Below are 115,343 nucleotides of genomic sequence, written 5' to 3' on the forward strand. Positions count from 1 at the left end.
ACTCAACGTGACAACGAATTCCTTCGGCCTGGGCATGCCACGGCCTCCTCCCGATCAAGTATCAATCGAGAACAGCCAACCAGCCATACCCACTACATTAGACGCGACACGCTACTAGGTGTATGCGACGAGACCCGGCGCTGTGCACCTAGTGTCGTCGCGTACACCTAGTGTCGCTTGATTGGATGGCGGGCCGGCGCCGTCACAGGCTGCGCTGGTACCCCCGCAGCGCCCGCACCGACCACACGAAGGCCAGCACCGCGAGGACGACCAGGCCACCGACGTGCAGCAGCGCCGAGGCATCCGTCGTGCCCGCCAGGGTGTTGCGGGCGAGGTCGACCGACCAGGTCATCGGGTTGAACTTCGACACGTTCTGCACCCACTCCGGCATCAGCGACGCCGGCATCATCGTGGTGGAGAGGAACGTGACCGGCAGCACCACGATCTGCGAGATGCCGATCAGCGCGACCTGGTTGCGCGTGGTGAGCGCGGCCGCCGTGGACAGCGAGCAGAAGATCGTGCCGAGCAGCAGCGCAGTCAGCAGGGCGAGCGCCATCCCGCCGACTCCGCCGGGGTAGCTCGCGCCGCCGAGCCAGCCGATGAAGAACACGACGATCGACTGTCCGAGGCAGATGATCAGCTGCTGCACGAGCTGGCCGGTGACGATCGCGGTGCGGGAGACCGGTGCGGTGAGCAGCTGGTCCATCACGCCGGACTTCATGTCGTCGATGTAGCCCGACCCGGCCCACGCACCGCTGTACAGCACGGTCATCATGAGCACGCCGGGCACGAGGAACGTCGCGTACCCGGTGTGGCCGAATCCGGGCAGCTTGCCGAGCGAGGAGAACACCTGCCCGAACAGCAGGATCCACACGATCGGCTGCACGAGCGAGAACGCCGCACCCCACACCTGCCTGCGGGTGTTGGTGATCCAGCGGCCGGTGATCTGCGCTGTCTGGGTGAGCCATCCGGCTCGTACCGGGTGGGCCGGCGCGACGCCGGCGACAGTAGTGGTCATGCTGCTTCTCCGTTCAGGGTTGTGGATGCCTCCGGCTTCGCCGCCGCGGATGCTTGCGGCTCTGCCGCGGCGTCGACGGTGTCGAACGAGCGGCCCGCGTAGTGCAGGTACACGTCGTCGAGGCTCGGGCGGGACGCAGAGACCGCCCCGAACACGACGCCCGCCGCTTCGAGCGCCGCGATCGCGGGTGCCACGGCCGACGACGCGTCGTCGGTGCGGGCCACGAGCTGACCGTTCGTCCCCTGCGTCTCCACGACGACGTCGCGCAGGCCGCGAACCGTCGAGGCCGCCCTGCGCACCGTCTCGACGTCCGGCTCGACGAGCGAGACGCGGAGCGTGTCGCCGTTAAGGGATGCCTTCAGCTCGTCGGGACTTCCGCCAACGACCTTCGTGCCGTGATCGATGATCATCACGTCGTCAGCGAGCCGGTCGGCCTCCTCGAGATAGTGCGTCGTGAGGATGACCGTGATGGCGCTCTCGGCGGAGAGGCGGCGGATCTCCGCCCACATCGCCGCCCGCGCCTCGGGGTCGAGCCCGGTGGTGGGCTCGTCGAGGAACAGCACGCGCGGTGCGTGCACGAGCGCGGCCGCGACATCCAGCCGGCGTCGCATGCCGCCGGAGAACTTGCCGACGGGGCGATCGGAGGCGTCGCCCAGCCCGAACTCCTTGAGCAGAGCGGATGCCCGGGTGCGAGCATCCGCCCCGCTCATGCCGCGCAGGCGGCCGGCCAGCACCAGGTTCTCGGTGCCGGTGAGGAGCGGGTCGGTGCTCGCTCCCTGCGAGACGTAGCCGATGTGCTGACGCACCTCGGCCGGGTGGCGCACCACGTCGATGCTGTCGATGCGCGCGGATCCGCCGCTCGGGCGGCTCAGCGTGGTGAGGATCTTCGTGGTGGTCGACTTGCCTGCGCCGTTCGGGCCGAGCATCGAGAAGACGATGCCGGCGGGCACCTGGAACGTCAGGCCGCGCAACGCGTGCACGGGCGTGCGGTGCGCGCCGCGGTACGTCTTCGTGAGCCCGGCCGCGTCCACCGCCAGGGTGCCGGCGGTGCTGTGTGCGGACATCCGCTCATTCATGGTGTGCTCCATTCGATTCGTTGCGGCCGGCGGGGAAGAGCATCCGCGCCAGCACGAGGAAGAAGACGACGAACCCGGCCACCAACGCCAGCCACGACCAGACGAAGCCGACCGTGAGGCTGAGGATGACGAACACGGCGACCGAGACCACCATGATCACCACCGTGTAGATGCCGAACCGGGCGGCCGCCGCGGGGTCTTTGCTGAAGCGGTCGCCACCGTCGAGCTCGTTCGTGTAGACGCTGCGCAGCCTGGCCATCCAGGGCTTCTTGCGGTTCGTCTGCGTCGCGCCGAGGTAGCTGAACCAGGCGATCGAGACGACCACGAGGGGCGCCGCGATCACGATCAGCCACAACTGCGCCAGGTGAGTGGCGTAAAGCGCGCCGAGCGCGAGGCCGGCGAGCCCGAGGAACGCGGATGCTCCGTACCCGATCGCGCGGCGGCCGGGCACCGGGTAGTTCGTCGTGGTCTCCTGATGCGTGCCGTCGCTCACGATCACGCCGATCGGGGCGGCCAGCAGCACGATCGCGGCCACTGCCGACGCGCCGATCGGCCAGCCGAGGATGCCGAGCGCCGCCAGCACGGTGAGCGCGAGCCCCGCGGCGGCCACCACGGAGAGCAGTACCGTGCGCACGACGAACGCCGGACGAGGACGCACGCGATGCCGCTGCACCAGCTCGAACGTGCTGTGGCCCGTCGCGGCATCCGCTCCCCCGGCTTTCGTGTCGGCGTCCGCCATACGTGCGGCTGTGTCTCCGGCGAACGCGGTACCTCCCACCGGCTCACCGCCGGCGGGGCCTGCAGGCTCGCCGGCGACCTCGGCGGCCAGCTGCTCGATGTCACCGAGCTCGGCGAATGCCGTCGACACGGCCGCCATCGGTCCGGCACCGGATGCCTCCAACTCCGCGACGCGGGCGGCCAGGCTCGCGCGCAGCTCGTCTTTCAGGTCGCGCAGGTCGTCTGTGTCGGGAAGGCGCCGGAACGCCTCGTTGAGGCGGGCATCCAGTTCCCCACCGGCAGACGTGTTGTCGCTGCCGCTCATGAGCGGCCCCCTTTCAGGTTCAGAAGTGTGTTGATGATCGCCTGCGTCTTCAGCCAGTCCTCGACGTTTCGTCGGTACACGGCACGGCCGGCGTCGGTGATGCGGTAGTACTTGCGGCGGCCGCCCTGCGTCTCGTCACCCCAGTACGGCTCGATGAGTCCGTCTTTGGTGAGGCGACGGAAGCTCGCATAGAGCGTCGCTTCCTTGATCTCGTACTCGCCGCCGGTGGCGTCGCGGATCGCCTTGTGGATCTCGTAGCCGTACCCGTCGCCGCCACGCAGCACGCCGAGCACGATCGTGTCGGTGTGGCCGCGCAGCAGGTCGGCGGTGAACGCCGCGGATGCCTGCGAGTCTTCTTGCATGGCCAGTACTATAACAGATCAAGTACCCTCGCTGCAATCACGCTGTGTGCATGGGATTCGGTGGTCGCAAATTGCGGGTGTTCCCCGGGCGGACCCGCAATTTGCGACAGCGGAATGGGGCACGAACACCATCCGGTGGAGCGCGGGGGGTAGTGGGGAGTCAGCGAGCGTCGATGGCCGTCCGGACGCGGCGCACCAATTCCTGGGGGTGATCGAACAGGAGCCGCTTCGTCACGCGGATGACCCGCCACCCGTGTGCGGTCAGGGCGTCGTACCGGTCGACGTCCTTGGCCCATTGCTGCGCATCGCTGCGATGGTGATCGCCCTCGTATTCGATGGCGATCCTGAGTTCCGGGTAGGCCATGTCGACGCACGCCAGGAACATTCCGTACTCGTCGAAGACGTCGTGATCGAGCGTCGGCATCGGCAGGCCGGCATCCATCAGCGTGAGGCGCGTCCAGGTCTCGGGCCGCGATGAAGCGCCCAGCCGTACCAACGGAAGCGCATCGCGAAGCGTTGAGACTCCGACGCGGCGGCCGGCCCGTACACAGGCATCCAGTTCGGCGATCGTGCCGAGCGGTCGGGAAAGCGGTCGGGCAAACGCACCGGGTGCCCGCGGCACGCGGACAATGGCATCCGCCATGGCGACGACATCGTACGGATGCTCGAGCATCGGCGCCACGGCCGCCCAGGTCGAGACCGGGCTCGAGACCCGAAGGCCGGTCTTCGGATGCCGCCGCACGGTCGTGCTGCCCTTACGCGCCTGGTGTCCGTGGACGCCTCGACCACGGGACGCTCGTAACGGCGCGAACACGCTGACGTCGAGCGCGCTCGTGTTCTCGATCGCAGGCGGAAGCGGCAGACCCCAGATGATAGCCGCCGTGAGGTGACTGAAGAACTCGTGCTCGGTCATCCGGAGCGCGTATTGACGAGCAAGGGCGATGATCGGATGTTCCTTCACGACGTCCGGGTCGTCCTCGTCGTTCTTCTGCGGTCCCTCTTCCGTCGGCGGCCTCACACGCACGCCGTGAAACGGGGCCTGCAGGTCCCGGGCCCTCAACCTGGACGCTGAAACCCCGGCATCCCGGGCTTGCTTGGCGGTGAACGACGGTCCGAGCTCGGAGGGAATCGGCGACGGCTGCATGCCCGCACCCTGCCCGAAACCGGCCTTCTCCCGCGCGAGCCCTCCACAGGCATCCGAAGCGCATCGCCTCACGCTTCCGCTGTCGCAAATTGCGGGTGCGCCCGCCACCAACCCGCAATTTGCGACAGCGGAACGGTGGCGTGCAGCCGTTCAGCGGTCGCGCTTCTCCCACGGCCAACGTGGACGGCCGCGCTCGTCGATGCGCGACGACAGCACGATCATGTCCAGGAGCACGACGACGAGGGAGAGGATGCCTGCGGCCGCCGCGAACGGTCCGATCAGCTGCTCGACGACGAACGGCAGGAACTGGAACGGGTCCGTGACTCCCACGACCATCGCGCCGGCGACCGCATAGCCGACGTAAGATCCCGCGCCGCTCAGCAGCGCGACACCGATCGCGATGTCGTGCGCGTGACGCGGCACCCGGAGCGCTCGCACCATCAGCACCGCGAAGACGACAGCGGAAGCGACCCCGCAGGCGATCGGACCGGCGTACAGGCCGGCATCCGCGTTCTCGATCACGTCGCGATTGAGCATCACGCTGAGTACGCCGAGCGCGGCGATCAACAGCGCGACGTACAGCACCGTCGCGAAGAAGGCGAGGGTGGCGGCGTATCGACGGAATTCCATGGCGGATGCTGCGCTTCGGCGATTCGGCGGCGCTCACGCACGCGCTGGTCCACGCTCATCGAACGTGGAGCCGGCGTTGCGCGTGCGGTTCAGGCTCCCGGGCTCGTGGTGGGCCCGGCGGCGATCCGCCTGTCGTACTCGCGCTGTGCCTCCAGGTTAGCCGCGCGGATCCGTCGGCCGCGGGCCGCGATCCAGGCACCGAACCAGAGGGATGCCTCGCGCGCGATGACACCGGCGAAGATCGCGGTCGGGCTGACCGCGATGGTCCTGAGGAACTGGCCGGCAAAGGAGGCAGACACGTGCAACACGTCGACGGAGAGCAGCGTGCCGCTCATGTAGGCGAAGTAGACGACGACGCCGACGAAGAACGATCCGAGTACGTGCGCCCACCATCCGGCGCGGTTGACGATCGTGATGAGGAGCGCCTCAGCGAGGAAGAAGACCACGACCGGCAGCCAGAATGCGGCCGTCTGCAGGAAGTGCTCCCACGTGACCATCGAGCCCTTCTGGCCGCTGGCCACGATGAGCGCAAGGCTCACGAGCGCGAAGACCACCGCGAACGCGACCGTGGCGACGATGTCGATGAGGATGCCCATCAGCCGGTTGCCGCGCCGCTTGGGCGGAGTCGGAGCCGTGACGTACATCGGGGTGGGCGCCGCCACCGTCGCCGCCGCGATCCCGCCCTCGAGCCCTGTCGTGCCCGCCTGCTCGGCGGATGCCGTCTCTTCGTACGGCACAGGCCCCGGTGCCACCGGCGCCTGTTCCGCCGCCTGCTCACCGTCATACCCTGCTGCCCGGTGTTCGGATGTCTCTCCCGACGGCTCGGGCGGCAGGATCACGGGTTCCGCTCGCTCGTCCGGCCGCGCCTCGTCGTGTTGATCGGGGACCACGTCGAACGCCGCCGTGTCGTCGCCAACGGAGGACTGGGCCGGCTGATCGACGGGACGCCGCGCCGCTACAGGAGCCGCAACGGGAGCGTCCTCGACGGGAGCCTCGCGAGGGGTTCCCGCCTCGACGGGAGCCTCACCCGCGGCGGGATGCTCCTCGGTGACGAGAGGCTCCTCTTCGGCCGGGACTCCCTCGACCGAGTCCTCCGCGGGAGCGTGCGCCGATTCGTGGCCAGACGGCGTCACGTCATCGGATGCGCGGTTCAGGTCGGTCGGCTCCGACGGCTCGTCGGCGCCTCGTGCCTGCGGTGTGTCGTTGCTCATGGTGCCCCCTGTTGTGTGAACGCGGCGCACCGCGTGGCGGGCTGGGTCGGCTGTCGCCGTGCACGGCTTTCGCCGCTCAGACAGCTTTCGTCACGGTAACAGCGCGCGCCAAGGGCTTGCGCGAGGCGCACCGCGCGGTCTCGAGGCGACGAGCGGCGAAATGCGCAGGAGCCCCGCACCTTGCGGCGCGGGGCTCCTGCGTAGGGACGTCGGTTGTGTCGCGGCTTCGCCGCTCACAACTTCAATTGGTTTGGTGAAAGGCGAGCGAGCTCGCTTTGCTCTCACCTTCGTCAGTTGTATCGCCGCTTCGCGGCTCATAACTTCAATCGGTTTGGTGAAAGGCGAGCGAGCTCGCCTTTCACCAAACCTCAATCAGTTGTAAGTCCCCGGGGTGTAGTCGTCCGAGCTGAAGCTGTCGAAGTCGACGAAGCTCAGGTCGTTCTCGTTGAACACGGTGTCGTCGGTGAAGATGCGGTTCGGGTAACGCTCCGCCTTCGCCTCCTCCGTGGCCTCGACCGTCACGTTGCGGTAACGCGGCAGGCCGGTGCCGGCCGGGATCAGCTTTCCGATGATCACGTTCTCCTTGAGACCGATCAGCGGGTCGCGCTTGCCCTCCATGGCGGCCTGCGTGAGAACACGCGTGGTCTCCTGGAACGACGCGGCCGACAGCCACGACTCCGTTGCGAGCGAGGCCTTGGTGATACCCATGACCTCCTGGCGGGCGGATGCCGTCTTCTTGCCCTCGGCGAGCGCGGCGCGGTTGATCGCGTTGTACTTCGACCGGTCGACGAACTCACCGGGCAGCAGGTCGGTCTCACCGTGGTCGACCACGGTGACCTTGCGCAGCATCTGGCGCACGATCACCTCGATGTGCTTGTCGTGGATCGGCACACCCTGCGAGCGGTATACGCCCTGCACGCCGCCAACGAGGTGCTCCTGCACCGCGCGGATGCCGCGCACGCGCAGCACCTCCTTCGGGTCGACCGTGCCGACGATGAACTGCTGACCGAGCTCCACGTGGTCGCCGTCCTCGACGAGCAGCGTCGAGCGCTTGAGCACCTGGTAGCGGTGCTCCTCGTCGCCGTTGTCGGGGGTGAGCACGACGTAACGGGCCTTCTCGGTGTCCTCGATGCGCACGCGGCCTGCGGCCTCGGCGATCGGGGACGCACCCTTCGGGGTGCGCGCCTCGAACAGCTCCTGCACGCGGGGAAGACCCTGCGTGATGTCGTCCGCGGATGCCGAACCACCGGTGTGGAACGTACGCATCGTCAGCTGCGTGCCCGGCTCACCGATCGACTGCGCCGCGATGATGCCGACAGCCTCTCCGATGTCCACGAGCTTGCCCGTGGCCAGCGAACGGCCGTAGCACGCCGCGCAGACACCGACGGCGGACTCGCAGGTGAGCACGGAGCGCACCCGGATCGTCTCGACACCGGCCGCGATCAGCATGTTGATGAGCACGTCACCGACATCCGACCCGGCTTCGGCGAGGACCGTGCCCTTCTCGTCCACCACGTCGGTGGCGAGGCTACGACCGAACACCGAGTTCTCGGCGTTCTCGTCGCGGATGAGCACACCCTCGGAGTCGCGCGCACCGATCCTCAGGTCGAGACCCTTGGTCGTGCCGCAATCGTCTTCGCGGATGATGACGTCCTGCGAGACGTCCACCAGACGACGCGTGAGGTAGCCGGAGTCGGCCGTGCGCAGAGCGGTGTCGGCCAGACCCTTGCGGGCACCGTGCGTCGCGATGAAGTACTCGGCCACCGAGAGTCCCTCGGAGTAGCTCGAGATGATCGGACGCGGGATGATCTCACCCTTCGGGTTGTTCACCAGCCCTCGCATACCGGCGATGTTGCGCACCTGCAGCCAGTTACCACGAGCTCCGGAGGACACCATGCGGTTGATGGTGTTGTGCTCCGGGAAGTTCTCGCGCATGGCCTTCGCGACCTCGTCGGTGGCATCCGTCCAGATCTTGATGAGCTCCTGACGTCGCTCGGCCTCGGTGGTGAGACCCTTCTCGTACTCGCTCTGGACCTTCGCCGCCTTCTTCTCGTAGGAGGCGATGATCTCCTTCTTCGACGGAGGCGTCACGATGTCGCTGAGAGCGACGGTGACACCGGAGCGCGCTGCCCAGTAGAAACCGGCATCCTTGATGCGGTCGAGCGTTGCCGCGACCTCCACCTTCGGGTACCGCTCCGCCAGGTCGTTCACGATCGACGACAGCTTGCCCTTGTCGGCGACCGCCTCCACGTAGGGGTAGTCCTCCGGCAGCGTCTCGTTGAAGATCGCGCGACCGAGCGTGGTCTCGCGCAGCGCGGTGCCGCCCTGCACGAAGCCCTCGGGGGCATCCTCTTCCGCAAGGTAGAGGTTCTCGAGACGGATGCGCACCTTGGCGTTCAGGTCGAGCGAGCCCTGGTCCTTGGCGAGGATCGCCTCGGACACCGACGAGAACGCGCGGCCCTCGCCCTCTGCGCCTTCCCTGATCGTCGTCAGGTGGTGCAGACCGATGATCATGTCCTGTGCGGGCAAGGTCACCGGGCGACCGTCGGACGGCTTCAGGATGTTGTTCGACGCGAGCATCAGGATGCGCGCCTCGGCCTGCGCCTCCACCGACAGCGGCAGGTGCACGGCCATCTGGTCACCGTCGAAGTCCGCGTTGAACGCGGCGCAGACGAGCGGGTGAAGCTGGATGGCCTTGCCCTCCACGAGCTGCGGCTCGAACGCCTGGATGCCCAGACGGTGCAGCGTCGGCGCACGGTTCAGCAGAACAGGGCGCTCACGGATGATCTCCTCGAGCACGTCCCACACCTGCGGGTTCGCGCGCTCCACCATGCGCTTGGCGGCCTTGATGTTCTGCGCGTGCTGCAGGTCGATCAGCCGCTTGATGACGAACGGCTTGAACAGCTCGAGCGCCATGTCCTTCGGCAGACCGCACTGGTGCAGCTTGAGCTGCGGGCCGACGATGATGACCGAACGGCCCGAGTAGTCCACGCGCTTGCCCAGCAGGTTCTGGCGGAAGCGACCCTGTTTTCCCTTGAGCATGTCGCTCAGGGACTTCAGGGCGCGGTTGCCGGTGCCGGTGACGGGACGACCGCGGCGGCCGTTGTCGAACAGCGCGTCGACGGCCTCCTGCAGCATGCGCTTCTCGTTGTTCACGATGATCTCGGGGGCACCGAGGTCGAGCAGACGACGAAGACGGTTGTTGCGGTTGATCACGCGACGGTACAGGTCGTTCAGGTCGCTCGTGGCGAAGCGGCCACCGTCGAGCTGCACCATCGGGCGCAGCTCCGGCGGGATGACCGGAACCACATCGAGCACCATGGCGGCCGGCGAGTTGCCGGTCTGCAGGAACGAGCTGACGACACGCAGCCGCTTGATCGCGCGGATCTTCTTCTGGCCCTTGCCGTTCGCGATCTGATCGCGCAGCATTTCGGCTTCGGCGACCAGGTCGAACGCCTCGAGGCGCTTCTTGATCGCCTCGGCACCCATGTAGGCCGTGAAGTACAGGCCGTAACGGTCGAGCAGCTCGTTGAAGTCGGCATCCTCGGGCTTGAGGTCGCCCACCTTGAGCGTGCGGAATGACTCCCACACGCGCTCGAGACGCGCGATGTCCTCGTCGAAGCCCTTGCGGATCTGCGACATCTCCTTCTCAGCGCCGTCGCGGGTACGGCGCTTCTGGTCGGCCTTCGCGCCCTCCTCTTCCAGCGCGGCGAGGTCGTTCTCGAGCTTGGCCAGGCGGTCGGCCACACGGGCGTCGCGCTGGTCGGTGAGCGCCTTGATCTCCAGGCGCAGCTCGTTCTCCAGGCCCGGCAGGTCTTCGTGACGACCGTTCTCGTCGACGTCGATGACCATGTAGGCGGCGAAGTAGATGACCTTCTCGAGGTCCTTCGGCGCCATGTCGAGCAGGTAGCCCAGGCGCGACGGCACACCCTTGAAGTACCAGATGTGCGTCACGGGGGCGGCGAGTTCGATGTGGCCCATGCGCTCACGGCGCACGGAGGACTTGGTGACCTCCACGCCGCAGCGCTCGCAGACGATGCCCTTGAAGCGCACGCGCTTGTACTTGCCGCACGCGCACTCCCAGTCGCGGGACGGACCGAAGATCTGCTCACCGAACAGACCGTCCTTCTCCGGCTTCAGGGTGCGGTAATTGATCGTCTCGGGCTTCTTGACCTCACCGTGGGACCAGCGACGGATGTCGTCTGCCGTGGCCAGGCCGATACGCAGCTCGTCAAAAGTTGTTGCGTCGAGCAATTTCTCTCCTAGTAGAAAGTTCGTCAGTAAGGGTCTGGCTGGCTTCAGATCTCGTCGATCGACGACGACTCGAAGTGGCTGGACAGGTTGATGCCGAGCTCTTCGGCGGCACGGTATGCCTCGTCATCCGTGTCGCGCAGGCTCACCGGGGTGCCGTCGGCCGAGAGCACCTCGACGTTCAGGCACAGCGACTGCATCTCCTTGATGAGAACCTTGAAGGACTCCGGGATGCCCGGCTCCTGGATGTTCTCGCCCTTGACGATGGCCTCGTACACCTTCACGCGGCCCAGGATGTCGTCGGACTTGACGGTGAGCAGCTCCTGCAGCGCGTAGGCGGCGCCGTACGCCTCGAGGGCCCACACCTCCATCTCGCCGAAGCGCTGACCACCGAACTGCGCCTTACCACCGAGCGGCTGCTGGGTGATCATCGAGTACGGTCCGGTCGAGCGGGCGTGGATCTTGTCGTCGACCAGGTGGTGCAGCTTCAGGATGTACATGTAGCCCACCGAGATCGGCTCCGGGAACGGCTCGCCGGAGCGGCCGTCGAAGAGCTGCGTCTTACCGGTGTGGTCGATCAGGCGCTCCCCGTCGCGGTTCGGCAGCGTGGAGTCGAGCAGACCTGCGATCTCCTCCTCCAGCGCACCGTCGAACACCGGCGTCGCCACCTTCGTGTTCGGCGCGGCCTCACGAGCGATCTCGGGCAGGCGAGCAGCCCACTCCGGGTTGCCCTCGACCTTCCAGCCCTGCTTGGCGGCCCATCCGAGGTGGATCTCCAGAACCTGGCCGAAGTTCATGCGGCCGGGAACACCGAGCGGGTTGAGGATGACGTCGACCGGGGTGCCGTCCGCGAGGAACGGCATGTCTTCCACCGGCAGGATGCGCGAGATGACGCCCTTGTTGCCGTGGCGGCCGGCGAGCTTGTCGCCCGCGGTGATCTTGCGCTTCTGAGCGATGAACACCGCGACGCGCTGGTTCACACCCGAACCGAGCTCGTCGTCGCCGTCGACGGCGTCGAACACCTTGACACCGATGACCGTGCCCTCTTCACCGTGCGGCACCTTCAGCGAGGTGTCACGAACCTCGCGGCTCTTCTCGTTGAAGATCGCACGGAGCAGGCGCTCCTCGGCGGAGAGCTCGGTCTCGCCCTTCGGCGTGACCTTGCCCACCAGGATGTCGCCGGGGCGAACCTCGGCGCCGATGCGGATGATGCCGCGCTCGTCGAGGTCGGCCAGCAGCTCCTGGCTCACGTTCGGCAGGTCGCGCGTGATCTCTTCCTTGCCGAGCTTGGTGTCGCGGGCATCCACCTCGTACTCCTCGATGTGGATCGAGGAGAGGGTGTCGTCCTTCACCAGGTTCTGGCTGAGGATGATCGCGTCTTCGTAGTTGTAGCCCTCCCACGGCATGAACGCCACGAGCAGGTTCTTGCCGAGCGCGAGCTCGCCGTCCTCGGTCGCGGGACCGTCTGCGATGACCTCGCCGGCCTCGATGCGCTCGCCGGCGTTCACGATGACCCGGTGGTTGTAGCTCGTGCCCTGGTTGGAGCGGTCGAACTTGCGCAGGTAGTAGGTCTGCGTTCCGCCCTCGTCGAGCTGGATGGTGACGGCATCCGCCGAGACCTCCGCGACCACGCCGGACTTCTCCGCCGTGAGCACGTCGCCGGCGTCGATGGCCGCGTAACCCTCCATGCCCGTTCCGACGTTCGGCGACTCGCTGCGCAGCAGCGGCACGGCCTGGCGCTGCATGTTCGCACCCATCAGGGCGCGGTTCGCGTCGTCGTGCTCGAGGAACGGGATCAGCGAGGTGCCGACCGACACCATCTGGCGCGGCGAGACATCCATGTAGCCGATCTGGTCGGCGGGAACGAGGTCGACCTCGCCGCCCTTCTGGCGGGCCAGAACGCGATCTTCTGCGAAGTGGCCGTCGGCCTTCAGCGGAGCGTTGGCCTGGGCGACGATGAAGTCGTCCTCTTCGAACGCGGTCAGGTAGTCGATCTGGTCGGTGACCTTGCCGCCCACGACCTTGCGGTAGGGCGTCTCGATGAACCCGAACGAGTTGATGCGGGCGAAGGATGCCAGCGAGCCGATCAGACCGATGTTCGGGCCTTCAGGCGTCTCGATCGGGCACATGCGGCCGTAGTGCGAAGGGTGCACGTCGCGCACCTCGACGCCCGCACGGTCGCGGGACAGACCACCGGGGCCCAGCGCCGACAGGCGGCGCTTGTGGGTCAGGCCAGCGAGCGGGTTGTTCTGGTCCATGAACTGCGACAGCTGGCTGGTTCCGAAGAACTCCTTGATCGCAGCCACGACCGGACGCACGTTGATCAGGGTCTGCGGCGTGATCGCCTCGATGTCCTGCGTGGTCATGCGCTCGCGAACCACGCGCTCCATGCGGCTGAGGCCGGTGCGCACCTGGTTCTGGATGAGCTCGCCGACCGCACGGATGCGGCGGTTGCCGAAGTGGTCGATGTCGTCGACATCCAGGCGGATGTCCGCGCTCTTGCCGCCGCGGGTGCCGTCGATCGCGTACACGTTCTCGCCGAGCTGCTTCACGCCGGGCGCGGTCGGGTCGTGCAGGGCCACCAGGTACTTGATGGTCTTGATGATGTCCGCGTTGGTCAGCACCGAGTCGGAAAGCGGGGCCTCGAGGCCGAGCTTGCGGTTGATCTTGTACCGGCCGACCTTGGCGAGGTCGTAGCGCTTCGGGTTGAAGTAGTAGTTGTCGAGCAGGGCACGAGCGGCCTCCGCTGCCACCTGCTCACCCGGACGCAGCTTGCGGTAGATGTCCTTGAGCGCCTCCTCCTTGGTGAGGATGGTGTCTTTCTCCAGCGTGAGCTCGATGGACGTGAAGCCCTTGAACTCCTCGAGGATCTCCTCGCTGGTCAGGCCGAGCGCCTTGAGGAAGACGGTCACGGACTGCTTGCGCTTGCGGTCGATGCGCACGCCGACCTGGTCGCGCTTGTCGATCTCGAACTCGAGCCATGCGCCACGGCTCGGGATGATGCGGGCCGAGTAGATGTCCTTGTCGGACGTCTTCTCCGCGGTGCGCTCGAAGTACACGCCGGGGCTGCGGACCAGCTGCGACACGACGACACGCTCGGTGCCGTTGATGATGAACGTGCCCTTCTCCGTCATCAGCGGGAAGTCGCCCATGAACACCGTCTGAGTCTTGATCTCACCGGTGATGTGGTTCATGAACTCCGCCTCGACGTAGAGCGGCGCGGAGTAGGTCTTGCCTTTCTCCTTGCACTCGTCGATGGAGTACTTCTTCTCCTCCAGGAAGGGGTTCGTGAAGCTCAGCTGCATGGTCTCGCTGAGGTCTTCGATCGGGGAGATCTCCTCGAAGATCTCCTCCAGACCGCTGTTGCCGGGCAGATCCTGGCGGCCTTGGGCCTCGGCTTCGGCGACGCGAGCCTTCCACGCGTCGCTTCCGACCAGCCAGTCGAAGCTCTCCGTCTGCAGGGCGAGGAGATCCGGAACGGTGAGGGTGTCGGTGATCTTGGCGAACGAAAGACGAGAGTGGTTTCGTCCGTTCTTGGGAGTGGTGGTGGAAGATGCGTTGCGCGCAGCAGCCAAGGAAATAACCTCCATGGGGTCCCGGGGAAGGGACCGCGGGTGACTGTCGGTCAGGTTGTGGTGTGGACGAAGACTCCCGTTACAGTGGTGCCCTGCCGTTGTGCTCTATCTGACCGGTCCCGCGCGTCGTAGACCCGTAACCCTGCTCTCGCAGAAGCCCCGGGTTCCACCACCGAAAGACCCAGCCCATGCACACACCGGAAGACACGCAGAGCCGACCGCAATATGAAGGCATGAGTGTGGGAGCGCAAAGAACAACTATACGTCAATGCGACGCGCCGTGTCCAGTTTTTTCTTGACCGATTTCGGATTCAGGGGTATAAGCGCCCCGGGGCAGCCGTTTATTCCGCTGTAGGGGCGCTTCCGGGGCGCATCTACCCGCCGCTCATGGGCGAACCAGGGCGATCGCCTGGGCTCGGTCTCGCAGGTCGAGCTTGGCGAAGATCGAGTTGATGTGGGTCTTCACCGTGGCGATGCTCACGTAGAGCCGGCCGGCGATCTCCGGGTTGCTCATGCCCTGGCCGACCAGCTCCAGCACCTCGGCCTCGCGTGCCGTGAGCTGCGGATGCCGCCTGCGCAGCTCGTCCGCCGGCAACGCGCCCGTACGAGGCGGCTGAAGGGCGCCCGGGCGAGCAGCCGATGGATGCGTCGGGCCCTCGAGCGGCGCTCCCGGCGACGCGGGCTCCGGTACCGACCCGGTCAGGCCGCCGATCAGCCGCGCACCGACCTCTCCGGACAGCGTCGTCTGCCCGCGGGCGACGGAGCGCACGGCGGCCGCGACCTCGGCGCGCGAGGCATCCTTCGTGAGGTACCCGCGGGCACCGGCCCGCAGCGCACCCATGACGGATGCATCGTCCGCGAACGTCGTCAGAACGAGCACCGCGGTGCCCGGATGCTCGGCGGTGATGCGGGCGGTGGCGGCGGATCCATCGAGCACGGGCATCCGCAGGTCCATGAGCGCGACGTCCGGATGCCGCTCCCCCACCAGCGCGACGGCTTGGGCGCCATCGGCCGCCTCGCCGACCACCTCGATGTCGGGGAGCAGGTCGAGCACGGTCACCAGGCCGTCCCGCACGATGGCCTGGTCGTCGGCCACGATCACGCGGATGCGCGGCTCGCCGCCATCGCGGCCGTTCCGTCCGTTTCCGATGCCGTCATCGCCACGCGATGTGCTCATGCGGCTCCTCCCGCCACGAGTGCGGCCTCAGCGCGCACCTCGAACCTTCCGTCGTGCACGCCGGTCTCGACCGTGCCGCCTGGCAGCTCGGCGAACCGCTCCCGCATGCCGAGCAGCCCGTTGCCGGATCCGGTGGTCGCAAGCTCCACGCCCGGACGGGTTGCGTCCGCCGATACGGCGACGGCGTTCGCGACCTCGAGCGCCACCCGGTCCGGATGCCACGTGATGCGCAGTTGCACCGGCTCACCGGGCGCGTGCTTGCGCGCGTTGCTCAGCGACTCCTGCAGAGCACGCCGCAGCGCGGTCGCGATGCGCTCCGGCACGTCGACCGGAGTGCCGAGCTGCTCGAAGTCGATGCGGCCTCCGAGCCGCTCGTGGGCGTCGACGAGGTCGATCAGCTGGGCGGCGAGATCGGCGGAGGAGACGGAGTCACGCGCATCCGTCGGCGTGCGCAGCGCCTCCACGGCACGCCGCGCCTCGGCCAGGCCGGAGGCCGCCATCGAACGGGCGTCGTGCAGGCGGGTGAGTGCGGCATCCGTCTTTCCCGCCTCGAGCTGGGCCTCGACCGCGTCGAGCTGGATCACCAGGCCGCCCAGGCTGTGCGCCAGCACGTCGTGCATGTCCCGTGCGAGCGACTGGCGTGCGGCGAGCGCCGACGCTTTGGCCTGCTCCTCGCGCATGGCGGCGGTGCGCTCGGCGAGCTCGGCGGCGGCCACCTGCCTGGCCCGCGCTTGCCGGCGGTTGATGCCGGCGAGCAGAGCGACCAGCACGGCGAACTCCAGCGACAGGATGCCCTCGACCGTGACCCCTTTGCCGCCGCTGACAGCGACGGCGACGGGAACCACGACAACGCATCCGGCGGCGATTAGTGCGTAGGTGTAGCTGGTCCAGGGAGGATGCTCCAGGCCGCCCGACTGCATCACGCCCGAGATGACGGGAACGATGAGCAGGCCGTTCGTCGGCCACGCGGCGAGCGCGCCCGCGACGACCATCACCAGGAAGAGCACACGCGCGACCACGAACCAGTGGAACGGCACCACGAGCACGCAGATCCAGGCCAGCACCGAGATCAGAGCGAGCGGCACCGTCAACTCCGGCAGAGGGATCTTGCCGCCGAAGAACTCGGGCACGAGATAGGCGACGACCACCACGATGCCCAGGGCGTTGAGGGCGATGCCGAACGGTGTGCGGCGGAGCGGGACACCGGGTGCCGTCTCGAACACGTTCGCTCCTTCCCGCGCGTGGCCATCCGTGGCCCATCCTGCCGCACGCTTCGGCACGGGCGCCCGCGCCCTGCAGCTGCCTACACAGGCAAACCTCGGCGTAACAGGCAGATTCTGCCTGTTACGCCGAGGTAAGCGCCTTCCTGCCTGTTTTCGAGTGGATGCCGCTTGCGCGCACCTCGGCAACGCAACACGCTCCGCGTCGCGGCGGCGTGTACGCCGCGACAAACGCAACCATCCACCAAGCCAACCGCGGCGCGCCGCCGCTCGCGCGGCGCGCCAGACAGCTCAGACCCGCACGGGCTCCGCGGGGACGCGTGCTGCGCGGTACAGGATGACGCCGACCCGGGCGAGGCGGTTCGCGGCGACCATGAGCAGGATCACACCGGTTGAAGCGGCAAGATGCGAACCGGCCATGCTTGCCAGGGCGTCGATGCCGATGCGCACGGCGATGAGCGCGATCCAGAGCGCGATGCCGAGCCATCCGGTGCGGGTCTCCAGGGTCACGGGCGCGAAGCTCGGTCGACGGTCGTTCGCGTGCACCTCACGGTAGAGACGGATGCCATCGGCCGTCATCGGACGGAACCTCGCGATCGCCCCCATCGCTGCTCCCAGCGCGAGCGAGATGACGAGCTCGCCGAACAGCACGGCGATGTCGGTGCCGGTCAGGGCATTCATCTTCGTCATGCTGCCGAGCGTGACGACTCCCACGATCCCGAGGATCGCCGGCATGCGCCACATGCGTCCCGGATCCACGGCCCGCCAGGTCATCTGGCGGTAGCCGACGAAGGCGACGAGGGCGACGATGAGGATCGCGTTGGTGACGAGCTGCAGGGAAATGGTCATGCATCCACTCTCATTTCGTGCGCGTGCTCTGCCCACAAACCACGGGTGGAGATGCGGGTGGAGATCGGGTGGAGGGCCGGTCCCTATCCTGAAGGGGTGCAGGAGCATCATTCGGTCGTCTTGAAGAACAGCGGCTTGCGCGCCGTGATCGAGCCCGACAGGTGGGTTCCCGGCTCCTATCAGCTGGTGGTGGATGGCACGCCGCAGTCGCACGTGGATCTCGACGACCCGACCCGGTTGTTCTTCGAGTACGTGCAGCGCATGGGAAACGTGATCGACCTGCTGCACGAGCCGGGCGAGCCGATCACCGCCGTGCACCTCGGCGCCGGCGCGATGACGCTGCCCAGGTACATCGCGGCGACCCGGCCCGGATCGCGCCAGCAGGTCATCGAGCTGGAGAGCGACCTCGTCGAGTTCGTGCGGTCCGAGCTGCCGCTGCCGAGGTCCGCACAGATCAGGGTGCGGCACGGGGATGCCCGCGAGGTCGTCCGAAAGCTGCCCGCCGGGCTGCGCGGAACGGTCGACTTGCTCATCGTGGACATCTTCAGCGGAGCGCGCAATCCCGCCCACGTGACCAGCGTGGAGTTCTACCGGGAGGCGGTGTCGCTGCTCGCGCCGGACGGCGTGGTGCTCGTCAACGTCGCCGACGGACCGCCGCTCTCGTTCGCGCGCGGGCAGGCATCCACCGTCGCCTCCGTCGTCGAGCACGTCGCCGCGCTGGCCGAGACGCAGGTGCTGAAAGGCAAAAGGTTCGGCAACATCGTGCTCGTCGGTTCGAACGCCGCCCTGCCGCTGGACTGGCTGCCCCGCCTGCTGGCGAGCGGACCGCATCCGGCGAAGGCGGTCGCGGGCGAGGAGCTGCGGCAGTTCGTCGCGGGGGCGCAAGTTGTGACGGATGCGACGGCCGTCGCGTCCCCGCTGCCCGGGCGGAGCGTGTTCCAGCTGAAGGGGTGAGGCGACTAGCCGGTTGCGCTCAGTAAGGGCGACTGTGGCGAAAGCGCACGCGCTGGCCTGGCCGGAGTTGCGCGAAGAGGTCGAGGTCGGCATCCGCGACGACGGCGATCACCGGGTATCCGCCGGTGACGGGGCCGTCGGCAAGCAGCACGGTCGGCTCGCCCGACGGCGGCACCTGGATCGCTCCGGGCACCATCGGCTCGCTCGGCAGTTCCGAGGGATGGGCCGGGTCGTCGGATCGCTGCAACATCACGCCGTCCGCGTGCAGGCGCGCGCCGACACGGTTGGAGTCCTGCGTGACCTGCCAGCCGGTCTCGTAGAACGCGACGACGGATTCCCGTGTGAACCAGTCCTGCCGGGGTCCCGCCACGACGTGCACATCCACCTCGTCGTCCGGCGGCGACCACACGGTGAGCGCATCCACTGCGGGGATGCCGCCCGCGACGTCGTCCGCCAGTGCGATCGGGTCACCGTCGGTGAGGGGAGCCGGTCCGAGCCGCGCGCCGATGTCGCTCGAGGCCGAGCCCAGCTCGTGCGGCACCGCGATGCCGCCGCGCAGGGCGACCACATACCTCAGGCCGTGTTCGGCGGTGCCGAGCTCGAGCACCTCGCCGGGTTCAGCACGCCAGGCGGCATCCGGCTCGATCGGATGCCCGCCCAGCGTCAGCGCACCCCTCGCCCCGGTCACGGCGAACCACGTCGGCCGCTCGAATCGCAACCCCGCGCCGACGACCGCCTCCAGCCCCGCGGCTGACTCGGCGTTGCCGATCAGGCGGTTGCCCAGCCGGAGTGCTCCGCGATCGAGTGCGCCAGAGCGGCCGGCGCCGATCGACGCGGAAGCCGGGCGGCCGAGGTCTTCGATGAGGAGCTGCGGGCCGGACTGCAGCACCGTCACGGCGGGGTCGGGGGTTGCTGGACTCGTTGCGGTTGCCCGGAGATCACCATCGAACGATCCGCCGGAAAACGCACGATCCGCCGCTTCCGAAAGCGATTCCCCAGGCGGCCGATCGTGCGTTTTCCGGCCGGCCGTCCGAGCGGTGGCGGGTGTGCCGTCCGTCGCGTCCGAGGGAGCGGCGTCCGAGGAGGCGGTCTCCAGTGACTCCGCCTCCGACGGGACCGGGCGGCCGGACACCTCGACCGCGCGGAACCTCACCGTCGTTCCCGGAATAAGGAGCGCGGGACGGTTGCTGTCCGGGCGCCAGAGCGGCGCATCCGTTCGTCCGATCAGTTGCCAGCCGCCGGGGCCCTCCCGGGGATAGGCTCCGCTGAATCCTCCGGCGAGGCCGACCGCTCCGGAGGGAACGCGTGTGCGCGGGCTGGAACGACGCGGCACATCGAACCACTCGTCGTCGGTCACGAGGTAGCCGAACCCCGGCGCGAAACCGGAGAAGGCGACGCGCCACGTGGCATCCGTGTGCCGGCGCACGAGCTTGTCGGTCGTGATGCCGACGAGCGCTGCGACCTCGTCGAGGTCCTCGCCGTCATACACGACATCGACGACGACGGACTCGGCGTCGTCCCGCGACGCGCTCGCGGCACCGGCTTCTGCGGGCATCCGCTCGAGCATCCGGTCGAGCCAGGTGCGGGCGGCGTCGGCCGAGAGGCGTTTCGGGTCGAAGAGCACGGCCAGAGTTCGCGCGGCGGGCACGATGTCGTCGACGCCGGAGCGGCGCGCCTGCGACAGGAGGTCGCGTAGCGCGAGCACGGCGTGAAGATCGGGCAGGTCGACGAGCAGCGCGCGGTCCCCCAGCCGGTGGATGGTGTACGGAGGCAGCGGTGCCTGTCCGTTCACGCGAACGCCTCGATCCGGACGCCCGCCTCGGCCAGCGCCTCCCGCACGGCGATCGCCATGGCGACGGCATCCGGGCTGTCACCGTGCACGCACAGCGACGCCGCGTCGAGCTCGATCGTCTCTCCGTCGATCGTCTGCACGACGCCGTCGGAGGCCATGCGGACGGCGCGCTCCGCGATCCCGTCGTCGACTGAGAGCACCGATCCCTCCCGGCTGCGCGGCACGAGCGTGCCGTCGCCGAGATACGCCCGGTCGATGAACGCCTCGCGCACGAACGGCACTCCGCGGGCCTCGCACGCCCGCTCGATCGCGCTGTGCGGAAGCCCGAGCACCGGCAGCTCCGCGGGGAAGGATGCCACGGCATCCGCCACCGCTGTCGCCTGCTGCTCATCGGTCGCGATGCGGTTGTACAGCGCGCCGTGCGGCTTGACGTAGCGCACCTGCGCTCCGGCGGATTCCGCCATGCCGGCGAGCGCGCTCAGCTGGTACAGCACGTCGGCGTGCAGGTCGGAGGGCGCCACGTCGACGAAGCGGCGGCCGAAGCCCGCCAGGTCCCGGTACGACACGTGGGCACCGATCGCGACGCCGCGATCCCGGGCTGCCCGGCAGGTCGCGAGCATGGTCGCGGGGTCGCCGCCGTGGAACCCGCAGGCGATGTTGGCACTGGAGACGACGTCGAGCATCGCCTCGTCGTCGCCCATCGTCCAGGCGCCGAACGATTCGCCGAGGTCGCAGTTGATGTCGATCGCGCGCATCCCTTTCATTCTGCCCGCCGTCTCACGGTTCGCCAGGGTCGCGCATGACATCCACGCTTTCCCTCCCCACCCTGCGGGCAAGCAGGCGCGTGCACAGCACCTCCGCGCGCGACGGCCTCGGTCGCACGTCGTCGTTAGCCTCGTAGGGTGGCAGAACTGGTAAAGGTACGCAGGTGGGCCGAGGCGCTGATCGCGATGCACCTCGACACGGATGCCTGGACCTTCGGCTTCGACAACGCGAAGACCCGCGGCGGTCAGTGCAACCACTCCACGAAGCGCATCACCGTCTCGCGCTACCTCGCCGCCCGGTTCGACGACGACGAGATCCACCAGGTTCTGCTGCACGAGGTGGCGCACGCTCTTGCCGGACCGGCGGCCGGGCACGGGCAGCGCTGGCGGGCCATCGCGCGCGACCTCGGCTACGTCGGCGAGCGCACGCTCGACAAGCCGGTCGCACAAGACCTCGCGCCCTGGGTGGGCCGCTGCCCGCGCGGCCACGTGCACTACCGGTACCGCAGGCCGACCCGCACGATGTCGTGCGCGAAGTGCTCGCGCCGGTTCTCGCACGAGTTCCTCATCCAATGGGAGCGAAGGTGGGTATAACAATTCATACTGAAGGGATGAAGACCGCGATCTCGCTTCCGGAAGACGACTTCCACCGATTCGAACGGGTGGCCGCGCGTCACGGACTGAACCGATCCGAGTTCTTCCGGATCGCAGGGCAGCACTATGCCGATGCCCTCGAGGGCGAGTCCGAGTTGACGGCGTTGGCAAATGCAGCGATCGAGCAGGCAGGACAGCCCTCCGAAGCCGGGTTGTTCGTTCGAGAGTCCGAGCGCCTGCTGCGCGAGGAGACGGACTGGTGATTCGCAGAGGCGACGTCGTGTGGGTGGACTTCGGCGAGCCACGCGGCTCGGAGCCCGCAAAAGTCCGTCCGGCCGTGATCGTCCAGGAGGACTGGCTGCTCGCCTCTGCCATTCAGACCGCACTGGTCGTGCCTCTTACCTCCAACGCCCGGCTCGCGAAGTTCCCCGGCAATGTTCTCATTCCCGAGGAGGCATCAGGACTCGACAAACCCTCCGTGGCTCTCGTCTCACAACTCGGCCCCGTCGACCGAACGTTTCTCGACCCGTACCCGGCGGGCCACATCCCGGGGTTCCTCCTTTCGGAGATCGCCGCAGGCATCCGGCTCGTCGCGGGCATTTGACGCAGAGCGAAGGGGAACGCCGTACGGTGCGATGCGGTTCCGGCGTCGTGGCCACGGAGGCTGGCGCGAACACGGCAAGATGGTTCAGCCCCCGCAAGCGGATCGGATGACCCCTCAAAGATGACAGGAACGACAACGGAGAGCCCGGTGGCTCGGCCTCTGAATGGAGCGCGGGTCGGCGAGACCGGCCAGTGGTTCGACTCCGCTGACGGGGTGCACTGGTGGTTCGATTCCGGATGCCTGTGCCTCGACTTCGCCTACACCGGCGGCATGGCTGCCCCTGGGGACGGCGATCGCGTGCCGAACGAGCCGTGGGAGCGGCTGCGCACGCCCGACGACCTCGCTGCCTGGCTGCACGACCGGTTTCCCGCCATCGACGCGACCTGCGCAGACCACGAGCTCCGCGATGCGCTCACCCTGCGGGAGGCGATCTCGAACCTCGCCTACGCGGCGCTGCACGGGCATCCGTTCACAGGTCGCGACGTGGATGTCGTCAACCTCTACGCCTCCACGCCCGACCTGCCGCCGGCCCTCGCCGGAGGCAGCAGACAGGCGGGCCGCTCCCGGCCGAGGGCGACGCAGGCCTTGTCGGCGATCGCCCGCGACGCGGTCGCGGTCTTCGGCGGGGAGGAGGCGCGGGAGCGAATCCGCTCGTGCGGTGCAGAGGACTGCCCGCTCGTCTACCTCGACGTCTCGCGCAGCCGCAACCGTCGCTGGTGCTCGATGCAGCGCTGCGGGAACCGGGCGAAGGTGCGTGCGCACCGGGCGCGGCACGCCGCTGCCGCCGGGCTCTGAGCCGCAACCTACCCCGATACTGACCCGACCCGAACTGCCCGGGCCGACCCGAGGCGACCCTAACTGTGGACGCTGGTTGTCGTTCGGGGCCGGCGAGGCGACCAGAGGCGTCCACAAGTTGCGGCCTCGTCCTCGCCTGCGTCGGAGGTACGTGCCAGAGTCGCGGTATGACCAGCGTCGGCGCGATCTTCAGTCCGTATCCATACCCGCCGGAGGCGCTGCCGGATGCCGCGCGCGCAGCCGAGCGCTCCGGTGTCGCCGAGTTGTGGCTGTGGGAGGACTGTTTTCGCGAGTCGGCCTTCGCGTCCGTCTCCGCCGCACTCGCGGTCACGTCCCGACTGAAAGTAGGCATCGGCATCGCACCGATGCCCCTCCGCAACGTCGCCGTCACGGCGATGGAGATCACCACGATCGCCAGGATGTTCCCCGGCCGTTTTCTGCCCGGCGTAGGACACGGCGTCCAATCCTGGATGGCGCAGGTCGGCGCCCGCGTCGCGTCGCCCTTGACGCTGATGCGTGAGCAGGTCTCGGCACTTCGGGCGCTCCTGGCAGGCGAGACCGTGACGACCGAGGGGCGCTACGTGGCGCTCGATGCGGTGCGCCTCGACTGGCCGCCCGCCGAGGTGCCACCCGTCCTCGCCGCGGCGGAAGGCCCCAAGACGCTGCGGCTCGCCGGCGAGGTGGCCGACGGCGTCGTGCTCGACAGCCGCCACACCATCGACGAGGTCGCGCATGCCGTCGCCGAGTTGCGCGCAGGGCGAGCGGATGCCGGCCGCGCCGGCGATCCGGACATCGTCGCGTATGCTGCGGCCGCGTTCGGGCCGAACGCACTCGACAGCCTCGTCGCGGACTGGGATGGCGACGTTCCGGAGGACGTCGCCCAGCGAGTGCTCACCGGCACGGTCGACGAGGTGGCTGCGGGGGTCCGCCGTTTCGCGGCGGCCGGTGTGCAGCACGTCGTGCTGCTGCCGCCGCGCTCCGAGCCCAACCTCGCGGCATACTTCGGGCGAGTCGGCGAGGTGGCGCGCCTCGTCGGCTGATGGCGTGACCCGCCGGCCGCGGCGCGCGCTCGACGGCTAGCGTTGGGGGCCGCCCGCCCCCTTCGCACGGAATCGGCCTACGGCCTCCACGATTACGTCCACGAGCGAGGCGAACTGCGCATCCCGATCGCCGAAGAGCGACTCCCCCGCTTCTGCCACGAGTGGATGCTCCGCTGCACCCACGCGCTCGGCTCGCGCCTTCGGGTCGTACTGCTGGCGGCCATCCGCTTGCAACACGGCCTGCTCCTCGATGCAGAAGCCGACGACGAAGCTGCTGGTGAGCGTGAACGCACGCACGGTGTCGGCAACGGTGAAGCCCTGTGCTGCCCAGCTGCGCATGCCCTCCTCCTGCGAGGCGAGCACGTCGGCGTCCGTAAGGTAGGTGCCGCTGAACGCCTTGGCGCCGTCCCTGTGGCGCAGCAGCGCCGCACGCAGCACCTCGGCGAAACGCCGCAGGCCGACGTCCCATGCCGCATCAGCCGGCGCTCCCGCAAGCTCATCGACGATCTCGCGCCACACCTGCGTGGCCATCTCGTCGAGCAGCTCCGCCTTGTCGCGCACGTGCCAGTAGAGCGCAGGGGCCTTGACGCCGAGTTCGGCGGCGAGCGCGCGCACGGTCATGCCCTCCATGCCCACCTTGTCGAGCAGGCGGAGCGCTGCGTTCACGATGGCCGCCCTCGTCAGACCCTTCGCCATCCTGCGACCTCCTGCCGGGCGCTCTCATTGCGCGCTTGACAGTTTAACGTTGTTAAGGAACGCTAACCCTTAACAAAGTTAAGGAGAGCCTGATGAAGGCAGCAGTGATCGAATCCGCCGGCGCGGCTCCGCGGTATGCGGACTTCGACGAGCCGAAAGCCGACGAGGGGCACGAGATCGTCTCGCTGGTGGCGGCCGGCATCCACCCGGTTGTGCGATCGCTCGCCGCTGGCCGGCACTACGGATCGCACGGGATCTGGCCATCGATTCCCGGCGTCGACGCCGTTGCCCGTATGACCGACGACACCCTCGCCTACACCGGCTTTGTCACGCCGCCGTTCGGCACCATTGCGGAACGGATGTCCGTTCCCGTCCGGATGCGCATGGCTCTGCCGCATGGCGCCGACCCGGTGCAGGTGGCCGGTGGAATGAACCCCGGGCTCTCCTCGTGGATGCCCCTCACCGCGCGCAAGAGCGAACTGGACTCGGCCGGACGTGGCAGGGGGCTGGGCACCGTCCTGGTGCTGGGAGTGACGGGCACAGCCGGCGTCCTTTCAGTGAAGAACGCGCTCGCGTTGGGCGCGACCCGGGTGATCGGGGCCGGCCGCGACGAGAATCGGCTGCGCACCGTGACCGGGCTCGGAGCCGAGACGGTGCGACTCACCGGGGAAAGCGAGACGGATGCAACGAACATCCGGTCCGCGCTCAGCGGCGTGAGTCCGTCGATCGTGCTCGACTTCGTGTGGGGCGCACCGGCAGAGGCGACGTTCGACGCGCTCGCACGCCGAGGTCTCGACGAAGACGAGGGCGACGTCGTGTATGTGCAGATCGGCTCGCTGGCCGGTGCAGAGGCATCCGTGCCCTCCGCGCTGCTGCGCAGCACGCGCATCCGAATCAGCGGTTCGGGCGCCGGCAGCAGTTCGATGGCGGTGCTCATGCGCGAAGTCCCGGTCTACCTCGGGCTCATCGCCGCCGGCACCGTCGACGTGCCGACCTCGGTGTTCCCGCTCAGCAGGATCGCGGATGCCTGGACCGCCGCGGGCGCGTCGGGCACGCGCGCCGTGATCGTCCCGGACTGAGCCGGGAGAGGATCACTCGACGACCTGAACCTCTTTCCAGAACGCCACGTAGTCGCTGAAGTCCTTGCCCACCCGATCGAACGCCGTGGGGTACGGGTGCGGGTAGCTCCACGCGCGGTCCTGCAGGTGCTGGCCGCCGGCGTTGACCGTGAAGTACTGGCACTCGCCCTTCCAGGGACAGGTGTAGGGAGTGGGACTCGTCTCCAGCAACTCGGACTTGACGCTCGACGGCGGGAAGTACCAGTTGCCCTCGATCTTGATCAGTTCTTCGACCGGAGCCTCGGCGATGACGGTGTCGTTCACGACGGCTTTCACGGTGATCATCCTTCCTCGCGAGCACGCTTCTGGCGTTCGCGACGCTGTCGTGGGCAACACGATGAGAGCGGATGCCATTCCCGCCCGACGCGCGCCGGTCGCCCTCGGGCGACACCGCGGTCTACCCTGCTCTTGCGATGCTCCGCTGCGCAGATAGGCTGTGCTCGCCACGGCGCACGCCGCCCTTCGTACTACGGAGCACCTGATGACCGGACCAGTCCCGCCCGACGATGCGACGGAAGGCGCCGAGACCTCGCCGCAAACCGAGCCGGCGGCATCCCCGACCAGACCCGCTAACGCTGAGCCGATGGCATCCCAGGCCGATCCGGCATCCTGGCCCGCACCAACCGAGCCACCACAGTACGGACCACCGCCGGAGTACGGGGCGGGCCAGCAGCCGACGCAGCAGTACCCGACGCAGCAGTACCCGACCCAGCAGTACCCGAGCGAGCAGGCGACCGCTGAAGCGGCGGCCAAGCCCAAGCGATCCCGCGTGCTCACCTGGTTGATCGCGGGCGGCGCCGCGATCGTCGTGCTGATCATCGCGGGGGTGGTGTGGGCATCCGTCGAGACCGCCTCTCACACACCGCAGGCGGCGGTGAAGCCGTACCTCGACGCGCTCGTGAAGGGCGACGTGAAGGCGGCCGTGAAGGCCGGGAACATCGACACCCGCAGCCCCCTAGTGACGCAGAAGGTCTACTCCAAGACCAGCCAGCATGTGACGGGTTACTCGATCGAACCCGCGCGCACGGCGGGCAGTGAAGCGATAGTGACTGTCAAGTACCGGCAGGGCACGAGCCGCTACAGCGAGGTGCTCCGGCTGAAGAACAGCGGCACCGACATGCTTTTCTTCACGAAGTGGAAGCTCGAGCCGATCAAGCTCCCGACAGTGAAGATCGCGGTAGGGGCACCGGCCTCGGACGGCGTCACTGTGAACGGCACGACCGTCGGCTCGCACAGCGACATGGAGCTGGATGCTCTGCCCGGTCATTACGACGTCTCGCTGCCCAGCACCGCGAATTACACGGTCGCGGACAAGAGCACCACCATCACCGACCTGAACTCAACGGCAGCCTCGTCGGGCAAGGGCGTCGTCGTGCTCGAGGCGACGTTCACCAACGCCGGTCAGCACGCCGCGAACGACGCCGTCAACGGATGGGTCGCGGGGTGCATCGCCCAACCCACCCTGACGCCGACAGGGTGCAGCTTCTACCTGAACAACACGTATCCGGATCTGCACCTCTCGAACCTGAAGTGGACGCTCGCCTCGGCTCCCGTCTTCGACATCGGCCCGTGGGACGGGCACGGCTGGCCGGTCACGACCACGACGAACGGGTCGGCGACGTTCCTCGCCGACTACACCGCAGACGACGGCAGCTCCGGAATCGTCTTCTCCGAGGCGCCGGTTCCGGTGCAGGTGGATGGCGAGATCACCGGCTTCGACAAGGACGGCAAGGCGATCTTCGCCTCGATCGACTGGTCAGGAAAGGCTTCCCAGGGCTCCGCGTGACGACGGTCACAGAATCAGCTTCGCGCCGCCACAGAAGAGGTCATCCGCGGTTCGATCGGTTCCGATGAAGGAGCCCCCGATCGCCCTCGACGCGACGGAAAAGCGCGCGTGCAGCTCACCGGTGGTGCGAGTCAGCGGAAGGGATTGCGGATCTCGACGCCCGTGATGATCTGGCCGTGGTTCAAGTCCTCTGTCCACAGCACGGGGCACTGCATCCGTGAGGCGCTGCGGATGATCATCGCGTCCCACACCGAGATCCGCGACTCGTCGGCTATCGCGGCCGCGGCCACGACATCTTCCGGAAGAGGTGAATGCACGGGACCGCGAGAGAGAAGTTGCAGTCGTTCTCTCGCGGCCACCGCGGACAAAGGAGCCGGGCTTTTGATCTTCTGCGTGAGCGTCACGTAGAACTCGAGCAACACCTGCGTGCTGAGAACCGCAGACCTGGTTCGGATGGCCGCCTCGAAGAGTTCCGCTGCCCGACCGTGACGATCGTCGTCGGTTTCGCCATACGCATAGACCAGAACGTTCGTATCGAAGAACGCACGCTGCGAATCACTCACCGACAGCTCCTCAGACTCGCTCGTGCAACTCATCCCGGGTCCACGTCACGTCGCCGATGCGATACATACCGCTTCGCATCAGTTCGAACTCGCGAGCCCATGCCTCGTCGTAGTCGTCTTCCAACTCCACACGGTTGGCCAGGACGTCGGCTACTAGAGCGGAGATCGAGGTGTCGTGGGCGGCCGCGTAGATCTTTGCTCGCCGGATGAGATCTGCCGGCAACGCTAGGGTGATGTTCCGCGTCGTAGCCATGTGAACCAGTGTAGCGCTGGTCCATGTGCTAGCCGACATAGTCATCCGGGTACAGCTGGCGGATGCCGCTGTTGTGCAACAGGAACTGCGCCCGGAGCGGTGCGCCCAACTGTCGAGCCGCCTGAGCCATCGACCGGGCCCAAGTCGCAGTGCTTACATCGATCGATCTGGGACCCAGACGTTCCCAGACGAGCACGATGGCCGCATTGTTCGAGACACCTCGAATCATCTCTGCGCGATGCATGAGCAGCCCGGCGTGCGGCAGCTCGCCCAGATCGTCCGTCGACACGATGTCATCCGGGTTTTCGGGATAGTCGTCCATAGGCATGATCGGGTCGCCGAGGCGTCGTCGGTTGTCGAGGAAGAGCAGCCACATCTGGCGACGATTGGCGCGGAGGAGCAGGAAATTCAACAAAGAGGTCAGGTCGTCGTCGCCATCGAGCACGCGCTCACGAAGGGCGGAAGGATTATGGGAACTCATGGGGTCGATCCTGGTCCCATGCCGCGGTCCCCCGCTCCGGCTGTCTCGCCTTCTGTGGATAGTCCGCCCGATGCCCGGTCCGGTGGAGAACTCGAGCTCTACGCGATGCTGTATGCGCTCCGGGTCAGCGGCGCCGGCGCCGACCGGTTCCGTTCCTCCCACGTGCTCAGGTCTGCAGCGATCCTGAACAGGGCGTCGATGTCAGCGTCGGTGCGAGCGTGGAGCGTGACGGAAGGTAAGGCGACCATGCACGGGGAGGACGACACATTCGGAATGGACATTCACGTCGTCGAAGCTTTCCTGGCCGAATCTGCCGTCGCCGGCGGGAATAACGACCAGGTCGGACAGGGATTCAGCGAGCCCGAGGCGAGCAGCCTCAGCCTGCGGCACTGACCGCGACTTCCCGCGGTGAGGCATCCATGAAGACGCCACCGACGAGTACCGGGACGACGGAGGAGACATCCGTCTGGTAGGCCACGGCGATGTCCTCGCCCTGGTCGTCTTTCAGCAGCTCGCCGCCGCTCACGGATGCCGTGAACATGTGACGGATGCCTCGCTCGAGTCCCGTGTACGCGGCGCACGCCGCCGCGGCCTCGGGGGAGCACGCGTCGATGCCCACCTTGCCGAGGGCGTCGATCACGCCACCGGCGGTGAGGAGGTCTTCGACGGCGAACCGCACAGTCTCGTCGGTGCGCGTCTCACCGGCGGCCACCACGGCAACCATGGTGCGGCGGCCTATGCGCTCCTGGTAGTCGAGGATCCAGCGGGCGACCGCGGTGCGGTTGCGCAGGCTGGCCGCGAGCACGGGCACCCCGAATCCGGCAGCGAGCGTCGTGAGGCGGGATCCGTTCAGCGACGGCACGACGGCGCGGTCGGCACCGAAGTCGGCGACGTTCCGCTCCGTCATGCTGGACGGTGACAGCGAGACCCCCGGCGAGCCACGGCGACCGGCGAGGCGGGCATCCGGGAACTCGCCGGCGGCATCCGCTGCTTCTGCCTCGTGTCGCAGCCCCGCGTACGGCTGCACCTGAAGCCCGAGCGCGACGCCCATCTGCACCGTCGTGGTGAACGAGATGGCGTCGATCACGACGATGACGCCAGCGGTCTGCGCGATGCTGCGCAGCCCTTCGCGGCCCCAGTCGAAGCGCACCTCGTAACGCTGCTGGGTGGGTTCGTCGGGACTCAGGGGCGTCTTCACCCGGCCATGGTAGCGGCGCCGGCCCGGGTGGATCGGCAGACGATTAGCGCTGCCTGCGATCGGGTAGAGGCGTTACGTGAGCACAACGGCCGGGGAGACGGCATCCTTCTCCACTTCGCAGCGCTGGCGGCGACTTCTGCCGATCGTCTTCGTCACGTACAGCTTCGCCTATCTCGATCGAGGCAACTACTCGATCGGCGCTGCGGGCGGGCTGCAGCACGACCTGAACATCTCGAGCTTTCAGGCCGGGCTCCTCGGTGGCCTCTTCTTCCTCGGCTACTTCATCTTCCAGGTGCCGGCTGCCGCGTTCGCCGAGAAGCGCAGCGCGAAACGGCTGCTGTTCTGGTCGCTCATCCTCTGGGGACTCTTCGCGGCAGCCCAGGGCGTCATCCCGAACTACCCGCTCCTGCTGGTGGACCGCTTCCTGCTCGGCGTTGTCGAAGCGACCGTGATCCCCGCACTGCTGGTGTTCCTGATGCACTGGTTCAGCGATGCGGAGCGAGGGCGAGCCGACTCGTTCATGATCCTCGGGCATCCGGTCACGCTGCTCTGGATGTCCGCACTCTCCGGCTACATCATCCAGGCCACGAACTGGCGCTGGATGTTCATCATCGAGGGGCTGCCGGCCATCGTGTGGGCCTTCATCTTCCGCTACCTCGTCGACGACCGGCCGTCCGACGCCGACTGGCTCCACGATGCCGAGCGGGAGGAGCTGCGGCGACGCCTGGACGACGAAACGCGGGGCGAGCCGCCTGCCAAGCAGTGGTCGGCGCTCAAGTCGCCGCGGGTCATCCTTCTCGCGATCCAGTACGGACTGTGGAGCATCGGCGTGTACGGCGTCGTGTTCTGGTTGCCCACCGTGCTCAAGTCGATGTCCGGCGCCGGCATCGGCGCCACCGGAGTGCTCACCGCGATTCCATACGCTCTCGCGACGGTGCTCATGATCATCGCGTCGTGGGTCTCGGACCGCACCCATCAGCGACGTTGGCTGGTTCTCGGATGCCTGCTCGCCGGCGCGGTCGTCTTCTACTTCTCGTTCCTCATCGGGATCGGCAACTTCCTGCCGGCGTTCATCCTGCTGATCGTCGCCACCGGCCTCCTGTACGCGCCGTACGGGCCGTACTTCGCACTCATCCCGGAGGTCGTGCCGGAGAACATCGCGGGCACCGGCATGGGTGCCGTCAACGCCATCGGCGGACTCGGCGGCTTCGTCGGCCCGGTCGTCGTCGGATGGCTCGTCGGCGGCACCGGGTCGACTCTCGCCTTCCTGTTCCTTGGCGCATGCCTCGCGGCCGCTGGGCTGCTGATGCTTTTCGTCCACCCGAGGCGGCGTGCCCCGGGCGGGACGCAGGACCGCGGCGAGAACCAGCGTGCCGAGGGCGGCGCTAGTCCGCGGGACGCACGAGGGTGAGCCGCTGCGTCGGCCGCGTCATCGCGACGTAGAGAGCGGATGCCCCGCGCGGCGACTCCGCGACCAGCGCGTCGGGGTCCGCGATCACGACGGCGTCGAACTCGAGGCCCTTCGCGTCCTGCGCAGTCAGCACGACGATCGGCTTCACCAGTCCGGATGCGCCGCGACCGGCATCCGCTCCGAAGCGACGGGAGACGGCATCCGCCACCTCGTCGGCGAGCGCGACCGGCACGATGACGGCCAGGGTCCCGGTGTCGTCGATGCCCCGGTCGTGCGCAACGGCCTCGACCGTCGCACCCACGACCTCCGCTTCAGGTCGCGAAGTCTGCCGTTTCGACGGGCCGTAAACGACCGAATTCGCGACCTGAACGGCGGGGGCTATCACCTCACGCACCGGCCAGTCGCCCTCGCGCACGGCCCGGGCGGGCGTGATCGGCAGCCCGTGCGAGCGGGCGAACGCCTCCGCCTGCCGCGCGATCTGCGCCGGCGTGCGGTAGTTGACGGTGAGCTCCTCGAGACGCCAGTGGTTCTTGAAGAGCGGGCCGACGGCATCCGCCCAGCTGCGTCCTCCACTCGCCGACGACGACTGCGCGATGTCGCCCACGATCGTGAACGACTTCATCGGGCAGCGTCGCACCAGAAGGCGCCACTGCATGGGGCTGAGTTCCTGCGCCTCGTCGACGACGACGTGCCCGTACGCCCAGGTGCGATCGGATGCCGCCCGCTCGGCGGTCGTGAGTCCGTCGCCTTGGCCTGCGGCCTGGTCGACCAGCTGCTCCGCGGTGACGAACGACTCGGCACCGGCATCCGCGATCGCCGCCCGGGCCACGCGGAGGTCGCGCTTGCGCTGCTCCTTCGCGGCCTGCCGCTGCGCCTGGTCACGCACGTCGGCGGCCTCGCCCAGCACCTCGGCCGCCTCGTCGAGCAGCGGGATGTCGCTGATCGTGAACGGGGCATCCCGTGGCCGCCGCAGCAACGCACGCTTCTCGGTGCTCCACCTCGGCGTCAGCTCCGCCAGCCACTGCGGGCGCGCGTACAGGTCGGCGAGCAGCTTCTGCGGCGTCAGCGGCAGCCACGCCGTGTTGAGCAGAACGCGCACGTCGTAGCTCGTGCGCACGTCTTCGCGCAGCACGGCGAGGTCCTCCTCGTCGAGCGTCTGCCCCTTCTTGCGCAACTGCTCGGCGAGCCGGGCGGTGAGCGCCGTCAGCGCGTGCTTGACGAACGTCACCCGCGCCTCGTTGTGCGGCTTGCCGGTGCGCTGGGCGCGCCGTAGCGCATCCGCGATGAGCGCCGGCTCGACCATGAGCCGCTCGTTGTCTACCTCGACGACGGATGCCTCCCCCGGCACCCGCTGGCGCGACTCGACGGCTCTGTGGATCAGGTTCACCAGCTGTTTGGAGCCTTTGAGCTGGGCCGTGGCGGGCGGGTCATCCGTGTCGGCGGAGACCCCGGGGAACAACTCGCCGAGGCTCTGCATCACCACGCCGGACTCGCCGAGCGACGGGAGCACCTCCTCGATGTAGGTGAGGAACGCGTGCGTCGGCCCGACGACGAGCACGCCGGAGCCTTGCAGCTTCTGCCGGTGCGCGTACAGCAGGTATGCGGCGCGGTGCAGCGCCACCGCGGTCTTCCCGGTGCCGGGACCACCCTGCACCACGAGAGCGTCACGCAGCTCGGAACGGATGATGCGGTCCTGCTCGGCCTGGATCGTCGCGACGATGTCGTTCATGCGTCCGGTGCGCTGCGATATCAGCGCCGCCATCAGGGCGGCGTCGCCGGAGACCTCGTCTGGCCGGGTTCCCGGCTGCTCGAGCAGGCGGGAGTCGAACACCTCGTCGTCCACCCGCAGCACGTTGCGGTCGCGCATGGTCAGCCGCCGCCGTGCGGCGACGCCGAGCGGATTCGCGGCGGTCGCCTGGTAGAACGCGCTGGCCTGCGGGGCACGCCAGTCCAGCAGAACGGTGTGCTCGTCGTCGTCGCGCAGTCCGGTGCGCCCGACGTAGCGGAGCCGCGGGTCGCGAAGCGGGTCGTCGGACTCTGGTTCCTCGGAAGAACCGGATGCCTCCAGCTGCAGCCGGCCGAACACGAGACGGGGTTCGACCTCGCGCAGTTGCAGGATGCGGTCCTCGTAGAGCCGTGCGTAGGCATCCCGTTCGCCACGTGCCTGATGCGTGCCGCCCGCGCTCTGCCTGCGGACGGCTGCCAGACGTTGCACGGTGTCCTCGCGGAGTGCGTCGAGCCGGGCGTAGAGGTCGGCGACGACGCGGCGTTCGCGAACGAGTTCCGATTCGTGCACGCGTCCCCCCGGTTCGCAGTCAGGATCGACCAGTTTAGTGGCCGTGCCCCGCTTCGCGCCCGCGAGACTGCATGCCCCGCCCGAGACGTCGGGTAATGACCGCAGTCTCGGGGTGGGTGTGCACTCTCGGCGTTACAGCACGCGTAAGCCTGATACGCTGGTGGCTCTTGCGTTCCCGCTGTCGGGACACGCCTGCGTCGTCAGAGCGCATCAGCTCGCGAGACAGCCCGTGCACACCGCACGCCGGCACCCTCGCTTTTTCGATTCCTTCTCACGGCGAACGGATGCGCCACCCGGCGCCTTCGCCACACTTCCGTCGTGCGCGCCACGACGGCTGCCCGAAAGGCACCCCATGACTTCCTTCTCCGACCTCGGCGTACCCGCGCCCCTCGTAGCCGTGCTCGAACGCGACGGAAAGGTCGAGGCGTTCCCGATCCAGGCCGACACGCTTCCCGACACGCTCGCCGGGCGCGACGTGCTCGGCCGCGGCAAGACCGGATCCGGCAAGACGATCGCCTTCGCGCTGCCCATCGCCGCGCGACTCGGCACGACGCTCGCCGGCGGCAAGCGCAGGGCCGGGCATCCGCTCGCCCTCGTGCTCGCCCCCACGCGCGAGCTCGCCACGCAGATCGCGACCGCACTCGAGCCGCTTGCCGCCGCCTACAGCCTGACGACCACCACTGTGTTCGGCGGCGTCAACCAGAAGCGGCAGGTGGATGCGCTGCGAGCGGGCGTGGACATACTCGTCGCCTGCCCCGGCCGTCTCGAAGACCTGATGAAGCAGGGCTTCGTCTCGCTCGACGCCGTCGAGGTCACCGTGCTCGATGAGGCCGACCACATGGCCGACCTCGGGTTCCTTCCCGTGGTGACGCGCATCCTCGACAAGACGCCGGCATCCGGTCAGCGGCTGCTGTTCTCGGCCACGCTCGACAACGGCGTGGACAAGCTCGTGAAGCGGTTCCTGCACTCCCCCGTGCTGCACTCGGTGGACGACGAGACAAGCCACGTCGACCGCATGACGCACCATGTATTCGAGGTCGACAGCGTCGAGTCGAAGAATGATCTCGTGCAGGCGCTCGCATCCGGCAAGGGGCGCAGCATCCTGTTCATGCGCACCAAGCACCACGCCAAGCGACTGGCCAAGAAGCTCACCGAGTCGGGCATCCCCGCCGTCGATCTGCACGGCAACCTGTCGCAGCCGCAACGCGACCGCAACCTCGCCGCGTTCGGCGACGGCAGCGTGCGGGTGCTGGTGGCGACGGATGTCGCAGCCCGCGGCGTTCACGTCGACGACGTCGAGCTCGTGGTGCACGTGGACCCGCCGGCGGAGCACAAGGCGTATCTGCACCGCTCCGGGCGCACGGCCCGCGCCGGTGCCACCGGAGACGTCGTCACGATCGCGTTGCCCACGCAGAAGGACGACCTGCGCGTCGTGCTGCGCAAGGCCGCCATCGCGGCGACCCCCCTGCCCGTGACGGCGACGTCGCCCGAGGTGGCGCGTCTCGTGGGCGAGGTGGCTCCCTACGTGAAGCCGGCGCCGAAGGCTGCACAGCAGCGACCGCAGCGCGCGGCCAAGGGCGGCAGCCGCACGGTAGCCGAGGCGCTCGACGCCTCCCGCGGCGGCCGTCGTCGCGGCCGCGGGTCGGGCGGAGCGGATGCCCGCACGCAGCAGGCGGGCGGCAGCCAGTCGGCACGTGGCGGTCATGCCGGTGCAGGTCGAGGGGCGCAGCCCACGCGCGGCCAGCAAGCGGCGGGGCAGTCGTCCCGCGGCGGCCAATCGTCGAGCCGTGGTGGGCAGCAGTCGGCCGGGCAGTCCTCGCGCCGCGGCGGTGCAGCACCCGCTCGTACCGGTTACCGCGTTGGCGACGTCGTGCGTCCGAACGGTGGGACGGGCCGCGGGCGCGAACCGCGTCGCGCGCAGGGCTGACGCGCCCGCCGCGGTCGTTCGAGGCTCAGGACGATCGCGCAGCTCTATCCCGACAGTCTGCATGTTGTCGCCAGTGCCGCTGATGACCACTAGCTTTTCTCCTGAGTCATGAACCGGCGGTGCTCGGCGAGTTCGACGAGAGCGGAACAGTTCGCCCATCCGTGTCGGCCGCCAGCGCGCTGCGCGATGTCTTCCACCAGCCGAGGGGCACTGCGACTCCGACGGCTAGTGCGTAAGGCAGGAGCACCACAGCGGCGACGGGATTCCCCCAGAGAACGAGGCCGACCACATCCATCGTGAACAACCCGACGGCTATGCCGTAGGCGCTGAACACCGCAAGGTGAACGCGGTCTCTCCGCTCGCCGCTGAGTGCACGGCCGATGCAGAACGCCAGTGGAGCTCCGACGAGGGCAGCGGCGATGCTCAGGGGCAGACCGACAAGCCCGCCAATGAGCATCATGACGAACGCGGTCGCAGGGTTGACGATGAGCCCGATCACCAGTGTGATCGCCGCGGCCATCGGCTGGAACCACAGCACGGCCCAGAACACTCCGGCCGTGAACTCGTTGGCCGTGAACGCGAGCGGCTGCTCCGCGGTGCGAGGCGATGTCAGAGCAGGATGCGCAGGCACCGTAGTCATTCGAGCCCCTCCGCCATGTGGCGAAGTCCGAGGAGGACCGCATCCCCTTTCCTCGCCTTCCGCAATGCAACGAGACGGCCAAGTGTCACCGCGACCCCCGACGCACACTCGAAGGCGGCGTAGTGAGCCTGCACTTCGCCCAGGTCGGGCAACTGGAGCCCCGAACCGCCGATCGCACCCATTGTCATGTCGGCGGCCGTCGTCGTCAGGGCACCAAGCACCAGTCCGAAAAGCGCGAACGCCATGAGGTGAACCGCGTCGGCTCGCACTCGACGAAGAGACAGTCCGAGCAGATAGGCGAGGGGAGCTCCGACAAGGAGCGCAGCGACGCTGAAAGGCAGGCCGTAGACAGCGCCGAATATCAAGCCGATCGCCGCGGAAGACACCGCTGCCGCCCAGATGTTGCTCGTAGACCCGGGAGGAAGACCCCACGGCACGATCGCCCCGCTGACGAGCGCGATGACCATGCCCATCGGCTGGAACACGAGGAACGCCGTGAGCGCACCACGCGAGAACTCGCCGAACGTGAACGCCTTCGGGAGGTCCGCTGTCCGCGGTGACCATGCGCCGTAGCGCACCGCCATGGCGTTCACAGTCCCGCCTCCGCGACGAGGTCGAGTACGGACCGCAGCGGAGCACGGAGGAACGGCATCCGGATCGCCGGGAGTGCGACACGAAGCAGGCGCAGCCCCTGATCGAGCAGCCGCTCGGTGCGCCGCTGACTGGCAGAGTGGTCGTAGGACCAGTACAGGCTCAGCAGCAGGTAGCTCAGCCAAAGCGCTGCGGGCATCCGCTCTTCGAACTCGACCGGCAGCCGGCTCTTCGCCCCGGTGATCGCTTCGCGGAACAGGCCGATGGTGATCTCCCTGGCGGGCATCGATTCCGCCGACAACGGGTTGAGCGGCGACTTCGGCGAGATCATCGCGCTGAGGAATCCGGGCGCGAACTCGTGGAAGGGCGCCAGTTGCGCAAGACCCTGCCGGTACACGATCCCCAGCCGCTCCACGAGGTCGGTCGATGTCGCCAGCAGCGGCTCCACGGATGCCCGATGCGCCTCCTGCACCTCCACGTACAACTCCTGCACGAGGTGGTTCTTCGTCGGGAAGTAGTAATACGCGTTGCCGAGCGAGACGCCCGCCTCGTCCGCGACCTGCCGCATTGTGGTGGCATCGAAGCCGTTCTCCCGAAACGAGCGCAGCGCCGTCTCACGGATGCTCGCTCTCGTACGTGCCGACTTCGACTTGCGTCCGTTCGCGTCCGAGCTCGGCTTATCTACCCCAGCCGTATTGTCATTTTTGAACACGTTCAAAAAGTATCTCGCGGGCAACCTCAGCGCAAGAGCCGTCCGCCGACCGATCGAAAATGCACGAAACGGGCCGAGACCCACGCTTTCGCGTCAAAGTCTCGGCCCGTCCGTGATGATTCAGTGGCGAGCGCCCGGCGTCACCCCTGCGCGAGCTCGGCGACCGGCTGCCACTCCTCCCACGTTGCGATCCGGGCCGCGTAGTCGGCCTTCGCCAGGGCGAGCGGACCGGACCCGAAGAAGACACGCAACGGCGGCTCCTCGGCGTCGACGACCTTGAGGATGGCCGCGGCCGATGCCTCCGCGTCGCCGGGCGTCGAGTTGCGCTGCTTGCGGCTCTCGGCCACGGCGCGATGCACGTCGGCGTAGTCAGGCGACTCTGCCGAGTGCTTCGACGACGATCCCGCCCAGTCGGTGGCGAACGCCGCAGGCTCGACGAGCGTGACGTGGATGCCGAAGGATGCCACCTCCTGCGCGAGCGCCTGGCTGAAGCCTTCGAGAGCCCACTTCGACGCGTTGTAGATGCCGACGAGCGGGAAGGCGGTGATCCCGCCGATCGACGAGACCTGGATGATGTGGCCGCTGCCCTGCGCGCGCAGATACGGCAGCGCGGCCTGCGTCACCCAGAGCGCGCCGAAGACGTTGGTCTCCAGCTGCGCGCGTGCCTCGTCTTCCGTCACCTCTTCGATGAAGCCGAAGTGCCCGTATCCCGCGTTGTTGACGACGACGTCGAGCCGTCCGAAGCGTTCGTGCGCGGCTCTCACCGCGGCGAAGTCCGCCTCCCGGTCGGTGACATCGAGCTGCACGGGCAGTAGCCGATCGCCGTACTTCTCGACGAGATCGTCGAGGGATGCCACGTCGCGCGCTGTCGCCGCGACCCGGTCACCGCGCTCGAGCGCTGCTTCCGCCCAAGCGCGTCCGAAGCCGCGCGAGGTGCCCGTGATGAACCAGACCTTGCCGTTGTTCTCCTCTGCCATGGGGACAACGGTAGGGCCGGCGCCGCAGCCGCGCGACGCCGGCGACACCGTGTTACTGACCGGACCGGTGCTGGTGGTAGTAGTCCAGGAGCGCCCGGGTGGAGGCATCCTGTGCCTCGATCGCCGCCTCGTCGCCCTCGATCGCCGGAGCGATCTGCAGGGCGAGTTGCTTGCCGAGCTCGACGCCCCACTGATCGAACGAGTTGATGCCCCACACCACGCCCTGCGTGAAAGTGATGTGCTCGTACAGCGCGATCAGTTCGCCGAGCACCTTCGGCGTGAGCGCCGCACCCATGATGGATGTCGTCGGCCGGTTCCCGGGGAACGTGCGCGCGGCGACGAGTGCTCCGGTGGTGCCCTCCGCCTCGACCTCTTCGGCCGTCTTGCCGAACGCGAGCGCCTTCGTCTGCGCCAGGAAGTTCGCCAGGAACAGCCCGTGCACGTCGCGGTCGCCGTCCTTGAGCGGATACGCCGGGTCGGCGAATGCGATGAAGTCCGCCGGGATGAGGCGGGTGCCCTGGTGGATCAGCTGGTAGAACGCGTGCTGCCCGTTGGTGCCTGGCTCCCCCCAGAAGACCTCGCCGGTCGTGGTCGTGACAGGGGAACCATCCCACCGAACGGACTTGCCGTTCGACTCCATGGTGAGCTGCTGCAGGTAGGCCGGGAAGCGGTGCAGCAGCTGCGAGTACGGCAGCACGGCGTGCGACTGCGCGCCGAGCAGGTTCGAGTACCAGACGTTCAGCAGCCCCATCAGCACCGGCACGTTCCGCTCCAGCGGAGTGGATGCGACATGCTCGTCGACGGCGTGGAACCCGGCGAGGAAGTCGGCGAAGTTCTGCGGTCCGAGCACTATCGCCAGCGACGTGCCGATTGCGGAGTCGACCGAGTACCGCCCGCCGACCCAGTCCCAGAAGCCGAACGCGTTGTCGGTGTCGATGCCGAACTCGGCGACCTTGTCGAGCGCCGTCGAGACGGCGATGAAGTGGTGGGCGACGGCATCCTTTCTGCTCTGCTCGTCGCCGCCGATGGCACCGGATGCCTGCAGCCCCTCCCACAGCCAGTCTCGAGCGAGGCGTGCGTTTGTCAGCGTCTCGAGCGTGGTGAACGTCTTGGACGCGACGATGAAGAGCGTGGTCTCGGGGTCGAGCCCGGACGTCTTCTGCGCGAGGTCGGTGGGGTCGATGTTGGAGATGAAGCGAGCCTCGATGCCGGCATCCGCGTAAGGCTTGAGGGCCTCGTAGACCATCACCGGACCGAGGTCGGAACCGCCGATCCCGATGTTGACCACGGTCGCGACCTTCTTGCCGGTCACGCCGGTGAACTGTCCTGACCGCACCCGATCAGCGAATGCGGCGATGCGGTCGAGCACCTCGTGCACGTCGTGGTCGACATGCTGGCCGTCGACGACCAGCTCGGGCGAGGCATCCGCGGGCCTGCGCAGCGCGGTGTGCAGCACCGCGCGGCCCTCGGTGGTGTTGATGTGGCGGCCTTCGAGCATCCGCGCGAAGCGATCGGCAACGCCGACCTGCTCTGCCAGGCGCACGAGGGAAGCGAGGATGTCGTCGGTCACGAGGTTCTTGGAGAGATCGACGTGCAGGTCGGCGAGCCCGAAGCTCAGGCGCTCGACGCGGCCCGGGTCGGCAGCGAACCAGCCGCGCAGGTCCGGGGCGAAGGCTTTGCGGTGGGCTTCGAGCTCTGCCCAGGCGGATGTCGTGGTGGGGTCGACGGGTGCATTCACCTGGTTAACGCTAGTGGCGATTGAGCCGAGAGCCGAGCGAGCTTGCTCGCTTAGCCGAGGCGATTGAGCGGGTGAGCGGCGTCAGCCGCGATAGTGGCGATTGAACTGTCACGTTCACTCCTCGGGCTGCAGGCGCAGTGTGTTCGGGTGGGCCTTCTCGCCCACGACCGTTCCGACGATGCGCTGCCCGTAGCGGTCGTACTTGCGGTGATATTCGGCGTCGAGAGTCGCACCATCCACGTCGCCGGCGGGAGTCAGCGTCACGTCGCGCTCGACTCCTCCGGCACGGATGCGCGCACGTCCGGCCCGCTTCGCCCGCACGAACCAGGGATTGGTTGCGCCGTACGCGGAGCGCACGTACACCTCGTCGCCGATGCGCACCGTCCAGATGGTCACGTAGGGACGCAGCGAGCCGTCATCGCGGCGGGAGGCGATCTGCAACTCGTCCGACCGCCCGATCGCGTCGAGCTCCGCGGCGCTCCAGCCACTCTGTTCTGGGGTCATGTCCCCAGTCAACTGCACCGCGAGCGTGAACGGGAGTGCGGACCGTTCCCGGTAACCCCAGTACCCCCTTCGAGGCAGCGGGTTACGCCGTCTTCATCACCGTAGCGGTGAAGTTGTGCACCCGGCCGAGCAGGGCATCCGCTCGCTCCGCGATGTGCTCAGCGGACTGCGCGTGCGGCGGGGTGATGCGGATGAGCAGCGAACACGCCAGGTCGTCACAGATGTAGGAGCCGATCGTGTTGCCGTTGCGCCCGGACTCGCCGGCCCGCGGCGCACTGAACATGCGCACCTGCGTCGCCGGCTGCGCGGAGTGGCAGAACGAGCACATCGCCGCGATGCCCGGCCGCAGCCCGCCGCTTGCCGCACGCAAGACGATCCCGGTGGGGCGGTCGTTCATCCAGTGCACGATGTAACCGAGGTGGGATGCCTGCGGGTCGCGCCAGCCGAGGAACTCGCGTTCGTCCCAGATCGTCTCGTGGATGCCCGGAATGGGCAGTCTCGCCAGTTGTTCCGGTGTGGCGTTCACGAACGACGAACGGATGTCTTCTACTGTCAGCGGCTTCACGCGGCTCCTGTTCCGTCTCGGCACGACGACGCCACACGATTGAGTGAGAGACGAGAGCAAGCTCGCTTGCTCTTGGCTCGAGCGAGTGAGTGTTGAGGCGCGCAGCGCCGAACACAGGATAACGGCGGTGCACGGATGCCGCACCTACGGCTCGCACGTCGCACTATCGTCCTGGTATGGCCGAGGAGCAGGCATCCGTGAGCATCCGCAAGGCGACGACCGCGGATGCGCTGGGCATCGCCCGCGTACACGTGCGGTCGTGGCGCGAATCGTACGGCCACGTGTTCTCGGCGTTCCTGCTCGATGGGCTGAACGTTCAGGCGCGTGCCGAGCGGTGGCGTCGCATCATCGCCTCCGGCCTCACTGTGTGGGTCGCCGAGGCGCAGACGCCGAGGGGCGAGCGGATCGTCGGATGGGCGTCATCGGGCCCGGCACGCGACCCGAACGGGCCGGCACCGCGTGAGTTGCAGGGCATCTACGTGCTACGCGATCACTACGGAACCGGCGCCGGGCAGCAGCTTCTGGATGCCGCGCTCGGCGACTCTCCTGCGTACCTGTGGGTGCTTGCCGACAACCCGCGGGCGCAGGCGTTCTACCGGCGCAACGGCTTCGTGCCGGACGGCACCACGAAGGTCGACACGTTCGGCGGGGAGCCGGCGAGTGAGGTGCGGATGGTACGTCGCGGAGCGGCAGCAGTTGCGCACGATGGCGATGTCGGCGACAGGCCGGACTCCGCCTCGCACGATGCCGAAGGTGGCGAGGGATGAGCGGGTACGAGGCGGGCGCTGCGGTCGCGATCCTGCCCCTGGATGCGGGACTTCCACTCGGCGGATACCTCGCGGATGCGCGCGAGGCGACGGCCCCGAACTCGAGTCTCACCGTGCGTGCCGTCGTGCTCGCCTCCGGCGATGTGCGAGTCGCCATCGTCGTGTTCGACCTGCTCTACGCCGGAGCGGGACTCACGTCGCGCCTTCGCGAACTGCTCGAGACGCGTCTCGGGATGCCCGCCCATCGCGTGCTCGTCGCGGGCACGCACACGCACTGCGGACCACGTGACATCACGCTCGAGACTGGACCGGAGCTCGTCGAGACACTCGCCCAAGCCGGGTTCGGCGTGGTGGAGGAGGCTCTGTCACGTCTCACCCCGGTGCGGGTCTTGTCAGACGTCGTCGGCGACGTCGCCGTCGGACGAAGCCGCCGTGACCCCGAAGCTCCCGTCGACCACGACGCGCATCTCGTCGTGTTCCAGGCCACGGACGACAGCGTCGTCGCCACGCTCGTCAACCTCGCGTGCCATCCGGTCGTGCTCGACGACGCCTGGCGTCAGTACGACCCGGAATTCGTCGGGCCGCTGCGCTCGCTCGTCGAGGATGCAACGGATGGTGTCTGCGTGTTCCTGCAGGGCTTCGCGGGAGACGTGAATCCGGTGCGCATCGATAGTTCGCCGAAGGAGGTGCGACGCGTGGGTCTCGGCGCGGCGGGTCGCATCGTCGGCCGGATCGCCGAGATCGCAGCCACCGGCCGCGAAGCCGGCGTGATCAATCTCAGCCTCGACGCGGTAGTGCCGGTCGACCTGCACCAAGCCGCGGTGCATTCGGGGCCGCTCGCCACGGCATCCGTCGTCGTTCGGGCCGCGCGACGTGAGGGAGGGGTGGAGCGAGGCCCCTCCGCCACTCCGACAGCTATCGCCATGGAGGAATGGATCACTGGCCTGCGCCGAGAGCGCGATCCGGTCTTCAACTCGATGGAGCTCGGGGCATCAGATGCCGACATACCGCTCGAGGTTCAGGTGATCGGGGTCGGCGACTCGCTTCGGCTGGTCGCGTTCCCCGGCGAGCCGCTCGGCGCGCTGCGAGCCGAGGTAACGGCGCGGTTCCCCGACGCTCACGTCCTCACGGTCGGCTACGCGAACGGAGCGCCCGGCTACCTGCCCGACCGTGCGGCCTTCGCGGAATCCGGTTACGAGGTGGGATGCTCCGTTGTCGCGCCCGACACCGCTGAGCGCCTCATCGCGGCGATACCGGCCCCCGCGGTCGGCGGCGCCAGCTGATCGCGGAATTCCTGTCCGAAGTAGTCTCTATCTGCGCCAGAACGCGCGCAACCGCGGACAGGAAAGTCTCGGCGCCGCGAGATTTGCCGTCCGAAAGTGTCGTCATCGCATCCGTCGACTTTGCGACCACTTCGGACAGGAATTCCGAGAACGGCGCGCGCAGGCGAGTGCCCGCTACGGCAGCACGCCGACCGAGGCGAGCGCCGCGCGCACGAGAGCGCCGCGGCCGCCCTCGAGGTCGGCACCGACCTGCGGCGAGGATGCCTCAGCCGGCGACATCCAGGTGAGCTCGAGGGCATCCTGCCGGGGCTCGGTCGTGCCGGTGACGGGCACCACGTAGGCGAGCGACACCGCGTGCTGGCGGTCGTCGTCGTAGGCGGAAACGCCGGGAATCGGGAAGTACTCGGCGACCATGAACGGCACAGGGCTCGCGGGCAGCTGCGGGAATGCCATCGGCCCGAGGTCCTTCTCGAGGTGCCGGAACAGCGCGTCACGAAGGGTCTCGCCGTACATCACGCGGCCCGATACGACGGTGCGGGTGATCTCGCCGACCGCGTTGGCGCGCAGCAGCAGGCCCACCTCGGTGACCTGGCCGAGCCCGTCGACTCGAACGGGAACGGCCTCGACATAGAGGATGGGCATCCGCCGCCGCACCTGCTCCAGCTCGATGTCGCTGAGCCAGCCCGGTCCGACGCCGGGCAGCGCCCCGTCGTTCGACGCCTGGTCGTCCGGGTCGGGGTCGGGTGTGCGCACCTCCATGGGTCGATCTTACGGATGCCCGTGGCTGCGCCCGCCCAGCGCCTCACGTCCCGCTGGGCTCGCCTCGGTCGATGGGTTGGGGATCCGACCGCAGCAGGCGGAACTCCTTGCGACGCAGCATCCTGAGCAGCGTCGCTGCCGGGAACCCGAATGCGGCGCGCCCAGGCTCGACGGGATACGGCTCGATGGCGATCACGACATAGTCCTCGCCGCGAAAGACGACCTCGCAACGACCGGCAGCAACGATGTTGCGGTACCACTGCACCTCGGAGCCATAGGTGAGCTCGGCCACGAAACCGTCCGGCACCTTCGCGAGGATCACCGGTGTCTCGTACACCGTTCCGCTCTTCCGGCCCACGTTGCGCACGAGCGAGAACGGCCCGATGCCACGGCGGGCGAGCCTGCGCGTCACCCGGTTGAGGCTGTTGTTCAGCGCGGAGAGAAACCCGCGCTTGGAACGGCTCATCGCTGCCATGCGTCGCCTCCGATCCAAGGGCTCCCTTGCAGTCTCATTGTGCTCAACCAGCGGTCAGAACGCGGCTGTGCATCTTTGCGTATCGCTCCGCATGGGAGGCGAAAGCGAGAGGAATTCTGGAGGACCGGCTACCTCGATCGGTACTTCGCCCCTTCCGAAGGATGCGACCTGCGCGAGCGCCGGTCCCGGGCGGCAACCGATGAGGGCTGGAGGCTGATGCGCCGCCGGGCCTGGGATCTCCTTGCTTGGCTGGCGACTTACGGTCTCTTCTCGCCTGCTACGGCCGACGGCATCCGAAATGCGAACCGGACTTCTGGCGAGAACACGTAATCGTCGTCGCAGCGGAATCCCCGCAGCCACCGCTGACCGTCGACGACCCGCAGATAGAAGCCTTTCGGGAACTCCACGTCGTCACTCAAGGGTGCCGACGCCACGTTGAGAGCTCCCGCGGGCGACCTTCCTGCCGACAGAACGGAATCGGGCGCGTTTGTCTGGGACGCCATCGCAAGCCGCAGATACGGGCCAGTGTCCGGCGGGCAAAGGGTCAGTCCTCGCTCATCAGCCGCCGCGAAGACCGCCATCAGTGTCGCCCCAGCCGTTAAGCCGAGATCCCCTACTCCGCGCTCGATGACGCTGATCTCCTCGGGGTTGCGCCGGTCGAAGACGCAGTGGTCAAGCAAGGTCTCGGCGTGCGCATTGAGAAGGACACCGCGCGAACGCAACTCGTTCCGCAGCTCGGTGCGCGTCAAGCCTCCAATGCGAAGACGCAACGCGCCACATTCACGTTTCCCGGCCTCTTGCACACAGCAACAGTAGCCACAGTCCAGATGGCGGACGTGAACCGTCCTCCTCCCGGACCACTGAGGGGGCCCACAGCTGGTGATCGCGTGACTCACTCCGTTTGCTGGCCTGCTCGTCCTTCGTTTACGGTCAACAACTGTCAAAGCTCATCCAGCCGCCGTCGACGTCATAGGCACGACGGACGACGGACATCCGTGACTTCGACTCGGCCACCGCTCAGTCCGGCCCAGGCATACCCTGTGGCGCGACAAGCAACGGCTGGCCTCAACGAATGGTCCGCCCACCAATATGTCGACCGCGCCAGCAGACGGGCACCCGAACGCGATCTCGCTAACGCATCCCTCATCGGGTGGCCGTGTCGAAGCCTTGTCCTGGCGGTGCCGACGGCACCGACGATATCGATCGGCTGATCCGAGTGTCCCGACAATGGCCAGGAACCCGCTGTACCGGGAAGGACCTACCGCTGCAGAGCCGCCAGCAGGATGCCGATCGGGATGCTGACCAGCAGCACCGCAACGACGATTCCGTAGAGCCAAGCCGCCCACCGCAGCCCGGCGGCGACGTGCCGCAGGTGCAGGAGCTGCAGCACCAGCACGACCACGAGAAGCGCTCCGCCGATGCCGACGACGAACGGAATGCGCACCAGGTCGCCGACAACGACCGCGGCGTTCCCGAGGTTCCAGCACACAAGCTCCACCGCGAAGCCGACCCCCGTCATCGGCGACGGCGCCACATAGCGCCGCATGATGCCGAAGAGGCACTGCGCAACTCCGCAGACGAGCACGAGGTAAGCGGCCAGCCACGGCCCGCTCGCGAACCGGAGCGGTGTCGACACGGCGGCGACGAGCCCGCCGAGCACGACGAATGCGGAACCGATCAGAAAGAAGGTGAGGGCGAAGCGGACGTTCATCGCGCCGAAGCGTAGCGCGTGCTCATTCCGCGCGATCGTCGCCGGTGTGCACGAACTGCAGGCTCCAGGCCTCCGGCCCGCGCTTCAGGTATGTGACCGCGAACCGATCGCCAGTGCGGTCGCGGACCTGCGCCAAAAGTGGGAGCGGATCATGCGATGCGACGAGCACGAGGCCGTCTCGCGGCCGCAGCGAGTCGAGCGCCCCGAACACGGTGGCGTGCCGGATGCTGTGCGGCACCTCGCGCACATCCAATTCCGGGAACGCGCCACCCTCCACCACGCCGCACTCGCACACGGCGGTCTCGAGCAGCGGGCGGTGCTCGGGCGACGGGGCGTGCGCTCTTTCCACCCCGTCGCCGTCCCGGTCGGGCTCGGCGGCGGCATCCGCTCTGCCCACTTCGGTCCCGCCGACGCCTGCCCTGTCCGAGGGCGCCCGCGTTGCGGCGTCGGCGAGAGTCAGAAGCACGTGCGCGCTCTCCACCGCGTGGAGCGCGTGTCGCACGTGTGCGGCGATGTACAGGATGCCGCCGGCCTCGAATCGCTCGGTCGCGTCATCGACCTCGATGTCGACGACACCGGAGAGCACCTGGATGAGGATGGGCACGGCCGCCTCGTGCTCCGACATGGTCTGCCCCTCATCGAGGGAGAGCCGCACGACACCGAATCCGGGAGCCTTCAGGATGCGCTTGCTTGCGACCGCATCCTCCCGCAGCCGAAGCAGATCGATCAGCGACTCCGCATCGTTCGCGATCGTGATACTGCGCTCGGCAGCCCATGAAGCGTTCACCGGATCCTCCCGTTCATCTCGATCCGAGTTTAGAGTATCTGAGTCCGTTTTATTCAGCAGTTCTGAAACACGTAGGCCCGGTTCCCCTTCGGCACCAGGTTCCGGTCCCGCAGAATCGTCATGGCCGGTCTGCTCGGCCGGGCGCAGTTCGAGGTCCATGACCCCTTGAGATCGTCGGTGTACTCGATGTCGATGACGCGGCTGCCGTAGACCTTCGTGTACGACCCGCACTCGTTGTACGTCAGGCACTCCTCAGCGATGGCGAAGTCGTAGCCGGCCGCTTTGGCCCGCCTTGACTCATCCGGCGTGTTCTTCTGGCCGGCCGCCAGTCCACGTTCATGTGCTCGGGCCACGAGGATCCTCGCGAGAGCGAAGTTGCCGGCTTCCGTGAGCCGGCCCGCGAATCGTGTGTAGGAGTCGAGGTTGTCGAACTCGACCGCGTCGAAGCCTCGCGAGGCGCACCGATCGATCGACTTGCCGAGGACGCTCGCGATGTCATCGCGTTTGGCCGCCGTCGTCGTGTCGAGGATCATCTCGTCCGGCCAGCCGGGGTCGTGCAGAGGTTTTCCACTCGAGTCGCGGAGCACGTCGGAGCCATGCGCCTTCAACCACATCGCGTTCTCCTGGGCGCCCTGCGTCTGGAATCCGTTGATGTAACAGATGTTGTATCTACCGGCCGCAGGTCGCGATGTGCTGTCCCGTTCGACGATCGTGACGTCGGGCGCGGGCGGGTACGCCCCGCCGAGTTGGTAGTCCGGGATGCCTGACGTCGGCAGTTCACTGACCGACCGGGTGCTCGAGACGGCGGCCGACGGCCGCTTGGAGGTGGTCGAGCAGCCAGCAAGCGCGGCCACGACCACGAGTACGAGCGAGGTCATCGTCGTCTGAGGAAAACGCACGGGAGGATCCTGGCACGCGGCGACCCCCGGGTTCGCTCAATCGAGGTGCGCTCGTCATTCGACCGCCGCGGACCCTCGGCGCGCATCGACGGCACGACGACGTGTCTGCGACGCCACGGCGCAGAGAGCTGCGACCGCTGCGAACACGACGGCCGCTCCCGCGAACATCCAGCTCACTCGCGGCGCGAATGCTGCGACGGATGCGTCCCCCGCGAGCACTCCGAAGACTGCCACTCCGAGCGCGCCGCCGACCTGCCTCGCGGTGTTGCTGGCCCCGGATGCCGCACCCGAGGCATCCGGTAACGCCGCCAACGCCGCGGAGACGACAGCGGGCGTCAGGATGCCGATGCCCGCTCCCCAGACCGCGAGCGACACGGCAAGCGCCACCAGCCACACCGGCCCCACGATGCGGATGCTCGCAGCCAGTCCCGCGAATCCGAACCCCGCGACGGCCAGCCCGATCGCCGCAGTGCGCCAGTGCCCGAACCGCGCGACCAGCCGCCCGGCCGGTGCACCGAGCAGGGGAAGGGGCAGCATCCCGGGCAGCAGGAGCAGCCCCGCGGCCAACGGCGGGAGGCTGCGAACGTCTTGCAGGGTCTGCGTGAGCACGAATAACGCGCCGAGCACGCTGAAGTTCATCAGGCCGGCGACACCGCACGCCGCCAGGAGCGGGCGACGTGCCCGCGCCGGCACGCGCAGCAACGGATGCCTCACTCTCAACTCGACCCGCCACAGCGCCAACGCCGAGACCACGACGACCGCGATTGCGGCGCCGGCGAGCATCGGATTCTCCAGCTGTACGACGGCGGTGACCAGCGCTGCGAGCATGACGATCAGCGCGGACGCTCCGAGCCAATCGACGCGCCCGCCCCGGCGCTCTCCGGATTTTGCCGAAGCGCGGAAGGCGATCACCGGGACCACCGCGGCGACGACGACCGGTACGTTCAGCCAGAACACCGCCCGCCAGCCGGCCCCGCCGACGAGAAGGCCACCGACGAGGGGCCCAGCGGGCAGCGCGGCCCCTCCGATCGCCGCCCACACGCCGACCACCCGGGAGCGCGCTGCGCCGTCACCCGCGCGGTCGACGAGCAGGGCGAGGGTGCCGGGCAGCACGAGGGCCGCGCAGACTCCCTGCAGGGCGCGTCCGGCCACGAGCATCGGCCATACCGGGGCGGTCGCGCAGATCACGGAGGCCAACCCGAAGCCGAGGAACCCGGCGATCACGAGTCGGCGGTGACCGAGACGGTCTCCGATCGCCCCCGATGCGAGCAGGAGCGCGGCGAGCGGCACGGTGTAGGCATCCACCACCCAGACGAGGCCCGGCGAGTGCACGCCGAAGCCGGAGCCGATGCTCGGCAGGGCGACGTTCACCACCGTCACGTCGAGCAGCACGAGGAAGTAGCCGCCGCACAGCGCAGCGGTCAGGGTCGGGCCTGCCGTCAAAAACGATGCCCGCGTCGGAATCGAGCCGGTTCGTTCACGCCTCACGTTCACCCATCGTTGTCGAGGAACGCTTCGGGATGCGCCGAAACGATTGCGACGTAGCCTGGCGATTATGCCGATCATCAGCTCCACCACCACGAGCAGCCCGCGCGGCGAACCGGATGTCGCCAGGGCCGCGTCCGCGTTCTCCGACCCGCGCCGCGCCCGCGTGCTGATGGCCCTGGCGGATGGCCGCGCGCTGCCCGCGGGACGACTCGCGGAGGAGGCCGGAGTCGCGGCATCCACCGTCAGCGAGCACCTGTCGCTGCTGCTGGACCTCGGCCTCGTCGCGGTCGTGCCACAGGGACGGCACAGGTACTACCGGCTGGCGAGCGCCGACGTGGAGGGCGTTCTCGAGGCGCTGGCGCGCATCGCCCCGCGCACGCCGATCACGTCGCTGCGCGAGCACACCCGTGCCGAGGCGCTCCGCACGGCCCGCACCTGCTATCACCATCTCGCCGGCCGCCTCGGCGTCGATCTGTTCCGGCACCTCATCGCCACCGGATGCGTCGTGGGCGGGGACGGGCTGCACCACCGCGATGACACCGCCGATCGACTCTCGGCTCCCGGTCGCAGCGACCGCTACCGCCTCACGGAAGCGGGCGCCGCGACCCTCTCGGCTTGGGGCATCCCGGATGCGGCGCTCAGCACCCGAACGCCCCTTCGGTACTGCGTCGACTGGACGGAGCAGGCGCACCACCTCTCCGGTGCACTGGGCACCGCGGTGGCGACGAGGTTCTTCGAAGCCGGGTGGATCGAGCGCGGGAGAGTGCCGCGGAGCATCCGGGTCACCGATCGAGGGCACGATGCACTCGACGAGTTGCTCGGAGCCGCTCGCGCGACACGGTCGGCGTAGCGGGCCCCCTGCCTCACTCGGCCAGCGCGTCCACGATCAGCTCACTCAACTCCTGCGGCTTCGTGAACTGCGGCCAGTGTCCGGTGGGAAGACCGGCGATGTGCAGCGACGACAGCCGCGGGGTGTCACCCAGCCAGCCGACGCCACGATCGATGAGCTCGTTCAGATCCTCGGCCGACATGGTGGTGATCACGATGGTCGCCGGCACGTCCAGCCGCCGTTCGTCTGTCAGGTGCAACGGGTCGGTCGCCGCATGCGACGGCGACGGGTGCGTGTGCGTGGCGATCTCCTCCCCCAGCTCGCGCGTGATGTCGCGCACGTCGCCCTCCTCGAAGGCATCCCAGCCGGGGAAGGGCATGTCCGCGTCATCGTGCGGAACCTCGTCGTTGACGATCGACCCTTCTGCGCCGGGCCAGCTGTCGACATAGACCACGCGATCGACGCGCTCGGGGCGCCGGTCGATCGCGCCGTACGCGACCAGCGCGCCACCGCTGTGCGCCACCAGGGCGACCTTCTCGTCGACGGGCACCTCGTCGATGAGGTGCACGACGTGGTCGATGTGCGTGTCGAGAGTGATTCCGTTGCGGTCGGCGTCGTCCGCCTCCAGGCCGGGCATGGTGAGCGGATGCGTGCGGTGGCCGGCAGCCTCTATGGCGGGAGCGACCGCATCCCACGATGAAGCGTCGAGCCAGAGTCCGGGAATGAGGAAGGTCTGCATTCGCCCGACGGTAGCGCGAGCCACTGTCGTTCGCGCAAGGCGGACGACAGTGGTCTGTGCTGTCATGGAGCGATGAGCGACGTGCTCGACCGCTTCTCCCCCGCCACCCGTGCGTGGTTCGAGGGGGCGTTCGACGCGCCCACGACGGCCCAGCTGGGAGCGTGGGATGCCATTTCCCGTGGCGAGCACACGCTGGTGATCGCCCCGACCGGATCGGGGAAGACGCTCGCGTCGTTCCTGTGGGCGATCGATCGCTTGATGCATGACCAGGCCGGCGAGAAGCCGAACAAGAAACGCGGAACGCGGGTGCTCTACATCTCCCCGCTGAAGGCGCTCGGCGTCGACGTGGAGCGCAACCTCCGCTCGCCGCTCGTCGGCATCACGCAGACTGCGAAGCGGCTCGGAGCGGAGCCGCCGAACGTCACCGTCGGCGTTCGCAGTGGCGACACGCCCGCGAGCGACCGGCGAGCGTTGCTGTCGAAGCCGCCGGACATCCTGATCACCACACCCGAATCCCTGTTCCTCATGCTCACCTCGCAGGCGCGGGAGACGCTCGCGAACGTGCAGACCGTCATCGTCGACGAGGTGCACGCCGTGGCCGCCACCAAGCGTGGCGCGCACCTCGCGGTGTCGTTGGAGCGTCTGGATGCCATGCTCGCCTCGCCCGCACAGCGAGTCGGGCTCTCTGCGACCGTGCGACCGCCGGAGGAGGTGGCACGGTTCCTCGGCGGACGCAACCCGGTGACGATCGTCGCCCCGCCTTCGCAGAAGCGGTTCGACCTCAAGGTGATCGTGCCGGTCGAGGATATGAGCGACTTGAGCCCCGCGGCACACGAAGACGATCAGACACCGCAACGCGGATCGATCTGGCCGCACGTCGAACAGGCGATCGTCGACCGCGTGCTGGAGCACCGGTCGTCGATCGTGTTCGCGAACTCTCGTCGGCTGGCCGAGCGGCTGACCGCGCGGATGAACGAGATATATGAGGAACGGCTCGACGAGGGCGCCGAGCACGTCGCGCCCGGCTCTGCGGCACCGCGCCGTGCACCCGCCGAGCTCATGGGCGGTTCCGGCCAGACAAAGGAAAGCCGCGCGGCCGCGTCCGCTGATCCCTGGTCCGTCAGCACGGTCGTTGAAGAACGCCGTCGCCCCGACGAGTGGACGGCAGGAGCGGACGAGACGCATTCCGCCTCCGGCATATTGGCTCGCGCCCACCATGGCTCGGTGAGCAAGGAGCAGCGCGCCGTCATCGAGGACGACCTGAAGAGCGGACGCCTGCGTTGCGTGGTCGCCACGAGCAGCCTCGAGCTCGGCATCGATATGGGCGAGGTCGACCTGGTCGTGCAGGTCGAGGCGCCGCCGTCCGTGGCGAGCGGCCTGCAGCGCGTGGGCCGAGCCGGGCACCAGGTGGGCGAGGTGTCGAAGGGCGTGATGTTCCCGAAACACCGCTCCGACCTCATCAACACCGCCGTCGCGAGCGAGCGGATGGTCGCAGGGCTCATCGAGGAGCTGCGGGTGCCGGCGAACCCGCTGGACATCCTCGCGCAGCAGACGATCGCGGCGACCGCACTCGATCCGATCGACGTCGACGGATGGTTCGACACCGTTCGCCGCAGCGCTCCGTTCGCCACTCTGCCGCGCAGCGCCTTCGATGCAACGCTCGACCTCGTAGCCGGACGATACCCGAGCGACGAGTTCGCGGAGCTGCGCCCGAGGATCGTCTGGGACCGCGACCGCGGCATCCTCACGGCCCGCCCCGGCGCGCAGCGGCTCGCGGTCACGAGCGGCGGCACCATCCCCGATCGCGGCCTGTTCGGCGTCTACATGGTCGGCTCGACCGATGAGACGAATCCGGCGAAGGGCGGCCGGCGGGTCGGCGAGCTGGACGAGGAGATGGTGTACGAGTCGCGGGTCGGCGACGTGTTCGCGCTCGGGGCGACGAGCTGGCGCATCCAGGAGATCACCCACGACCGCGTGCTCGTGACCCCGGCATTCGGCGAACCGGGACGCCTGCCGTTCTGGAAGGGCGACGGCATCGGGCGCCCTTCCGAACTCGGCGAGGCGGTCGGCGCGTTCGTGCGTGAGGTGTCGTCGGCATCGGAGACGGATGCCCGTGCTCGCGCCGCCGACGCCGGGCTCGACGTGCTCGCCATCGGCAACCTTCTCGCGTATCTCAACGAGCAGAAGAAGGCCACAGGGCACCTGCCGACCGACCGCACACTGGTGGCCGAACGGTTCAGGGACGAGCTCGGGGACTGGCGCATCGTCTTGCATTCCCCGTACGGCATGCAAGTGCACGCGCCCTGGGCACTGGCTGTTGCGGCTCGCGTACGAGAGCGCCTCGGCGTGGAGGGATCGTGCATCGCCAGCGACGACGGCATCGTAGTGCGCATTCCCGACACGGAGTCCGACCCGCCCGGCGCCGACCTCTTCGTCTTCGAGGCGGACGAGCTCGAGCAGCTCGTCACCGACGAGGTCGGCGGCTCCGCCCTGTTCGCCTCGCGGTTCCGCGAGTGTGCGGCGCGGGCCCTCTTGCTGCCGAAGTACAACCCGGGCAAGCGGTCGCCGTTGTGGCAGCAGCGGCAGAAGGCGGCACAGCTTCTGGATGTCGCGCGCAAGCATCCGCAGTTCCCGATCATTCTCGAGACCATGCGGGAGTGCCTGCAGGATGTCTACGACCTGCCGTCGCTGCGGCGCATCGCGACGCGGATCGCGGCGCGTGACATCCGCATCGTCGAGGTCGGCACCGAGGAGGCCTCGCCGTTCGCGCGCTCGCTGATGTTCGGGTATGTCGCTGCGTTCATGTACGAGGGCGACTCGCCGCTGGCCGAGCGCAGGGCGGCCGCGCTGTCGGTGGATGCCTCACTGCTCTCCGAGTTGCTCGGTCGCGCGGAGCTGCGCGAGCTGCTCGACCCGGCGGTCATCGAGCGCGTCGAGCGCGAGGTGCAACGGTTGACGCCGGAGCGACGGATGTTCGGCCTCGAGGGGGCCGCAGACCTGCTGCGCCTGCTCGGGCCGCTCACGGCCGACGAGGTGGCTGAGCGGTGGCGGGCCGGGCGGGTGATGGCCGAGGAGGTCGCCGACCCGGGGCTCACCGATTCGGGGGCCGCCGACGAGGAGATGACCGACCCGGCGGCGGCCCGCGCGGCTCTCGACGAGCTGGTCGCCGCGAAGCGCGCGCTCCGCGTGACAGTCGCGGGCGCCGAGCACTACGCCGCCATCGAGGACGCTGCCCGGCTGCGCGACGCACTCGGTGTTCCACTCCCGATCGGCGTGCCGACGGCCTTCATCGAGCCGGTGGCCGATCCGCTCGGCGACCTGCTCGGCCGCTATGCGCGCACGCACGGCCCGTTCACGATCGGCGACGCGGCATCGCGCTTCGGCCTCGGCGCGGCCGTCGCACACGACACGCTCCGCCGGCTCGCGCAGGACCGCCGCATCACGGAGGGCGAGTTCCGCCCCAACGCGAGCGGCACCGAATGGTGCGACGCGGAGGTGCTGCGGCGCATCCGCCGGCTCTCGCTCGCCGCGCTTCGGCACGAGGTGGAGCCCGTCGATCCGAAGACCTTCGCACGGTTCCTGCCGGACTGGCAGCACGTCGGCGGCGGACTTCGGGGAGTGGATGCCGTGGCATCCGTCATCGAGCAGCTCGCCGGAACTCGTATTCCCGCCTCGGCATGGGAGAGCCTCATCCTGCCCTCGCGCGTGGCGGAGTATCAGCCGGCGATGCTCGACGAGCTGACCGCGAGCGGCGAGGTGCTCTGGAGCGGCAGCGGCTCGCTGCCCGGCAACGACGGGTGGGTGAGCCTGCACCTGGCCGACAGCGCACCGCTCACGATGGCACCGCCGCCGGAGCACGCCACCGACGAGCTGCAGCGGGAGGTGCTCTCGGCTCTCGGTGCGGGAGGCGCGTTCTTCTTCCGGCAGCTGTCGGATGCCGTGGGTTCGCTCGACGACGCCGCCCTCACGACCGCGCTCTGGGACCTGGTGTGGGCCGGCCTCATCACGAACGACACGTTCGCGCCGCTGCGCGCTCTGACGGGCGGTCGCGGCGCGCACAAGCCTCAGCGAGCGACGCCGCGCGCACGGGTGAGAATGCCCCGCGCCTACGCGAGGCCGACGATGGCGGAGGGTCTGCGCGCGGCATCCGCACGCTCCGGCCCGCCCACCACCGCCGGACGCTGGTCGATTCTGCCGCTGGCCGAAACGGATGCCACGGTGCGCGCGAAGGCCGTCGCCGAGACCCTGCTCGACCGGTACGGCGTCGTCACGCGGGGCAGCGTGATGGCCGAGAACCAGCCGGGCGGCTTCGCGCTCGCCTACCGGGTGCTCAGCGGATTCGAGGAGTCCGGCCGCGCCCGCCGCGGATACTTCGTCGAGACGCTCGGCGCCGCGCAGTTCTCCACGAGCACCACCGTGGATCGGCTGCGCACGTTCACGCTCGACACCACGCTCGAACCGCCGCGCAACGCGGTCGCGCTCGCTGCGACCGACCCCGCGAACCCGTACGGGGCGGCACTGCCGTGGCCGCAGGCATCCACGGCGGGAGGCGTCGTCTCGGCCACCGGCCACCGGCCAGGACGCAAGGCAGGCGGCATCGTCGTGCTCGTGGACGGTGCGCTCGTGCTGTACGTCGAACGCGGCGGCAAGACGACGCTGCTGTTCGACAACGACGAACAGGTGATGCTGCCTGCGACGCGCGCGCTGGCGGATGCCATCCATCGCGGTCGCATCTCGACGCTCACGATCGAGACGGTCGGCGGCGATTTCGTGCTCGGCACTCCGTTCGGCGAGGCGCTCATCGCCGCCGGCTTCGCGCCCAGCCCGCGCGGTCTGAGGCTGCGGTCGTGACCCGACGATTGCACGCACCAGCGCAGTTCCACTCACCAGCGCAGGCAAACATCCCGAAAACAGGCGCATCCTGCCTGTTTTCCAGAGGAAAGCGCTCTTCTGCCTGTACTGGCCGGGTGGCGTGCGTGTCCATCGGGTGTGCTGACGCTCCGGTAAGGGCGATGGATGCCTGAGGGCGACAGTGTCTACCGCCAGGCGCGCATGCTGAACGAGGCGCTGGCCGGCTCGGTGCTCACCCGCTGCGACCTGCGTGTGCCCGCCTTCGCCACCGTCGACCTCACCGGACAGCTCGTGCACGACGTGGTCAGCCGCGGCAAGCACCTGCTCATGCGAGTGGGACCGCAGACGATCCACAGCCACCTCAAGATGGAGGGCGAGTGGCGGGTCTACGCGCCGGGCGAGCCCTGGCGTCGGCCGGCGTTCCAGGCACGTGCGGTGCTGGGCACGGCGACAGCACAGGCGGTCGGTTTCGAGCTGGGCCTTCTGGAGGTGCTCCCGACCACTCGCGAAGCCGATGCCGTCGGCTACCTCGGCCCCGATCTGCTCGGTTCCGACTGGGACGAGCGCGAGGCGGTGCGCAGGTTGTCGGAGCATCCGGATGCGGCGATCGCGGTCGCCCTGCTCGACCAGCGCAACCTCGCCGGGCTCGGCAACGAGTACGTGAACGAGCTGTGCTTCGTGCGAGGGATGCTGCCCACTCGCCCGGTGTGCGAGGTGGACCTGCCGAAGACTGTCGCCCTCGCACACCGGATGATCGTGGCCAACAAGGACCGCGCGATCCGCTCGACGACGGGCGAGACCCGACGTGGCCGCACGTCGTACGTGCACCGCCGGGAGGGGATGCCATGCCGACGCTGCGGCACCCCGATCGAGCGCATGCGGCTCGGCCGTAACGACCTCGAGCTCCGCGAGACCTGGTATTGCCCGGTCTGCCAGACGTAAGCACACCCTGCGCTCTCCGCTCCGCCCTCGTGCGGCCGCTCCTCCGGTCAGCAACCCCTGGGCACTGCAGGCGGAACGCGCCGGAACAGGCAGATCTTGCCTGTTCCGGCGTGGCAACCGCATTCCTGCCTGTTTTCGCGCGGCACGAGCGGCGGGAAGGCCGCCTTAGGCGGCGGGACCCGACGTCAGAGTCACGTTCGCGGAATGCGAACCTGCGCTGTCGACCCACGTGATCGTCACGGAGTCGCCAGGCTTGTGCTGCGCGAGGGCCGCGGTGAGGCCGCTCGAGGACGTGATCGCCGTGCCGTCGACCGCCGTGATCGTGTCACCGGCCGTGAGACCCGCGGATGCCGCCGGCGTCCCGTTGATCACGCCACCCACAACTGCGCCCTGCGTCGCGCTCTGCCCACCGCTGTATCCGAGCTCGGAACTGCCCAGACCGGCACCGCCGAACCCGGAGTAGTCGGAGGAGGCATCCGATGCCACCTCGACTCCGAGGAACGCCGGCAGCCCGATGGTCACGGTCGAGCTGGCCTGCCCGGACTCGATCTGGTGTGCGATGCCGAGCGCTGTCTCGATCGGGATCGCGTAGCCGTCCGACACGTTCTGGTTGGCGGATGCCGCCGTGTCGATGCCGACGACCTCGCCCTGCGAGTCGTAGAGCGGTCCGCCCGAGTCGCCTGCCTGGATGTCGGCGTTGGTCTCGATCATCCCGGTCAAGGATTCCGATGCGACCACGCCTTCCGCCTGCGTCGTGACCGACTTGCCGGTGCCGGTGACCGCTCCGGGCGCCGCGACCAGAGTCCCCGTGCCGCCGGCATTGCCGACGGCCGTCACGTTGTCACCGACCGAGACTCCGCCGTCGTCATCGAGGGTCGCGGTGGCGAGTCCGGATGCTCCGCTCAACTGGAGCACGGCGACGTCGTCGGTCGCGTCCGTGCCCACCACGCTCGCCTTGTAGCTCGTACCGGTGGCCGGGATGGTCACGGTGATGCTCGTGGAGCCCTCGACGACGTGGTTGTTCGTGAGGATCTCGCCGGAGCTCGTCAGCACGATGCCTGTTCCTGCCGCCTCGGCGCCCTCGTAGGCGAGGTCGGTGTCGATCACGGCCACGCCCTTCTCCTCGCTCGCGGTAGCGGTCTGACCGCTGCTGGAGGACGAACCCGTCGAGCCCTGCCCGCCGCCGTACGACCAGCCGGCGCGCTCGCTGTTGTGAGCTATCGCTGTCTTGGTGAATGCCGCGGCGACGCTGTCCACGGTCGCCACACTGGCCGTCACACCGGCCAGCCCGAAGGCGACGGATGCCGCCACTGCGGCCGTGATCCAGCCCGCCGTGCGTCGCTTGTTGCTGTCGTTGCGCATGATCTTCGTTCCGTTCAGGTCGATTCGATGCATCTAGTGCACCGCTGCGAGTCGGAAAAGCTCTTTGCTTGCTCCATGTACTTGCTATGAACGGTGAGGGCTTCCTTTGCGGTGGCTATGCGACCGTCGCTTGACACCATCGCGGCGCTTCCTTAGCGTGTGTGGAAACAATTCGTACGGATAACGAAACTTTTCGTCACCCGATTTGCCCGGGATTCCGGTACTCCTACTAAGACAGTGAGGTCAGCGTCATGCCACAGACACCCCCGCCAGGTTTCGTCCGCACCGACGGGAGCCGATTCCTCGACGGATTCGGGGCACCCGTGCGCTTCACCGGGGTCTGCGTCGGCGGCTGGCTGAACATGGAGAACTTCGTGACCGGCTACGGGGCGAACGAGTCCCTGATGCGCTCCGAGGTGCGCAAGGCTATCGGCGACGATCGAGCCGACCGGTTCTTCGAGCGTCTCCTGACGTCGTTCTACGGCGAGTCCGATGCGCGATTCCTCGGCGAACTGGGGATGACGATCATCCGCATCCCGGTCAACTACCGGCACTTCGAGTCGGATGCCCGGCCGTTCGAGATTCTGCCGACCGCGTTCGACCACCTCGACCGCGCCATCGAGGCATCCGGAAGGCACGGCGTCTACTCCATCATCGATCTGCACGCCCTGCCGGGCAGTCAGAACCACCACTGGCACTCGGACAACGAGACGCACCTGCCCCACCTCTGGCAGCACCCGCACTTCCAGGATCGCGTGGAGAACATCTGGAAGGCGATCGCCGAGCACTACAAGGGCAACACCTGGGTCGCGGGCTACAACCTCATGAACGAGCCGGCCGACGAATCGCGTGCGGTCGTCGGCCCCCTGTACCGGCGACTGTTCGAGGCCGTGCGCACGATCGACCCGCACCACACGATCTTCCTCGACGGCAACACGTACTCCACCGAGTTCGACATGTTCGAGGCGGAGCCGTGGGAGAACACCGTCTACTCGCTGCACGACTACGTGGCTGCCGGCCTCGGAAGAGGCGGCGACTACCCCGGGTACACGGACGGCGTATGGATCGACCGCGACTACGCCTATCAGAAGTTCCTGCAGCGGTCCGAGTACGCCAGAGAAACGGGAACACCCATCATGGTCGGCGAGTTCGCGCCCATCTACACCGGCGACGAACGCAAAGACGCGATGCGCAGGCAGATCCTCGCCGATCAGCTCGAGATCTACCGGGAGAATGACGTGAGCTGGACGAGCTGGATGTACAAGGACGTCGGCCGTCAGGGCCTCGTGCGCGTCACCCCGGAGTCCCCGTACCGGAGACGCTTCGACCCGTTCATCGCGAAGAAGAACCGGCTCGCCGCAGACCAATGGGGAAGCGACCGCCTCGGCGGTGACGGGGTCCGCGAGGTCAGTCAGGCTGTGCAGGACCTGGTCGCTCGAGAGTTCCCGACCTTCAACCCCTACCCATGGGGTCGCTTCGACTGGGTGGCGACACTGCTGAACAACCTGCTGTTCGCTCAGCCGCTCGCCGAGGAGTACGCGGAACTGCTGAAAGGCCTCGACGATGACGAACTCGACGCACTCGCCGACTCGTTCTCCTTCGAGCAGTGCGCCGTCGATGAGAACCTGCGGGATCAGCTCGTCGGTGGTCAGGATCCGCTCCCTGAGCGGGCGGCCTGATCGTGCGCGCGGTGGTTCTGCGCCACGTGGGAACTGCTCCCGCGGTGGAGCAGGTGGAACTCGCCGATCCGAAGCGAGGCGAGATCGTCGTGCGCATCGAAGCCGCTGGCGTATGTCACAGCGACTACCACTACATGTCGGGCGATCTTGCGGCGCCATTGCCGCTGGTGCTGGGCCATGAGGGATCCGGCGTGGTCGAGAAGCTGGGCCCGGATGCCGGCGCCGCGGGGGGCGGGGAACTCACGATCGGAGACCGCGTCGCACTGCTCTGGCGACCCAGATGCGGAAGCTGCGACGCCTGTCTCTCGGGAAACCCCGCCCTGTGTGTGAAGGGCGGCGTGCAGGCATCCACGGGCGGACTGCCGGACGGAACGAGCCGCCTCTCGTTTCCCGATGGGACCGAGCTGCACCACCTGATGGGCGTGTCGTGCTTCGCCGAACGCGTCGTGGTGAGCGAGAGCGCCGTCGTGAAGGTGCCGGAGGGCGTGCCGCCCGAGGTGGCCGCCATCTCGGCGTGCGCGGTCGTGACGGGTGTGGGCGCCGTGCTCAACGTCGTGGAGCGGGCGGCCGGAGCCGGCCTGCTGGTCGTCGGTGCCGGCGGGGTCGGACTGTCCAGCGTGATGGGGGCGCGACTGGTCGGCGCGAATCCGATCGTCGTCGCAGACGTGGATCCGGCCAAGCTCGACCTGGCCCTCGAGCTCGGGGCCACCCACGTCGTCGACAGCCGCCGCAGCGATCTCGTCGAGGAGGTCACGAGGATCACAGGAGGCACCGGTGTGCCGTGGGCAGTGGAGGCAGTGGGCAGGCAGGCAACCCTCGAGCAGGCGTTCGAGTGCGTCGCCGCCGGCGGCACCCTCGTCGCTGTCGGGCTCGGAGCATCCGATGCACGCTTCACCGTTCCGCTCAACCGGCTGGTGCAGAAACAGAAGCGGGTCGTTGGCTCGCTCTACGGTTCCGCCAATCCTCCGATCGACCTGCCCCGCATCTTCTCCCTCTACCTCGAAGGGCGTCTGCCGCTGGACCGCCTCATCGGCGAACGGATGCCGCTCGCCGATGTCGGTCGCGCGTACGATGCGCTGATGAGTGGCTCGGTGGGCCGCAGCATCCTGGTGCCGTGACCGCGCCACGAGTCCCCGGTGCACCGCAAGTCCGCTGTCCCGCGCGTCCAATTGCGCGCAACTCGAACAAATTGTGCAGACTGGATGCTGCGTCTGCGCCGGAACCTGTCGGCGCGGCGCTTCGCACCGTGACGCCCAGAAGCGAAGGAGCTTGCCCATGACGCTGCGCAGCCAGGACTGGTATGGCGGCGAGGGACGCGATCCATACATCCACCGCGCCTGGATGCGTCGCGGCATTCCCGCGGATGCCTTCAACGGCAAGCGCCCGCAGATCGCCATCGCGAACACGGCCGGCGACCTCGTGCCGTGCAACATGCACCTGAACGAGGTGGCGCAGTACGTGAAGAACGGGGTCTACGAGGCGGGCGGCATCCCGGTCGAGATCCCCGTCATGGGACTCGGCGAGACGCTAGTGAAGCCTACCGCGATGTTGTGGCGCAACCTCGCAGCCATGCAGGTCGAGGAGATGCTCCGCGCGAACCCGGTGGATGCCGTCGTGCTGCTCGGAGGATGCGACAAGACCATTCCGGCGCTGCTGATGGGCGCGGCATCCGTCGACATTCCGGCCGTCGTCGTGCCAGGCGGACCGATGCTGAACGGTCATTTCCGCGGTGCCCTGATGGGATGCGGAACGGGCGTGTGGCAGCTCAGCGAGGAGGTGCGCGCCGGAACGCTGAGCGAGGCGGAGTTCGAGCGCTCGGAGACCTCGATGATCCGTTCCAAGGGGCACTGCAACACGATGGGCACCGCCTCGACCATGGGCATCATGGCCGAGGCCTTGGGAATGACGCTTCCCGGGCTCGCCGGAACCCCGGCCGCCGACTCGCGCCTGCTCGAGGCATCCCACGCCACCGGGCGCCTCGCCGTCGAGCTCGTCGCCGAGAACCGCACGGTGTCGAAGGTGATCACGAAGGAGTCGTTCCACAACGCGATCGTCGCGCTGGCCGCAATCGGCGGCTCGACCAACGCGGTGGTGCATCTGCTGGCCATCGCGGGACGCCTGGGCATCGATCTCACCCTCGACGACTTCGACCGCATCGGTGCGAACGTGCCGCTGCTGGTGAACCTGCAGCCGGCCGGCGAATACCTGATGGAAGACCTGTTCCGCGCCGGCGGTGTGCTGGCCGTGTTCGACCAGGTGAAGGACCTCTTCGACCCGGCGGCACAGACCGTGATGGGTGCACCTCTGGTGGACTTCCTCGGCGCGCATCCCGTGTGGGACCGCGACGTCATCTCGCTGCGCGAGGATCCGCTGCTGGATGACGCCGGCATCGCCGTTCTGCGCGGCAACCTCGCCACCCGCGGAGCGATCATCAAGCCTGCCGCGGCGACGCCTGAGCTGCTCGTGCACCGGGGCAAGGCTGTCGTGTTCGACTCGATAGAGGACTTCCACGCTCGCATCGACGACCCCGACCTGGATGTCGACGCCGACTCCGTGCTCGTGCTGCGCGGCTGCGGGCCGAAGGGCTACCCCGGAATGCCCGAGGTCGCCAACCTCCCGCTCCCGCCGAAGCTGCTGAAGGAGGGCGTGCGCGACATGGTGCGCGTCTGCGACGGACGCATGTCGGGCACCGCGTACGGAACGGTCGTGCTGCACGTCTCCCCCGAAGCCGCGGCAGGCGGCACACTCGCGCTCGTGCGCGACGGCGACATCATCTCGCTGGATGTGCCGAACCGGCGCATCGAGGTCGAGCTCAGCGACGAGGAGCTCGCGCTGCGCAAGCCTCCGTTCCGGGAGACCGGCTCGTTCGCGAACGCCGACCGCGGCTGGCAGAAGCTGTACATCGAGCACGTGCAGGGCGCCGACACCGGCGCCGACCTCGACTTCCTCGTCGGCGCCAGCGGCGCCAGGGTGACGAGGGAATCCCATTGACCGCTCCCTCGTGTTCATAACTCCTGCAAATCGGCTCACTGAGGATGTGCATCGCCGGTGCTGTCGCGGCGGGCGACCTCGGTGGCCGCGATCTTGCAGGAGTTATGCGCGACAGAGCCGCGAGAAGATGACGAGAAACGAGAGTCAGGAAGAGCAACGATGAATGACACAACGACGCGCGCGGCGCTTGCGCTGGCGCGGGTGCGCTCCAGCGACGAGGTGCTGTGGACGGTGCGCTCGGGCGACGCATATGCACCACTCGGCATGACGCTTTCCGAGCTGCTTCGGCTGTCGCGGGAGGATGCCCGGGCTGCAGTCGAGCGGGCATCGGCGGGCACAGGCATCCGGATCGACGCGGTTCTCGCGCCGGTCGATCCGGGCCAGGAGGTGTGGGCCGCCGGCGTCACGTACCTGCGCAGCCGCGACGGCCGCATCGAGGAGGCCACCGACGGCGACCCGTACGACCGTGTGTATGTCGCCGAACGGCCGGAGTTGTTCTTCAAGGCGACCGGCGCCCGTGTCGTGGCCGAGGGCGACCCTGTCGGTGTGCGCGCGGACTCCACCTGGGACGTGCCGGAGCCCGAGCTCGGTCTCGTGCTCGACGCGCACGGCGAGATCTTCGGATACGTGCCGGGCAACGACGCATCCAGCCGGTCAATCGAGGGCGAGAACCTGCTCTACCTTCCGCAGGCGAAGGTCTACACCGCCTCCTGCGCGCTGGGACCCGAGATCGTGCCCGCGTGGATCGCCGAGGCTCCCTTCGACATCGCCATGACCATCAGCCGGGAAGGCGAACCGGTGTTCGAGGGCACCACCTCGACGGATGCCATGGCCCGCACGCTGCCCGATCTCGCCGACTGGCTCTTCCGTGGCCTCGGATTCGCCGACGGCGCCATCCTGCTCACCGGGACCGGGATCGTCCCGGGCGCCGACTTCACACTCACCCCCGGCGACGAGGTCGCGATCAGCATCGCGGGAGTCGGCACCCTCACCAACCCGGTCGTCCGCGTGGGGAGCTGAGCGCGACTACCGAATCGCGCGCGATGGTGCAGGCGAGATCACTGCTGCCACCCACCGTCGACGACCCAGGTCTGGCCCGTGCACAGCCGTGAGTCCTCGGCGGCAAGCCACAGCACCATGCGCGCGACGTCGGCGGGATACAGCAGCTCGGGCAGCGCCTGCATGCGATGAATGTGCTGCTTCTCCTCCTCGCCGACCCATTTCTCCAGCTGCCTGGGCGTCATGATCCAGCCCGGAATGACGCAGTTCACCCGGATGCCTGCGCCGCCGAATTCCCTCGCCAGCGTCCTGGTCAGCCCCTCGATGCCTGCCTTGGCGGCGATATAGACGGGCAGATCCCTGAGATCGATGTGGGCGCTGATCGAGCCGAGATTGATGATCGATCCGCCTCCGGCCTCCCGCATTCCGGGTACGACCGCCTGCGCCGCGAAGAAGTGGTGCCTGATGTTCACGGCCATCCTGTCGTCCCACAGGTCGACATCGACGTCCTCGACGCGGTGTCTCGTGTCGTTCGCCGCGTTGTTGACCAGAACCGTCACCGGCCCGAATCGCTCGGCTGCGTTGGAGATGGATGCGACGAGCGACGGAATCTCGCGCACGTCGACGTGCCAGAAGTGCGGCTCCGGATCCCCGCGGTCGACGATCTCGGCGAGAAGGGATGCTGCCGAGGCGTCGTCGACATCGACGAAAGATACGTGCGCCCCCTGCGCGGCGAGCTGACTGACGAATTCCCGTCCTAGGCCTGAGGCACCGCCGGTGACGAACGCGTGCCGGCCACGCAACGAGGGATAGCTCGCGAACCCGGCTGCCCGAGGCGACGCCTCGCACGGCTGAGTCCCGTTCGCAGCGACTTCTGCACGGTGGGGTGCCGAGTCGGACATCCTTGCTCCTTCACGACCTGCCTCGCCGTCCTCAAGTTTTCTCCTGTTGGGCGAAACTTCTCGTCCAGTCACAGTAGGACGCACTGGCGCACCGGTCAACCTGGCCCGCGGCGCAAGAAACTTTCGCGGCCGCAGCGCGTGGCATACAGTGTGCTCATGTCCGATCGCGAGGCAGTCGAGTCCGCCCCCTCACGGGCGACGCTGGCTGAGGTGGCCGCTCTCGCACGGGTGTCGGTCGCCACCGTGTCCAAGGTGCTCAACGGCCGCAAGGGAGTGTCGGACGAGACCCGCAGCCGCGTCGAGGCCCTGCTCAACGACCGCAACTACAACCGCCGTTCGACCCCGCAGGGCACCGCCCCGCTGATCGAGGTGCTCTGCTTCGAGATCGACAGCCCGTTCGGCGCTGCCGCTATCGCCAGCATCGAGCGCGTCGCCAGGGAGCGGCAGATGGGCATGGTGGTCGCTGCCGCAGAGGAAGACCATCGACCCGGCGCAGCATGGGTTGACGGAGTGCTGCGCAGACAGCCCATCGGCGTCATCCTCGTGGCGTCGGAGCTCGACGCGAAAGACGCGCAGCGCTTGCGGTCGCGAAGCATTCCCATGGTCATGGTGGACCCGTACGGCGCTCCCGCGTCGGATGCGCCGTCCATCGGCTCCGCCGACTGGAACGGCGGGTTCCTGGCGACGCAGCACCTCATCGACCTGGGTCACACGGACATCGCGATCATCACCGGGCCCGACAATCAGATGGCCTCCACGGCGCGCCTTTCGGGCTATCGGGCCGCACTGGATGCCGCGGGAATCGCGATGCGGTCCGAGTATGTCCGGGCCGGCCGGTTCCATCACCACGACGGCTATGTCGGAGGCACCGAGCTCCTCACCTCCACCCACCCGCCGACCGCGATCTTCGCGTCATCCGATCTGCACGCTCTCGGCGTGTACGAAGCCGCCCGATCGCTTGGGGTCTCGATACCCGCAGATCTGTCTGTCGTCGGGTACGACGACCTGGCGATCGCGAAATGGGCCGGGCCGCCGCTCACGACGGTGCGTGTGCCGCTTTCCACCATGGCCGAGCAGGCCACCCACCTCGTCACGAGGCTCCGCGCCGAACCAGAACTGGCCTTCAGCCGCGTCGAGCTCGCCACGACGCTGGTGGTGCGCGAGAGCACGGCCGCGCCTCAGCGCTGATCCGAGCACGGATGCCTCAGCCGCGGGACCCGCGGTTCGTCCTTCGGCGCTTCCCTCGGGCCGCGCCTCGCGTATCCGCGCTTCACAAGCGAAATGTTTCTATCTTGACTGGAAATCTTGACACGAAGTTTCGCTCGGCATAACGTCGTCTGCACAGCGGAAGGCATCCGCCGCTGACGCAAGAACGACGGCGTCCACAGCGCGATCCCTCGGGATCAGGAACGACAGGCGCCGATCTTCTGCGAACGCCGGGACCGCACATTCTCCCGGCTCCCCATTCGGATACGACGCCGTACCCCAACCGAAGAGGATCACAATGCACTTGCCATTCCGATCGAAGAAGGCGCTGAGAGCAGCCGCAGTGGCAGCGATGGTGGGCATGACTGCCCTCGGTCTCACCGCGTGCAGCAGTGGCAGCAACCAGGGCTCGAGCGGCTCAGCCACCAAGGGAACGATCAACTGGTGGGGCTGGACACCCACCAACAGCCAAGAGGCGAAGGACTTCATCGCCCAGTTCAACAAGAAGTACCCGGACATCAAGGTCAACTTCAAACTGATCGACATCACGAGCTACGACGCGACCATCCGGGCCGCACTCGCCTCGAGCGCCGGTCCGGATCTGTTCGACCTGCAGCCCGGCGCTCGAGTGCAGCAGTTCGGGCCGTACGCGGAAGACATGACGCCGGTCGCCAAAGCCGCGCTCGGCTCCGACTGGAAGTCGAAGATCGCGCCCATCGCGATCAGCGGCATGACCCTCAAGGGCAAGCTGACCGCGCTGCCCGTCGGCTCCACCTATGCCGGCATGCTGTGGATCAACTCGCAGCTGTTCGACAAGTACGGCCTCAAACCGCCCACCACGTTGGACGAGTGGAAGAAGGACTGCCAGGTCTTCAAGCAGAACGGCGTCGGATGCTTCGTGCAGGGCGCCGCGCAGGAGGGCTTCGATCAGGACACCCTGCAGTCGATCGCCAACTCCATCCAGCCTGGGCTGTGGACAAAGGCATCGCAGGGTAAGGCCAAGTGGAACGACCCGGTGATCGTGAAGACGCTCACGATCTGGAAGGACCTCTTCGACAGCGGCATCATGCAGGCCGGCGCGCTCGGCGCACAGCAATACCCGGACGCCAACAACCAGTTCCTCACCGGCAAGTACGCGATGATCATGATGGGCACCTGGTACACCCAGTACGCGACCGAGAATGCGATGAACGAGGCCATCTCGGCTGCCGGAGTCGCGGGAGCGAAGACCTTCCCCATCCTTCCCATCGCCTTCCCGGATGTCGCGGGCAAGGGCCACGTCAGCGAGATGTACGGCGATGCGGACTACGGGCTGGCCGTGGCATCCAAATCGAAGAATCGGGCAGCGGCCGAGACCTTCGCGAAGTGGATCGCGACCACGAAGGAGGGTCAGCAGGTCATCGCCAACCGGCTCGACACGCTGCCTACGCTCAAGGGCGTCAAGCCGGACTTCGCACAGATCAAGTTCGTCGACCCGAACCTCCAGAGCACTCCGGTCAACGACCTGCTGAAGAAGGTCGGGAGCGTGACCGAGCCGCGTGAGGCACTCCTGAGCGCCGACGTGCAGAATGCGATTCTCGCTGCCGCGCAGTCCGTGGCGGGCGGAAGCGCGAGTCCCCAGCAGGCTGCCGACACCCTCGAGAAGGCCGCACAGGCCGCCGCGAACCAGTGAGCGAGTTCATGATGGCCGCCGAGCAATCGGACCAGGGGCGCACCCCGTGACCGCCTCCGTCGTGCGTACGCAAGGCGCGCCTCGCTCCGCGGCGAAAGGCGACCGGTCTCCTCGTGGGACCGGTCGCCGGCGCCGCCGGCTCCAGGCGTCGGGACTGCCCTGGATTCTTCCTGCGCTCGTCCTCGGCATCGGACTCATCTACTACTGCATCGGCTACACCGGCTATATCTCGCTCTTGAACTGGGACGGCCTGAGCCCGGAACCCGAGTGGGTCGCGCTGCACAACTACGTGCGGATCTTCCAGGACCCGGTGTTCTGGAAGGCCGTCTCGCACACGATCGTGTTCTTCATCGTCACGTTCGGCTTGCAGACAGTGCTCGGGCTCGTGTTCGCCGTGATGATGCACTCGAAGATCAAGCTCGGCGTTCTCTACAAGGTGATCGTCTTCGTTCCCGTCGTGCTCGCGCCAGCGATCACCGCGCCGGTGTTCCGGCAGCTCTTCGCGGCGAACGGCCAGTTCAACTGGCTGTTGGAACACATCGGCCTCGGCTTCCTGGCTCAGCCGTGGATCGGACAGGAGAGCACGGCGCTGCCGGTGATCATGGTGATCACGATCTGGCAGTGGACGGGCCTCACTTTCGTTCTCTATTTCGCGGCCATGAGTCAGATCGACCAGTCGATGATCGAGGCAGCGCGCATCGACGGTGCCGGCAACCTCCGAACGCTGATCAGCATCATCTGGCCCAGCGTGCGCGGCACAACGGTCGCGCTGGCCATCCTCAGCGCCATCGGCGCCCTGAAGACCTTCGACGTGCCATGGCTCGTGACCGTCGCGGGGCCGAACAACGCCACGCAGTTCCTCGGCACGTACATCTACCAGACAACGATTCAGCTCGCGCACGCGGGATACGGCGCCGCACTCTCGGTCATCCTGCTCATCGTCGCTCTCGGCATGGCGATCATCTTCCAGACCGCCGGGCGTGAGCGCAGCGAGAAGAGCACGATCAGGAAGGGCGCCCGCTGATGTTCGAAGTCAGGAGCTGGTGGGGCAAGGCACTGCTGCAGCTGGCGGCGACGGTTTTCGTTCTGCCGTTCCTGTTCCCGCTGATCGTCATGGTTCAGGGCTCGTTCGCCGGTGCCGGCTGGGGCAACTACTCCGCCGTGCTCGGCGTACCCGGATTCTTCCGATTCTTTCTGAACAGCGCCATCATCGCCATCGGAGTCATCGTGCTCGTCTACGCGGTCACGATGCTGGCGTCGTACGGGTTCGCCAAGCTGCACATCCGGGCGCGCGAGGTGTACTTCTGGATGCTCCTGGTCTGCCTCACCCTGCCCGAGGTCGTGTTGCTCACCCCGCTCTTCTCCACGGCGCAGCAGCTCGGCCTCTACAACACGTACCTGTCGGTCATCCTGCCCCTTGCCGCGTTGCAGGTGCCGTTCGCGGTTCTTCTCACCCGCAACTTCATCAACGGGCTGCCCGACGAGATGTTCGAGGCTGCTCGGGTCGACGGGGCCAACTCGTTCCGGGGATTCCTGTACCTCGTGATCCCGCTCACGCGTCCGATCGCGGCTGCAGTGCTCATCTTCACCCTCATCGGCGCCTGGAACGACTACCTCATGCCGCTCGTGTTCCTGCAGTCGCAGAACATGCAGACGATCACCCTGGTTCCGCAGTTCTTCGTCGGGGAGTTCAGCAACGACCAGACGAAGGTACTCGCATCGGCAGTGCTCACCGCCATTCCCGAGATCGTCGCCTACCTCTGCCTTCAGGGCTTGTTCGAGCGCGGCCTGTCGGCGGGAGCGATCAAGTAGCCCGACAGGGGCGGCGCCTCCACGCTGTCGCGCCGCTTACACCCCTTTCAACCCACATCAGAGAGGACGGCCTCGTGCCACTCATTCAGGTAGACCTCGCCCGCGAACTGTTCGACGCGTCGCACGACGCGATCGGCGCCGCGATCCACCAAGCGCAGATCGAGGCGCTCGGCATCCCCGCCGACGACCGGTTCCAGGTCTTCCGGCCGCACGGGCCCGAGGAGCTGAAATTCGACCCGACGTACAACGGCGTGGATCGCCGGTCGCTGCTGCTGATCCACGTGACGGCCGTTCACATGTATCCGGTCGCCACGAAGCAAGCGTTCTTCCGCGCGGTGGTCGAGAAGCTCGAGCCTCTCGGCATCCGTCGTGAAGACGTGCTCATCTGCCTCGCCGAGAACGGCTTCGAGGACTGGTGGGCCGGGCGCTGATCGCTTCGCGGTCCTTCGTTCGGCTCGTCCCGCATCTTCCAGAGAGGAAACCACTGTGCTCCAGCACGACAACGCACCGCTGAGCGTGCTCTTCATCGGCGGAACCGGCACCATCAGCGCCTCGTGCGTTCGACTGGCCGCGGCCACGGGCATGCGGGTCACCGTGTTGAATCGCGGTGCCAACCGAGCGCAGCGGGAGTTGCCGGCATCCGTCGAGCGCCTCGCCGCCGACGTGACCGACGAACACGCTGTCGCCTCCGCGATCGGCGAGCGCCGGTTCGACTCGGTCGTCAACTTTCTGTCTTACGACGAGAACGACGTGCAGCGGATGCTTCGGCTCTTCTCCGGCCGGATCGGCCAGTACGTGCACATCAGCTCCGCCTCGATCTACTCGAAACCCGTGCGGCAGGTACCCATCACGGAGTCGACGCCGACGGGTCCGAACCCTCCGCTGCCCTACGCGACCGCCAAATGGCGGGCGGAAGGTGCCCTGTTCGACGCACATCGGGCATCCGGGTTCCCGGTGACCGTCGTGCGGCCCTCGCACACCTACGACGACCAGAACCCGCCGCTGCCGGGGGGCTGGGCGGTTTTCGATCGGCTCGCCAGGGGTGAGGAGGTGCCCGTACACGGCGATGGCACCTCGCTGTGGACCCTCACTCATGCCGAGGACTTCGCGCAGGGCCTCGTCGGCCTGCTGGGCAACTCGCGCACGATCGGCGAGGTGTTCAACATCACGGGCCACGACGTCTACACGTGGGATCAGATCTACGGCATCGTCGCGCGCGCGCTCGGCACGGAGCCCCGACTCGTCCACGTTCCGAGCGAGTTCTATCCCGTGATCGCGCCGGAATGGTTCTGGTCGGGCGAGATGGTCGGCGACCTCGGGCATTCGGCGGTCTTCGACACGACGAAGATCCGCCGCTTCGTGCCCGGGTATGCCCCCAAGCTCACGTTCGAAAGGTCTGTCGCACGCATGGTCGCCTGGCGCACCGAGCATCCGATGCTCGCACGCGGCGACGATGAGACGGATGCCGTGCTCGATCGTTTCGTCGCGGCCTATCATTCTGCGCGTACCGCTGTCGCGGAGCACGCCCCGGCCGCACAGCCGGCCGTGCCCCGCGAAGCAGCCGCAACCGACGCAGAGACTGCAGGGAGCCGCCGATGACGCTGAAGACGACGCCACTGGGCGCTGGCGGCGTGCAGGTCACCGAACTGTGCTTCGGGACGAGCCCGCTCGCGAGCATGGCCCGACTGTACGGCTACGACGTGGACGAGCGGCGAGCGGTCGACACGGTGCTGGCCGTGCTCGACAGCCCCATCCGCTTCATCGACACCTCGAACGGTTACGGCGAGGACGGCACGGCGGAGCGCAGGATCGGAGCGGCGATCCGGGAGTACGGCGGGCTCCCCCGCGATGTGGTCCTGGCCACGAAGATCGATCCCGACCCGGCGACCGGTGACTTCTCGGGCGCGAGGGTGCGGGCATCCTTGCACGAAAGCCTCGAACGTCTGGGCATCGACGCCGTGCCGTTGCTGCACCTGCACGATCCGGAGCGGATCGCTTTCGAGCAGGGCGTGGCAGACGACGGACCGGTGGCCGCACTCGCCGACCTCAAGCACGAAGGCGTCGTCGCGCAGATCGGTGTGGCGGGAGGCCCCGTCGAGGTTCTCGCACGGTATCTCGACACGGGGCTCTTCGACGTGGTCCTGAGCCACAACAGGCACACGTTGCTCGACCGTTCGGCGGACACACTCTTCCAAGCCGCTCGCGCACGTGGGATCGGCGTCCTCAACGCTGCACCCTTCGGCGGCGGGATGCTCGCCAAGGGACCGGCCGTGCAGCCCAAGTACGGCTACGGCGACCGCGACGACCGCATCGCCACCGCTGCGACGGCGATGCAGGATGCCTGTGCTCGCCATGGCGTGCCCCTCGCCGCCGCCGCGTTGCAGTTCTCCCTCCGCTCCCCACTCGTCGATTCGACCGTCGTCGGAATCTCGACGCCGGAGCGTGTCGAGCAGACGCTCGAGTACGCCGCGGTGGAGATCCCGCAGGAGCTGTGGGATGAGCTGGAGCAGCTCACGCCCGCACCCGAGCTCTGGCTGCACTGAAACCCCGGCTCCTCCGCTCGACGACCGATCCGCAGTGGCTGTCACGCGACCGTCGACCACGACCGTCCACGATTTCCGCTCTGCGACGAGTCCGCAAGGTACCAGCGGCACAGCCGGTTGCAGGGCCACCGACCTATGCTGAGCCCCATGCAGAGCGCTACCACCGCGCCTAGCGCGGCCACCACGCCGCGCGCCGCTGCACCACGCGGGCGCATCCTGTTCGCGATCGCTGCGGGGTGCGGAGTCGTGGCCGCGCTCGCCGCATGGGGCGTCGCGGAGGTGCTCGCGGTGTTCGTGGGCGCCGCATCCAGTCCGCTGTTCGCGGTCGGGTCGTGGGTCATCGACCTCACACCCGGATGGTTCAAAGACCTCGTCATCGGCCTGTTCGGCACCGGCGACAAGGTGTTCCTCTTCGTCTGCCTCGGCATTCTCGTCGTGGTGCTGGCGGGCCTCGCGGGCATCCTCGAGCTGATCAGGCGTCCGTTCGGGGTGCTTCTGCTTGGTCTCATCGGCCTCGTCGCCCTGATCGCCGTCATGACCCGAGCGGATGCCACCTACTGGTGGCTCCTTCCCACGGTCGCAGGCACGCTGGTCGGTGTCTACGTGCTGGTTCGTGCGGTCGATCGACTGCGCGAGTGGGCGGCCGCGTCCGAACCGTCGCGCGTGCCCAGCAGCGCTCCCGAGCGCACGCGCCGGTCGTTCCTTGCGTTCGGAATCGGCGTCGGCACCGTCGCGCTCGTCGCCGGCGTTGTCGCGCGCACGATCAACGCGGGAAGCGTGGCGATCGCCTCCGCTCGTTCGCTCGTGCACCTGCCGAAGCCGGTGATGCCTGCCCCGCCGGTGCCAGCGGGCGCCGACCTTCACCTCAGCGGACTCAGCCCCTACATCACCCCGAGCACCGACTTCTACCGCATCGACACCGCGCTGCAGGTGCCGGCTGTCGATCCGGACACGTGGAAGCTCACGATCGACGGCATGATCGGCAACCCGATCACGCTCTCGTTCTCGCAGCTGCTCGCGCTCCCTCTCGAGGAACACGCGATCACGCTGGCATGCGTCTCCAACGACGTCGGCGGCGACCTGGTCGGCAACGCGGTCTGGCTCGGGTATCCGGTGCGCAAGCTGCTGGCGCAGGCGAAGCCACGGGCATCCGCCGACATGGTGCTGTCGCGCAGCGTGGACGGATTCGCCGCGGGTACGCCGCTCAGCGTGCTCACCGACACCGGAACGGATGCCCTCATCGCGGTCGGCATGAACGGTTCGCCTCTACCGCTCGAGCACGGGTTCCCGGTGCGGATGGTCGTGCCCGGCCTGTACGGGTACGTCTCGGCGACGAAGTGGTTGAGCCGGCTCACGGTCACGCGCTTCGATCAGGCCCAGGGCTACTGGACCGACAAGGGCTGGTCGGCGAAGGGGCCGATCAAGACGGCATCGCGCATCGACCGCCCGCGGGACGGCGCCTCGATTCCGGCGGGGCGGTACGCCGTGGCGGGCGTCGCATGGGACCAGCACACGGGCATCCGTTCCGTCGAGGTGCGCGTCGACAACGGACCGTGGCAGCAGGCGCGGCTGGCCGACACCGTCTCGGCCGACACCTGGCGGCAGTGGGTGTGGGAGTGGGATGCAACACGCGGCAACCACCAGCTGCAGGTGCGGGCGACGAACGCGGACGGGTACACGCAGACATCCGAGGTGGCGCCGCCCGCACCGAACGGCGCCACCGGTTGGCACACCATCTCGGTGACGGTGCGGTAGGTGTTGGCGGTATCCCCGTTCGGGTCGCAGTTTCTGTCGGCATCGCCAGCACATGAGGACAGAAACTGCGACCTGAACGACGCGGTAAACAGTGCGAGAATGGCCCAGGAAACGTTTTCTCGAGCGACGATGGCACGACATCGAAGCGATGCGGATCACAAGGAGAAACCATGAGCGAAACGACGACGGAAGCCCCCGCGAGCGCAGACCTCGACGCTGCGATGGCCGGCGCAGTGGAGGCGGCGCCCGTTCTCGCGGCGTCGACACCTGCGGAGCGCGCGACGTGGTTGCGGGCGATCGCCGATGCTCTGGATGCCGATACCGCCACGCTCGTTCCGCTTGCGATGCGGGAGAGCCACCTCCTCGAGCAGCGACTCAAGGGCGAACTCGTGCGCACGACCTTCCAGTTGCGCCTGTTCGCCGAGCTGCTGGAACGCGGTGCGTACCTCGAGGCCACGATTGACCACGCTGACCCGGACTGGGGCATGGGCCCGCGTCCCGACCTGCGCCGCATGCTGCGCCCGCTCGGTCCGGCCGCGGTCTTCGCGGCGAGCAACTTCCCGTTCGCGTTCTCCGTGGCAGGTGGCGACACGGCGGCCGCGATCGCGGCAGGATGCCCGGTCATCGTCAAGGCGCATTCGGCTCACCCGGAGCTGTCGCACGCGGTCGCCGCGCACGTGAGTGCCGCGTTGAAGGCATCCGGTGCTCCCGAGGGCGCGTTCGCGCTGGTGGAAGGACGCCAGGTCGGCCGCGACCTCGTGCTGCATCCGGATCTCACCGTGGCGACCTTCACGGGTTCGCTGCACGGCGGACGCGCCCTGTTCGACCTCGCCGCGTCGCGGCCGACGCCGATCCCGTTCTACGGGGAGCTCGGCAGCGTGAACCCGGTCTTCGTCACTGCAGCGGCCGCAGCCGAACGAGCGGATGCGATCGCCACCGGATTCGCCGGCTCGATGACGCTCGGCGTCGGCCAGTTCTGCACGAAACCGGGCGTGCTGCTCGTGCCGCGCGACGCGGGGCTCGAGAACCTCGTCGTCGAGGCCGTGAAGACGACGTCGGGCGGCGAGATGCTCGATGCGAAGATCCGCGACGGATTCTTCGACAGCCTCGACCCGCTCGCCGGCCGCGACGACGTCGCCCTCCTCGTCGGCGACCCGAGTCACGCTGACGTGCCGACACCCACCGTGTACGGCACGGATGCCGCCACCCTGCTCGCCTACCCCACCGAGCTGCTCGAGGAGCACTTCGGTCCCGCTGCCCTGCTCGTGCGCTATGACTCACCGGCCGAGGCGCTGGCCGTCGCCGACGTGCTCGAGGGCCAGCTGACCGCGACGGTACAGGGCGCCGACGACGACGCGGATGCCGCAGCCCTCGTCGCGGCCCTCGCCGACAAGGCCGGCCGCGTGCTCTACAACGGCTGGCCCACCGGCGTCTCGGTGACGTACGCCCAGCAGCACGGCGGACCGTACCCGGCGACCACAGCGCCGCACTTCACGTCGGTCGGCACAGCATCCATCGCCCGGTTCCTGCGCCCCGTCGCGTACCAGGACGTGCCCGACGCCGCGCTGCCGCCCGCACTGCAGAACGACAACCCGTGGCACCTGCCGCGCACGGTGGACGGCGAATACACCCCTGCCTGAATTCGTTCACGTCGCGCAGCCGGCCCTTATGGCGCACCCTAAGGGGCCAGCTGCGCGACTTGAGCAGAAGGGCGTCCTACGGCGTGACGAAGCGGCCGTCTGCCGCATCCTGCGGCGCCTGCTCCTTCAGCTTGAAGTGCTGCTTCTTGCCGGTGGCGGTGTAGGGCAGCTCAGTGACGAAGGCGTACCTCCGCGGACGCTTGTAGTCGGCGAGCGCGACGCTCGCACGCAGGTACGCGTCCAGGTCGCGCGCAGCCTCTGAGGCATCCGTCAGCTTGCCCTCGCGCGGCTGCACATAGGCCACGACGAGCTCGCCCCACTCGGAATCGGGCAGTCCGACGACGATGGAATCGGCGACGCCCTCATGGCCGGCGAGCACCTCTTCGACCTGCACCGGATGCACGTTCTCGCCGCCCGAGATGATCATGTCGTCTTTGCGTCCGACGATGGTGACGATCTCGTCCTCGTTCCACGTGGCGAGGTCGCCCGGATACACCCAGCCGCCGCGGAACTTCTCCGCCTGCTCCTCCTCGTTGCCGAGGTAGGCGTATCCGCTCTTCGTCGAGCGCATGATCACCTCGCCGATCTCCTGGCCGTCCTTCTCGGCCTGCTCGTCGGGAGCGGCGATGCGGTCAGCGAACACCTTCACCACGGCGACGTCGTCGTCGAGGCAGGCGCGGCCTGCGGCGCCCGCGGCATCCGGCAGGTCGTCCGGGCGAAGGTAGGTGTTCCAGAACGCCTCGGTCGTGCCGTACCCGTTCGCGATGCGTGGCGTCAGCACGCGCTGGTAGCGCAGGGCGGCGGCCCGGTCGAGCGGGGCACCCATCGTGACGATGCCGTGCAGCGACGTGAGGTCGCGGGGCTGAGCCTCCTGGGCATCCGCGAGGCGTTCCAGGTTGGTGGGCGCGCCGATCACGTAGGTGAGCTTGTAGTGCTGGATGCCGTCCAGCACCACCTGCGGATCGAACCGCGGCAGGGTCACCACCTCGGCACCCACATAGAACGCCGTGTTCGGGCCTGCGCAGTAGTTGCCGCCGCGGTGGAACCAGGGCGACATGTTCATCGTCTTGTCCGTCGGCGCCAGCGGGAAGTGCATGATCACGTCGTGCGCGGTGAGCACCTCGTTGAGGCTCGTCAGCGGCACGGCCTTGGGCATGCCGGTGGTGCCGGAGGTGTAGAGGCGGGAGGTCTCGTCCCAGGTCGACGCGTCGGCGGGGGCGTGGAAGCTGGGTGCGGCATCCGCCAGCAGCTCCTCGAAGCGCACCGCGCCTGGCAGCAGCTCGCCATCGCCGACGCCGGCGAGGATGCGCGGTGCGTGCGACGACAGCTCGAGCGCGCTGCGCACGTTCGCCGTGTCGTCGATGTCGTACACGAACACGGTCGGGGTCTGCGCCGAGAGGATGTGCGCGGTCTCGGCCGGCGCGAGCCGGAAGTTCATCGGCGAGCTGACGGCACGCAGCCCCTGCGCCGCGATGTAGAGGAACGCGAACTCGGGCACGTTCATCAGCTGGTACGCGACGATGTCTCCCACGCCGACCCCACGGGAACGCAGGCCCTCGACCAGGCGCCCGGTCGTCTCGCCGAGCTGTTCGTAGGTCCAGGATCGGCCCGACTGCGGGTCTGTCAGGGCCGGCCGGTGCGCGTAGCGGTGGGTGTTGCGCTCGAACGCCGCCGCCCAGGTGAAGTGGTTCTCGAACACCCGGCGGAACTCGCTCGGGTCGTACTCGGTGTTGCGGGTGCTCGCGCCGGTGCCAGCACTCTGGCTCTTCGCGTCGTCCTGGCTCTTCGCGTCATCCTGGCCGACGAGGTCTTCTACCGTCATGGCAGCCTCTTCTCTACTCGGGTCGTCGTGCACCCCGTGACGCCTCTTCGCGCCGGGTGTGCACCGTTGAATCCGACCGTAGTACGGCGGTTGCCTCCGGTACCGGCGAATAGTTGGCGCTTCATGCCGCTATTCGGCGCTGCAACGGCAACACGGGTCCACAATCCGGCGTCGTACGCTGTAACGGCTATGCAGACCCCGGCAGCAGACATCCAGGTGGACGAAGCACTCGTGCGCGCGCTCCTGGCCGAGCAGCACCCGGACCTCCAGGGCGATCTCCGGCTCGTGTCGAACGGCTGGGACAACGCGATCTACCGCCTCGGCGACGACCTCGCCGTGCGCATCCCCAGGCGCAATGTGGCCGCTCACCTGCTCGAGCACGAGCAGCGGTGGCTCCCGGTGCTCGCGCCGCAGCTGACCGTGCCTGGCCCCGTGCCGGTGCGCGTCGGCGTGCCGAGTGCGCTGTTCCGCTGGCCGTGGAGCGTCGTGCGCTGGGTCGAGGGCATCGACGGGGCGGATGTCGCGGCATCCGACCGTACGTCCCTCGCGGTTCCGCTTGCCCGCTTCGTCGCCGCTCTGCACACGCCGGCGCCGCGCACGCCGGACGGGCTCTTGCACCCGGATGTTCCGCTCAACCCGGTGCGCGGCATCCCGCTCGCCTCGCGCGATCGCGTCTTGCGCGAGCGGTTCTGGGAGTTGCGGCGCCTATGGGACATCACCGCGCTCGGCGAGCTCTGGGACGAGTCGCTGGCCGCACCGCCCTGGCGTGGTGCGCCGATCTGGCTGCACGGCGACCTGCATCCGGGGAACCTGGTTCTGGATGTCCGCCCCGGCCACACCGCATCCCTCGCCGCCGTGCTCGACTTCGGCGACCTCACCGCAGGTGACCCCGCCACCGACCTCGCGGCGGCATGGCTCACGTTCCTGCCGGAGGCCCGCGCCGTGTTCCGCGCGGTGGTCGCCGATGGTTCGCATCCCGAGGCCGGCGCGACGGATGCCGCAACCTGGCTCCGCGCCCGCGGCTGGGCGCTCATCATGGGGACGGCGCTCGCGGTGTCGTCCGACGACAACCCGCGCATGCGCTCCCTCGCCACGCACGCGCTCGCCCAGCTGCTGGCGGAGTCCTACCAGCGCTGAACCTCGGCCACGGAGGATCGGTCGCCGCCATCCCCGTCGCGAGACTAGGCGTTTGCGCCGACACTGGGCGCAGTGCGCGTAGTGTCGGCGCAAACACCTAGCCTCACTGGACGGCTGGCCTCAGTGAACGGTTGGTCTCAGTGGACGGCTGGCCTCAGTGAACGGTTGGCCTCAGCGGACGGCTCGCGCGTTGTCGCGGCGAGATGACCGCGGATGCCCGCAGGTCAGGCGATCGAGCGGAACCCGCGCAAGCGCAGGCTGTTGCCCACCACGAACACGCTCGAGAATGCCATCGCGGCGCCCGCGAGCATCGGGTTCAGCAGGCCGAGTGCCGCGATCGGCACGGCAGCCGTGTTGTACGCGAACGCCCAGAACAGGTTCGACTTGATCGTGCCGAGGGTGGCGCGGGAGAGGCGGATCGCGTCGACCGCACCCCGCAGGTCGCCGCCGACGAGCGTGAGGTCGGACGCGGCGATCGCGGCATCCGTTCCCGTTCCCATCGCGATGCCGAGGTCGGCCTTCGCCAGCGCAGGCGCGTCGTTCACGCCGTCGCCGACCATCGCGACGGTCTTGCCGTCACGCTGCAGGCGGGCGACGACATCCACCTTGTCTTTGGGCAGCACGCCGGCGATGACCTCGTCGATGCCGACCTCGGACGCGATGTGCCGGGCGACGGCCTCGTTGTCTCCGGTGAGCAGGATCGGCGTGAGGCCGAGCCGCTTCATGCGCGCGACGGCGTCGGCGCTCGTCGGCTTCACGGTGTCGGCGACGACGAGGATGCCCCGTGCGGCGCCGTCCCACGCGACGGCGACCACGGTCCTGCCGTCGCGTTCGGCAAGGGCCAGCTGCTCCGCCAGCTCCGGCGTGAGCGGTGCCGCCCACTCCGCCAGCAGCGCCGCGTTTCCGACGAGCGCCGCGTGCCCGTCGACGACACCCTGCACGCCCTTGCCCGGCACGTTCACGAAGCCCTCCGGATGCTGGAGCTCGCTCGTCTCGCGCATCGCCGCGCTCGCGATCGCCCGCGCGATCGGATGCTCCGACGCGTTCTCCAGCGCGCCCGCGACTCGCAGCACCTCGCGGCGGTCCTCACCGGCGGCCGCGATCACGCCGACGAGCGCCATGCGGCCCGTCGTCACGGTGCCGGTCTTGTCCAGCACGACCGTGTCGACCTTGCGCGTCGACTCCAGCACCTCTGGTCCCTTGATCAAGATGCCCAGCTGCGCCCCGCGCCCCGTTCCCACCATCAGAGCGGTCGGAGTCGCGAGTCCGAGCGCACACGGACACGCCACCACGAGCACAGCCACCGCCGCGGTCAGAGCCGCGGCGACGGGGAAGCCCGCGAGCAGCCATCCCACCAGCGTGACGACCGCCACGCCGAGCACGATCGGCACGAAGATGCCCGAGGTGCGGTCGGCGAGCCGCTGCACCTGCGCCTTGCCGGCCTGGGCATCCTCGACCAGCTTCGCCATCTGCGCCAGCTGCGTGTCCGAGCCGACGCGCGTCGCGCGCACCACGAGCCGGCCGCTCGCGTTGACCGTCGCGCCGGTCACGGCGTCCCCCACGCCGACTTCGACCGGAACCGACTCGCCCGTGATCATCGAGACATCCACCGCGGATGCCCCGGAAACGACCACGCCGTCGGTGGCGATCTTCTCCCCCGGGCGCACGACGAACTCGTCGCCCACCCGCAACTCGCCGACCGGAACGGTCGTCTCGCGCCCATCGCGCAGCACCGTCACATCCTTGGCGCCGAGCTCGAGCAGCGAACGCAGCGCGGCGCCCGCCTGCCGCTTGGAGCGCTTCTCGAAGTAGCGGCCCGCCAGGATGAACGTCGTCACGCCCGCCGCGACCTCGAGGTAGATGTTCCCGGTTCCGTCGGTGCGCTGCAGGGTCAGCTCGAACGGATGCCGCATGCCCGGCATCCCTGCCGTCCCGAGGAACAGCGCGTACAGCGACCACAGGAACGCGGCCAGCGTGCCCATCGACACGAGGGTGTCCATGGTGGCGGCGCCGTGCCGGAGGTTGATCCAGGCGGCGCGGTGGAACGGCCACGCGCCCCACACCACCACCGGCGCCGCCAGCGCGAGGGATGCCCACTGCCAATAGGTGAACTGCAGCGCCGGGATCATCGCCATCGCGATGACGGGAACCGACAGCACCGCAGAGGCGATGAGCCGATTCCGCAGCGACAGGAGCTCGGGGTCGGAGCCGTCCCGATCGGATGCCCGTGCTTCGGTCTCCGCCCGCGGCGGCTCCGGGGCGTGCACCCGGGCCGAGTACCCGGCCTTCTCGACCTCGGCGATCAGTGCCTCGGCATCGACGTTCGCGGGGGCGGTCACGCTCGCGCGTTCCGTCGCGTAGTTCACGGTCGCCGTCACGCCGTCGAGCTTGTTGAGCTTGCGCTCGATGCGGTTCGCGCACGACGCGCACGTCATCCCGCCGATCTCGAGCTCGACGTTCGGCCGGGCATCGGCGGATGTCAGTGGCACGGTCACCTGCGTCTCCCTTCGGCGCTTTCTCTCATTCAGGTCGCACTTTCTGTCGGGCTCACCGATCGCGTGCGACAGAAACTGCGACCTGAACGTTGCGGCTCTGACGACCGAGCCCCGCTCAGCGGCGGACCGCGGTGTAGCCGGCCTCGCGCACGGCGTTCAGCACGGCGTCGTCATCGATCGTGGCGCTCGAGGTCACCACGAGGCGCCCGTCCTGGGCGCTGACCCGGATGTCTTCAACACCCGGAATCTCGCTCACCTCTTCGCGCACCGACAACTCGCAGTGCTCGCACGTCATTCCCGTCACGTCGTACTCGGCGGTCGTCATTCGAAGTCCTCTCGTTCTCGATAGCCCAACTATACCCCTAGGGGGTATCAGCGTTCAAGTCGCTCAGATGGCCCTTGCGAGCGTCCACAGGGGTCATCTGCGCGACCTGATCGGCGCTGGGAAAGCGATCGTGACACCCTGGAGCACGTGCGCCCGTTCCTGCTGCTCGCGACCCGCTTCGACGATCACCTCGCCGACGCAGAGTACGCCGCGTTCCGCGACTTCGCGGGCCTGCAGGAGGGCGAGCTGACGCGCATCCGCCTGGAGCAGCATCCGATGCCGGAGCTCGACCTCGATGAATACTCCGGCGTCTTCGTGGGCGGCAGCCCGTTCAACGCGAGCGATCCGCGGAGCGACAAGTCCGTAGTGCAGCTCCGCGTGGAGGCGGAGATGTCGAGCCTGCTCGACCGCATCCTCGAGCGAGACTTCCCCTTCTTCGGCGCCTGCTACGGCGTCGGCACGCTGGGCGTGCACCGAGGCGGCGTGATCGATCGCACCTACGGCGAACCCGTCGACGCGGTGGAGGTGCGGCTCACGGAGGCGGGCGTGCGCGATCCGCTTTTCACGGGCATCCCACCGGCATTCCGCGCATGGGTGGGGCACAAGGAGGCGGTCACCCGACTGCCTGCGGACGCCACGCTGCTCGCCGCCGGCGACGCTTGCCCGGTGCAGGCATTCCGGGTGAAGACGAACCTGTACGCCACGCAGTTCCACCCCGAGCTGACCGCCGACGACATCGTTGATCGCGTGCGCACCTACCGTTTCGAGGGCTACTTCGAGCCGCATGAGCTGGATGCGACGGAGCAGACGATCCGATCGGCGCCGCCCGTCACGTGGCCGGCTCGGCTCCTGCGCACCTTCGTCGACCGCTACGCCCGCTGACCGCCTCCGGCGCGCGGACCTCGGAAGCGGCCATCCGTTTTCAGCACGGCCAAAACTGTGTCAAATATGTCGCTGAGGACCGCTGCCCAACATGGACGCATGCCCGACTACTCAGCACAGATCGAATTCGTCGCCCACGATTTCGCCGGGGCGGAGTTCCGGATGCTCCGGCGCCAGCTCGTCCCCTTGCTGGAGGAATCCGACGGGGTGACCAGCGTGCGCACCGACCGCGCCGCGCGCTCCATCAGTGCCGATGTCGCCGTGCGTGCGCCTAGTTCGTCGACCGCATCGGCCAAGGTCGGCTCGCTTGCACGAGCGTTGCAGGCGCAGACTCGCAAGGTGCGCAGCGAGCGGATCGCGGTGCGCGTCGAAGTCGCGCACCCCGACTGACAGCACCGCATCGTCGCTTCGTCCACGAAGCTGCGGTTCGGGTCGCCATGGCGCATCAGGCTTTCGCAAATCAACCCCCAAATGGGGGCCACGATATGGAGTACATTGGTATTCATATCCTCTGGATGTGGCACCAGGCACTCCCAGCAGGCATCCCCAGGAGGGGAGGCCAACGGTGCGTTTCCCAGAGGGGTGAAAGGGAATCCTGGCGGCCGAGTGTTCGGGTCACTTCGCCGCCAGGATTCCCGCTTTTCATTCGGCCCGCCTCACCCTTGACGGCTCTGCCGCCGAGACGTACGGTCCGACCATGCCAGCACCCACCACCGCCGTGCGTTCCGCCGACGGCACCGAGATCGCCTACGAGCTGCACGGCGACGGGCCGGGCGTCATCCTGATCGACGGAGCGATGTGCTTCCGCGACTCCGGCCCGATGCGCCCGCTCTGCACTCAGCTCGACGAGGACTTCACCGTGCTCCTCTACGACCGGCGTGGCCGCGGCCGAAGCGGCGACACGGAGCCGTACGCGGTCGAGCGTGAGCTGGAGGATCTGGATGCGCTGCTCGACGCTCTTCTCGACTCCACCGGCACCACGTGCGGGTCGCCGGCGCTGGTCGGCATCTCGTCCGGCGGCGCGCTGGCACTCTGGGCTGCGTCCCGGCTCGGCAACCGCATCCGCGCCGTCGCCGTCTACGAGCCGCCGTTCATGCCGGAACCCCTCGCCGCAGCCGGGGGCGAGTACAGCGCCGCCCTCACTCGAGCTCTTGCCGACGGGGACCGCGACACGGCCGTGGAACTGTTCCTTCGCCGCGTCGGGATGCCCGAGCAGGCCCTGGCGGGCACGCGCCAGTCGCCTGCGTGGCCTGGCATGACGGCCATTGCGCCGACGCTCGCGTACGACGACGCAGTCCTTGGTGACGGCCGCGTGCCGTCGGAGTTGGTGGCATCCATCGTCGTGCCGGTGCTCGCGCTCGCCGGCGACGCCGGACCGCACATGATGCAGCACGGCGCCCGCGAGGTCGCCGAGTGCGCACGCGGCGGAGAGTTCGACGTTCTTCCCGGACAGCGACACGACGCGGATGCCGGTGTGCTGGCCGCGCGTCTCCGGACGTTCCTGAGGCCCTGATCGCTGCAGATCCGCACATTTGCCATCCCGGCAAATTTGCAGCGCCAGTAAACTTGCACAGTCTGCACGATCGGCGTATTCTTGCACCGCCTGCAAGAAATTGCCCGCCAACGTCGGCGCCCGGCGCCGGCTGACGGTGACGAGCGCGACGCGTCCCGAATCACTCGTCACTCGAAGGGCCGGCATGTCCACCGCTACTGCTCCTGTACGAACCTCACCGGGTTCGGCATCGGGATCGAAGCCGATCATGACGCATCGGCAGATCCTCCTCGTCATCTACGGCCTCATGGCCGGCATGTTCCTCTCCTCGCTCGATCAGACCATCGTCGGCACCGCCATCCGCACGATCGGCGACGACCTGCACGGCCTCGAGCAACAGGCCTGGGTCACCACGGCCTACCTGATCACCTCGACCATCTCGGTGCCGATCTACGGCAAGCTGTCGGATGTCTTCGGCAGGCGCCCGCTGTTCATCTTCGGCATCGTCGTCTTCGTTCTCGGCTCACTGCTGTCGTCGTTCTCGACCTCGATGCTGATGCTGGCCGCGTTCCGCGCGTTCCAGGGCATCGGCGCCGGCGCGATGATGGCGCTGCCCCTGGCGATCATGGGCGACATCCTCGCCCCCCGCGAACGAGCCAAGTACCAGGGCTACTTCTTCGCCGTGTTCGGCATCTCGAGCGTGATCGGCCCGCTCGTCGGCGGAATCTTCGCCGGCACCGGCCAGATCCTCTGGATCACCGGATGGCGCTGGGTGTTCCTCATCAACGTTCCGATCGGCATCATCGCGCTGCTCATGGTGATCGCGTTCCTGCACCTGCCCAAGGTGGGCAGCCGCGCCAAGCCGCGCGTCGACTGGTGGGGTGCGACCGCCGTCATCGTGGCGCTCGTTCCCCTGCTCCTCGTCGCCGAACAGGGTCGCGAATGGGGCTGGACCTCGGCGGGCTCACTCGCCTGCTACATCGTGGGCGCGGTCGGGATCGCCTCGTTCATCGTGATCGAGGGACTCATGAAGGATGACGCGATCATCCCGCTCAAGCTGTTCCGTTCCGGAACCTTCTCGATGGCCACGGTCATCGGCGTGTTCGTCGGTTTCGGCATGTTCGGTGCCATGATGACCATTCCGCTCTACCTGCAGATCGTCACCGGGCTGAGCCCGACAGCATCCGGGTTCGCAATGATCCCGATGGTGATCGGCCTCATAATCGCGTCGCTGGGCTCCGGCCAGCTTGTGGCACGAACGGGCAAGTACCGCATCTTCCCGGTGACCGGAACACTGTTCACCGCCATCGGGTTCGTGGTGCTGACGTTCCTCAAGTACGACAGCCCGCTCTGGTTCCTCATGCTCGGCACGTTCGTGATCGGTCTCGGCCTCGGTCAGCTGATGCAGTCGCTGGTGCTCGCCAGCCAGAACGCCGTGAAGGCCACAGACATGGGTGTGGCCAGCAGTGCCGCAACGTTCTTCCGCCAGATCGGTGGAACGCTGGGCACGGCCATCATGCTCTCCGTGCTGTTCTCCGCGCTGCCGGCCAACATCGTGCACGCCACGGCCGACAAGCCGACCCTGACCGCCGCGCTCGACGCCGCGCTGAACCCGCAGGTCGCGAACGCCGCCGGCAACAAGGCGATCATGAAGCAGCTGTGGACGCCCATCGTCGACCCGATCAAGTCGAACGTGCAGAAGGGGCTGGACCAGGCATCCCTTGCCGCGAAGACCGCCGCAGACAAGGCTGTCACCGACCAGGTGAGCGCTGCGGTGGATGCGCAGGTCGCCGCAGGCGCCCTTCCCAAGGCCGCGGCCCCCGCCGTGATACAGCAACAGGTTGCCGCCGCGACCCCGGCCGCGGAGAGCGCGGCCCTGACGGCGGTCGCCAAGAAGGCGTACGCCACGGTGGTCGACGGGCGCGTCGCGGTGAACTGGTCGAACTCGAACCAGCGCACGCACTGGGTGGACCAGCTCACGCCGACGCTGGAGAAACAGCTGACGAAGGCAGGCTCCAGGGCCTCCGCCGCGTCGAACACGTCGACCAGCGACACGTCGTTCCTGAACGGCGCCGACAGCCGGCTGAGCAAGCCGTTCATGGTCGGGTTCACGCAGGCCGTCGTCTTGGTCTACTGGGTCGGCTTCGGCGTGATCCTGCTGGCGTTCATCCTCAGCTGGTTCTTCAGGGTGCCGCCGCTCCGCCAGACGTCGGCGCTGCAGGAGCAGGCGGATGCCGCGGGCATGACCGAGACCGGCTCGATCAGGCTGCAGAGCGCCTGAGCAAGCACTGCCCGCCCGGGACGGCCGCGATCCGGCCGTCCCGGGCCGCGACAGAGCAGAATGGAAACACCATGAGCATCGCGCAAGAGCCCGCCCCCGACACGCTGCGAGAGCGCAAGAAGCAGCAGACGAGGCAGGCCATCCACGAGGCAGCGCTCGACCTCGTCGACCGGAACGGCCTCGACGGCACGACCATCGAGCAGATCTGCCAGCACGCCGATGTCTCGCCGCGCACGTTCTTCAACTACTACCCGTCAAAGGCCGCAGCGGCGCTCGGCCTTCCAGAGACGGCGATCTCCGACGCGGTGGTCGCCCAGTTCCGCGCAGCGACCGGCGACCTCGTGCCCGCGCTGTGCCACCTGGTCGGCGAGCCGGCCGACGCGCGCCTCGACCACCGGCGCATGAAGCAGGTCATCAAGCACCGGCCCGAGCTCGTCCCCGCCTTCAGCCAGTGGATGGCCACCGTGCGCGAGCAGTTCGTGCAGCTCGCGGAGGAACGCGCCCCGTCGCACGAGGTGGCCGTCGCCGCGGTCACTCTGGTGATGGCCGCGTTCGGACTCGTCATGCACGACCATTCGCAGAAGGATGCGCCGGCCGTCGAGCGCCTGCAGCAGGCCGTCGACAAGATCGTCGCGGTGCGCTACGCCGAGATGACGCAGCCGAAGTAGCGCGCTCCTCCCGTACCCCGCGGCACCGGTCAGCGCTGCACGGCGAACGACTCCCCCGGCCGCACGGCGCGCAGCTGGTAGGCGCCGTCGAAGCCCAGCGCGCGGGTGATCCAGCGCGGCGAGACGGTGCGGGCATCCGTGTCGAAGGCGAGCCTGAGCCGATGCGGCGTGTCGATGAACGCGACGTCGACAAGCACAACGCCATCGGACGAGCGGATGCCACCGCGCACCGCCACCGGGACCTCGAGCGTTCCGGAGTCGGAGCCCTCGGTCATCACCCAGCCGCCGTCGCCGACGCGTCCGCCGACCGTACCGGAGGGCGTTCCTGAGGTGCGGCGCGGACCCACGGCCTGAACCCATCCGTCGGCGCCATCGGCCGCCTCCGCGTTCCCCGATTCCGGGGTGCCGGCATCCGCAGCCGCATCGCTCTCCCGCAGCGTCACCCGCCAGTCGTCGCCGTCGCGTTCCAGCGTCACGGCTGCAAGCGCCTCGTACTCCTCGCGCGACGTCGCATCGTCCGTGCGGCGGTACTCACCGGCCACGGAGGCGTCCAGTCGCGTCAGCGAGCCGAGCGACTCATCGAAGCCGATGCTCAGCCGGTTGTCGTGCAGTGCGTCCCCGCCACCGGGCTGCGGCGAAAGCGGCGCATCGCGGAACGCGGGCAGCAGGTGCTTCCACACCCGGTTCAGCACGTCTTGCATGTCGACCGTCTGCGACGTGATCGCCACGACGGCGTCCTGTTCGGGCAGAACGATGCAGTACTGACCGAACGCTCCGTCGCCCCGGAAGCCGTGCCGTGCCATCCAGAACTGGAAGCCGTACCCCTGCTCCCAGTCGGAGTCCGCCTTCGTCAGCCCGCCCGGCGCCGCGTTGTCCACGTGCTTGCTCGTCGCCTCGCGCACCCACGACTCCGGCAGCAGTCGCCGGCCGTTCCACACGCCGCCGCTCAGGTACAGCTGCCCGAGCTTCGCGACCGACTCGGGGGTGGCGAACAGCCCCGAGAAGCCGAGCTCGACATCCACCGGCTCCTGCTGCCACCCCACGGGAGCGATGCCCAGCGGCTCGAGCAGACGCGTGCGAAGGTACTCGCTGAGTCGCATCCCCGAGCCGCGCTGGATGATCGCGCCGAGCGTGTAGGTCGCCAGCTGGTTGTAGGTGAAGACGCTGCCCGGCTCACGCTCGGGCGGTGCTGCCAGGAAGGCCTTGATCGGATGCTCCGCGTCGATCGCGAAGGCCAGGATCATGTCGTTCAGGTGCCCGGTGGCCATCGACGCCAGGTGCCGCACGAGGATGCCGCGGCTCGCCGGCGCCACATTGTCCGCGTACTCAGGAAAGTAGTCTGCCGCCGGCTTGTCGAGGTCGAGCAGCCCCTCTGCGACCGCGAATCCGGCCGCGGTCGTGGTGAAGCTCTTGCTCAGCGAATACACGAGCTGAGGGCGCTCGAGCGCGTACGGCTCCCACTGGGCCGACGCGACCACCGCGCCGTGACGCACCACGACGAGCGCATGCGGGTCCATCCCCGGATCGCTGTCGAGATCCTCGATGAGGGCACGGATGCCTGCCGGGTCCACGCCCTCGGCCTCGGCGCTGCTGCGGCGCCAGCCGCGCTCGGCATCCATCGTTGCGCTGTCGGGATGCTCAGCATCCGCGATCGTGTCGGAGAGGTGTGCTGGGTTCGTGCTCACGTGCATCCTTCGCTTCGTCGTCGGGGCGATCTCGACGTGGCCTCACGAGAGCCTCGTCAGGGTTCGAGCCTCTCACGTCGGCCCCGCCAGTGGCTCCTGAACCGACTCTCACGAGCCCGTCGACCGTTGTTCACGAGGAGTTCTCCGTTCCGGATGCCTGCTGCCGGTCGGATGCGTCTGAGAGCCGCCGCACGGGCGACTCACTCGAGGGAGTTCATTGTGAGACATCGTTGGGTTGCGCTGGCCGCGACCACTGGGTTCGTCGCGGTCGCGACCTTCGGGGGCGTCGCCGCCGCGCAGGCGCGGACCGTGCCCACGGATGCCGCGGCGACGCGAGCCGGCTCGCGGCACGTACTCGTCATCTCGATCGACGGCATGCACCAGACCGACCTCGCCGCATACGTGAAGTCGCACCCGTCGTCGACGATCGCGGGGCTGGTCGACCACGGTCTCGAGTACACGGCCGCGAAGACGACGCTGCCCTCGGACTCCTTCCCCGGGATGGTCGCCCAGTTCACGGGGGCCGGCCCAGGGGCGAGCGGCGTCTACTACGACGACACGTACAACCACGCACTGCTCGCCCCGGGCACCACGGACTGCACGACCGCGGTGCCGGGAACGGAGGTCCCCTGGACCGAGGCGATCGACAGGTCGCAGAATCCGATCACATTGGACGCGGGCGAGGGACTGAAGGATCCGGCGCTCACCGCCCTCCCCACCCAGACGAAGGCGCAGACGCTGGCGAACGCATCCGCCATCACTGCCGGGGCCCTGAAGATGACCCCGACGCCGCAGACGCTCATCGACCCTGCCGCTCTCCCGGTCGACCCGCAGACGTGCCTTCCGGTGTATCCGAGTCAGTACCTGACCACGAACACGGTGTTCGAGGTGGCGCGCGCGCACGGCTTGCGAACGGCGTGGTCGGACAAGCACCCGGCGTACGAGATTTTGAACGGCCCCTCGGGAACGGGAGTGCAAGACCTCTTCACCCCGGAGATCAACTCCGTTGCCGACGCTTCGGGAGACGACTGGACGACGGACAACGCGCTCACGCAGGAGTACGACGGCATCAAGGTGCAGGCGGTGCTGAACGAGATCGACGGATACGACCACTCGCGCACCAGCAAGGTGGGAACGCCGGCGGTCTTCGGCATGAACTTCCAGACGCTCTCCACCGCGCAGAAGCTGCCGAACTCCGACGGTCTCGCCGGCGGATATCTCAGCGACGGCAAGCAGGGTCCGCTCGTCTCGCGCGCGATGGACTACGTCGACGCGCAGCTCGGCCGCATGGTGGCACAGATCAAGCAGGACGGGCTCGAGAACGACACCACGATCATCCTGTCTGCCAAGCACGGCCAGTCGCCGATCGACTCCTCCGCGCTGCGGCGGGTGGATGACGGAGCCATCATCGAGGCGCTCAACACGGCGTGGGCGGCTCAGCATCCTTCCGAGACGGAACTCGTGTCGTTCTCGGTCGACGACGATGCGATGCTCCTCTGGCTCTCGGACAGGTCGTCGGCGGCGTTCTTGTTCGCCAAGTCGTACCTGCTTCAGCACTCGGCGCCCGCGAACACGGTGAACGACGCCAAGGGCGTCTACTCGACCACCGTGAGCGCGTCCGGCCTTTCCTCCGTCGCCACGGGAGCCCAGGCAGATGCGCTGCTGGGAGCGAAGGCCGGAGACACTCACGCTCCCGACCTGGTCGGAATCGCCCAGCCCGGCGTCGTCTACACGGGCGGAGTGAAAAAGATCGCCGAGCACGGCGGAGCATCCGCCGACGACCGCGACGTGGCTCTTGTCGTCTCGGGTGCGCAGGTGGGGCACTCGCGCACGATCGACGCAGCCGTGCAGACGACCCAGATCGCACCGACGATCCTTCGGCTTCTGAAGATCGACCCGAGGGAGCTGAGCGCCGTCAAGACGCAGGGGACGAAGACCTTGCCCGGTCTCGACGGCTGACATCGCCTCGTGCCGAAACGGATGCCCGCACTGCCTCGGTTGTGCGGGCATCCGCATGATTCCCACCGTGCCTGGTCGATATACAACATGGTTGTATAGTTCTTCTGACCCCCGAGGAGACCCATGAAACTGACCCGGCACAACCACGCCTGCGTGACGATCGAGCACGACGGCACGACGATCGTCATCGATCCGGGCACGCTGACGCCCAACGCCGCCGAGCTGCTGCACCAGGCCGACGCCGTGCTCGTGACGCACGACCACTTCGACCATTTCGACCGCGACGCCATTCGCGCGGCGCTCGCACAGCGACCGGAGCTGCGCATCTACGGCACGCAAGCCGTCGTCGATGCGCTCACCGACACGGATGCCGCAAGCGACGGGCAGGCGACGGCGATCACCGACACGGACGCCGCAAGCGACGGGCAGGCGACGGCGATCACCGAAGACACCGAATTCACGGTCGGACCGATCTCAGTGAACGCCTTCGCCGGCCTGCACGGCGTGATCCACCCGGAGATACCGGTGCACGAGAACGTCACGTTCCTCGTGGGCGGCGCGGTTCTGCACCCCGGCGACTCCTATTCCGCGCCCGGCGTGCCGGTCGACACCCTCCTGCTCCCGACATCCGGGCCGTGGACGGTGATGGCGCTGGCCATCGACTTCGTGCGTGAGGTGGGGCCACGGCAGTCGATCCCGATCCACGACGCCATGCTCAGCGACGTGGGCAAGAAGGGCGCCGACCGCATGCTCGGTGAACACAGCCTCACCGCCGTTCCGATGCTTCCGCTGCAACCGGGCGAATCCGTCGAACTGTGACACCGTCGCGGCCCGCCGCATCGCGGGCATCCGATCCCGGCTCCCAGCATGAGGAGATGCCCGAAGCGGATGCCCGCGAACTCGCCGAGAACCTCCGCGTGGCCATCAGCCGTCTCGTCCGATCGGTGCGCGCGCAGACTGCCGGCGCGCCTCGAGCGCATACGGAGGCGCTCGCGCAGCTCGATGCCGAGGGCGCCCAGACGATCGCTCAGCTCGCCTCCCGTCGCGGCGTGCGGCACCAGGGCATGAGCCGCACGGTCGCCGAGTTGGAACGGAACGGCTTCGTGTCGCGAGCGCTCAACCCGGCCGACCGCCGCGGATTCGTCATCTCGCTCACCGAGCCCGGCCGTGCCGCCCTTGAGCGGGGAAGGGACGTTCGGCGCGATGTGCTCGCCCGCGCGATCGCTGAACGCCTCGACCAGGGCGAGCAGGAACTGCTGCGCCGCGTTCCCGAGTTGCTGCAGAAGCTCGCGTCATAAGCGCGATCCATCAGGCTTGAGCAAATCCTGAGGATTTCTAGGGTTCGCACCGGCGACGAGGTTGGCAGTATGAGTCGAGTCGCGGTTATTGCGACGAGCCCTCAACCCGAGAGCGGGCGAGCGCGACCCGAACGCGTCTCGCCCAAACGAACCTCGCGGTTCGTACGACGCAGTACAGGCGCCGGATCCTGGGTCCCCCGGTGCAACCCCCTTGCACTGCTCGGCAGGACAGGGTCCGGCGCCCGCGCCGGTTCAGGGCGGCTGCGACCCGACGCCCGACCCTCAGCCGGCCAGCGCGGCGGAGTCGGTGTCGGTCACCGCCGTAGCGATGGCCCGCTCGCCTTGCACGAATGCCGCATCGATGCCGTGCGAGGTAAGGCTCGCCTCCACGACGGTCTCCATGCGCAATTCACCGAATGCCGGGAACGACACGGTCAGGAATCGAGGCGGGGCGGCGTAGACGTACTCGTGAAGCCGGGCCGATGCATGGAGCAGCAGCATTCCCGGGAGGTGATCGACCGGGTGGTCGAAGAAGAACGGGTCGGCCTCGTTGAGCGATAGACGGGCACGCACATGATGGGCGTCCTGTTCCAGCACGTCGAGCAGGCTGGTGGACGACTCACGGATGTCGTCGCCGAGCCGCTCGGCATGCCGGCGGATCGCTGCATACTCACTGTCGTTGAGCACACGGGCACCGACGTGTCCCGTTGCGACTCCAGGCAACCGGTAGTCGACCTCGAGGAGGTGCGGAAGGTCTTTGCGGTAACGCACGTCGGTGAACGTCACCTCGAGCTTTCCCTCGAGAGCTCCGAATCGCGGAAAGTGCAATTCCTCGGCCTCCACCCGAATGGTCATCGTCGAGACCACGAACTGCACGGACTGTCCCATGCCGAGCCCGGCGACGCAGATCGCCAGTCCCGCCTGCCTGAAGGCCTCCGCGAGCAGCGTCACGGGCACACGTGAGGGCGCGGGATGGCACAACCAATGGCTGCGCGGAATCTCGATGTCTGCAGACCAGGACTGCTCAGAAACCTGCTCGATGGCCCACACGAGCGTCTCCGAACGGGTGGAACGGTGAGCGGCACTGCTGTCGATGAGAGGCAACTGTACGCACCCTTAACTTGTCGATATCGCGCCGACTGCAGCGTGTCGACCATGACACGAACCGCGGGGCCGGCTCCGACCGCATTCGGGTACGGCCGCGCGAAGGTGATTCAACCCTAGTCACGCGCCCGGCCGTCCGGCGACCTCAATCACCCCTGCTGCTACCCCCCGATCAGGGCCCCGGGTACCCCCCGATCGGGCTCCATGGATGCTCGGTCAGGGCTCCATCGGCAGGGTCGGCAACGGTGTCGACCCTGCCCGCGTCGGCAGCCGCACCGTGAACGTCGAGCCTCGGCCCGGCTCGCTCTCGACGAGGATGGTCCCGCCGTGCGCATCCACGATCGTCTTCACGATGGTCAGCCCGATGCCGACGCCCTGGATAGCCTCCTCGCGTACATCCCGGGTTCTGAAGAACCTGTCGAACAGTCGGGCCTGATCCGTCTTGCTGATGCCGCGGCCGTCATCCGCGACCGCGATCGAGACGGTGTCGTCGGCGCGTTCGAGCGTCACCGTGATCGTTCCACCCTCTGGCGTGTACTTCGCGGCATTCGAGATCAGGTTGTCGACGACCTGCTTGATCCTGGCACCGTCGAGGTGCGCGAGCACGGTCGACGGCGGCATCTCGATCCGCAGCGTCTGCCTCGCCGCGTCCACCGTGGGCTTGATCGTTGCCACGGACTGCGTCAGCAGCGCCGAGAGGTCGATCGGCTCGATGCGAAGCGCCAGCTCGTTCGTGCTCGTGCTCAGCAGGTCGCGGATGAGCGTGAGCATTTGCGTCGCACTCCGCTGGATGTTCCTGAACTCCTTCGCGAAGCCGAGCGAGTCGACGTCGTAGCCGTCGTCGATCAGGTCCATGTAGCCGACGATCGAGGTCAGCGGCGTTCGCAGTTCGTGCGAGACGGTGGCCAGGTACTCCTCCCGGATCTCGATCGCGTTGGCCAGGTCGGTCACGTCGTAAGTGACGACTGCCGAACCGAGCCGTTCACCGTTCGAGCGCGTGATCGAGTGCGCCTCGGTGACGATGGCCCGCTGCTCCCCCCGCGGATCGCCCACCCAGTAGATGAGCCCGCGCTGATCGCCCTCGAGCGTCTCCGAGATGATGTTCTTGTCTTGCTTCACGCGCGTGCGTCGATCGGATGCGTACACGTGCTCGCTCCGGCCCGTCGCCGGGTCGAATCCCGTCAGCCCCAGCAGCCGTTCGACCATGCGGTTGTGCAGAACCGGATGGTTCTCCGTGTCGTAGAAGAGAACTCCCACGTTGACGGCATCCGCGATCGACCGCACGACCACGCTCAGGTCGCCCATCTCGTCCACGAGCTTCTTCAGCTTCGCCGAGGTCTCTTGCAGCTCCTGTTCGTTGCGCTCCTGGCGGTCACGCATCCACAACTCGAAGGCGGCACGGCCGACCTGGGTGGCGATCCACGACACGATGAACCGTTCGAGCGAAGTGCGCGCCGGCTGCGCCGCATCGTCGGCAAGGAGCAGCGCACCCGTTCCGCAGTTCTCGAACTCGATGGGTACGAGCATCACGCGCCGAGTGCGCCGGTCGAAGAGGTCGCGAACGAGGTCGGAATCCTCCTCGCTCACCAGATCGATGACGGGCTTCTCGCGCGGCCACCCCGGTGCCGGCGCCGAAGCCGCCGACTCGGTCGCACGGCGTGCGGCGAAAGCGGCCACCCGCTCGAGCAGATCGGGCGAGTCTCCGCCCGGCGACCTCCACAGAAGCGGGGTCGCCGAGCCGTCTCGGTCGTCCGGGTCCGCCGGGATCACGACGGCCGCCGCATGCACGTTGAGAACGCGGCGCGCCCCAGCGGTCACCCGCTCCGCGAGCTCGGCGATCGATTCGGCGGTGTGGACCTCCCACATGAGCCCGATGGTCTCGCTGCGAAGGCGGTCGGCATCCAGCGTTCGCGCGCGTTTGCGCGCCGATCGCTCGTTCAGGAGCGCGACTCGCGACGCAAGCTCCTGCGGAACACGCTCCAGGAGCAGGAAGTCCCGGTCGACCGCCGAGACGATCAGCTCACGGTCGATGCGGTCGAGCGACTCGGCCACCGACAGCACGGGACCCCGGATGCCCGCGGCGGTGCCGACCTCGACGCCCGCGACCTCCGGGCCCAGGTGCCCGTCTGCGAGCGCCGCGCGCACGGCATCCGCGCACGAACCGCAGTCAGCGACGATCGTCACGGCGCCGGCCGCGACGGCGTCCTGACGCTCTCGCAAAGACGTGCGCTGGGTCGAACCTTCGCGCACCGATGTCTCGGACATCACGCCCCTCTCCGGGCGCCGCCCATGCGGCCACCCCAAGCGTTCCGACGCTTCGCGAGCGCGACGGCAGCCGACGTCGATTGCCCCCGAGACGCAGCGTCACCTCAAGTGTGACACGTACGTGGGCACTCTCCTGAGCCTCTCTTGAGCAGGCCATGCGGTCAATCGGTGGATCGGTGCGGCAGACTGACGATGTTCCCGCTCGAGAACGACCGATTGCAGGCTTGCTCAACCCGAATGGGCAAGCCGAAAACGATCGATTATGGAGGCGCCTTCAACCCGAATGAAGGCGCCTCCTCTCCCCCGGTCAGCGACGTGCCTCAACCCGAATACGGCCCGAAGACCAATGGGCGCGTCGTAACGACAACAGTGTGGAGGACTACAGGCTATCGGCCCGAGGCTGCAATCCACCAGACGGCGCCGCATCTCGCGTGTTTCGAACCCGAATCGAGACGGGTTCTAGTCGCGACGCGCTGCCGCCAGGCGATAGCCGACTCCCCGTACCGTCTCGATGAGGTAGGGAGAAGCGGGGTTGTCGGAGAGCTTCTTGCGCAGGTTCCCGATGTGCACCTCCACGCCGCGACGATCCGCGTCGCCGACGTAGGGGTTCATCACGTAGCCCTCGCCGCGCAGCAGACGAGCCAGCTCGTCCTTGCTGCGCACGTTCCGGCCCGAAGTCAGCAGCGCCTGCAACAGATCGAACTCGCTTCGGGTGAGATCGAGTTCGGCGCCTTCCCGCATCACGATGCGCGTGTCCGGATCGAGCACCACGCCGTTGTGCTCCAGGACCGTGCCCGACGGCGGTGCCGAGGCATCCGTCGCGGCCTCTGCGGCGGAATGAACGGGCGCTTGCACGCCGGCGGATGCCGGCCCGTTCGGCGGCTCGACCGCTCGCGGTCTGCGTAGCATCGCTTCGGCACGGGCGCGGAGCTCTCGTGGGCGGAACGGCTTGAGCACGTAGTCGTCAGCACCCACCCCGAGCCCCTGGAGCGCATCGATCTCCTCGTCGCGCGCGGTGACCATCATGATGTACGCGTTGCTGATCGCCCTGATGCGTTTGGCCGTCTCGAAGCCGTCGATCCCCGGCATCGCGATGTCCACCGTCACGAGAACCGGCTGGCGCTCGGCCACACTGGCGACGCCGTCCACCCCGTTCGAGACGGCGATCACCTCGAGCCCCATCTGTTCCAGCACGGTGCCGATCAGTTCGCGGATGACGGCGTCGTCTTCGATGACGACGGCGCACTCCCCCTGGACCGCTCCCATGGGCATTCCCCCTCGACCGCTCCCATGCTCGGAAGCGTAGCAACCGCTCGGCATCGACCCGTGTGACGAGCCTTCATCATCAATACGCGCTGAACCGACCGTTCCACGCCTATTCTGGTATCTCGATGACACAGGCGCGGGGGGCAGCACGGCGGGAGGAGATCGTACTCGCCGCTGCCGAGGAGTTCGATGAACTCGGATACGCCGCCTCGTCGCTGTCGAGCATCGCCGCCCGGTTGGATCGGACCAAGGGTGCGATGAGCTACCACTTCTCGGCCAAGGAGCAGCTCGCACGCGAGCTCGTGGTGCGCCACAACGGTCAGTGGGACGAGGTGCTGGACCGCATCAGGGCCGATGGCCTCATCGGGCTCGAGGCGATGGTGCTGCTGTCGTTCATCGTCGCCACCCGGTTCCGCGATGACGTCCTGGTGCGTGCGGCTGTTCGGCTGCAGCACGACGCCGGCCTGCGCGATGTCGACCTGCCGACCCCGTTCGTGGGCTGGACGAAGATCACCCTCGATCTTCTGACGGAAGCCGGTGCATCCGTCACCCTTCCATCGGGCCTCGACCTGCCGGGCGCCGCGGAAGTGCTCGTCGAAGCCTTCACCGGGCTCCAGCAGGTGGCGCATCGCCTCACCGGTGCCAGAGACATCCACGCCCGCGTGGAGCGGTACTGGCTGCTCGTGCTGCCCGGCCTGGGAGTCGCGGACCCGAAGCAGCTCGTCACCCGGTTGCGCGCCGAATCACAGCGCTACTGAGGCGCGGGTGCGCTGAGCCCGTCGACGTATGGGCCTCGCGGCAGCGTGCCGTTGCTACCCCTCACGTTGGGGGCTTTGAATCCTTCAGACGCGCGTCTAGATTGGGGAGTCTCAGCCCGAGGAGAAGGAACCGATCGCATGGCCAGCCAGCCGATGCCGCATGAGCGCCCCACGCCCGCGACGCGTTCGCGGGTTTCCGGAACCGACCGGCCGGCCGGGACGCGGTGAGCTGGGACATCCGCCGGAGTGCAGTCGTCATCGAAGACGACGATGAGATCCGGAACCTCGTCTCAGCGGTGCTCGAACGCGCCGACCTGTATGTCGTCGCGGCGGCCAACGGGCTCGACGGGCTCGACGCCGTGCGCGCGACGCATCCGGTGGTCGTGACCGTGGACCTGCGGATGCCCGGCATCGGCGGAGTCGAGACCATCCGTCGCATCCGGGCGATCAGCGACGCACTCATCGTGGTGCTGACCGCGGTCACCGCGCGGCACGAGGAAGATGCGAGCCTGCACGCCGGTGCGGATGTCTATATGGTCAAGCCGTTCCGCCCGCGCGACTTGCAGCGACGCATCGACGAGCACCTGCGCGCCACGTCCGACGCCTGACGCTCGGTCTGAAGCCCCTCAGGCCGGCAGCGGCCGCACGAGCTCCTCGAGCGAGTCGAACCTGCCGTCCTCCGCGAGCTGGGCGAACAGGAACACCTCCTGGCGAAGCATCCCGCCGTCGCGCTGAGTCACGAGGATCACGTGCCGCTCCGCATACGCCGATCCCTGCGACACCTCGTCGAGCACGGTGATCTCGATGTGGTCGACGTAGGGACGCAGCCGCGTCATCTGATCGGCGAAGACCGCGCGATCGATCCACTCGCCGTTCGTGCTCTGACGGTACGAGTCGGTGAAATGGCGAGCGAGGACGTCCTCGACGGGGACGGCCTGTTCGGCGAGCAGTTCTTTCAGCGCTGCAGCGATCGATGCCATACGGGTCCTTCACGATCGATTGGGGGCAGTAGAGATCACCGTATCGCGCCTCGAGGCCGTTCCATCAGCAAGGTTGTCGCTGGATCGCCGCAGGAACGAGGCCCATCGGTTCAGCTGCGCGGCGCGAGCGGCTGCTCGATCGGCATGACGGGCCAGTCACGCTCGGCCGCCACCTCGAGCATGACCGGGTCGGACCCTACGACGACCGGATTGCCCACGCGTTCCAGCAGGGACAGGTCACTGGAGTGATCTCCATAGCCCCAGCTCGACGTCGCTTCATCGGCGGACGCGAGGTACTCCTCGACCACGCGGCTCTTGTCGTCGCCGATCATCGCCTGACTGATCTCGCCCGTGAAGCGCCCGTCGAGCACTTCGAGTTCCGTGCAGTACAGACGCTCGACCCCGAGGTCGGCGGCCAGCGGCTCCAACGGCGCCGCGAACGATCCCGAGACGAGCACGACGTGATCGCCGGCATCCTGATGCTCCCGAAGTCGCTGGAGCACGTTCGCCCGGTAGAAGTCCGGATGAGCGGATGCCTCGGCATACCACCTGCGGCCGGCCTCACGTACCTGCTCCGCCGGCTGGCCGCCCCAGATGCTGAAGTAGAGGCGGTTGAACTCCGGCCGGTCCAGTTGCACCACCTTGGCGGCAAGCGCGCGGAGATCGTCTTGCGAGATCATCGACGGCACCAGACCCCGGTAGTACAGCAGGAACGACTCCAGGGTGCGCACCGAGACCAGCGTCTCGTCGACGTCGAAGAAGGCCACGGCTCGGGGAGATGGCACTGAAGATCAACCTTTCATCTCGTAGAGAACGTTCGTGATGGCCGCTTCGTCTTGCATGACGGCGGCGATATCGTCGATGCTCTTGATCGCACCGTAGTTGTTCAGGATGATCGCGTACGCGATCCGGTGGCCGTTGCGGGCATCCACGTAGCCGGCGAGGTTCTGGGCGACGAGCGCGCCGTCGGTGACGGTCGTTCCCGTCTTGCCGTAGACGTGCCCCTTGGCCGGAAGGTCGCGGCCCGTCTCGGCGAGTGAACCGTCCACGCCGAGCAGCGGCAGCGCTTGCCGGTAGGGGTCGGCAACCGATGTCTTGCTCATGTATCTCAGCATGTCGACGATCGCCCTGGGTGTCGCCTTGCTGTCCGGGCTGCCGCTGCCGTTCGTCGGAAAGTCGAACGATGTGCCTGGGATGCCGTCGTGGATCAGCGCGCGACGCTCGGCGGCGAGCGCGCCCTTGATCGTCTTCTGCCCCTTCGTCAGCCCGTACTGCGTGAGCGCGAGGTTGGCGCCGAGGTTGAGGCTGACCTTCAGGATCAGCTTCGCCTGGTCCGCGTACTGCGGCGAGATGTAGGAGGCGACCCGTTTGCTCGCTGCGTAGTGAGACGACGCGGGCAGATCCGCAGTGGGGTTGGCCTCCACCGCCGGCGCTGCGACCGTCACACCCGCCTGCTGGAGCGACTGGACGAACGCCGATCGCGCGAAGCTCTCCGGGTCGTCCATGCGGAACGTGCCCACGAACTGGTGGTCGCCTGACAGCGGCGCCTTGTAGTCGACGGGAATCGTCCCCGACAGCGTTCCGGTGCACGAAGGCGTTCCCACGCAGTTCACGACGCCCTTGACCGAGCTGCCGTTCGGCGTCTTCCCCTCCGGGATCGCCACGGTCGCGTCCGTTCCGGCAGCGGTCGTCATCACGGTACCGGTGACCGCGAACGCCGGGGTCTTGGGCCGGTAGTCGATGGTGGCGGGCTGGCCGGGCTGAGTGGGCGTGATGGTCACGTCGACCATGTTCTCGTTCAGCATCGTCGGCGTGATCAGGAGCTGCTGATTGGGTACGCGATACGGGGTGAAGAGCCGATCGTCGACAGCGACGTCGCCGTCGATCTTCGTGATCCCGGATGCCTTGACCTGCTTCGCCAGGTCGTTCAAGGCGGTCAGCGGGTCTTGCGGTGTGAGGATTCCCGTGCCCAGGTTGTTCGCGTCGTTGTGGTCGAACGGCGTGTACGCGATGCCTCCGTCTGCTGTGCGGCGACCGCCGAGAGTGAGGTCTCCTGCGCCCACGAAGACGAGGTCGCCGTGCAGCACGCCGGACGTGTCGACGGTTCCGTCGCGGTAGACGCCTGTGGTCGTCGTGTGATCGGCACCCAGCGTGTCGAGCGCGAGGCCCACCGAGAACAGCTTGCGGGTCGAACCCGTGAACGCGAGCTTGTCGGCACTCTGCTCGGCGACCGCCCCACCCGTCGTGAGGTCCACCGCCAGCATGCTCCAACTGCCGTTGGCGTACGCCGGCTTGTCCATGATCTTCTTGATCGCCGCCGGCAGCCCCGCCGGAGTCGGCGTGGCCGGAGAAGGAGCGGTGCATCCTGTCACCACGAGCACCGCCGCGACGGCTGAGGCCATCGCCAGCGGACGAGCACTCCGCGGCATCACGGCACCTCCCGTTCTGCGCAGGCCACCCACCCTCGCTGAAGAGGTGAGAGAACGTGTGCAGCCGAAGCCTAGCCCCGCCGGTCTGGACTGCCTGACCCTCCAATGGGTGGTTTTCGATGCCGTAACCCCTATCCCCGGTGGCCTGCGCGAGCGTAGTGTTCCGCTGGGCCGTCGCGACGGGAGCGGCGGCGGGACAAGGGAGCACCCATGAAGCGCAGATCGCTCGTCTCAATCACGCTCGCCATCGCTGGAGCCGCCGCCCTCGCGGTCTCGGCTTCGGCCCCGGCGCTTGCGGCCACACCGAGCACGGCCACCCCCAGTACGAACTGGGTGTACACCGTGCATCCGTTCGTCGAGAAGGCCGGGCTGCCCGCCAGCGCGATCAAGCCGTCGCTGACACCGGCGGACTGCCTCGCGCAGTCGAAAGGCGCCGTCGCCTGCCAGACGCCGCAGAGCATCCGCGCCGCCTACGACATTCCGGCGACGATCGACGGAACCGCGGCCGGCACCGGGCAGACCATCGTCATCGTCGACGCTTTCGGAAGCCCGACCGTGCAGTCCGACCTCGCGACGTTCTCGCAGTCCTTCGGGCTCCCTGCGCCCGACCTGACCGTCTACTACCCCGGCGGCAAGCCGACGTGGAACGGTCGCGGCACGCAGACCGGCTGGGCCGAGGAGACCTCCCTCGACGTGCAGTGGGCGCATGCGGTCGCGCCGGGCGCGAAGATCGCGCTCGTCGTGGCGGCGAACGACCACGGAGCCTCCATCGACAACGCGGTGCGCTACGCGGTGGACAACCACCTCGGCAACGTGCTGTCGATGAGCTACGGCGAAGCGGACAACCTCATCGCCTCGCCGCACGCCAACAACGGGCAGACGACGCAGGCGCAGAAGTCGTTCGTGAAGGCGGCCGCTGAGGGCATGTCGCTGTTCGCCTCATCCGGTGACGACGGCTCGGACAACGGCGCGGGCTACGCGAACTTCGGGTATCCGGCATCCGACCCGAACGTGACCGGGGTCGGCGGCACCAACCTGTGGGTCGGCAGCGGCCTCGACCTGCCGCGCGAGACCGTGTGGGGCGACTACGCCAGCTGCCCGCTGTCGTGCGCATTCGGCGTCATCGGCGAGACAGGCGGTGCGCAGAGCCTCTTCCTCGCCAAGGGCGGATCGGACGTCGCCTACAACGCCAGTGTGTACACGGGCGTACTCACCTACCTCGGGTTCCTGGGCGGCGACAACAACGGGTTCTACTACTTCGGTGGAACCTCGGCCGGTTCCCCGCAGTGGGCGGCGCTGACGGCGGACGTCATCCAGGCGACCGGTCGCTCGGTCGGCAACGTCGGTCAGCAGGCATCCGCGTGGGCATCGAAGGGTCTGCTGCACGATGTGACCCAGGGCAGCAACTCGACGGCCACGTTCAGCGGCGGCTACTCCGGTGCGACCGGATGGGACCGGCCGACGGGATGGGGCACCCCCGACGTGGGAGCGATCATCAGCGCCTTGCAGTGATCCTGCTCGGCTGAGTCGCAGCGCGGCCCCGGTGTTCTTCGGATGCCGGGGCCGCGCCTCTGCGCGGACTTCACTGCTGACCCGTCGGCCAGGGCGCCCCGCCGCGGTAGCGTCGGACTACGTGCGGTTCCGCTGAGAGGGGTCGTCATGATGACGGATGTTCCCGTGTCCACGCTGGTCGAGCTGGTCGGAGGGGACGTGGTCTCTCTCGATCCCGACGTGCTCGCGCGGTACCGCTGGGACAACGCGGAGGAGAGCGGCGCCCAGACCCCGCTGGCCGTTGCACGTCCGCGCGACGCCGGCCAGGTGCAGGAGATCGTGCGGTGGGCGAGTCGCAACCGCGTGCCGGTCGTGCCGCGCGGAGCGGGCAGCGGCCTCTCCGGCGGTGCCGAGGGTCTCGGCGGCGCCGTCACGATCAGCATGGAGCGGATGCGCGCCATCCAGATCGATCCTCGTGCCCATACGGCGACCGTCGAGCCGGGATTGTTCAACGCGGAGGTGAAGGCCGCGGCCGCCGAGTACGGGCTCTGGTACCCGCCCGACCCGTCGTCGTTCGAGATCTGCTCGATCGGCGGCAACATCGCGACGAACGCCGGCGGCCTGTGCTGCGTCAAGTACGGCGTGACCACCGACTACGTGCTCGGCCTCGACGTCGTGCTCGCCGACGGCACCCTCGTAAGGCTGGGCGGGCCGCAGATCAAGGACACCGCCGGGCTGTCGCTCGTCAAGCTGTTCGTCGGCAGCGAGGGGACGCTCGGCATCGTGACCCGCGCGATCCTGCGTCTCGTACCGGCTCGTGGCGAGCCGTCGACACTCGTAGCCACCTTCGATTCGGTCGAGAACGCCACAGAAGCGGTCGTGGCCATCCGCCAGGTCATCCGCCCGGCGATGCTGGAGTTCATGGACCGCGAATCGACCTGCGCGGTCTGCGACTACTCCGGCGAAGACCTGGACCGGGACGCCGCGGCGATGCTGATCATCCAGTCGGATGCTCCGGAGCCGGTGCGCTCGCAGGAGATCGCACGCATGGATGAGATCTGCCGCGCACACGCGCCCATCGGCACGCACGTGTGCTCGGGCGCGGACGAGGGCGAGAGCTATGCGGCGGCGCGGCGTGCGGTGTTCCCGGCGCTGGCTGCACACGGCAAGCTCATGTACGGGGACGTCGGAGTGCAGATCCCGCTCCTCCCGCAACTCGTGAACGGCATCACCGAGATCGGCCGGCGCCACGGCATGGACGTCTCGGTGTGCGCGCACGCCGGCGACGGCAACACACATCCCAATGTCGTCTTCGATCCCGATGAGCCCGGAGCCGAGGAGCGTGCGACGACGGTGTTCCACGAGATCATGGACCTCGCCATCTCGCTCGGCGGCACGATCACGGGCGAGCACGGTGTCGGCCGGGCGAAGCGCGACTCGCTTCCCGATCAGCTCGGGCCGGACGTCATGCTGCTCACCCGGCGCATCAAGGACGCGCTCGACCCGGACGGCATATTGAACCCCGGCGTGATGATCTAGGCAGTTTTGCTCGGTACCTCGGCGCCGGGAACGCGGAGCTGGCCGTATCGCTCCATGCGGTGCCAGCGCAGATGCATGCCGGCGACCGCGGTGAAGACGGACTGGATGACGACCAGGTACATCAGCTGCCGGTACACGACCTGCTGGAGCGGCAGAGTCCAGAGCGGGCGAAGCGACTCACGGTCCATCCGGAACGCGTAAGCGGCCATCGCCAGCTGCACGGCGAGGAAGCCGAGCCAGACCAGGGCGACCCGCACCGGGTCGAGGAAGACCAGGCCGTACAGCGCGAAGACATCCACGACGGGAGCGAACAGCGGAAGCAGCACCTGGAGCACGAGAAGGTAGGTGAGGCCGCGCCGGCCCAGCTTTCCGGCCGCACCTCGCTGCAGGAGCGCTCCGCGGTGCTTCCACATCGCCTGCAAGGTGCCGTAGCACCAGCGGTAGCGCTGCTTCCACAGCGCGCCGATGCTGGCCGGTGCCTCGGTCCAGGCGAGTGCGTTGTCTTGATAGACCACCCGCCAGCCGTCCCTGCACAACGCCATCGTGAGGTCCGTGTCTTCGGCAAGCGTGTCGTCGCTGACACCGCCGACCCTGGTGAGCGCCTCACGACGGAAGGCGCCGATCGCGCCAGGCACTGTCGGCATGCACTCCGCGACGTCGAACAGCCGGCGGTCGAGGTTGAAGCCGACGACGTATTCGATGTGCTGCCAGGCGCCGAGCACGCCTCGCCGGTTGGCGACCTTCGTGTTGCCCGAGACAGCCCCGACCTCGGGCTTCGCCAGCGGCTGAATGAGCTTGGTGACGGTGTCCGGTTCGAAGACGGTGTCGCCGTCGACCATGACGATGATGTCGTTGCTGGATGCCGCGATGCCGGTGTTGAGTGCCGCCGGCTTACCGCCGTTCGGCCGGCGGATGACCCTGACACCGGGAAGGGCGAGTGCCTCGACGATGTCGGCCGTGCCGTCAGTCGATCCGTCGTCGACGACGATGATCTCGACCGGATGCCGTGAGCCGGCGATGGAGCGCACCGCCGCCTCGATCCCGAGCGCTTCGTTGTACGCCGGCACGATGACCGTCACGGGCTCGGTCAACGGCGGTTCCGTGGCGACGCCGTGCTGGTGGCGTCCCGCACGAGCGCGCCGGTGATGCCGTGAGGCGACGGCGACCACGAGGACGGCGCGAGCGAAGGTCACGATCCCGGCCACGATCAGGGCGATGCTCAGGAAGCCGCCCAGGAAGTCGGCCGCCTGCAGGGCCCAGACGAGCGCGGCGTCGGCCGTCCGCTGAAGGGGAGGAACGGTAGCCATGGTTCGAAGATCGAGCACGTCGCCCACCGAGGTGACTCGCAGCTTCTGACCGGCCCACGTCGTGAGCGCGGAGTTCAGGGCGGCCACCGTCTGGGACCGGTCACCACCGCCGTCGTGCATGAGCACGACGTGTCCCTTCGCGTTGGGCGCCGTTACGGCGCGCGCGATCGCCCTGGCGCCCGGCCGCTCCCAGTCCTTGCTATCCAGGGAGGACAGCACCGTGATGTACCCGTCGTTCCCGGTGGACTGCATGACTTTCCAGCTGGCGTTGTCGACCGCCGCATTGCTCGCGCTGTACGGCGGACGCAGCAGCACGCTCGTTCGCCCTGTGATCCCGGCGACGACATCCTGATCGCCCGTGATCTCCAGCTGGCGCCGCCAGGCCGGTGCCGTGTCCAGATTCACGTGGGTCAGCGTGTGGATGCCGATCTCGTTGCCGTCGGCCAGGATCTGCCGGATCAGGTCGGGGTGCTGGAGCGCGGCAGAGCCGACCACGAAGAACGTGGCGTGGGCGTGATGGGCACGAAGCGCCGCGAGGATCTTCGGCGTCCACGTGGGGTCCGGCCCGTCGTCGAACGTCAGCGCGATGGAGTTGCGCGGCGGGCTAGCGGTGCGCACGTGGTCGCCCCGCGTGTCGACCACCGGCCCGCCCTTCAGAACCGAGGCCGGAACCGCAGACGCATCCCCTGCCGGAACGGCGGCGTCGTTGCTGATGCCGGAGAGGTGGTTCAGGTACCCCTGCGCGATGAGCCCGATGGCGAGAATCAGCATCGACAGGCCGAGGATTACCCAGTGGATGCGCGGATGTCGAGCGTGAGCCGTTCGTCTCATCGATGCGGAGGCGGCGTCGGGTGCGTGGTCGGCCTGGGAGCGGACCCGCTCTGCCCGTGCGTGGGCGAGGCACTCGGGGTCGGCGATGGCGAGGACGATGTCTGCGGAGCGGGTGTGGCCGGGGCGATCGGTGCGGTGACCGACACCGGCGCCGCTGCACCACCGGCATCCGCTGAGCCGGAACCGCCGCCCGCCGACGGTGCTGAAGGCGGCGCCGAGTTCTTCGGTACGGAGCCGCCAGGGGCCGGCGTGCGTGTCGGTGCCGCCGCCGGGGCATGACCGATCAGTCCGCTCGGGAAGCCCGGGATCGAGAGACGAGGACCGATCCCCACCCCGAGCACAAGCAGTGCTACGACGACGAGTGCGGCACTTCCGAGCGCGACTGCGACGACCCGAAGAAGCCTGAGTCTGCGGCCGGTGGGGTCCACGAAGACAGGAGCGGTCCGCCCCTTTCTCTCACGAAGTCTTTCCCGCCGCATCGTGTCCGATAGCCTAAACCACCCCCTCTCTGGGGCCACTCGGAAGAGGATGCGCGCATCCGCAGGGGGGAGCGCTTACAGGAACGGCTGCGCCGGCGCATCCCGAACCCCGATGTCATGATTGAGGCGATGAGCGGCGCGAGGTATCTGTTCGCCGCGGTGCCGCTTCGACTGGCAAGTGCCGGGACGGCTGCCGCGCTTCCCGTTCTAGCGGTGCAGCAGGTGCACAGCGTCGCGATCGGTGGCGGACTCGTCGCCGCCTCGCTCGCCCCAAGCGTGCTCGCCGCTCCGATCGCCGGTGTCTTGCTCGACCGAAGCAGGCATCCCACGCGGCTCATGGTGCTGTCCGGATTCGTCACCGCCGTCGCGTTCACCATCGCCGCCTTCCTCGGCGTGCTGCCGACATCCGTCGTCGCCATCGCCCTCATCGTGGCCGGCGCCGTCACACCGTTCTTCATGGGCGGGATGTCGAGCTTCGTCACGGATGCCATCCCCGGCCGCCCCGAACGAGCGTTCGGCACCGACGCACTCGCCTACAACATCGGCAGCGTCGCCGGACCCGCCATCGCCGCTGCTGCGATCACCGTCGGCTCCGGCCGGGTCTCGATGCTCGCCCTCGCCGGGATCGCCGTCATCGGCATGATCGCTTGCGTGCTGTTGCGGCTTTCCCCGCACCCGGAGCACCCCGACCGGCCCAGCGTGTTCCGTGAGATCGCGCGGGGCTCCCGCTTCATCGCCACCCATCGACCGCTCGCCGTCGTGACCTGGTCGGGCACGCTCAATCAACTCGGCCAGGGGGCATTGCCGATCGCCGCGGTCGGGATCGCCGTCGCGACCACGCGGAACGAGAGCGACGCCGCCTGGATCGTCACCTCCTTCGCGATCGGCGCTCTCCTCGGCTCGCTCGCGGTGACCATGCGGCCGATCCGCCGCATGCCCGCCGCCACGGTCATGGCCGTGGCAGCCGTCGTGACCGGGCTGCTGACGATCGTGGCCGCGATCGTGCCCGGGCTGCCCGGTGCCATCGTGCTCATCGGCGTCTCAGGGATCGCGACGGGACCCGGCGTCGCCGCGATGCTTCTGCTTCGAACGAAACACAGCCCGCGACCCCTTCGCTCGCAGGTCTTCACTGTGGCCGCGGGGCTGCGCGCCACCGCCGCCGCCGTCGGCGCCGGTCTCGCGGGACTCGTGGCATCCGGCGCGGCCGGACTGCTGCTGGCTCTGATCGGTGCCAGCTGGATCGCGTCCGCCGTCATCCTCGCCGCGTACCCACGGCCGATGGTGGCGGCCGACGGCGCCTCGGACGACGCCGTGACCTGACCGCGGAACGACCGGACGGGCACGTCGTCCACAAAGGGTCGGAGGCACATGCAACGCTCTGCTCGTGAAATGCTGCTGCCCCGGATGCGACGACCAGGCGGTCGCCGACGCTCCCGTGCCGCTCTGCCCGGCGCATCTCGCAGCGGCCGGCGACTTCTCCGGGCAGCTCTTCGGCGTGGAGGACGTGCTGCCCTCCCCGTGCCTCGCGTGCGGATCCCGAGTCGGCATCCGCTACGGCTCCGGCCTGATCTGCGCCGTCTGCGAGTGGAGGTACGGGACGGTGCCGGATGACGAACTGCCACCGTCACGGGTGGAGGTGGTCTACTACATCAGGTTCGACGACCGCATGAAGATCGGCACCACCGCGAACCTCGGTCAGCGCATGCGGCAGCTGTGGCACGACGAGCTCGTGGCGCTGGAGCTCGGCGGACGGGCCAGGGAACGCCAGCGACACGAGCAGTTCGCGCAGTGGCGGCTGGGCACCAGTGAGTGGTTCAGCCTGGCGCCAGCGCTTCTCGACCATGTGCGTGCGCTGAGCGCTGGCGTGGACGATCCGTGGGCGCTGCACGCGAGATGGATGAGCGAAGCGATCGCCGCGCGGGGGTGAGCAGTCGGGCCGATTCGACCCGGCGCCGCGACTGTACAAATGTAGTAACTGCGAACATTTATAGGATAACGTTGCCGCGAGGAGGGAAGGCGATGCAGGCATCCGGCTCTCCCTCCGGCGCTGTCGGCGACCCCGGGATCCCGCGGCGATTCGCGGCGCTGCGCAACCGGGACTCTCGTCCGTACCTCTTCACGTCCGGCCTGTCGATGATGGCCGACAACACCGAGCACGTGATCACGTACTGGGTGCTCTGGCAGACCTTCCACTCCCCCGCCCTCGTCGGCTTTCAGGTGATCAGCCACTGGTTGCCGTTCCTGCTGTTGTCGGTGTGGACGGGCACGCTGGCGGAGAAGTACGACTGCCGCAAGCTCATCCAGGTGGCGCAGGGCCTGTTCATGCTCGTGTCCGCCCTGTGGGGCGTGCTGTTCCTCACCGGGATGCTGCAGGTGTGGGAGGCCTGTGTGCTGCTCGTGCTGCACGGGATGGCCGGCTCGATCTGGGGGCCCGCCGAGCAGCTCATGCTCCACGACTTCGTGGACCGCAACGAGCTGCCGAGCGCGGTGCGTCTCAACGCCACGTTCCAGAGCCTGGGCATCCTCTTCGGGCCTGTCGTAGGCTCCGCCCTACTGCTCTGGCTCGGTCCCACCGGCGGCATCTTCGTGAACGTCCTGCTCTATCTGCCGATGACCATCCTGATGTGGCGCACGCGGTTCACCGGCCACATTCGGGATGCCGGGCTGCTCGAAGGCGCGCCGCGCGTGCGTCTCAGGGACACGTTCACGGTGCTTCGTCGCATCCGTTCGAATCACATGATCGTCGGAATGATCATCATCTCCGGCCTCACGGCCGTGACGATCGGCAACGCGCTGCCTTCTTCGATGCCCGCCTTCGCCGCTCGGCTCGGCACGGGCTCGGAAGGCGGCCTGACCTACGGAATGCTGCTGTTCGCGATGGGCTTCGGCGGCGTCGCAGGCGGATTCCTGCTCGAGGCCACGGGAATCATGCGGCCGTCCGTGCGTACCGCGGTCATCTCCACCGTCGTCTTCGGCGGGGCGACCCTCGTTCTCGCCTTGACCAGCAACTACGCTCTGGCACTCGCCTCGCTCGTCGTGGCCGGATGCGGCGAGATCGCCTCACTCTCGATCACGCAGAGCGTCGTGCAGCTCCAGGCGCCGCCCGGCGAACGAGGCCGAACGCTGGGCGTGTACAGCATGTTCGCTTCCGGGCTGCGCACAGGCGGCGGCGTCACACTCGGTGTGCTCGGCGTGCTGATCGGCGTCATCCCCACGATCGGTGTTTTCGCCGCCGTGCTCGTGGTCGGCGCGCTCGGCGCCTGGTGGATCGCGGCGAGGCCGGCCGGCTCCAAGCAGCAGATCCGCTCGTAGCTCAGTGACCGGTTCCCCGCGCCGGTCCTCCGCCTGAACTGCACTCGGCGGCCGCCGGCACGACGAGCACGTCGACCCGGATGACCACATCCTTTCCACTCGGGGCGAATTCGAACCCGATGGAATTGTCTTGCTTCTGCGGAGGGCGCTCGAAGACGGCCGAGACTCCGTCGGTACTGGTCAGCGTCCCATCGAACACCAGACCGGCGACCGGGTGCGCCGTGAGCCACGCCTTGGCCGCATCCGCATCAGGCGCGGCCACCGACCACCATTTGGTTGCCGACACCAGCCAGTCGCACGCGACTTCCTCGGCGGGCTCCTTCGGGCCGGATGCCGGTGCCGCGTCGAGAACGCGCGCGCCCGGTGGTGGCGTGACCGAGTTGATCCACTTCTGCGCGAGCGCAACCGCGTCGGGATCGGGCGGCGGGGTGCCGGTGGCGAAGGGGATGGTGCCGGGGACGGTCGTCGCCACAACGGCCGGCGAGGATGCGGTCACCTGCGGACCGCCGGGATTGACTGTGCCCGTGCATCCGGCGAGCGCGACGACGCATGCGAAGCCGGCGACGCTGAGAAGCGCCGTCTTTCGCGTGCCGATTCGCATCATCCCTCCCCGCGAATGCTCGCACACTCGTGCCAGCGGGCGAGGCTCAATCGAGCCGGCGGCTCAACTCTTTCGCGTCAGCTTGTAGTGGAGACGCACTGCGGTCGTCGAACGGAAGCGCAGGGTGTGGTCTGTTCTCACGACGCCCTCGTCGTCCAAGTAGAGGTGGAACTTCTCGTGCAACGGGACGCGCGCCGCATGCGTTCGACCGTTCTTCTCGACCGCGATGTACGCGCCGTCCGACCCGAAGGGACCGGGCAGCGAGTTCAACTCGAGCCCGCCATCTGACAATGCGCGTGGGCGCAGGAAGACCTGGACGTTGCCGGACTCGAGCGGAAAGCTGACGTGCACGCTGGGCTGCTCGGTGCCGGGCAAGGTTGTCGTTCGGTAGTAGCCGCTGTAGACGTAGGCGCCGGTGGATCGAAGAGTGCGGATCCACCCTGCTCCGTGCTGCCTTCCATCCGGCGCGACGATCGCCGCGACTTCGCTGTCCATGCCGAGCGCGACATCCAGGGGGCGTGTCGGAATGGTCAGCTGTCGTACCCGCCGACCGAAGTACCGGGCGATGAGATCTCCCGCAGGTCGCATGAACGGGTTCCATTGCGTCCAGACTTCCATCCGCCACTGCGCCGTGTGCTCGTAGAAGTCGCGGATCTCATGATGCACCTCCCTCGCGTCGAACGTGGGCCCGTCGAGCGCAGAGAAGTCGGGGAGCAGGCCGGCTTCCGCGTCGCCGCGCCGGACTGATGCGCCGACCGCGTCTGCGGCATCCGTCAGCCAGTCGTCACCGACTACCGAACGCCTGTGCATCGGAGCATCGAGCCAGCGATCGACGTCGAGGTGGACGCGTCGGCCCGTGACGCGCCAGTACGTACGAGTCGCGCGATCGACGTACGACATCAGCTCGGCCATGGAAGCCCCAGCCTTTCTGGTCTTCAGCCGAGGCGGTAGACCGAGACGTGGCTTGGCGACTCCGCAGTGAACGGCGCCCGATTCCAGTCGGCCCACCGGGACTCGAGGTGGAAGCCCGCGAGGCGCGCCATGAGGTCGAGTTCGCTCGGCCAGATGTAACGGTGCGGCGTGCGGAAGACCTCCACCTGCCGCGCGCCGTCGACGTCTGCGTCGAAGTGAAAGTGGTGCGACACGACCTGCTGGTGGAGCACATCCACAGTGTCGACGAGGATATAGCCCGGCTCGCTGACTTCGACCGTGCCGCGATGACCGGGCGGCAGCGCACGCAACTGAGGAACCCAGAGTTCGATGACGAAGCATCCACCGGGTCGCAAGTGACGCGCAGCGTTCCTGAAGCACTCGACCTGTTCGTCTTGCGTCAGGAGGTTGGAGATGGTGTTGAAGACGAGGTAGGCCAGGGCGAAACCGGTGCCCGCGGATGCCGTCGCCATGTCGCCGAGCACGACGGGAATCCGGTCTTCGCCGACCTTCTCGCGAAGACGGGCGACCATCGCTTGCGACAGCTCGATCCCGCACACCCCAACACCGGACTCAGCCAGAGGAATGGCGACGCGCCCAGTACCGATGGCGAACTCCACGGCGCGGCCGCCTGCCGCCAGCTCGTTCAGCACCTCTACCGTCGGCCCCAGTACCTCCGGGCTGAACACCCCTTCGCCGGGGGTGTCGTAGCTCTGTGCCGCATCTGCGTCCCAGAGCTGTTGCTGATCGACCACTACGCCATCCTGACTAGGAAGAGTGGCGCGCGCAATCGCGGGGCAGATCCTCTAGCGAGCGTCGACGATGTGCCTTCGAAGTCCGTCACCCGATCGCGGAGAGGTCGTCGATGCGATGGTAGGTGCGGTCGTGGTACACCAACGGGGGCGTTGCACCGCGCGGATGCGCCTCGTCGATTGCCGACGAGTCGATCGCGCGCAACGTGACGAGGTGGCTGCCTGCCATGGCGGTGCGGTCGACGACTGCCCCCCGCACCCAACTGGCGGCGCCCTCGATCACGGGCTCGCCAGTGGGCAGCGTCCGCCATCCGCCCTCCGCGAAACGATCGATGCCACGCGTCGAGAACCGTACCGCGAGCTCCCGCTGCCCGGCATGAAGAAAGCTCACTGTGAGCGTCTCGACGCTGCGCACGGCCGGCCAAGCCGACGAAGTCCCGGGCAGTGAGAACGTCAGCAGCGGGGGCTCCGCCGAGACGGAGATGACGGAGGTAGCGGTGAATCCGACCGGCCGCCCCTGGAAGATGCCGGCGATCACCGCTACCCCAGCCGGGTGGGTACGGAAGACGGTGCGGAAGGCGTCGGCGGTGAGCTGCAGGTCGACCCCGCGACCGGCATCCGCCGCCACCGCGGCGGGTCCGGCATGGCGGGAGGCCGGGTAGATCGTGATGGACATGAGATGTGCTCCCTTCACAGCCGTGGTCAGGCGACCAGTGTGCGTTCGTCGAACGTCACGTAGCGGTTCTCGGGCCGCTGGAGCCCGAGGTGGTCGCGCAGCGTCGATCCCTCGTAGTCGCTGCGAAACAGGCCACGGGCCCGCAGGATCGGGACGACGTGTTCTGCGAACAGATCGAATCCGCCGGGCAGGTAGGGCGGCATCACGTTGAATCCGTCCGCCGCGCCCTGCGTGAACCAGGCCTCGATCGTGTCGGCGATCTGGACGGGTGTGCCCGCCACCACGCGATGTCCGCGCGCGCCAGCCAGGCGGTGCAACAACTGCCGTACCGTGGGGTTCTCCCGCTCGACGATGCCCGCGACGACCTGGAGCCGGCTACGGGCGTTGTTCGTGACGTCGCCGGCGTCGGCGAACAGCTCCGGTGGGACGAGATGATCCAGTGCACTTTGATCCAGCCGCACGCCGGTCAGCGCGGCGAGTTGACGCAATCCGTATTCGGGCACGCTGAGCTCGTTGAACTCGCGCTCGAGCGCTCGTGCCTCGGTCTCGGTCGAGCCGATGAACGGGCTGATGCCCGGCAGGATTCTGATCTGGTCGGGGGCACGGCCGAGACCAGACGCGCGTGCCTTGATGTCGCTGTAGAACGACTGCGCATCGGCGAGCCGCTGGTGCGCAGTGAAGATGGCCTCGGCGTACCGACTGGCGAACGCCCTGCCATCGTCGGATGCTCCGGCTTGCACGAGCACGGGCCGCCCCTGAGGGGAGCGCGGTGCATTGAATGCCCCCGCGACGCGCAGGTGCTCGCCGACGAAGGCCGCGGGGTGGATCTTCGCTCGGTCGGCGTAGACGCCGGCCCCGCGGTCCAATGTGATGGCGTCATCCTCCCAGCTGTCCCAGAGTCGCTCGAGCACCTCGACAAACTCCGCGGCACGGGCGTAGCGGGTCGGGGTGTCGGGGTGCTCCTCGAGGCCGAAGTTGGCTGCGGCATCCGATGAGGCGGTGGTGACGATGTTCCACCCGGCCCGCCCGTTGCTCAGGTGGTCGAGTGTGGAGAAGAGGCGTGCGAGGTTGTACGGGTCGTAGAACGTTGTGGAGGCCGTTGCGATGAGCCCGATGCGTTCGGTGTGCGCAGCGATGGAGGCCAGCGTCAGGATCGGTTCCAACCGTCCGACCGCGTTGAACTCGACGCCGCTGTGCAGCACCGGCCCGTCGGCGAAGAAGACGGCGTCGAACGTGGCTGCCTCGGCCGCTCGCGCGAGCTCCGTGTAGTAGTCGGCGGTGAAGATGCGCTCCGCCTGGGTGCCGGGATGGCGCCATGCGGCTTCGTGGTGACCACTCGGATGGATGAACAGATTGAGGCTGAGTTGTCTGCGTGAAGACACGGATAGTCCTTCGGTTGGTGTGTGCTCGTCGGATGGGGTTGGGCCTAGGCGGTTGCCGTGCGCCAGCGAGAGAATCGTCGTTCGCCGGCCACCAGCAGTCCGTTGACCACCAGGCCGATGAGAGCGATCGTGAGGATGCCCGCGTACATGTCCGGGATCAGGAAGCTGTTCTGCGCGTTGACGATGAGGAATCCGAGGCCGGCCTTCGCGCCGACCATCTCTGCGGCGACCAGCACGAGGATCGAGGCCGCACCGCCCATCCTGATCCCGGTGAACACAGTGGGAATCGCTGCCGGCAGCACCACCTTGGCGAAGAGCCGCACCCGGCCGACGCCAAGCGTGCGGGCCGCGCGCACCAGCAGCGGGTCGATCCCCCGAACGCCCGCGACCGTGTTGAGCAGAATCGGGAAGAACGCCGCATAGGCGACCATCGTGATCTTCGATGTCTCACCGATGCCGAGCAACAGGGTGAACACCGGCAGCAGCGCGAGTGCCGCGGTGTTGCGGAACAACTCGAGCAGAGGGTTGAGGAAGGCGTCGAGCTGTCGGTACCAGGCCAGAAGCAGGCCGAGTGGAACGCCCACCGCGATGGCGATCGCGAATCCGGCCGCGGCCCGGCTCAGGCTGGCGAGGATGTTCGTCTGCAGCTGACCCGACAGGATCAGCTGCCATCCGGCGGCGAGCACGACGTGCAGCGGCGGCAGGAAGACCCGGATGCCTGGGGAGAGCAGGTACGTCGGCGCGAACTCCCACAACAGCAGGAAGGCGATGATCGCTGCAGACTTCCAGGCCAGGGATCCGGTGCGGCGGAGGACGCGGCGTCCCGCGACCGCGGCCGACGGTCTCCCCCGCGCCGCGATGGGTCGTGTCTCTGTGACGGCGTTCGTGGTCTCGGTGATGGCAGCACTGGTCATGCTGCACTCCTTTCGTGCTCGATGCCGGTTCGTGGAACTGCGTCCTGACCGTGCAGCAACGACCAGATCTCGTGCCGGCTTCGTACGAAGGCCGGATCGGAGCGTGCGTCACCACCGGAGTTCCGGCCGACGTCACGGGTGTCGACGACGGCCTGTAACCGCCCAGGGCGAGCGCTCAGAACGGCGACACGCTGTCCGAGGTAGACGGCCTCGTCGATGTCGTGCGTGATGAACAGGATCGTCGTGCCGGTCGCCCGCCAGATGCGTAACAGCTCGTCCTGCAGCTGTTCCCGGGTCTGGGCATCGAGCGCGCCGAAAGGCTCGTCCATCAGCAGGATGTCGGGCTCGTAGACCAGACTGCGCGCGATCGCCACTCGCTGCTTCATGCCACCCGAGAGCTCGTGCGGATAGCGGTGCGCGAATCCTTCGAGGCCGACGAGTTCCAAGTAGTGCTCGGCACGCGCGATCCGCTCACGCCGCGTGAGGCGCACCCCCGCCACCTCACCGTTCTCGAGCGGAAACGTGACGTTGGCCAGCGCGGTGCGCCAGGGGAACAGAGCGTACTGCTGGAAGACGACGCCCCGGTCATGACCGGGCCCCGAGATCGGCGCGTCATCCACGAGCACGACGCCCGAGGT

102 protein-coding genes (1 of these 102 running past the window's edge) are annotated in these 115,343 nt (G+C 68.1%); 46 read left to right on the top strand and 56 right to left on the bottom strand.

Features of this window, described 5'->3' with window-relative positions; genetic code table 11:
* Window positions 1–202: 202 nt before the first annotated feature.
* The 12 genes from ACYVII_RS06545 to ACYVII_RS06600 all read right to left on the bottom strand — a co-directional run bounded on the left by ACYVII_RS06545 (window position 203) and on the right by ACYVII_RS06600 (window position 17,555).
* Window positions 203–1,018 (bottom strand): ABC transporter permease, encoded by an 816-nt coding sequence (locus tag ACYVII_RS06545; protein WP_460532855.1) that lies wholly within the window; start codon window positions 1,016–1,018, stop codon window positions 203–205.
* Window positions 1,015–2,082, bottom strand: a complete 1,068-nt coding sequence (locus ACYVII_RS06550) for an ABC transporter ATP-binding protein (RefSeq protein ID WP_460532858.1) — start codon at window positions 2,080–2,082, stop codon at window positions 1,015–1,017. Before ACYVII_RS06550 ends, ACYVII_RS06545 begins: the two co-directional genes overlap by 4 nt.
* 4 nt (window positions 2,083–2,086) lie before the next feature.
* Complete coding sequence (locus tag ACYVII_RS06555; RefSeq protein ID WP_460532861.1) at window positions 2,087–3,136, bottom strand: permease prefix domain 1-containing protein; 1,050 nt, start codon at window positions 3,134–3,136, stop codon at window positions 2,087–2,089.
* Window positions 3,133–3,498, bottom strand: a complete 366-nt coding sequence (locus tag ACYVII_RS06560; RefSeq protein WP_460532864.1) for a PadR family transcriptional regulator — start codon at window positions 3,496–3,498, stop codon at window positions 3,133–3,135. Before ACYVII_RS06560 ends, ACYVII_RS06555 begins: the two co-directional genes overlap by 4 nt.
* A gap of 160 nt (window positions 3,499–3,658) precedes the next feature.
* A complete protein-coding gene (locus ACYVII_RS06565; RefSeq protein ID WP_460532867.1) occupies window positions 3,659–4,516 on the bottom strand; it encodes an endonuclease domain-containing protein in 858 nt (285 codons plus the stop codon).
* Window positions 4,517–4,792: 276 nt separating this feature from the next.
* Window positions 4,793–5,272 (bottom strand): DUF6121 family protein, encoded by a 480-nt coding sequence (locus ACYVII_RS06570; RefSeq protein ID WP_460532870.1) that lies wholly within the window; start codon window positions 5,270–5,272, stop codon window positions 4,793–4,795.
* Window positions 5,273–5,361: 89 nt separating this feature from the next.
* Window positions 5,362–6,483, bottom strand: a complete 1,122-nt coding sequence (locus tag ACYVII_RS06575) for an MFS transporter (protein ID WP_460532873.1) — start codon at window positions 6,481–6,483, stop codon at window positions 5,362–5,364.
* A gap of 372 nt (window positions 6,484–6,855) precedes the next feature.
* Window positions 6,856–10,737, bottom strand: a complete 3,882-nt coding sequence (locus ACYVII_RS06580) for a DNA-directed RNA polymerase subunit beta' (RefSeq protein ID WP_460532876.1) — start codon at window positions 10,735–10,737, stop codon at window positions 6,856–6,858.
* 44 nt (window positions 10,738–10,781) lie between these two features.
* On the bottom strand, window positions 10,782–14,309 hold the full coding sequence (rpoB, locus tag ACYVII_RS06585) for a DNA-directed RNA polymerase subunit beta (protein ID WP_460532879.1): 3,528 nt from the start codon (window positions 14,307–14,309) through the stop codon (window positions 10,782–10,784).
* Window positions 14,310–14,694: 385 nt separating this feature from the next.
* Window positions 14,695–15,486 (bottom strand): response regulator transcription factor, encoded by a 792-nt coding sequence (locus ACYVII_RS06590; protein ID WP_460532882.1) that lies wholly within the window; start codon window positions 15,484–15,486, stop codon window positions 14,695–14,697.
* A complete protein-coding gene (locus ACYVII_RS06595) occupies window positions 15,483–16,709 on the bottom strand; it encodes a sensor histidine kinase (protein ID WP_460532884.1) in 1,227 nt (408 codons plus the stop codon). Before ACYVII_RS06595 ends, ACYVII_RS06590 begins: the two co-directional genes overlap by 4 nt.
* Window positions 16,710–16,997: 288 nt before the next feature.
* Window positions 16,998–17,555: a hypothetical protein gene (locus tag ACYVII_RS06600; RefSeq protein WP_460532886.1), complete on the bottom strand. Its 558-nt coding sequence runs from the start codon at window positions 17,553–17,555 to the stop codon at window positions 16,998–17,000.
* 51 nt (window positions 17,556–17,606) lie between these two features.
* Between ACYVII_RS06600 and ACYVII_RS06605 the strand changes: the two genes are divergently transcribed.
* Complete coding sequence (locus ACYVII_RS06605; protein WP_460533501.1) at window positions 17,607–18,509, top strand: spermidine synthase; 903 nt, start codon at window positions 17,607–17,609, stop codon at window positions 18,507–18,509.
* Window positions 18,510–18,528: 19 nt separating this feature from the next.
* Here the strand turns inward: ACYVII_RS06605 and ACYVII_RS06610 are convergent, their stop codons facing one another.
* Both ACYVII_RS06610 and ACYVII_RS06615 read right to left on the bottom strand, forming a co-directional pair.
* Window positions 18,529–20,301: a 5-oxoprolinase subunit B/C family protein gene (locus ACYVII_RS06610; protein ID WP_460532889.1), complete on the bottom strand. Its 1,773-nt coding sequence runs from the start codon at window positions 20,299–20,301 to the stop codon at window positions 18,529–18,531.
* Complete coding sequence (locus tag ACYVII_RS06615) at window positions 20,298–21,056, bottom strand: LamB/YcsF family protein (RefSeq protein ID WP_460532892.1); 759 nt, start codon at window positions 21,054–21,056, stop codon at window positions 20,298–20,300. The genes ACYVII_RS06610 and ACYVII_RS06615 overlap by 4 nt, the downstream gene beginning before the upstream one ends.
* A 147-nt stretch (window positions 21,057–21,203) precedes the next feature.
* On the opposite strand from ACYVII_RS06615, the gene ACYVII_RS06620 reads away from it, so the two are divergent.
* The 5 genes from ACYVII_RS06620 to ACYVII_RS06640 all read left to right on the top strand — a co-directional run bounded on the left by ACYVII_RS06620 (window position 21,204) and on the right by ACYVII_RS06640 (window position 24,098).
* Complete coding sequence (locus ACYVII_RS06620) at window positions 21,204–21,659, top strand: SprT-like domain-containing protein (RefSeq protein ID WP_460532895.1); 456 nt, start codon at window positions 21,204–21,206, stop codon at window positions 21,657–21,659.
* 17 nt (window positions 21,660–21,676) lie between these two features.
* Window positions 21,677–21,922 (top strand): ribbon-helix-helix protein, CopG family, encoded by a 246-nt coding sequence (locus ACYVII_RS06625; protein WP_460532898.1) that lies wholly within the window; start codon window positions 21,677–21,679, stop codon window positions 21,920–21,922.
* Entirely contained in the window at window positions 21,919–22,263 is a 345-nt protein-coding gene (locus tag ACYVII_RS06630) for a type II toxin-antitoxin system PemK/MazF family toxin (RefSeq protein WP_460532901.1), read from the top strand. Before ACYVII_RS06625 ends, ACYVII_RS06630 begins: the two co-directional genes overlap by 4 nt.
* A 147-nt stretch (window positions 22,264–22,410) precedes the next feature.
* On the top strand, window positions 22,411–23,058 hold the full coding sequence (locus tag ACYVII_RS06635; protein ID WP_460532904.1) for a CGNR zinc finger domain-containing protein: 648 nt from the start codon (window positions 22,411–22,413) through the stop codon (window positions 23,056–23,058).
* A gap of 167 nt (window positions 23,059–23,225) precedes the next feature.
* Window positions 23,226–24,098: an LLM class oxidoreductase gene (locus ACYVII_RS06640; protein ID WP_460532907.1), complete on the top strand. Its 873-nt coding sequence runs from the start codon at window positions 23,226–23,228 to the stop codon at window positions 24,096–24,098.
* 36 nt (window positions 24,099–24,134) lie between these two features.
* On the opposite strand, the gene ACYVII_RS06645 is transcribed toward ACYVII_RS06640, so the two are convergent.
* On the bottom strand, window positions 24,135–24,794 hold the full coding sequence (locus tag ACYVII_RS06645) for a TetR family transcriptional regulator (protein WP_460532910.1): 660 nt from the start codon (window positions 24,792–24,794) through the stop codon (window positions 24,135–24,137).
* A gap of 92 nt (window positions 24,795–24,886) precedes the next feature.
* Here ACYVII_RS06645 and ACYVII_RS06650 point away from each other — a divergent pair, with 92 nt between their 5' ends.
* Complete coding sequence (locus tag ACYVII_RS06650; RefSeq protein WP_460532913.1) at window positions 24,887–25,873, top strand: quinone oxidoreductase family protein; 987 nt, start codon at window positions 24,887–24,889, stop codon at window positions 25,871–25,873.
* A 12-nt stretch (window positions 25,874–25,885) separates the two neighbouring features.
* On the opposite strand, the gene ACYVII_RS06655 is transcribed toward ACYVII_RS06650, so the two are convergent.
* A complete protein-coding gene (locus tag ACYVII_RS06655) occupies window positions 25,886–26,188 on the bottom strand; it encodes a DUF427 domain-containing protein (RefSeq protein ID WP_460533504.1) in 303 nt (100 codons plus the stop codon).
* A gap of 205 nt (window positions 26,189–26,393) precedes the next feature.
* Between ACYVII_RS06655 and ACYVII_RS06660 the strand changes: the two genes are divergently transcribed.
* Window positions 26,394–27,698, top strand: coding sequence for a zinc ribbon domain-containing protein (locus ACYVII_RS06660; protein WP_460532916.1), 1,305 nt, complete (start codon window positions 26,394–26,396; stop codon window positions 27,696–27,698).
* Between the two features lie 131 nt (window positions 27,699–27,829).
* Here the strand turns inward: ACYVII_RS06660 and ACYVII_RS06665 are convergent, their stop codons facing one another.
* Genes ACYVII_RS06665 through ACYVII_RS06675 form a run of 3 tightly spaced genes read right to left on the bottom strand, consistent with a single transcriptional unit; the run spans window position 27,830 to window position 28,995 of the window.
* A complete protein-coding gene (locus ACYVII_RS06665; protein ID WP_460532919.1) occupies window positions 27,830–28,261 on the bottom strand; it encodes a PIN domain-containing protein in 432 nt (143 codons plus the stop codon).
* A 10-nt stretch (window positions 28,262–28,271) separates the two neighbouring features.
* On the bottom strand, window positions 28,272–28,514 hold the full coding sequence (locus ACYVII_RS06670) for a DUF6364 family protein (protein ID WP_460532922.1): 243 nt from the start codon (window positions 28,512–28,514) through the stop codon (window positions 28,272–28,274).
* Between the two features lie 28 nt (window positions 28,515–28,542).
* Entirely contained in the window at window positions 28,543–28,995 is a 453-nt protein-coding gene (locus ACYVII_RS06675; protein ID WP_460532925.1) for a hypothetical protein, read from the bottom strand.
* 18 nt (window positions 28,996–29,013) lie between these two features.
* Between ACYVII_RS06675 and ACYVII_RS06680 the strand changes: the two genes are divergently transcribed.
* Window positions 29,014–29,388, top strand: coding sequence for a hypothetical protein (locus ACYVII_RS06680; protein ID WP_460532928.1), 375 nt, complete (start codon window positions 29,014–29,016; stop codon window positions 29,386–29,388).
* On the opposite strand, the gene ACYVII_RS06685 is transcribed toward ACYVII_RS06680, so the two are convergent.
* Window positions 29,372–30,193, bottom strand: coding sequence for a 2-phosphosulfolactate phosphatase (locus tag ACYVII_RS06685; protein WP_460532931.1), 822 nt, complete (start codon window positions 30,191–30,193; stop codon window positions 29,372–29,374). The genes ACYVII_RS06680 and ACYVII_RS06685 overlap by 17 nt on opposite strands.
* A gap of 76 nt (window positions 30,194–30,269) precedes the next feature.
* Here ACYVII_RS06685 and ACYVII_RS06690 point away from each other — a divergent pair, with 76 nt between their 5' ends.
* Window positions 30,270–31,604 carry an MFS transporter gene (locus ACYVII_RS06690; RefSeq protein WP_460532934.1) on the top strand — a complete coding sequence of 445 codons (1,335 nt, stop codon included), beginning with the start codon at window positions 30,270–30,272 and terminating at the stop codon, window positions 31,602–31,604.
* Here ACYVII_RS06690 and ACYVII_RS06695 read toward each other — a convergent pair.
* Window positions 31,579–33,900: a HelD family protein gene (locus ACYVII_RS06695; RefSeq protein WP_460532937.1), complete on the bottom strand. Its 2,322-nt coding sequence runs from the start codon at window positions 33,898–33,900 to the stop codon at window positions 31,579–31,581. The two genes, ACYVII_RS06690 and ACYVII_RS06695, sit on opposite strands and share 26 nt — an antisense overlap.
* Window positions 33,901–34,252: 352 nt before the next feature.
* Here ACYVII_RS06695 and ACYVII_RS06700 point away from each other — a divergent pair, with 352 nt between their 5' ends.
* On the top strand, window positions 34,253–35,827 hold the full coding sequence (locus tag ACYVII_RS06700) for a DEAD/DEAH box helicase (protein ID WP_460532940.1): 1,575 nt from the start codon (window positions 34,253–34,255) through the stop codon (window positions 35,825–35,827).
* 106 nt (window positions 35,828–35,933) lie between these two features.
* On the opposite strand, the gene ACYVII_RS06705 is transcribed toward ACYVII_RS06700, so the two are convergent.
* The 7 genes from ACYVII_RS06705 to ACYVII_RS06735 form a co-directional block, all read right to left on the bottom strand.
* Window positions 35,934–36,467 carry a hypothetical protein gene (locus ACYVII_RS06705; RefSeq protein ID WP_460532943.1) on the bottom strand — a complete coding sequence of 178 codons (534 nt, stop codon included), beginning with the start codon at window positions 36,465–36,467 and terminating at the stop codon, window positions 35,934–35,936.
* Window positions 36,464–37,060 (bottom strand): hypothetical protein, encoded by a 597-nt coding sequence (locus tag ACYVII_RS06710; protein WP_460532945.1) that lies wholly within the window; start codon window positions 37,058–37,060, stop codon window positions 36,464–36,466. The genes ACYVII_RS06705 and ACYVII_RS06710 overlap by 4 nt, the downstream gene beginning before the upstream one ends.
* Window positions 37,057–37,770 (bottom strand): TetR family transcriptional regulator, encoded by a 714-nt coding sequence (locus ACYVII_RS06715; protein WP_460532948.1) that lies wholly within the window; start codon window positions 37,768–37,770, stop codon window positions 37,057–37,059. Before ACYVII_RS06715 ends, ACYVII_RS06710 begins: the two co-directional genes overlap by 4 nt.
* A gap of 140 nt (window positions 37,771–37,910) precedes the next feature.
* Window positions 37,911–38,747 (bottom strand): SDR family oxidoreductase, encoded by an 837-nt coding sequence (locus ACYVII_RS06720; protein WP_460532951.1) that lies wholly within the window; start codon window positions 38,745–38,747, stop codon window positions 37,911–37,913.
* A 52-nt stretch (window positions 38,748–38,799) separates the two neighbouring features.
* A complete protein-coding gene (gene pgi, locus ACYVII_RS06725; RefSeq protein ID WP_460532954.1) occupies window positions 38,800–40,485 on the bottom strand; it encodes a glucose-6-phosphate isomerase in 1,686 nt (561 codons plus the stop codon).
* A 114-nt stretch (window positions 40,486–40,599) separates the two neighbouring features.
* A complete protein-coding gene (locus tag ACYVII_RS06730; protein ID WP_460532957.1) occupies window positions 40,600–40,989 on the bottom strand; it encodes a DUF2255 family protein in 390 nt (129 codons plus the stop codon).
* Between the two features lie 82 nt (window positions 40,990–41,071).
* Window positions 41,072–41,554 carry an FBP domain-containing protein gene (locus tag ACYVII_RS06735; protein WP_460532960.1) on the bottom strand — a complete coding sequence of 161 codons (483 nt, stop codon included), beginning with the start codon at window positions 41,552–41,554 and terminating at the stop codon, window positions 41,072–41,074.
* A 176-nt stretch (window positions 41,555–41,730) separates the two neighbouring features.
* On the opposite strand from ACYVII_RS06735, the gene ACYVII_RS06740 reads away from it, so the two are divergent.
* Together ACYVII_RS06740 and ACYVII_RS06745 are read left to right on the top strand one after the other, a co-directional pair.
* Window positions 41,731–42,321: a GNAT family N-acetyltransferase gene (locus tag ACYVII_RS06740; protein WP_460532963.1), complete on the top strand. Its 591-nt coding sequence runs from the start codon at window positions 41,731–41,733 to the stop codon at window positions 42,319–42,321.
* A complete protein-coding gene (locus tag ACYVII_RS06745) occupies window positions 42,318–43,604 on the top strand; it encodes a hypothetical protein (RefSeq protein WP_460532966.1) in 1,287 nt (428 codons plus the stop codon). Before ACYVII_RS06740 ends, ACYVII_RS06745 begins: the two co-directional genes overlap by 4 nt.
* A 174-nt stretch (window positions 43,605–43,778) precedes the next feature.
* Here ACYVII_RS06745 and ACYVII_RS06750 read toward each other — a convergent pair whose 3' ends face one another.
* From ACYVII_RS06750 to ACYVII_RS06780, 7 genes are all read right to left on the bottom strand, one after another.
* On the bottom strand, window positions 43,779–44,363 hold the full coding sequence (locus ACYVII_RS06750; protein WP_460532969.1) for an NUDIX hydrolase family protein: 585 nt from the start codon (window positions 44,361–44,363) through the stop codon (window positions 43,779–43,781).
* A 43-nt stretch (window positions 44,364–44,406) separates the two neighbouring features.
* Window positions 44,407–44,829 carry a nitroreductase/quinone reductase family protein gene (locus ACYVII_RS06755; RefSeq protein WP_460532972.1) on the bottom strand — a complete coding sequence of 141 codons (423 nt, stop codon included), beginning with the start codon at window positions 44,827–44,829 and terminating at the stop codon, window positions 44,407–44,409.
* Between the two features lie 266 nt (window positions 44,830–45,095).
* Window positions 45,096–45,587, bottom strand: a complete 492-nt coding sequence (locus ACYVII_RS06760; protein WP_460532975.1) for a hypothetical protein — start codon at window positions 45,585–45,587, stop codon at window positions 45,096–45,098.
* Between the two features lie 509 nt (window positions 45,588–46,096).
* A complete protein-coding gene (locus tag ACYVII_RS06765) occupies window positions 46,097–46,549 on the bottom strand; it encodes a hypothetical protein (RefSeq protein ID WP_460532978.1) in 453 nt (150 codons plus the stop codon).
* 22 nt (window positions 46,550–46,571) lie between these two features.
* A complete protein-coding gene (locus ACYVII_RS06770; RefSeq protein WP_460532981.1) occupies window positions 46,572–47,336 on the bottom strand; it encodes a DUF2249 domain-containing protein in 765 nt (254 codons plus the stop codon).
* A 53-nt stretch (window positions 47,337–47,389) separates the two neighbouring features.
* Window positions 47,390–48,235, bottom strand: a complete 846-nt coding sequence (locus tag ACYVII_RS06775) for an endo alpha-1,4 polygalactosaminidase (RefSeq protein WP_460532984.1) — start codon at window positions 48,233–48,235, stop codon at window positions 47,390–47,392.
* 54 nt (window positions 48,236–48,289) lie between these two features.
* Window positions 48,290–49,723 carry an MFS transporter gene (locus tag ACYVII_RS06780; RefSeq protein ID WP_460532987.1) on the bottom strand — a complete coding sequence of 478 codons (1,434 nt, stop codon included), beginning with the start codon at window positions 49,721–49,723 and terminating at the stop codon, window positions 48,290–48,292.
* A gap of 67 nt (window positions 49,724–49,790) precedes the next feature.
* On the opposite strand from ACYVII_RS06780, the gene ACYVII_RS06785 reads away from it, so the two are divergent.
* The gene (locus ACYVII_RS06785) at window positions 49,791–50,573 is read left to right on the top strand and encodes an ArsR/SmtB family transcription factor (protein ID WP_460532990.1); all 783 of its coding nucleotides are present in this window, start codon (window positions 49,791–49,793) and stop codon (window positions 50,571–50,573) included.
* 13 nt (window positions 50,574–50,586) lie between these two features.
* Here the strand turns inward: ACYVII_RS06785 and ACYVII_RS06790 are convergent, their stop codons facing one another.
* Window positions 50,587–51,291 carry an alpha/beta fold hydrolase gene (locus ACYVII_RS06790; RefSeq protein ID WP_460532993.1) on the bottom strand — a complete coding sequence of 235 codons (705 nt, stop codon included), beginning with the start codon at window positions 51,289–51,291 and terminating at the stop codon, window positions 50,587–50,589.
* A 72-nt stretch (window positions 51,292–51,363) separates the two neighbouring features.
* Here ACYVII_RS06790 and ACYVII_RS06795 point away from each other — a divergent pair, with 72 nt between their 5' ends.
* On the top strand, window positions 51,364–56,142 hold the full coding sequence (locus tag ACYVII_RS06795) for a DEAD/DEAH box helicase family protein (RefSeq protein WP_460532996.1): 4,779 nt from the start codon (window positions 51,364–51,366) through the stop codon (window positions 56,140–56,142).
* A 165-nt stretch (window positions 56,143–56,307) separates the two neighbouring features.
* Entirely contained in the window at window positions 56,308–57,084 is a 777-nt protein-coding gene (locus ACYVII_RS06800; protein WP_460532999.1) for a DNA-formamidopyrimidine glycosylase family protein, read from the top strand.
* Between the two features lie 165 nt (window positions 57,085–57,249).
* Here the strand turns inward: ACYVII_RS06800 and ACYVII_RS06805 are convergent, their stop codons facing one another.
* Complete coding sequence (locus ACYVII_RS06805; RefSeq protein WP_460533002.1) at window positions 57,250–58,479, bottom strand: S1C family serine protease; 1,230 nt, start codon at window positions 58,477–58,479, stop codon at window positions 57,250–57,252.
* A 218-nt stretch (window positions 58,480–58,697) separates the two neighbouring features.
* Between ACYVII_RS06805 and ACYVII_RS06810 the strand changes: the two genes are divergently transcribed.
* From ACYVII_RS06810 to ACYVII_RS06825, 4 genes are all read left to right on the top strand, one after another.
* Window positions 58,698–60,125: a glycoside hydrolase family 5 protein gene (locus ACYVII_RS06810; RefSeq protein ID WP_460533005.1), complete on the top strand. Its 1,428-nt coding sequence runs from the start codon at window positions 58,698–58,700 to the stop codon at window positions 60,123–60,125.
* A 26-nt stretch (window positions 60,126–60,151) separates the two neighbouring features.
* The gene (locus ACYVII_RS06815; protein ID WP_460533008.1) at window positions 60,152–61,243 is read left to right on the top strand and encodes a zinc-binding dehydrogenase; all 1,092 of its coding nucleotides are present in this window, start codon (window positions 60,152–60,154) and stop codon (window positions 61,241–61,243) included.
* Window positions 61,244–61,400: 157 nt separating this feature from the next.
* The gene (locus ACYVII_RS06820) at window positions 61,401–63,116 is read left to right on the top strand and encodes an IlvD/Edd family dehydratase (protein ID WP_460533011.1); all 1,716 of its coding nucleotides are present in this window, start codon (window positions 61,401–61,403) and stop codon (window positions 63,114–63,116) included.
* A 159-nt stretch (window positions 63,117–63,275) separates the two neighbouring features.
* Window positions 63,276–64,136 carry a fumarylacetoacetate hydrolase family protein gene (locus ACYVII_RS06825; protein ID WP_460533014.1) on the top strand — a complete coding sequence of 287 codons (861 nt, stop codon included), beginning with the start codon at window positions 63,276–63,278 and terminating at the stop codon, window positions 64,134–64,136.
* Window positions 64,137–64,174: 38 nt separating this feature from the next.
* Here the strand turns inward: ACYVII_RS06825 and ACYVII_RS06830 are convergent, their stop codons facing one another.
* Window positions 64,175–65,017 (bottom strand): SDR family NAD(P)-dependent oxidoreductase, encoded by an 843-nt coding sequence (locus ACYVII_RS06830; protein ID WP_460533017.1) that lies wholly within the window; start codon window positions 65,015–65,017, stop codon window positions 64,175–64,177.
* 156 nt (window positions 65,018–65,173) lie between these two features.
* On the opposite strand from ACYVII_RS06830, the gene ACYVII_RS06835 reads away from it, so the two are divergent.
* From ACYVII_RS06835 to ACYVII_RS06875, 9 genes are all read left to right on the top strand, one after another.
* On the top strand, window positions 65,174–66,205 hold the full coding sequence (locus ACYVII_RS06835) for a LacI family DNA-binding transcriptional regulator (RefSeq protein WP_460533020.1): 1,032 nt from the start codon (window positions 65,174–65,176) through the stop codon (window positions 66,203–66,205).
* Between the two features lie 316 nt (window positions 66,206–66,521).
* Window positions 66,522–67,895, top strand: coding sequence for an ABC transporter substrate-binding protein (locus tag ACYVII_RS06840; protein WP_460533023.1), 1,374 nt, complete (start codon window positions 66,522–66,524; stop codon window positions 67,893–67,895).
* Between the two features lie 46 nt (window positions 67,896–67,941).
* Window positions 67,942–68,919, top strand: coding sequence for a carbohydrate ABC transporter permease (locus ACYVII_RS06845; protein ID WP_460533026.1), 978 nt, complete (start codon window positions 67,942–67,944; stop codon window positions 68,917–68,919).
* Window positions 68,919–69,707, top strand: a complete 789-nt coding sequence (locus ACYVII_RS06850) for a carbohydrate ABC transporter permease (RefSeq protein ID WP_460533029.1) — start codon at window positions 68,919–68,921, stop codon at window positions 69,705–69,707. The genes ACYVII_RS06845 and ACYVII_RS06850 overlap by 1 nt, the downstream gene beginning before the upstream one ends.
* 74 nt (window positions 69,708–69,781) lie before the next feature.
* Window positions 69,782–70,138: a tautomerase family protein gene (locus tag ACYVII_RS06855; protein WP_460533032.1), complete on the top strand. Its 357-nt coding sequence runs from the start codon at window positions 69,782–69,784 to the stop codon at window positions 70,136–70,138.
* A 55-nt stretch (window positions 70,139–70,193) separates the two neighbouring features.
* A complete protein-coding gene (locus ACYVII_RS06860; protein ID WP_460533035.1) occupies window positions 70,194–71,306 on the top strand; it encodes a Rossmann-fold NAD(P)-binding domain-containing protein in 1,113 nt (370 codons plus the stop codon).
* A complete protein-coding gene (locus ACYVII_RS06865; protein ID WP_460533038.1) occupies window positions 71,303–72,250 on the top strand; it encodes an aldo/keto reductase in 948 nt (315 codons plus the stop codon). The genes ACYVII_RS06860 and ACYVII_RS06865 overlap by 4 nt, the downstream gene beginning before the upstream one ends.
* Before the next feature lie 147 nt (window positions 72,251–72,397).
* Window positions 72,398–74,005, top strand: a complete 1,608-nt coding sequence (locus ACYVII_RS06870) for a molybdopterin-dependent oxidoreductase (protein ID WP_460533041.1) — start codon at window positions 72,398–72,400, stop codon at window positions 74,003–74,005.
* Between the two features lie 170 nt (window positions 74,006–74,175).
* Window positions 74,176–75,645 (top strand): aldehyde dehydrogenase (NADP(+)), encoded by a 1,470-nt coding sequence (locus tag ACYVII_RS06875; RefSeq protein ID WP_460533044.1) that lies wholly within the window; start codon window positions 74,176–74,178, stop codon window positions 75,643–75,645.
* A gap of 76 nt (window positions 75,646–75,721) precedes the next feature.
* On the opposite strand, the gene ACYVII_RS06880 is transcribed toward ACYVII_RS06875, so the two are convergent.
* On the bottom strand, window positions 75,722–77,467 hold the full coding sequence (locus ACYVII_RS06880) for a class I adenylate-forming enzyme family protein (protein ID WP_460533047.1): 1,746 nt from the start codon (window positions 77,465–77,467) through the stop codon (window positions 75,722–75,724).
* A 189-nt stretch (window positions 77,468–77,656) separates the two neighbouring features.
* On the opposite strand from ACYVII_RS06880, the gene ACYVII_RS06885 reads away from it, so the two are divergent.
* Window positions 77,657–78,604 carry an aminoglycoside phosphotransferase family protein gene (locus tag ACYVII_RS06885; protein ID WP_460533050.1) on the top strand — a complete coding sequence of 316 codons (948 nt, stop codon included), beginning with the start codon at window positions 77,657–77,659 and terminating at the stop codon, window positions 78,602–78,604.
* Window positions 78,605–78,828: 224 nt separating this feature from the next.
* Here ACYVII_RS06885 and ACYVII_RS06890 read toward each other — a convergent pair whose 3' ends face one another.
* Both ACYVII_RS06890 and ACYVII_RS06895 read right to left on the bottom strand, forming a co-directional pair.
* Window positions 78,829–81,039 carry a heavy metal translocating P-type ATPase gene (locus ACYVII_RS06890; RefSeq protein WP_460533507.1) on the bottom strand — a complete coding sequence of 737 codons (2,211 nt, stop codon included), beginning with the start codon at window positions 81,037–81,039 and terminating at the stop codon, window positions 78,829–78,831.
* A 175-nt stretch (window positions 81,040–81,214) separates the two neighbouring features.
* Window positions 81,215–81,424 (bottom strand): heavy-metal-associated domain-containing protein, encoded by a 210-nt coding sequence (locus ACYVII_RS06895; protein ID WP_460533053.1) that lies wholly within the window; start codon window positions 81,422–81,424, stop codon window positions 81,215–81,217.
* Window positions 81,425–81,571: 147 nt separating this feature from the next.
* Between ACYVII_RS06895 and ACYVII_RS06900 the strand changes: the two genes are divergently transcribed.
* From ACYVII_RS06900 to ACYVII_RS06920, 5 genes are all read left to right on the top strand, one after another.
* Window positions 81,572–82,306, top strand: a complete 735-nt coding sequence (locus tag ACYVII_RS06900; protein WP_460533056.1) for a glutamine amidotransferase — start codon at window positions 81,572–81,574, stop codon at window positions 82,304–82,306.
* Window positions 82,307–82,405: 99 nt separating this feature from the next.
* Window positions 82,406–82,696 (top strand): hypothetical protein, encoded by a 291-nt coding sequence (locus tag ACYVII_RS06905; protein WP_460533059.1) that lies wholly within the window; start codon window positions 82,406–82,408, stop codon window positions 82,694–82,696.
* A gap of 307 nt (window positions 82,697–83,003) precedes the next feature.
* Entirely contained in the window at window positions 83,004–83,819 is an 816-nt protein-coding gene (locus ACYVII_RS06910; RefSeq protein ID WP_460533062.1) for an alpha/beta fold hydrolase, read from the top strand.
* 247 nt (window positions 83,820–84,066) lie between these two features.
* Entirely contained in the window at window positions 84,067–86,079 is a 2,013-nt protein-coding gene (locus ACYVII_RS06915) for an MDR family MFS transporter (protein WP_460533065.1), read from the top strand.
* 71 nt (window positions 86,080–86,150) lie between these two features.
* Window positions 86,151–86,747 carry a TetR/AcrR family transcriptional regulator gene (locus tag ACYVII_RS06920; protein WP_460533068.1) on the top strand — a complete coding sequence of 199 codons (597 nt, stop codon included), beginning with the start codon at window positions 86,151–86,153 and terminating at the stop codon, window positions 86,745–86,747.
* Window positions 86,748–86,776: 29 nt separating this feature from the next.
* Here the strand turns inward: ACYVII_RS06920 and ACYVII_RS06925 are convergent, their stop codons facing one another.
* Window positions 86,777–88,432, bottom strand: coding sequence for a serine hydrolase domain-containing protein (locus ACYVII_RS06925; RefSeq protein ID WP_460533071.1), 1,656 nt, complete (start codon window positions 88,430–88,432; stop codon window positions 86,777–86,779).
* 219 nt (window positions 88,433–88,651) lie between these two features.
* Between ACYVII_RS06925 and ACYVII_RS06930 the strand changes: the two genes are divergently transcribed.
* The 3 genes from ACYVII_RS06930 to ACYVII_RS06940 all read left to right on the top strand — a co-directional run bounded on the left by ACYVII_RS06930 (window position 88,652) and on the right by ACYVII_RS06940 (window position 91,689).
* On the top strand, window positions 88,652–90,391 hold the full coding sequence (locus tag ACYVII_RS06930) for an alkaline phosphatase family protein (protein WP_460533074.1): 1,740 nt from the start codon (window positions 88,652–88,654) through the stop codon (window positions 90,389–90,391).
* A 123-nt stretch (window positions 90,392–90,514) separates the two neighbouring features.
* Complete coding sequence (locus ACYVII_RS06935; protein ID WP_460533077.1) at window positions 90,515–91,210, top strand: MBL fold metallo-hydrolase; 696 nt, start codon at window positions 90,515–90,517, stop codon at window positions 91,208–91,210.
* A gap of 56 nt (window positions 91,211–91,266) precedes the next feature.
* Window positions 91,267–91,689: a MarR family winged helix-turn-helix transcriptional regulator gene (locus ACYVII_RS06940; protein ID WP_460533080.1), complete on the top strand. Its 423-nt coding sequence runs from the start codon at window positions 91,267–91,269 to the stop codon at window positions 91,687–91,689.
* A gap of 282 nt (window positions 91,690–91,971) precedes the next feature.
* Here ACYVII_RS06940 and ACYVII_RS06945 read toward each other — a convergent pair whose 3' ends face one another.
* The 3 genes from ACYVII_RS06945 to ACYVII_RS06955 form a co-directional block, all read right to left on the bottom strand.
* Window positions 91,972–92,793 (bottom strand): AfsA-related hotdog domain-containing protein, encoded by an 822-nt coding sequence (locus tag ACYVII_RS06945; protein ID WP_460533083.1) that lies wholly within the window; start codon window positions 92,791–92,793, stop codon window positions 91,972–91,974.
* A 216-nt stretch (window positions 92,794–93,009) separates the two neighbouring features.
* Window positions 93,010–95,058 (bottom strand): ATP-binding protein, encoded by a 2,049-nt coding sequence (locus ACYVII_RS06950; RefSeq protein ID WP_460533086.1) that lies wholly within the window; start codon window positions 95,056–95,058, stop codon window positions 93,010–93,012.
* A gap of 459 nt (window positions 95,059–95,517) precedes the next feature.
* Window positions 95,518–96,324 (bottom strand): response regulator transcription factor, encoded by an 807-nt coding sequence (locus ACYVII_RS06955; protein WP_460533089.1) that lies wholly within the window; start codon window positions 96,322–96,324, stop codon window positions 95,518–95,520.
* Window positions 96,325–96,449: 125 nt separating this feature from the next.
* On the opposite strand from ACYVII_RS06955, the gene ACYVII_RS06960 reads away from it, so the two are divergent.
* Window positions 96,450–97,082 carry a ScbR family autoregulator-binding transcription factor gene (locus tag ACYVII_RS06960; RefSeq protein WP_460533092.1) on the top strand — a complete coding sequence of 211 codons (633 nt, stop codon included), beginning with the start codon at window positions 96,450–96,452 and terminating at the stop codon, window positions 97,080–97,082.
* Between the two features lie 224 nt (window positions 97,083–97,306).
* Window positions 97,307–97,690, top strand: coding sequence for a response regulator transcription factor (locus ACYVII_RS06965; RefSeq protein ID WP_460533095.1), 384 nt, complete (start codon window positions 97,307–97,309; stop codon window positions 97,688–97,690).
* Window positions 97,691–97,708: 18 nt separating this feature from the next.
* Here ACYVII_RS06965 and ACYVII_RS06970 read toward each other — a convergent pair whose 3' ends face one another.
* From ACYVII_RS06970 to dacB, 3 genes are all read right to left on the bottom strand, one after another.
* Window positions 97,709–98,062, bottom strand: coding sequence for a hypothetical protein (locus tag ACYVII_RS06970; RefSeq protein ID WP_460533098.1), 354 nt, complete (start codon window positions 98,060–98,062; stop codon window positions 97,709–97,711).
* A 110-nt stretch (window positions 98,063–98,172) separates the two neighbouring features.
* A complete protein-coding gene (locus ACYVII_RS06975) occupies window positions 98,173–98,847 on the bottom strand; it encodes an HAD family hydrolase (RefSeq protein ID WP_460533101.1) in 675 nt (224 codons plus the stop codon).
* Between the two features lie 6 nt (window positions 98,848–98,853).
* On the bottom strand, window positions 98,854–100,491 hold the full coding sequence (gene dacB / locus ACYVII_RS06980; protein WP_460533104.1) for a D-alanyl-D-alanine carboxypeptidase/D-alanyl-D-alanine endopeptidase: 1,638 nt from the start codon (window positions 100,489–100,491) through the stop codon (window positions 98,854–98,856).
* A 210-nt stretch (window positions 100,492–100,701) separates the two neighbouring features.
* Here dacB and ACYVII_RS06985 point away from each other — a divergent pair, with 210 nt between their 5' ends.
* Window positions 100,702–102,003, top strand: coding sequence for a S53 family peptidase (locus ACYVII_RS06985; protein ID WP_460533107.1), 1,302 nt, complete (start codon window positions 100,702–100,704; stop codon window positions 102,001–102,003).
* A 165-nt stretch (window positions 102,004–102,168) separates the two neighbouring features.
* Window positions 102,169–103,521: an FAD-binding oxidoreductase gene (locus tag ACYVII_RS06990; protein ID WP_460533110.1), complete on the top strand. Its 1,353-nt coding sequence runs from the start codon at window positions 102,169–102,171 to the stop codon at window positions 103,519–103,521.
* Here ACYVII_RS06990 and ACYVII_RS06995 read toward each other — a convergent pair.
* The gene (locus ACYVII_RS06995; protein ID WP_460533113.1) at window positions 103,518–105,599 is read right to left on the bottom strand and encodes a bifunctional polysaccharide deacetylase/glycosyltransferase family 2 protein; all 2,082 of its coding nucleotides are present in this window, start codon (window positions 105,597–105,599) and stop codon (window positions 103,518–103,520) included. The genes ACYVII_RS06990 and ACYVII_RS06995 overlap by 4 nt on opposite strands.
* A gap of 84 nt (window positions 105,600–105,683) precedes the next feature.
* On the opposite strand from ACYVII_RS06995, the gene ACYVII_RS07000 reads away from it, so the two are divergent.
* The 4 genes from ACYVII_RS07000 (at window position 105,684) to ACYVII_RS07015 (ending at window position 109,450) form a co-directional block, all read left to right on the top strand.
* Window positions 105,684–105,938, top strand: a complete 255-nt coding sequence (locus ACYVII_RS07000; RefSeq protein WP_460533116.1) for a hypothetical protein — start codon at window positions 105,684–105,686, stop codon at window positions 105,936–105,938.
* Between the two features lie 329 nt (window positions 105,939–106,267).
* The gene (locus ACYVII_RS07005) at window positions 106,268–107,458 is read left to right on the top strand and encodes an MFS transporter (protein ID WP_460533119.1); all 1,191 of its coding nucleotides are present in this window, start codon (window positions 106,268–106,270) and stop codon (window positions 107,456–107,458) included.
* Window positions 107,459–107,522: 64 nt separating this feature from the next.
* A complete protein-coding gene (locus ACYVII_RS07010; RefSeq protein WP_460533122.1) occupies window positions 107,523–108,065 on the top strand; it encodes a GIY-YIG nuclease family protein in 543 nt (180 codons plus the stop codon).
* A 92-nt stretch (window positions 108,066–108,157) separates the two neighbouring features.
* Window positions 108,158–109,450, top strand: a complete 1,293-nt coding sequence (locus ACYVII_RS07015) for an MFS transporter (protein WP_460533125.1) — start codon at window positions 108,158–108,160, stop codon at window positions 109,448–109,450.
* A gap of 1 nt (window position 109,451) precedes the next feature.
* Here ACYVII_RS07015 and ACYVII_RS07020 read toward each other — a convergent pair whose 3' ends face one another.
* From ACYVII_RS07020 to ACYVII_RS07050, 7 genes are all read right to left on the bottom strand, one after another.
* The gene (locus ACYVII_RS07020; protein ID WP_460533128.1) at window positions 109,452–110,051 is read right to left on the bottom strand and encodes a hypothetical protein; all 600 of its coding nucleotides are present in this window, start codon (window positions 110,049–110,051) and stop codon (window positions 109,452–109,454) included.
* Window positions 110,052–110,114: 63 nt separating this feature from the next.
* Window positions 110,115–110,963, bottom strand: a complete 849-nt coding sequence (locus ACYVII_RS07025) for a hypothetical protein (protein ID WP_460533131.1) — start codon at window positions 110,961–110,963, stop codon at window positions 110,115–110,117.
* 23 nt (window positions 110,964–110,986) lie between these two features.
* Complete coding sequence (locus tag ACYVII_RS07030; RefSeq protein ID WP_460533134.1) at window positions 110,987–111,736, bottom strand: class I SAM-dependent methyltransferase; 750 nt, start codon at window positions 111,734–111,736, stop codon at window positions 110,987–110,989.
* An 85-nt stretch (window positions 111,737–111,821) separates the two neighbouring features.
* Window positions 111,822–112,409, bottom strand: coding sequence for a flavin reductase family protein (locus tag ACYVII_RS07035; protein WP_460533137.1), 588 nt, complete (start codon window positions 112,407–112,409; stop codon window positions 111,822–111,824).
* A 26-nt stretch (window positions 112,410–112,435) separates the two neighbouring features.
* Window positions 112,436–113,791 carry an LLM class flavin-dependent oxidoreductase gene (locus ACYVII_RS07040; protein WP_460533141.1) on the bottom strand — a complete coding sequence of 452 codons (1,356 nt, stop codon included), beginning with the start codon at window positions 113,789–113,791 and terminating at the stop codon, window positions 112,436–112,438.
* A 44-nt stretch (window positions 113,792–113,835) separates the two neighbouring features.
* Window positions 113,836–114,705, bottom strand: a complete 870-nt coding sequence (locus ACYVII_RS07045) for an ABC transporter permease (RefSeq protein ID WP_460533144.1) — start codon at window positions 114,703–114,705, stop codon at window positions 113,836–113,838.
* Window positions 114,702–115,343, bottom strand: the 3' portion of a protein-coding gene (locus tag ACYVII_RS07050; RefSeq protein WP_460533147.1) for an ABC transporter ATP-binding protein. It continues 246 nt past the right edge of the window; 642 of the gene's 888 nt are visible here — the last part of the coding sequence; its start codon lies off the right edge, out of view; its stop codon occupies window positions 114,702–114,704. Before ACYVII_RS07050 ends, ACYVII_RS07045 begins: the two co-directional genes overlap by 4 nt.

This window comes from Humibacter ginsengiterrae (genome assembly GCF_054780115.1).

What these genes read in the sequence shown, in the direction of transcription:
- ACYVII_RS06545 (WP_460532855.1), bottom strand. Translation starts at nt 1,018, where the DNA reads ATGACCACTACTGTCGCCGGCGTCGCGCCGGCCCACCCGGTACGAGCC.
- ACYVII_RS06550 (WP_460532858.1), bottom strand. Translation starts at nt 2,082, where the DNA reads ATGTCCGCACACAGCACCGCCGGCACCCTGGCGGTGGACGCGGCCGGG.
- ACYVII_RS06555 (WP_460532861.1), bottom strand. Translation starts at nt 3,136, where the DNA reads ATGAGCGGCAGCGACAACACGTCTGCCGGTGGGGAACTGGATGCCCGC.
- ACYVII_RS06560 (WP_460532864.1), bottom strand. Translation starts at nt 3,498, where the DNA reads ATGCAAGAAGACTCGCAGGCATCCGCGGCGTTCACCGCCGACCTGCTG.
- ACYVII_RS06570 (WP_460532870.1), bottom strand. Translation starts at nt 5,272, where the DNA reads ATGGAATTCCGTCGATACGCCGCCACCCTCGCCTTCTTCGCGACGGTG.
- ACYVII_RS06575 (WP_460532873.1), bottom strand. Translation starts at nt 6,483, where the DNA reads ATGAGCAACGACACACCGCAGGCACGAGGCGCCGACGAGCCGTCGGAG.
- ACYVII_RS06590 (WP_460532882.1), bottom strand. Translation starts at nt 15,486, where the DNA reads ATGAGCACATCGCGTGGCGATGACGGCATCGGAAACGGACGGAACGGC.
- ACYVII_RS06600 (WP_460532886.1), bottom strand. Translation starts at nt 17,555, where the DNA reads ATGACCATTTCCCTGCAGCTCGTCACCAACGCGATCCTCATCGTCGCC.
- ACYVII_RS06605 (WP_460533501.1), top strand. Translation starts at nt 17,607, where the DNA reads ATGCGGGTGGAGATCGGGTGGAGGGCCGGTCCCTATCCTGAAGGGGTG.
- ACYVII_RS06615 (WP_460532892.1), bottom strand. Translation starts at nt 21,056, where the DNA reads ATGCGCGCGATCGACATCAACTGCGACCTCGGCGAATCGTTCGGCGCC.
- ACYVII_RS06625 (WP_460532898.1), top strand. Translation starts at nt 21,677, where the DNA reads ATGAAGACCGCGATCTCGCTTCCGGAAGACGACTTCCACCGATTCGAA.
- ACYVII_RS06640 (WP_460532907.1), top strand. Translation starts at nt 23,226, where the DNA reads ATGACCAGCGTCGGCGCGATCTTCAGTCCGTATCCATACCCGCCGGAG.
- ACYVII_RS06645 (WP_460532910.1), bottom strand. Translation starts at nt 24,794, where the DNA reads ATGGCGAAGGGTCTGACGAGGGCGGCCATCGTGAACGCAGCGCTCCGC.
- ACYVII_RS06650 (WP_460532913.1), top strand. Translation starts at nt 24,887, where the DNA reads ATGAAGGCAGCAGTGATCGAATCCGCCGGCGCGGCTCCGCGGTATGCG.
- ACYVII_RS06660 (WP_460532916.1), top strand. Translation starts at nt 26,394, where the DNA reads ATGACCGGACCAGTCCCGCCCGACGATGCGACGGAAGGCGCCGAGACC.
- ACYVII_RS06670 (WP_460532922.1), bottom strand. Translation starts at nt 28,514, where the DNA reads ATGGCTACGACGCGGAACATCACCCTAGCGTTGCCGGCAGATCTCATC.
- ACYVII_RS06675 (WP_460532925.1), bottom strand. Translation starts at nt 28,995, where the DNA reads ATGAGTTCCCATAATCCTTCCGCCCTTCGTGAGCGCGTGCTCGATGGC.
- ACYVII_RS06680 (WP_460532928.1), top strand. Translation starts at nt 29,014, where the DNA reads ATGCCGCGGTCCCCCGCTCCGGCTGTCTCGCCTTCTGTGGATAGTCCG.
- ACYVII_RS06700 (WP_460532940.1), top strand. Translation starts at nt 34,253, where the DNA reads ATGACTTCCTTCTCCGACCTCGGCGTACCCGCGCCCCTCGTAGCCGTG.
- ACYVII_RS06705 (WP_460532943.1), bottom strand. Translation starts at nt 36,467, where the DNA reads ATGACTACGGTGCCTGCGCATCCTGCTCTGACATCGCCTCGCACCGCG.
- ACYVII_RS06720 (WP_460532951.1), bottom strand. Translation starts at nt 38,747, where the DNA reads ATGGCAGAGGAGAACAACGGCAAGGTCTGGTTCATCACGGGCACCTCG.
- ACYVII_RS06730 (WP_460532957.1), bottom strand. Translation starts at nt 40,989, where the DNA reads ATGACCCCAGAACAGAGTGGCTGGAGCGCCGCGGAGCTCGACGCGATC.
- ACYVII_RS06740 (WP_460532963.1), top strand. Translation starts at nt 41,731, where the DNA reads ATGGCCGAGGAGCAGGCATCCGTGAGCATCCGCAAGGCGACGACCGCG.
- ACYVII_RS06745 (WP_460532966.1), top strand. Translation starts at nt 42,318, where the DNA reads ATGAGCGGGTACGAGGCGGGCGCTGCGGTCGCGATCCTGCCCCTGGAT.
- ACYVII_RS06750 (WP_460532969.1), bottom strand. Translation starts at nt 44,363, where the DNA reads ATGGAGGTGCGCACACCCGACCCCGACCCGGACGACCAGGCGTCGAAC.
- ACYVII_RS06755 (WP_460532972.1), bottom strand. Translation starts at nt 44,829, where the DNA reads ATGAGCCGTTCCAAGCGCGGGTTTCTCTCCGCGCTGAACAACAGCCTC.
- ACYVII_RS06765 (WP_460532978.1), bottom strand. Translation starts at nt 46,549, where the DNA reads ATGAACGTCCGCTTCGCCCTCACCTTCTTTCTGATCGGTTCCGCATTC.
- ACYVII_RS06785 (WP_460532990.1), top strand. Translation starts at nt 49,791, where the DNA reads ATGCCGATCATCAGCTCCACCACCACGAGCAGCCCGCGCGGCGAACCG.
- ACYVII_RS06790 (WP_460532993.1), bottom strand. Translation starts at nt 51,291, where the DNA reads ATGCAGACCTTCCTCATTCCCGGACTCTGGCTCGACGCTTCATCGTGG.
- ACYVII_RS06795 (WP_460532996.1), top strand. Translation starts at nt 51,364, where the DNA reads ATGAGCGACGTGCTCGACCGCTTCTCCCCCGCCACCCGTGCGTGGTTC.
- ACYVII_RS06800 (WP_460532999.1), top strand. Translation starts at nt 56,308, where the DNA reads ATGCCTGAGGGCGACAGTGTCTACCGCCAGGCGCGCATGCTGAACGAG.
- ACYVII_RS06805 (WP_460533002.1), bottom strand. Translation starts at nt 58,479, where the DNA reads ATGCATCGAATCGACCTGAACGGAACGAAGATCATGCGCAACGACAGC.
- ACYVII_RS06810 (WP_460533005.1), top strand. Translation starts at nt 58,698, where the DNA reads ATGCCACAGACACCCCCGCCAGGTTTCGTCCGCACCGACGGGAGCCGA.
- ACYVII_RS06820 (WP_460533011.1), top strand. Translation starts at nt 61,401, where the DNA reads ATGACGCTGCGCAGCCAGGACTGGTATGGCGGCGAGGGACGCGATCCA.
- ACYVII_RS06825 (WP_460533014.1), top strand. Translation starts at nt 63,276, where the DNA reads ATGAATGACACAACGACGCGCGCGGCGCTTGCGCTGGCGCGGGTGCGC.
- ACYVII_RS06830 (WP_460533017.1), bottom strand. Translation starts at nt 65,017, where the DNA reads ATGTCCGACTCGGCACCCCACCGTGCAGAAGTCGCTGCGAACGGGACT.
- ACYVII_RS06835 (WP_460533020.1), top strand. Translation starts at nt 65,174, where the DNA reads ATGTCCGATCGCGAGGCAGTCGAGTCCGCCCCCTCACGGGCGACGCTG.
- ACYVII_RS06840 (WP_460533023.1), top strand. Translation starts at nt 66,522, where the DNA reads ATGCACTTGCCATTCCGATCGAAGAAGGCGCTGAGAGCAGCCGCAGTG.
- ACYVII_RS06850 (WP_460533029.1), top strand. Translation starts at nt 68,919, where the DNA reads ATGTTCGAAGTCAGGAGCTGGTGGGGCAAGGCACTGCTGCAGCTGGCG.
- ACYVII_RS06865 (WP_460533038.1), top strand. Translation starts at nt 71,303, where the DNA reads ATGACGCTGAAGACGACGCCACTGGGCGCTGGCGGCGTGCAGGTCACC.
- ACYVII_RS06870 (WP_460533041.1), top strand. Translation starts at nt 72,398, where the DNA reads ATGCAGAGCGCTACCACCGCGCCTAGCGCGGCCACCACGCCGCGCGCC.
- ACYVII_RS06875 (WP_460533044.1), top strand. Translation starts at nt 74,176, where the DNA reads ATGAGCGAAACGACGACGGAAGCCCCCGCGAGCGCAGACCTCGACGCT.
- ACYVII_RS06880 (WP_460533047.1), bottom strand. Translation starts at nt 77,467, where the DNA reads ATGACGGTAGAAGACCTCGTCGGCCAGGATGACGCGAAGAGCCAGGAC.
- ACYVII_RS06885 (WP_460533050.1), top strand. Translation starts at nt 77,657, where the DNA reads ATGCAGACCCCGGCAGCAGACATCCAGGTGGACGAAGCACTCGTGCGC.
- ACYVII_RS06890 (WP_460533507.1), bottom strand. Translation starts at nt 81,039, where the DNA reads ATGACGTGCGCGTCGTGCGCGAACCGCATCGAGCGCAAGCTCAACAAG.
- ACYVII_RS06895 (WP_460533053.1), bottom strand. Translation starts at nt 81,424, where the DNA reads ATGACGACCGCCGAGTACGACGTGACGGGAATGACGTGCGAGCACTGC.
- ACYVII_RS06905 (WP_460533059.1), top strand. Translation starts at nt 82,406, where the DNA reads ATGCCCGACTACTCAGCACAGATCGAATTCGTCGCCCACGATTTCGCC.
- ACYVII_RS06910 (WP_460533062.1), top strand. Translation starts at nt 83,004, where the DNA reads ATGCCAGCACCCACCACCGCCGTGCGTTCCGCCGACGGCACCGAGATC.
- ACYVII_RS06915 (WP_460533065.1), top strand. Translation starts at nt 84,067, where the DNA reads ATGACGCATCGGCAGATCCTCCTCGTCATCTACGGCCTCATGGCCGGC.
- ACYVII_RS06920 (WP_460533068.1), top strand. Translation starts at nt 86,151, where the DNA reads ATGAGCATCGCGCAAGAGCCCGCCCCCGACACGCTGCGAGAGCGCAAG.
- ACYVII_RS06935 (WP_460533077.1), top strand. Translation starts at nt 90,515, where the DNA reads ATGAAACTGACCCGGCACAACCACGCCTGCGTGACGATCGAGCACGAC.
- ACYVII_RS06940 (WP_460533080.1), top strand. Translation starts at nt 91,267, where the DNA reads ATGCCCGAAGCGGATGCCCGCGAACTCGCCGAGAACCTCCGCGTGGCC.
- ACYVII_RS06950 (WP_460533086.1), bottom strand. Translation starts at nt 95,058, where the DNA reads ATGTCCGAGACATCGGTGCGCGAAGGTTCGACCCAGCGCACGTCTTTG.
- ACYVII_RS06955 (WP_460533089.1), bottom strand. Translation starts at nt 96,324, where the DNA reads ATGGGAGCGGTCCAGGGGGAGTGCGCCGTCGTCATCGAAGACGACGCC.
- ACYVII_RS06960 (WP_460533092.1), top strand. Translation starts at nt 96,450, where the DNA reads ATGACACAGGCGCGGGGGGCAGCACGGCGGGAGGAGATCGTACTCGCC.
- ACYVII_RS06970 (WP_460533098.1), bottom strand. Translation starts at nt 98,062, where the DNA reads ATGGCATCGATCGCTGCAGCGCTGAAAGAACTGCTCGCCGAACAGGCC.
- dacB (WP_460533104.1), bottom strand. Translation starts at nt 100,491, where the DNA reads ATGCCGCGGAGTGCTCGTCCGCTGGCGATGGCCTCAGCCGTCGCGGCG.
- ACYVII_RS06985 (WP_460533107.1), top strand. Translation starts at nt 100,702, where the DNA reads ATGAAGCGCAGATCGCTCGTCTCAATCACGCTCGCCATCGCTGGAGCC.
- ACYVII_RS06995 (WP_460533113.1), bottom strand. Translation starts at nt 105,599, where the DNA reads ATGCTGATTCTCGCCATCGGGCTCATCGCGCAGGGGTACCTGAACCAC.
- ACYVII_RS07005 (WP_460533119.1), top strand. Translation starts at nt 106,268, where the DNA reads ATGAGCGGCGCGAGGTATCTGTTCGCCGCGGTGCCGCTTCGACTGGCA.
- ACYVII_RS07015 (WP_460533125.1), top strand. Translation starts at nt 108,158, where the DNA reads ATGCAGGCATCCGGCTCTCCCTCCGGCGCTGTCGGCGACCCCGGGATC.
- ACYVII_RS07020 (WP_460533128.1), bottom strand. Translation starts at nt 110,051, where the DNA reads ATGCGAATCGGCACGCGAAAGACGGCGCTTCTCAGCGTCGCCGGCTTC.
- ACYVII_RS07025 (WP_460533131.1), bottom strand. Translation starts at nt 110,963, where the DNA reads ATGGCCGAGCTGATGTCGTACGTCGATCGCGCGACTCGTACGTACTGG.
- ACYVII_RS07035 (WP_460533137.1), bottom strand. Translation starts at nt 112,409, where the DNA reads ATGTCCATCACGATCTACCCGGCCTCCCGCCATGCCGGACCCGCCGCG.
- ACYVII_RS07045 (WP_460533144.1), bottom strand. Translation starts at nt 114,705, where the DNA reads ATGACCAGTGCTGCCATCACCGAGACCACGAACGCCGTCACAGAGACA.